This is a genomic window from Telluria sp. AIW5 (assembly GCF_056680575.1).
The window spans coordinates 1,202,144-1,316,442 of sequence record NZ_CM155289.1 but is presented as its reverse complement, the minus strand read 5'-3'; the positions used below and the strand labels follow the sequence as shown (position 1 = coordinate 1,316,442).

The 114,299-nt window shown below is 63.6% G+C and carries 102 protein-coding genes, 1 tRNA gene, 1 pseudogene and 1 riboswitch (1 of these 105 cut by a window edge); of the genes and pseudogenes, 47 read left to right on the top strand and 57 right to left on the bottom strand.

The features are described from left to right. On the top strand, positions 1-187 hold the 3' portion of the coding sequence (locus AC1MEM_RS05825; RefSeq protein WP_499475922.1) for a flagellar brake protein. The gene continues 524 nt to the left of window position 1, outside the view; only the last 187 of its 711 coding nucleotides appear in the window; the start codon falls outside the window, past its left edge; its stop codon occupies positions 185-187. 284 nt (positions 188-471) lie between these two features. Here the strand turns inward: AC1MEM_RS05825 and AC1MEM_RS05820 are convergent, their stop codons facing one another. From AC1MEM_RS05820 to recA, 8 genes are all read right to left on the bottom strand, one after another. Next, the gene (locus AC1MEM_RS05820; RefSeq protein ID WP_499475921.1) at positions 472-927 is read right to left on the bottom strand and encodes a pilin; all 456 of its coding nucleotides are present in this window, start codon (positions 925-927) and stop codon (positions 472-474) included. Between the two features lie 125 nt (positions 928-1,052). Continuing rightward, a complete protein-coding gene (locus AC1MEM_RS05815; RefSeq protein WP_499475920.1) occupies positions 1,053-1,517 on the bottom strand; it encodes a pilin in 465 nt (154 codons plus the stop codon). Between the two features lie 296 nt (positions 1,518-1,813). Continuing rightward, positions 1,814-2,695: a succinate--CoA ligase subunit alpha gene (gene sucD / locus AC1MEM_RS05810; protein WP_499475919.1), complete on the bottom strand. Its 882-nt coding sequence runs from the start codon at positions 2,693-2,695 to the stop codon at positions 1,814-1,816. Between the two features lie 16 nt (positions 2,696-2,711). Further along, entirely contained in the window at positions 2,712-3,881 is a 1,170-nt protein-coding gene (sucC, locus tag AC1MEM_RS05805) for an ADP-forming succinate--CoA ligase subunit beta (RefSeq protein ID WP_499475917.1), read from the bottom strand. Between the two features lie 61 nt (positions 3,882-3,942). Next, positions 3,943-4,506 carry a DUF2889 domain-containing protein gene (locus tag AC1MEM_RS05800; protein ID WP_499477579.1) on the bottom strand — a complete coding sequence of 188 codons (564 nt, stop codon included), beginning with the start codon at positions 4,504-4,506 and terminating at the stop codon, positions 3,943-3,945. A gap of 282 nt (positions 4,507-4,788) precedes the next feature. Beyond that, positions 4,789-5,148: a hypothetical protein gene (locus tag AC1MEM_RS05795; protein WP_499475916.1), complete on the bottom strand. Its 360-nt coding sequence runs from the start codon at positions 5,146-5,148 to the stop codon at positions 4,789-4,791. Positions 5,149-5,318: 170 nt separating this feature from the next. Next, a complete protein-coding gene (recX, locus tag AC1MEM_RS05790) occupies positions 5,319-5,780 on the bottom strand; it encodes a recombination regulator RecX (RefSeq protein WP_499475914.1) in 462 nt (153 codons plus the stop codon). Between the two features lie 73 nt (positions 5,781-5,853). Beyond that, positions 5,854-6,936 (bottom strand): recombinase RecA, encoded by a 1,083-nt coding sequence (gene recA, locus AC1MEM_RS05785; protein WP_499475913.1) that lies wholly within the window; start codon positions 6,934-6,936, stop codon positions 5,854-5,856. Positions 6,937-7,246: 310 nt separating this feature from the next. On the opposite strand from recA, the gene AC1MEM_RS05780 reads away from it, so the two are divergent. The 5 genes from AC1MEM_RS05780 to AC1MEM_RS05760 all read left to right on the top strand — a co-directional run bounded on the left by AC1MEM_RS05780 (position 7,247) and on the right by AC1MEM_RS05760 (position 13,384). Further along, on the top strand, positions 7,247-7,957 hold the full coding sequence (locus AC1MEM_RS05780) for a response regulator transcription factor (RefSeq protein ID WP_499475911.1): 711 nt from the start codon (positions 7,247-7,249) through the stop codon (positions 7,955-7,957). Next, positions 7,954-9,489: a sensor histidine kinase N-terminal domain-containing protein gene (locus tag AC1MEM_RS05775; RefSeq protein ID WP_499475910.1), complete on the top strand. Its 1,536-nt coding sequence runs from the start codon at positions 7,954-7,956 to the stop codon at positions 9,487-9,489. Before AC1MEM_RS05780 ends, AC1MEM_RS05775 begins: the two co-directional genes overlap by 4 nt. Continuing rightward, positions 9,479-9,817 (top strand): DUF4212 domain-containing protein, encoded by a 339-nt coding sequence (locus AC1MEM_RS05770; RefSeq protein WP_499475909.1) that lies wholly within the window; start codon positions 9,479-9,481, stop codon positions 9,815-9,817. Before AC1MEM_RS05775 ends, AC1MEM_RS05770 begins: the two co-directional genes overlap by 11 nt. Next, on the top strand, positions 9,814-11,862 hold the full coding sequence (locus AC1MEM_RS05765) for a sodium:solute symporter family protein (protein ID WP_499475908.1): 2,049 nt from the start codon (positions 9,814-9,816) through the stop codon (positions 11,860-11,862). Before AC1MEM_RS05770 ends, AC1MEM_RS05765 begins: the two co-directional genes overlap by 4 nt. 307 nt (positions 11,863-12,169) lie before the next feature. Next, positions 12,170-13,384, top strand: a complete 1,215-nt coding sequence (locus tag AC1MEM_RS05760; protein WP_499475907.1) for a 6-phosphofructokinase — start codon at positions 12,170-12,172, stop codon at positions 13,382-13,384. Between the two features lie 173 nt (positions 13,385-13,557). Here AC1MEM_RS05760 and purM read toward each other — a convergent pair whose 3' ends face one another. Then, a complete protein-coding gene (purM, locus tag AC1MEM_RS05755) occupies positions 13,558-14,601 on the bottom strand; it encodes a phosphoribosylformylglycinamidine cyclo-ligase (protein ID WP_499475906.1) in 1,044 nt (347 codons plus the stop codon). 306 nt (positions 14,602-14,907) lie between these two features. On the opposite strand from purM, the gene hda reads away from it, so the two are divergent. From hda to thpR, 7 genes are all read left to right on the top strand, one after another. After that, positions 14,908-15,636, top strand: a complete 729-nt coding sequence (gene hda / locus AC1MEM_RS05750; RefSeq protein ID WP_499475905.1) for a DnaA regulatory inactivator Hda — start codon at positions 14,908-14,910, stop codon at positions 15,634-15,636. After that, on the top strand, positions 15,629-16,303 hold the full coding sequence (locus AC1MEM_RS05745; RefSeq protein ID WP_499475904.1) for an HAD family hydrolase: 675 nt from the start codon (positions 15,629-15,631) through the stop codon (positions 16,301-16,303). Before hda ends, AC1MEM_RS05745 begins: the two co-directional genes overlap by 8 nt. Beyond that, positions 16,296-17,720: a polynucleotide adenylyltransferase PcnB gene (gene pcnB / locus AC1MEM_RS05740; protein WP_499475903.1), complete on the top strand. Its 1,425-nt coding sequence runs from the start codon at positions 16,296-16,298 to the stop codon at positions 17,718-17,720. Before AC1MEM_RS05745 ends, pcnB begins: the two co-directional genes overlap by 8 nt. Continuing rightward, on the top strand, positions 17,717-18,190 hold the full coding sequence (gene folK, locus AC1MEM_RS05735; protein ID WP_499475902.1) for a 2-amino-4-hydroxy-6-hydroxymethyldihydropteridine diphosphokinase: 474 nt from the start codon (positions 17,717-17,719) through the stop codon (positions 18,188-18,190). Before pcnB ends, folK begins: the two co-directional genes overlap by 4 nt. A gap of 1 nt (position 18,191) precedes the next feature. Further along, entirely contained in the window at positions 18,192-18,539 is a 348-nt protein-coding gene (locus AC1MEM_RS05730; protein WP_499475900.1) for a DMT family protein, read from the top strand. 76 nt (positions 18,540-18,615) lie between these two features. Then, complete coding sequence (gene panB / locus AC1MEM_RS05725; RefSeq protein ID WP_499475899.1) at positions 18,616-19,473, top strand: 3-methyl-2-oxobutanoate hydroxymethyltransferase; 858 nt, start codon at positions 18,616-18,618, stop codon at positions 19,471-19,473. 10 nt (positions 19,474-19,483) lie between these two features. Next, positions 19,484-19,996 carry an RNA 2',3'-cyclic phosphodiesterase gene (thpR, locus tag AC1MEM_RS05720; RefSeq protein ID WP_499475898.1) on the top strand — a complete coding sequence of 171 codons (513 nt, stop codon included), beginning with the start codon at positions 19,484-19,486 and terminating at the stop codon, positions 19,994-19,996. A gap of 153 nt (positions 19,997-20,149) precedes the next feature. On the opposite strand, the gene AC1MEM_RS05715 is transcribed toward thpR, so the two are convergent. After that, positions 20,150-21,475, bottom strand: a complete 1,326-nt coding sequence (locus tag AC1MEM_RS05715; protein WP_499477578.1) for a glutamine synthetase family protein — start codon at positions 21,473-21,475, stop codon at positions 20,150-20,152. A gap of 129 nt (positions 21,476-21,604) precedes the next feature. Continuing rightward, a complete protein-coding gene (locus tag AC1MEM_RS05710; protein WP_499475897.1) occupies positions 21,605-23,092 on the bottom strand; it encodes an aldehyde dehydrogenase in 1,488 nt (495 codons plus the stop codon). 132 nt (positions 23,093-23,224) lie between these two features. Between AC1MEM_RS05710 and AC1MEM_RS05705 the strand changes: the two genes are divergently transcribed. Continuing rightward, a complete protein-coding gene (locus AC1MEM_RS05705; protein WP_499475895.1) occupies positions 23,225-24,685 on the top strand; it encodes a high affinity choline transporter 1 in 1,461 nt (486 codons plus the stop codon). 138 nt (positions 24,686-24,823) lie between these two features. Here AC1MEM_RS05705 and AC1MEM_RS05700 read toward each other — a convergent pair whose 3' ends face one another. The 3 genes from AC1MEM_RS05700 to AC1MEM_RS05690 all read right to left on the bottom strand — a co-directional run bounded on the left by AC1MEM_RS05700 (position 24,824) and on the right by AC1MEM_RS05690 (position 28,563). Continuing rightward, positions 24,824-26,236: an aspartate aminotransferase family protein gene (locus AC1MEM_RS05700; protein ID WP_499477577.1), complete on the bottom strand. Its 1,413-nt coding sequence runs from the start codon at positions 26,234-26,236 to the stop codon at positions 24,824-24,826. Between the two features lie 75 nt (positions 26,237-26,311). Beyond that, positions 26,312-27,682, bottom strand: coding sequence for a glutamine synthetase family protein (locus AC1MEM_RS05695; protein WP_499477575.1), 1,371 nt, complete (start codon positions 27,680-27,682; stop codon positions 26,312-26,314). A 122-nt stretch (positions 27,683-27,804) separates the two neighbouring features. Continuing rightward, entirely contained in the window at positions 27,805-28,563 is a 759-nt protein-coding gene (locus tag AC1MEM_RS05690; protein ID WP_499475893.1) for a gamma-glutamyl-gamma-aminobutyrate hydrolase family protein, read from the bottom strand. Positions 28,564-28,839: 276 nt separating this feature from the next. On the opposite strand from AC1MEM_RS05690, the gene gabD reads away from it, so the two are divergent. The 3 genes from gabD to AC1MEM_RS05675 all read left to right on the top strand — a co-directional run bounded on the left by gabD (position 28,840) and on the right by AC1MEM_RS05675 (position 32,497). Continuing rightward, entirely contained in the window at positions 28,840-30,294 is a 1,455-nt protein-coding gene (gabD, locus tag AC1MEM_RS05685) for an NADP-dependent succinate-semialdehyde dehydrogenase (RefSeq protein WP_499475892.1), read from the top strand. After that, positions 30,295-30,612: a DUF4844 domain-containing protein gene (locus tag AC1MEM_RS05680; protein ID WP_499475890.1), complete on the top strand. Its 318-nt coding sequence runs from the start codon at positions 30,295-30,297 to the stop codon at positions 30,610-30,612. A gap of 160 nt (positions 30,613-30,772) precedes the next feature. Then, on the top strand, positions 30,773-32,497 hold the full coding sequence (locus AC1MEM_RS05675) for a carboxylesterase/lipase family protein (protein WP_499475889.1): 1,725 nt from the start codon (positions 30,773-30,775) through the stop codon (positions 32,495-32,497). 72 nt (positions 32,498-32,569) lie between these two features. On the opposite strand, the gene AC1MEM_RS05670 is transcribed toward AC1MEM_RS05675, so the two are convergent. Then, on the bottom strand, positions 32,570-32,944 hold the full coding sequence (locus tag AC1MEM_RS05670; protein WP_499475888.1) for a nucleotide pyrophosphohydrolase: 375 nt from the start codon (positions 32,942-32,944) through the stop codon (positions 32,570-32,572). Next, entirely contained in the window at positions 32,941-33,618 is a 678-nt protein-coding gene (gene can / locus AC1MEM_RS05665; RefSeq protein ID WP_499475887.1) for a carbonate dehydratase, read from the bottom strand. Before can ends, AC1MEM_RS05670 begins: the two co-directional genes overlap by 4 nt. Positions 33,619-33,816: 198 nt before the next feature. Between can and gntR the strand changes: the two genes are divergently transcribed. The 4 genes from gntR to AC1MEM_RS05645 all read left to right on the top strand — a co-directional run bounded on the left by gntR (position 33,817) and on the right by AC1MEM_RS05645 (position 37,947). Further along, the gene (gene gntR, locus AC1MEM_RS05660; protein ID WP_499475886.1) at positions 33,817-34,839 is read left to right on the top strand and encodes an HTH-type transcriptional regulator GntR; all 1,023 of its coding nucleotides are present in this window, start codon (positions 33,817-33,819) and stop codon (positions 34,837-34,839) included. Positions 34,840-34,984: 145 nt separating this feature from the next. Further along, the gene (locus AC1MEM_RS05655; RefSeq protein WP_499475885.1) at positions 34,985-35,500 is read left to right on the top strand and encodes a gluconokinase; all 516 of its coding nucleotides are present in this window, start codon (positions 34,985-34,987) and stop codon (positions 35,498-35,500) included. Positions 35,501-35,532: 32 nt separating this feature from the next. Then, on the top strand, positions 35,533-36,849 hold the full coding sequence (locus AC1MEM_RS05650; RefSeq protein ID WP_499475884.1) for an MFS transporter: 1,317 nt from the start codon (positions 35,533-35,535) through the stop codon (positions 36,847-36,849). 27 nt (positions 36,850-36,876) lie between these two features. Then, the gene (locus AC1MEM_RS05645; RefSeq protein ID WP_499475883.1) at positions 36,877-37,947 is read left to right on the top strand and encodes a porin; all 1,071 of its coding nucleotides are present in this window, start codon (positions 36,877-36,879) and stop codon (positions 37,945-37,947) included. Positions 37,948-38,200: 253 nt separating this feature from the next. Here AC1MEM_RS05645 and dnaJ read toward each other — a convergent pair whose 3' ends face one another. The 5 genes from dnaJ to AC1MEM_RS05620 form a co-directional block, all read right to left on the bottom strand. Beyond that, positions 38,201-39,334: a molecular chaperone DnaJ gene (gene dnaJ, locus AC1MEM_RS05640; RefSeq protein WP_499475882.1), complete on the bottom strand. Its 1,134-nt coding sequence runs from the start codon at positions 39,332-39,334 to the stop codon at positions 38,201-38,203. Between the two features lie 98 nt (positions 39,335-39,432). Then, a complete protein-coding gene (dnaK, locus tag AC1MEM_RS05635) occupies positions 39,433-41,376 on the bottom strand; it encodes a molecular chaperone DnaK (RefSeq protein WP_499475880.1) in 1,944 nt (647 codons plus the stop codon). A gap of 99 nt (positions 41,377-41,475) precedes the next feature. Next, the gene (gene grpE, locus AC1MEM_RS05630) at positions 41,476-42,012 is read right to left on the bottom strand and encodes a nucleotide exchange factor GrpE (protein WP_499475879.1); all 537 of its coding nucleotides are present in this window, start codon (positions 42,010-42,012) and stop codon (positions 41,476-41,478) included. A gap of 696 nt (positions 42,013-42,708) precedes the next feature. Beyond that, positions 42,709-43,812 carry a ferrochelatase gene (gene hemH / locus AC1MEM_RS05625; RefSeq protein ID WP_499475878.1) on the bottom strand — a complete coding sequence of 368 codons (1,104 nt, stop codon included), beginning with the start codon at positions 43,810-43,812 and terminating at the stop codon, positions 42,709-42,711. 155 nt (positions 43,813-43,967) lie between these two features. After that, positions 43,968-44,396, bottom strand: coding sequence for an organic hydroperoxide resistance protein (locus AC1MEM_RS05620; protein WP_499475877.1), 429 nt, complete (start codon positions 44,394-44,396; stop codon positions 43,968-43,970). 187 nt (positions 44,397-44,583) lie between these two features. Between AC1MEM_RS05620 and AC1MEM_RS05615 the strand changes: the two genes are divergently transcribed. Then, the gene (locus AC1MEM_RS05615) at positions 44,584-46,308 is read left to right on the top strand and encodes a M1 family metallopeptidase (RefSeq protein ID WP_499475876.1); all 1,725 of its coding nucleotides are present in this window, start codon (positions 44,584-44,586) and stop codon (positions 46,306-46,308) included. Between the two features lie 77 nt (positions 46,309-46,385). Beyond that, positions 46,386-47,953, top strand: a pseudogene (locus AC1MEM_RS05610) (IS3 family transposase). Between the two features lie 141 nt (positions 47,954-48,094). Here the strand turns inward: AC1MEM_RS05610 and recN are convergent. The 3 genes from recN to AC1MEM_RS05595 all read right to left on the bottom strand — a co-directional run bounded on the left by recN (position 48,095) and on the right by AC1MEM_RS05595 (position 51,902). Next, on the bottom strand, positions 48,095-49,759 hold the full coding sequence (recN, locus tag AC1MEM_RS05605; RefSeq protein WP_499475875.1) for a DNA repair protein RecN: 1,665 nt from the start codon (positions 49,757-49,759) through the stop codon (positions 48,095-48,097). Between the two features lie 134 nt (positions 49,760-49,893). Next, on the bottom strand, positions 49,894-50,796 hold the full coding sequence (locus AC1MEM_RS05600) for an NAD kinase (protein ID WP_499475874.1): 903 nt from the start codon (positions 50,794-50,796) through the stop codon (positions 49,894-49,896). 128 nt (positions 50,797-50,924) lie between these two features. Beyond that, positions 50,925-51,902, bottom strand: coding sequence for a DUF3667 domain-containing protein (locus tag AC1MEM_RS05595; protein ID WP_499475873.1), 978 nt, complete (start codon positions 51,900-51,902; stop codon positions 50,925-50,927). A gap of 130 nt (positions 51,903-52,032) precedes the next feature. Here AC1MEM_RS05595 and AC1MEM_RS05590 point away from each other — a divergent pair, with 130 nt between their 5' ends. The 5 genes from AC1MEM_RS05590 to AC1MEM_RS05570 all read left to right on the top strand — a co-directional run bounded on the left by AC1MEM_RS05590 (position 52,033) and on the right by AC1MEM_RS05570 (position 55,964). Next, positions 52,033-52,344: a hypothetical protein gene (locus AC1MEM_RS05590; protein WP_499475872.1), complete on the top strand. Its 312-nt coding sequence runs from the start codon at positions 52,033-52,035 to the stop codon at positions 52,342-52,344. A 14-nt stretch (positions 52,345-52,358) separates the two neighbouring features. Continuing rightward, complete coding sequence (locus AC1MEM_RS05585) at positions 52,359-52,790, top strand: OsmC family protein (RefSeq protein ID WP_499475871.1); 432 nt, start codon at positions 52,359-52,361, stop codon at positions 52,788-52,790. A 151-nt stretch (positions 52,791-52,941) separates the two neighbouring features. Further along, entirely contained in the window at positions 52,942-53,355 is a 414-nt protein-coding gene (gloA, locus tag AC1MEM_RS05580) for a lactoylglutathione lyase (protein WP_499475870.1), read from the top strand. Between the two features lie 62 nt (positions 53,356-53,417). After that, a riboswitch (FMN riboswitch) is annotated at positions 53,418-53,566 on the top strand. Between the two features lie 105 nt (positions 53,567-53,671). Then, entirely contained in the window at positions 53,672-54,316 is a 645-nt protein-coding gene (gene ribB, locus AC1MEM_RS05575; protein ID WP_499475868.1) for a 3,4-dihydroxy-2-butanone-4-phosphate synthase, read from the top strand. A 418-nt stretch (positions 54,317-54,734) separates the two neighbouring features. After that, complete coding sequence (locus tag AC1MEM_RS05570; protein ID WP_499475866.1) at positions 54,735-55,964, top strand: hypothetical protein; 1,230 nt, start codon at positions 54,735-54,737, stop codon at positions 55,962-55,964. Positions 55,965-56,078: 114 nt separating this feature from the next. Here the strand turns inward: AC1MEM_RS05570 and AC1MEM_RS05565 are convergent, their stop codons facing one another. The 4 genes from AC1MEM_RS05565 to AC1MEM_RS05550 form a co-directional block, all read right to left on the bottom strand. After that, positions 56,079-57,410: a TolC family outer membrane protein gene (locus AC1MEM_RS05565; protein ID WP_499475864.1), complete on the bottom strand. Its 1,332-nt coding sequence runs from the start codon at positions 57,408-57,410 to the stop codon at positions 56,079-56,081. 40 nt (positions 57,411-57,450) lie between these two features. Continuing rightward, positions 57,451-57,774, bottom strand: coding sequence for a rhodanese-like domain-containing protein (locus AC1MEM_RS05560; protein ID WP_499475862.1), 324 nt, complete (start codon positions 57,772-57,774; stop codon positions 57,451-57,453). A 10-nt stretch (positions 57,775-57,784) separates the two neighbouring features. After that, complete coding sequence (locus AC1MEM_RS05555) at positions 57,785-58,438, bottom strand: protein-L-isoaspartate O-methyltransferase family protein (protein WP_499475860.1); 654 nt, start codon at positions 58,436-58,438, stop codon at positions 57,785-57,787. A gap of 307 nt (positions 58,439-58,745) precedes the next feature. Continuing rightward, the gene (locus AC1MEM_RS05550; RefSeq protein ID WP_499475858.1) at positions 58,746-59,408 is read right to left on the bottom strand and encodes a TetR/AcrR family transcriptional regulator; all 663 of its coding nucleotides are present in this window, start codon (positions 59,406-59,408) and stop codon (positions 58,746-58,748) included. A 175-nt stretch (positions 59,409-59,583) separates the two neighbouring features. Between AC1MEM_RS05550 and AC1MEM_RS05545 the strand changes: the two genes are divergently transcribed. Then, on the top strand, positions 59,584-59,841 hold the full coding sequence (locus tag AC1MEM_RS05545) for a YkgJ family cysteine cluster protein (RefSeq protein WP_499475856.1): 258 nt from the start codon (positions 59,584-59,586) through the stop codon (positions 59,839-59,841). A 333-nt stretch (positions 59,842-60,174) separates the two neighbouring features. On the opposite strand, the gene AC1MEM_RS05540 is transcribed toward AC1MEM_RS05545, so the two are convergent. Beyond that, the gene (locus AC1MEM_RS05540) at positions 60,175-60,576 is read right to left on the bottom strand and encodes a hypothetical protein (RefSeq protein WP_499475854.1); all 402 of its coding nucleotides are present in this window, start codon (positions 60,574-60,576) and stop codon (positions 60,175-60,177) included. 246 nt (positions 60,577-60,822) lie between these two features. On the opposite strand from AC1MEM_RS05540, the gene AC1MEM_RS05535 reads away from it, so the two are divergent. From AC1MEM_RS05535 to AC1MEM_RS05525, 3 genes are read left to right on the top strand one after another with little or no spacing between them, the layout of a single operon-like run. Beyond that, the gene (locus tag AC1MEM_RS05535) at positions 60,823-61,677 is read left to right on the top strand and encodes an undecaprenyl-diphosphate phosphatase (protein ID WP_499475852.1); all 855 of its coding nucleotides are present in this window, start codon (positions 60,823-60,825) and stop codon (positions 61,675-61,677) included. A gap of 16 nt (positions 61,678-61,693) precedes the next feature. Beyond that, entirely contained in the window at positions 61,694-63,553 is a 1,860-nt protein-coding gene (gene recQ / locus AC1MEM_RS05530) for a DNA helicase RecQ (protein ID WP_499475850.1), read from the top strand. A gap of 30 nt (positions 63,554-63,583) precedes the next feature. Continuing rightward, a complete protein-coding gene (locus AC1MEM_RS05525) occupies positions 63,584-64,861 on the top strand; it encodes a sugar MFS transporter (protein ID WP_499475848.1) in 1,278 nt (425 codons plus the stop codon). Between the two features lie 181 nt (positions 64,862-65,042). Here the strand turns inward: AC1MEM_RS05525 and trmB are convergent, their stop codons facing one another. Next, positions 65,043-65,723: a tRNA (guanosine(46)-N7)-methyltransferase TrmB gene (gene trmB, locus AC1MEM_RS05520; RefSeq protein ID WP_499477573.1), complete on the bottom strand. Its 681-nt coding sequence runs from the start codon at positions 65,721-65,723 to the stop codon at positions 65,043-65,045. Positions 65,724-65,922: 199 nt separating this feature from the next. Between trmB and AC1MEM_RS05515 the strand changes: the two genes are divergently transcribed. Next, positions 65,923-67,041 (top strand): deacylase, encoded by a 1,119-nt coding sequence (locus tag AC1MEM_RS05515; protein WP_499475846.1) that lies wholly within the window; start codon positions 65,923-65,925, stop codon positions 67,039-67,041. 11 nt (positions 67,042-67,052) lie between these two features. Here AC1MEM_RS05515 and AC1MEM_RS05510 read toward each other — a convergent pair whose 3' ends face one another. Beyond that, positions 67,053-67,283, bottom strand: coding sequence for a hypothetical protein (locus AC1MEM_RS05510; protein WP_499475844.1), 231 nt, complete (start codon positions 67,281-67,283; stop codon positions 67,053-67,055). A gap of 115 nt (positions 67,284-67,398) precedes the next feature. On the opposite strand from AC1MEM_RS05510, the gene AC1MEM_RS05505 reads away from it, so the two are divergent. The 4 genes from AC1MEM_RS05505 to AC1MEM_RS05490 all read left to right on the top strand — a co-directional run bounded on the left by AC1MEM_RS05505 (position 67,399) and on the right by AC1MEM_RS05490 (position 71,869). Continuing rightward, positions 67,399-68,121 carry a S24 family peptidase gene (locus AC1MEM_RS05505; RefSeq protein ID WP_499475843.1) on the top strand — a complete coding sequence of 241 codons (723 nt, stop codon included), beginning with the start codon at positions 67,399-67,401 and terminating at the stop codon, positions 68,119-68,121. Beyond that, complete coding sequence (locus tag AC1MEM_RS05500) at positions 68,121-68,408, top strand: hypothetical protein (RefSeq protein ID WP_499475842.1); 288 nt, start codon at positions 68,121-68,123, stop codon at positions 68,406-68,408. The genes AC1MEM_RS05505 and AC1MEM_RS05500 overlap by 1 nt, the downstream gene beginning before the upstream one ends. Positions 68,409-69,003: 595 nt before the next feature. Then, entirely contained in the window at positions 69,004-70,848 is a 1,845-nt protein-coding gene (locus tag AC1MEM_RS05495; protein ID WP_499475841.1) for a sulfatase-like hydrolase/transferase, read from the top strand. 775 nt (positions 70,849-71,623) lie between these two features. After that, positions 71,624-71,869: a hypothetical protein gene (locus AC1MEM_RS05490; RefSeq protein WP_499475840.1), complete on the top strand. Its 246-nt coding sequence runs from the start codon at positions 71,624-71,626 to the stop codon at positions 71,867-71,869. A gap of 223 nt (positions 71,870-72,092) precedes the next feature. Here the strand turns inward: AC1MEM_RS05490 and AC1MEM_RS05485 are convergent, their stop codons facing one another. From AC1MEM_RS05485 to AC1MEM_RS05475, 3 genes are all read right to left on the bottom strand, one after another. Continuing rightward, the gene (locus AC1MEM_RS05485) at positions 72,093-72,605 is read right to left on the bottom strand and encodes a PEP-CTERM sorting domain-containing protein (protein ID WP_499475838.1); all 513 of its coding nucleotides are present in this window, start codon (positions 72,603-72,605) and stop codon (positions 72,093-72,095) included. 529 nt (positions 72,606-73,134) lie between these two features. Then, positions 73,135-73,208, bottom strand: a tRNA-Gly gene (locus AC1MEM_RS05480). Positions 73,209-73,300: 92 nt separating this feature from the next. Further along, positions 73,301-74,335 (bottom strand): TraB/GumN family protein, encoded by a 1,035-nt coding sequence (locus tag AC1MEM_RS05475; protein ID WP_499475837.1) that lies wholly within the window; start codon positions 74,333-74,335, stop codon positions 73,301-73,303. A 305-nt stretch (positions 74,336-74,640) separates the two neighbouring features. Between AC1MEM_RS05475 and AC1MEM_RS05470 the strand changes: the two genes are divergently transcribed. The 3 genes from AC1MEM_RS05470 (at position 74,641) to AC1MEM_RS05460 (ending at position 76,606) form a co-directional block, all read left to right on the top strand. Beyond that, positions 74,641-74,727, top strand: coding sequence for a hypothetical protein (locus AC1MEM_RS05470; RefSeq protein WP_499477572.1), 87 nt, complete (start codon positions 74,641-74,643; stop codon positions 74,725-74,727). Between the two features lie 171 nt (positions 74,728-74,898). After that, a complete protein-coding gene (locus tag AC1MEM_RS05465; protein WP_499475836.1) occupies positions 74,899-75,432 on the top strand; it encodes an LPP20 family lipoprotein in 534 nt (177 codons plus the stop codon). 25 nt (positions 75,433-75,457) lie between these two features. Continuing rightward, complete coding sequence (locus AC1MEM_RS05460) at positions 75,458-76,606, top strand: flagellar assembly protein T N-terminal domain-containing protein (protein WP_499475835.1); 1,149 nt, start codon at positions 75,458-75,460, stop codon at positions 76,604-76,606. A 130-nt stretch (positions 76,607-76,736) separates the two neighbouring features. On the opposite strand, the gene AC1MEM_RS05455 is transcribed toward AC1MEM_RS05460, so the two are convergent. The 16 genes from AC1MEM_RS05455 to AC1MEM_RS05380 form a co-directional block, all read right to left on the bottom strand. Beyond that, complete coding sequence (locus AC1MEM_RS05455; protein ID WP_499477570.1) at positions 76,737-78,227, bottom strand: UdgX family uracil-DNA binding protein; 1,491 nt, start codon at positions 78,225-78,227, stop codon at positions 76,737-76,739. Further along, positions 78,224-79,456 carry a putative DNA modification/repair radical SAM protein gene (locus tag AC1MEM_RS05450; protein WP_499475834.1) on the bottom strand — a complete coding sequence of 411 codons (1,233 nt, stop codon included), beginning with the start codon at positions 79,454-79,456 and terminating at the stop codon, positions 78,224-78,226. The genes AC1MEM_RS05455 and AC1MEM_RS05450 overlap by 4 nt, the downstream gene beginning before the upstream one ends. A gap of 298 nt (positions 79,457-79,754) precedes the next feature. Then, positions 79,755-81,311, bottom strand: a complete 1,557-nt coding sequence (locus AC1MEM_RS05445; protein WP_499475832.1) for a tetratricopeptide repeat protein — start codon at positions 81,309-81,311, stop codon at positions 79,755-79,757. Positions 81,312-81,319: 8 nt separating this feature from the next. Beyond that, positions 81,320-83,563, bottom strand: coding sequence for an EAL domain-containing response regulator (locus AC1MEM_RS05440; protein WP_499475831.1), 2,244 nt, complete (start codon positions 83,561-83,563; stop codon positions 81,320-81,322). Positions 83,564-83,567: 4 nt separating this feature from the next. Beyond that, entirely contained in the window at positions 83,568-85,721 is a 2,154-nt protein-coding gene (locus tag AC1MEM_RS05435) for an HDOD domain-containing protein (RefSeq protein ID WP_499475829.1), read from the bottom strand. Positions 85,722-85,985: 264 nt separating this feature from the next. Further along, positions 85,986-87,266, bottom strand: a complete 1,281-nt coding sequence (locus AC1MEM_RS05430) for a multidrug effflux MFS transporter (protein ID WP_499475827.1) — start codon at positions 87,264-87,266, stop codon at positions 85,986-85,988. A gap of 15 nt (positions 87,267-87,281) precedes the next feature. After that, on the bottom strand, positions 87,282-88,463 hold the full coding sequence (locus AC1MEM_RS05425; protein ID WP_499477569.1) for a THUMP domain-containing class I SAM-dependent RNA methyltransferase: 1,182 nt from the start codon (positions 88,461-88,463) through the stop codon (positions 87,282-87,284). Between the two features lie 210 nt (positions 88,464-88,673). After that, positions 88,674-89,087, bottom strand: coding sequence for a CopD family protein (locus tag AC1MEM_RS05420; RefSeq protein ID WP_499475825.1), 414 nt, complete (start codon positions 89,085-89,087; stop codon positions 88,674-88,676). 14 nt (positions 89,088-89,101) lie between these two features. Beyond that, a complete protein-coding gene (locus AC1MEM_RS05415; RefSeq protein WP_499475824.1) occupies positions 89,102-90,367 on the bottom strand; it encodes a glutamate-5-semialdehyde dehydrogenase in 1,266 nt (421 codons plus the stop codon). A 131-nt stretch (positions 90,368-90,498) separates the two neighbouring features. After that, positions 90,499-91,512 carry a DNA polymerase III subunit delta gene (gene holA / locus AC1MEM_RS05410; RefSeq protein ID WP_499475823.1) on the bottom strand — a complete coding sequence of 338 codons (1,014 nt, stop codon included), beginning with the start codon at positions 91,510-91,512 and terminating at the stop codon, positions 90,499-90,501. 16 nt (positions 91,513-91,528) lie between these two features. Then, positions 91,529-92,044 carry an LPS-assembly lipoprotein LptE gene (locus tag AC1MEM_RS05405; protein WP_499475822.1) on the bottom strand — a complete coding sequence of 172 codons (516 nt, stop codon included), beginning with the start codon at positions 92,042-92,044 and terminating at the stop codon, positions 91,529-91,531. 3 nt (positions 92,045-92,047) lie between these two features. Further along, positions 92,048-94,705, bottom strand: a complete 2,658-nt coding sequence (leuS, locus tag AC1MEM_RS05400; protein ID WP_499475820.1) for a leucine--tRNA ligase — start codon at positions 94,703-94,705, stop codon at positions 92,048-92,050. 415 nt (positions 94,706-95,120) lie between these two features. Beyond that, entirely contained in the window at positions 95,121-95,891 is a 771-nt protein-coding gene (locus tag AC1MEM_RS05395; protein WP_499475818.1) for a hypothetical protein, read from the bottom strand. Positions 95,892-96,286: 395 nt separating this feature from the next. Next, positions 96,287-96,613 carry a barstar family protein gene (locus AC1MEM_RS05390; protein ID WP_499475816.1) on the bottom strand — a complete coding sequence of 109 codons (327 nt, stop codon included), beginning with the start codon at positions 96,611-96,613 and terminating at the stop codon, positions 96,287-96,289. A 4-nt stretch (positions 96,614-96,617) separates the two neighbouring features. After that, a complete protein-coding gene (gene dapB / locus AC1MEM_RS05385) occupies positions 96,618-97,427 on the bottom strand; it encodes a 4-hydroxy-tetrahydrodipicolinate reductase (protein WP_499475815.1) in 810 nt (269 codons plus the stop codon). A gap of 10 nt (positions 97,428-97,437) precedes the next feature. Further along, the gene (locus AC1MEM_RS05380) at positions 97,438-98,073 is read right to left on the bottom strand and encodes an outer membrane protein assembly factor BamE (RefSeq protein ID WP_499475814.1); all 636 of its coding nucleotides are present in this window, start codon (positions 98,071-98,073) and stop codon (positions 97,438-97,440) included. 79 nt (positions 98,074-98,152) lie between these two features. Between AC1MEM_RS05380 and fur the strand changes: the two genes are divergently transcribed. Next, the gene (gene fur, locus AC1MEM_RS05375; protein ID WP_499475812.1) at positions 98,153-98,587 is read left to right on the top strand and encodes a ferric iron uptake transcriptional regulator; all 435 of its coding nucleotides are present in this window, start codon (positions 98,153-98,155) and stop codon (positions 98,585-98,587) included. Between the two features lie 309 nt (positions 98,588-98,896). Here fur and hrcA read toward each other — a convergent pair whose 3' ends face one another. Together hrcA and AC1MEM_RS05365 are read right to left on the bottom strand one after the other, a co-directional pair. After that, a complete protein-coding gene (hrcA, locus tag AC1MEM_RS05370) occupies positions 98,897-99,919 on the bottom strand; it encodes a heat-inducible transcriptional repressor HrcA (protein WP_499475811.1) in 1,023 nt (340 codons plus the stop codon). A gap of 75 nt (positions 99,920-99,994) precedes the next feature. Beyond that, complete coding sequence (locus AC1MEM_RS05365) at positions 99,995-100,711, bottom strand: HAD family hydrolase (protein WP_499475809.1); 717 nt, start codon at positions 100,709-100,711, stop codon at positions 99,995-99,997. A gap of 226 nt (positions 100,712-100,937) precedes the next feature. Between AC1MEM_RS05365 and AC1MEM_RS05360 the strand changes: the two genes are divergently transcribed. Continuing rightward, entirely contained in the window at positions 100,938-101,543 is a 606-nt protein-coding gene (locus tag AC1MEM_RS05360; protein ID WP_499475808.1) for a hypothetical protein, read from the top strand. Between the two features lie 21 nt (positions 101,544-101,564). After that, positions 101,565-102,233, top strand: a complete 669-nt coding sequence (locus AC1MEM_RS05355; protein ID WP_499475806.1) for a hypothetical protein — start codon at positions 101,565-101,567, stop codon at positions 102,231-102,233. A 178-nt stretch (positions 102,234-102,411) separates the two neighbouring features. Here the strand turns inward: AC1MEM_RS05355 and AC1MEM_RS05350 are convergent, their stop codons facing one another. The 5 genes from AC1MEM_RS05350 to AC1MEM_RS05330 all read right to left on the bottom strand — a co-directional run bounded on the left by AC1MEM_RS05350 (position 102,412) and on the right by AC1MEM_RS05330 (position 108,522). Continuing rightward, a complete protein-coding gene (locus AC1MEM_RS05350; RefSeq protein ID WP_499475805.1) occupies positions 102,412-102,603 on the bottom strand; it encodes a hypothetical protein in 192 nt (63 codons plus the stop codon). 345 nt (positions 102,604-102,948) lie between these two features. Next, positions 102,949-103,725 (bottom strand): 16S rRNA (adenine(1518)-N(6)/adenine(1519)-N(6))-dimethyltransferase RsmA, encoded by a 777-nt coding sequence (gene rsmA, locus AC1MEM_RS05345; RefSeq protein ID WP_499475804.1) that lies wholly within the window; start codon positions 103,723-103,725, stop codon positions 102,949-102,951. Between the two features lie 18 nt (positions 103,726-103,743). Then, entirely contained in the window at positions 103,744-104,805 is a 1,062-nt protein-coding gene (pdxA, locus tag AC1MEM_RS05340; protein WP_499475803.1) for a 4-hydroxythreonine-4-phosphate dehydrogenase PdxA, read from the bottom strand. Positions 104,806-104,809: 4 nt separating this feature from the next. Then, entirely contained in the window at positions 104,810-106,228 is a 1,419-nt protein-coding gene (locus AC1MEM_RS05335) for a peptidylprolyl isomerase (RefSeq protein WP_499475802.1), read from the bottom strand. A 59-nt stretch (positions 106,229-106,287) separates the two neighbouring features. Further along, the gene (locus AC1MEM_RS05330; RefSeq protein WP_499475801.1) at positions 106,288-108,522 is read right to left on the bottom strand and encodes an LPS-assembly protein LptD; all 2,235 of its coding nucleotides are present in this window, start codon (positions 108,520-108,522) and stop codon (positions 106,288-106,290) included. Between the two features lie 95 nt (positions 108,523-108,617). On the opposite strand from AC1MEM_RS05330, the gene AC1MEM_RS05325 reads away from it, so the two are divergent. Genes AC1MEM_RS05325 through AC1MEM_RS05310 form a run of 4 tightly spaced genes read left to right on the top strand, consistent with a single transcriptional unit; the run spans position 108,618 to position 112,937 of the window. Further along, a complete protein-coding gene (locus AC1MEM_RS05325) occupies positions 108,618-109,688 on the top strand; it encodes an aminoglycoside phosphotransferase family protein (RefSeq protein ID WP_499475800.1) in 1,071 nt (356 codons plus the stop codon). A gap of 20 nt (positions 109,689-109,708) precedes the next feature. Next, on the top strand, positions 109,709-110,428 hold the full coding sequence (murU, locus tag AC1MEM_RS05320) for an N-acetylmuramate alpha-1-phosphate uridylyltransferase MurU (protein WP_499475799.1): 720 nt from the start codon (positions 109,709-109,711) through the stop codon (positions 110,426-110,428). Then, a complete protein-coding gene (locus tag AC1MEM_RS05315) occupies positions 110,425-111,753 on the top strand; it encodes an aminopeptidase P N-terminal domain-containing protein (RefSeq protein ID WP_499475798.1) in 1,329 nt (442 codons plus the stop codon). Before murU ends, AC1MEM_RS05315 begins: the two co-directional genes overlap by 4 nt. A gap of 2 nt (positions 111,754-111,755) precedes the next feature. After that, a complete protein-coding gene (locus tag AC1MEM_RS05310; RefSeq protein WP_499475797.1) occupies positions 111,756-112,937 on the top strand; it encodes an FAD-dependent monooxygenase in 1,182 nt (393 codons plus the stop codon). Positions 112,938-114,299: the final 1,362 nt, after the last annotated feature.

Genomic DNA, 114,299 nt, shown 5'->3' with positions numbered 1-114,299 from the left:
GGACGACCAGGAAGTGCGGATCTCGGCGCGCGCGGCGATCCGCAACGTCAACGCCACGAAGGCGGCAGACGGCACCGACCTGTTCACTTACGGCATGCAGTTCATTGACCTCGATCCGACCCACTACACGCTGCTGCAGAACATGACCTATGAGGCCTTGCTGGCGGATCGGCAAAAGATCGTCTGAGGCTGTTTCTTCAGGTATCCGCACAAAAACCCCGCGACGGCGCTCATACCGTTCAGCCAAGCGCGGATGATCTGCCCCGGCCAGCATAACGCGCGGGCATGCCCGCCCTACGGTGCACCACCGTCCTCATTGTTGGTCGAGACCGCTGTGTAACGTAGGGCGGGCATGCCCGCGCGTCGACGTCGAGTGCAGCGCTCCATCTACAAGAAAGGCCCCCCCCGATGTGCATCGAAGCGGCCTTCTTGACTGAACGGCATTACCGCTACGGCGGAGTACTTTTTGGCTTACGCGGCTTTGCCTTTGCAAACCCCTTCGGGTCCAATCAGCTTTTGGGGAATGGTGGCGGCAGTGCAACTCCAGGCGCCGGTGTCCTTGTCGCGGGTGAGCGTGATGGTCTGGTCCTTGACGGCCACCGGGCCGGCCACGATCTGGCAGGTCAGGCTGGCCCCATCGACGCCGGCCGTTGCGCCGAACTTGCAGTTGGCGGTCGGCTTGTCGGCCGCGGCCAGGCCGATTTCTTCCGGCTGGGCGACGGTATCGCCGTCGATCAGCCGGGTGTCGATACCGACTTTGCCTGCCGCCACTTCAGCCAGCGCGACGCCGAACTTCGCCTTCGCCATGTAGTCCTGGTAGGCCGGGATGGCAACCATGGCCAGGATGCCGATAATCGCGACGACGATCATCAGTTCCACCAGGGTGAAGCCGGTTTCGTCCTTCTTAACAACTTTCGTGCGTGTCATGATCATTCTCCGGTGGTTGAGCAGTCCGGAACAATAACTGTGGTCCCCAGCGCGCGATTGAGGCAACTCAGCCAAAGCAAAAACCCCGCCGAAGCGGGGTTTTTGGTACGACTGGGACTCAGCTATTACTTGGTATCGCCAGCGCAGATGCCTTCGGCGCCAATGAATTTCTGCTTGACCGTGCTAGCGGCGCAGCTCCAAGCGCCACCGTCAGCGGCGCGGGTCAGGGTGATCGTCTGGCCATTCACGCCCGACGGGCCGCCAATGATCTCGCAGGTCATCGTCGCAGCGCCGTCACTGGCGACTGCCGCCGTGAACGTATTGCAGTTTGCCGTCGCCTTTGTCGTGGCGGTTGGCAGGCCAACGGTGGCCGGTCCTGCGACTGTCGTGCTGTCATTCAGTGCGGTATCCATGCCCACTTTACCGCCCGACACTTCAGCCAGTGCCGCGCCGAACTTGGCTTTCGCGGTGTAGTCCTGGTAAGCAGGGATCGCGACAGCGGCCAGGATGCCGATAATCGCAACAACGATCATCAGTTCGATCAGGGTGAAGCCGGCTTGGGCTTTCTTGACAATTTTCATCGATTTCATGGTGTTTCTCCGAGGGTAGGTATGTTGGGGTAAGTATTCGGTATTGCTTCGTGCCACGTATTACCTATTGCAAGCGCCGTGCCAGCCCGTTTAGCGCTCAAATCATTAGCATCCTCACAATAAAAGCGACCAAATTCGTCATCCACGCCTCCCGTACTGACAATTTTTGTCACCAACGGTGCATTTTCTGTCTGTTCGGAAACAATTTTTGTGATTGGCGTGTGGCCCCGAGCGCACGGCCCATAAAAAAAGAGGAGCCCGCAGGCTCCTCTCTTCAGAACAAGATCTAATCGGTATTACAGCATGGCCTTCAGCAGGCGTGCCATTTCCGACGGGTTCTTGGTGGCTTTGATGCCGCACTCTTCCATGATGTCCAGCTTGGCTTGCGCGGTATCTGCGCCGCCCGAGATCAGCGCGCCGGCGTGGCCCATGCGCTTGCCTGGAGGAGCGGTGACACCGGCGATGAAGCAGACCACTGGCTTCTTCATGTTCTCTTTGATCCAGTAGGCAGCATTGCCTTCGTCCGGACCGCCGATTTCGCCGATCATGATGACCGCGTCGGTATCAGGATCGTCGTTGAACATCTTCATGATGTCGATGTGCTTCAGGCCGTTGATCGGGTCGCCGCCGATGCCGACTGCCGACGATTGGCCCAGGCCCAGTGCGGTCAGCTGGCCGACTGCTTCGTACGTCAGGGTACCCGAACGCGACACGACGCCGATGCGGCCCTTCTTGTGGATGTGGCCCGGCATGATGCCGATCTTGATTTCGTCCGGGGTGATCAGGCCTGGGCAGTTAGGACCCAGCAGCAGGGTCTTCGAGCCGGCTTTGGCCATGCGGTCCTTCAGGGCCATCATGTCGCGGACAGGGATGCCTTCGGTGATGCAGATGGCGAGATCCAGGTCGGCTTCGACAGCTTCCCAGATTGCAGCGGCTGCGCCTGCCGGCGGAACGTAGATCACCGACACGGTTGCGCCGGTGGCAGCTTTCGCTTCCGACACATTAGCGTAGATCGGGATGCCTTCGAAGTCTTCACCGGCCTTCTTCGGGTTCACGCCTGCGACGAAGGCAGCTTTGCCGTTCGCGTAGTCGCGGCACATACGGGTATGGAACTGACCGGTCTTGCCGGTGATACCCTGGGTGATGACTTTAGTATCTTTGTTGATCAGGATCGACATTTGTTTATTCCTTGAATTAGGCTTTACCAGCTGCAGCGGCGACGACGGCCTTGGCTGCATCTTCCATCGTATCGGCAGCGATGATCGGCAGACCGGAGTCGGCCAGCATCTTCTTGCCCAGGTCTTCGTTGGTGCCCTTCATGCGGACGACCAGCGGCACTTGCAGCGAGACAGCTTTCGATGCGGTGATCACGCCTTCGGCGATGACGTCGCAACGCATGATGCCGCCGAAGATGTTGACCAGGATGGCTTTCAGGCCTGGGTTCTTCAACATGATCTTGAATGCTTCGGTGACTTTCTCAGCCGTCGCACCGCCGCCCACGTCCAGGAAGTTGGCCGGCTCGCCGCCGAACAGCTTGATGGTGTCCATGGTGGCCATGGCCAGGCCGGCGCCGTTCACGAGGCAGCCAATGTTGCCGTCGAGCGAAATGTAGGCGAGGTCGAACTTCGATGCTTCGACTTCGGCTGGATCTTCTTCGTCCAGGTCGCGGTAGGCGACGATTTCCGGCTGGCGGAACAGCGCGTTCGAGTCGAAGTTGAACTTCGCGTCGAGGGCGATGACCTTGCCCGAACCGGTCAGGATCAGCGGGTTGATTTCAGCCAGCGACGCGTCGGTTTCCCAGTACGCCTTGTACAGGCCCTTCAGTTGTACGCGGGCGTCGGCCAGCGATTCGGCAGGCACGCCGATCTTGGTCGAGATCTCGTCCGCTTCGGCGTCGGTCAGGCCGACCGATGGGTCGATCGCGATCGAGTGGATTTTTTCCGGGTTGCTGTGTGCGACTTCTTCGATGTCCATGCCGCCTTCCGAGGAGGCCATCAGCACGACGCGCTGCGAAATGCGGTCGGTGACCATCGAGACGTACAGTTCCTTCTTGATGTCGGCGCCTTCTTCGACCAGCAGGCGACGCACTTTCTGGCCTTCAGGGCCGGTCTGGTGCGTGACCAGCTGCATGCCCATGATCTGTTCCGCGTATTCGCGGACTTGTTCCAGCGACTTGGCAACCTTCACGCCGCCGCCTTTACCACGGCCGCCAGCATGGATCTGGGCCTTGACCACCCAGACCGGGCCGCCGAGCTCTTCAGCTGCCTTGACGGCTTCGTCGACCGACATGCACGGAATGCCGCGCGGAACCGTCACTCCGAACTTTCGGAGGATTTCTTTGCCCTGATACTCATGGATTTTCATGCTGGCTTCCCTTCTTCTGTTACTGATTTAGCTACGTTAATTGGAAACTTCGACATCAATATCAACCCTGTACGGCCTTGATTACCCAGCGCGGGTAATACTTTGCCACAGCGGGGCCGTCGGCGCGCAGCGCGTGGCAGCCGTCGATTTCGTACGGACGCGCAGCCTCGCCCTCATTGGCGGCGTTGCGTGTCTCGAACGCGTCATCGGCGAAGGCCTGGATTGCCGCGGTGGGCAAGACCTGCGCCAATTCAGTCAGGTGGGTGCAACCGAGCACGCCCGAGAGGCGGTCTTTCAGATGCAGCCGAAAATGTTTCATGAGCGACAGGCCGACCAGCTTTTTATACGCCGGGCCGATGACGTCGCAGTAACCGGGGTAGGGAACCGAGTCGGACGCGGCTTCGGCGTCGACGATCTCGAGGTCGCGGTTGATGGTGATGCGCAGGCTCAGGTCGTGCACGGCGGTGCCGGCAGGACGGTTGCCGGAGGCAAGCACGATGTCGCGTGCCTTGATGTCGCGGATGCGGGCGTCAAGATCCCACAGGCCATCGTCGCGCGCGTACGCTTCGACGGAAATGGCGCGTGTATGCCGCAGGGAGCGCGGGGTGGGAGAAGACAGGGGCATAAAAAACAAATGTGCCGATTGACCGGCAATCAAGGTGGCAGCTATGTGCTGATGCACGTTACCGCAGCTTCTGCGGCAACTACCGCTCATGCGGCGCTGCTTAAACCGTGAAAGTTTAGCACAGGCGGGGGCGGGTTGCACTGCAACATGGGGATCAGGCGGACGCGCGGCGGGCGGCAGTCGGGCAAACGTGGCCCGCTTGCCCATGTCGGCGTCGACGGCTTCACGCGGCTTGCGCTGGAGACCGCAAAGTGGTGGCTCACCAGTGGGCAAGGCCCCGGCTCAGGCCGCGGCGTCCTTGATAAAGCAGGATTGCCCCTCGGCGTCGAGGCAGATATCGGCATTGCTGCGAACAGTCGTCGTCCAGACGCTACTACCCGCTGCGGGTTCGGTACCGCGCCAGGCCAGGCCGTGGAACGAGACGTGCGGACCGTTCCCACGTTCGTCTTCCCAGCGGCCGCGGATCTCATCGGTCATGGCGCCGGGGCCATCGATCTGGAGCACATACTCGCCGCTGGCCCGGACGTCAAGCACCAGGGTTTTGTCCGCCGTGCCAAGCCGATACGTCCCGGTTGGCTCGACTGGCGGCCTGCTGCAGGCGGCGAGGATGAGGATCGGCATGACTGCGAAGAGTGTTTTCATAATGACAATGACTCCGACAAACAAGCGCCAGCGTGCAGCGTCATCCGGGGTTGAGGAATATGCGGGCGCATATCGCTGGATGGCGCTCCACGCTGGCGCCTGGGAAATAGATTAGTTTAGTTCGGATACAGCGTTGATACGGCTACGGGCCGCCCGGGATGCGGCAAGCCTTAAAACTCGTCGTCTTCTTCCGGCGCGCCTTTGAGGGCTGTGCGTACGGCGCCGCTCGAAAAGCCGCGGGCCATCAGAAAACGCATCTGCTTGTTGCGTTCGGCCGCGTCTTGCGCGACGGTGCCAAACTTGCGCTGCCAGACCTCGACCGCGCGGGCGGTCTCGCTCTCGGCCAGGCCGGGTTTCAGCTCGGCCAGCGCTTCGCCGTTGACGCCATGGCTTTGCAGCTCGGCGAAGACACGGCTGTTGCCGAAGCGCGCAGCCTTTCGATGAATCAGCGATTCAGCAAAACGCTCCTGCGACAGCCAGTTGTTCTTTTCCAGAAAATCGAGGAGGGCGTCGATGTCGTCGCCCTCCTCCGCATGGCGTGCCAGCTTGCGCTTGAGCTCGAGCCGGCTGTGCTCCCTCATGGAGAGGTAGCGCAGGGCCCGACCTTTCAGACTCAATACTGGTTGGCGCATGGCGAATACAGCTCATCGGATAGGGCCGCGGGTTGCAGGTTGAAGGACAACCGGCCCGCCCCGCCCCAGCCGATTACTCCGAAACAGCCTTCAGCTTCGGCGCCTTGTCTTCGGCGTCGCCACCGACTGGCGGCGGCAGTTCGCGCACACCCAGGGCCGCACGGACCTTGTTCTCGATTTCGCGCGCCAGTGCCGGGCGGTCTTTCAAGAACTGACGGGCGTTGTCCTTGCCCTGGCCGATACGTTCGCCGTTATAGCTGTACCACGAACCGGACTTCTCCACGATCTTGTTGTCGGCGCCAAGATCCAGGATTTCGCCTTCACGGGAAGTGCCTTCTCCATAAAGAATGTCGAAGTGCGCTTCGCGGAATGGTGGCGCGATCTTGTTCTTGACGACCTTGACCTTGGTTTCATTACCGATCACCTCGTCACCCGACTTGATCGAGCCGGTACGGCGGATGTCCAGGCGCACGGAGGCGTAGAACTTCAGCGCGTTACCGCCGGTCGTGGTTTCCGGGCTGCCGAACATCACACCGATCTTCATACGGATCTGGTTAATGAAGATGACCAGGGTGTTCGTACGGTTGATCGACGCGGTCAGCTTGCGCAGTGCCTGCGACATCAGACGCGCTTGCAGGCCCGGCAGCGAATCGCCCATGTCGCCTTCGATCTCGGCGCGCGGGGTCAGTGCCGCCACCGAGTCGATGACCACCAGGTCGACCGAACCCGAACGCACGAGTGCGTCGGTAATTTCCAGTGCCTGCTCGCCGGTGTCCGGCTGCGAGATCAGCAGTTCGTCGAGCTTGATGCCCAGCTTCTGCGCATAACCCACGTCGAGCGCGTGCTCGGCGTCGATGAAGGCGCAGGTGCCGCCGAGCTTTTGCATTTGTGCGATGGTCTGCAGGGTCAGCGTGGTTTTACCCGACGATTCCGGACCATAGATTTCCACGATACGGCCACGCGGCAAGCCGCCGACGCCAAGCGCGATGTCCAGGCCCAGCGAGCCGGTGGAGACGGTCTGCACTTCCTCGACGGGCGTGTTTGCGTCCATCCGCATGACCGAACCCTTGCCGAACTGCTTTTCGATCTGCGCGAGGGCGGCGGCCAGCGCTTTGCCTTTTTCAGCCGCGTTGTGTACTACTTTCTTGTCGTCCATAATTTTCTCTCAGTCTTGGAGGTACCAAGGTGTGGGCACCCTCACGCTTTTCAATAGCCACTACTGTATAAAACTCCAGTGGTTTTGGCAAGCGGGATTTTGCCCGACCGTTGCAGAAGGCTCGCATTGTTGCGCCAAATCAAACACAATGAGGTTGTGAAAAAAACTCCAGGGTAAGGGATGCGCCCCCCCCCGAAGCAGCGTCGAAGACAGTACCTTAGTACGGCAAGACGATGCAACGCCGCCATGGAGGATTTTTTCGCAACCTCAGGCGGTAGCCGGGAGGTCTAATCGATAACAGGGTGATCTTATGCGAATTTTGCTTGCGGAAGATGATAGCGTACTCGCGGACGGGCTGACGCGCTCGCTGCGCCAGTCCGGCTATGCGATCGACGACGTGCGGAACGGCCAGGACGCCGACACGGCCCTCTCGACCCAGGAATTCGACCTCCTGATCCTCGACCTCGGGCTGCCGAAAATGTCGGGCCTGGAAGTGCTGCGCCGCCTGCGCGCCCGCTCTTCCCTGCTGCCCGTACTGATCCTCACCGCGGCCGACTCGGTCGAGCAGCGCGTCGAGGGGCTCGACCTCGGCGCCGACGACTACATGGCCAAGCCCTTCGCCCTGTCCGAACTCGAGGCGCGGGTACGGGCGTTGACCCGGCGCGGCGCCGGCGGCGGCCCGACCGTGATCCGCCACGGCCCGCTGGTCTACGACCAGGTCGGGCGCAGCGCCTATATCAACGAGCACATGCTCGACCTCTCCGCGCGCGAACTGGGCCTGCTGGAAATCCTGCTGGCGCGCACCGGGCGCCTGGTGTCGAAGGAGCAGCTGGTCGACCACCTGTGCGAATGGGGTGAAGAGGTGTCGAACAACGCCATCGAGGTGTATGTGCACCGGCTGCGCAAGAAAATCGAGGTGGGCGGGGTGCGCATCGCCACCGTGCGCGGTCTGGGCTATTGCCTCGAAAAATATTCGGACGCGGCCCGTGCCGGCGCCGAGCAGCCCCCCGACGCCAAGTGAACGAACGTGATGCTGGTGTGACCGAGTTCGAGGCGCCCCTGCCGGAGCCGCTCTACGTCCCGCCGAATCCCGAGCCGGAAGAAAACATCCAGCATTCGCTGTTCGGCGAAATCCTCGACTGGATGCTGGCGCCCCTGCTGCTGCTGTGGCCGATGAGCATCGCGATCACTTACCTGGTCGCGAAATCGATCGCCAATCAACCCTTCGACCATGCGCTGGAGGACCGGGTCACGGTGCTGGCCCAGCAGGTGCGCGAAGAGAACGGGGTCATCAATACCCGCCTGCCCGGCAGCGCGCGCGACATCCTGCGCGCCGACGACATCGACAATGTGTACTTCCAGGTGCTCGACGCGGCCGGGCGCCAGGTGGACGGCGACCGCGAACTGCCGCGCCCGAGGGAAGACGATGGCGACAAGGATGGCGCGGTGCACTTTCGCAATGCCGCGCTGCACGGCACGCCCTTGCGCGTCGCCTACCTGTACATCAACCTCGACCCGCTGGCGCCGCCCGACAGCAGCTCGCCCGCCTTTCCCCGTAAGGCGCTGGTGCAGGTGGCCGAAACGCTGGAGAAGCGCGCCCTGCTCGCCAACGAGATCATCAAGGGCGTGATCCTGCCCCAATTCATTATCTTGCCGATCATCCTGGCCCTGGTCTGGTTCGCCCTCTCGCGCGGTTTATCCCCGCTTGCCGAACTCCAGGAACGGATCCGCGCGCGTAGCTCCGACGACCTGTCTCCCATCGATTCGCGCCAGGTGCCCGAGGAAATTTCGCCCCTGGTCGGCTCCTTGAACGACATGCTGGGCCGGCTGTCCCAGACCATCGACATGCAGAAGCGTTTCATTGCCGACGCTGCGCACCAGATGAAGACGCCGCTGGCGGGCATGCGCATGCAGTCGGAACTGGCGCTGCGCCAGATTGATCCGGACGAAATCCACCGTTCGCTGGAACAATTGGCGAAAAGCTCGGAATCGGCGACGCGCCTGGTGAACCAGCTGCTGGCCCTGGCGCGCGCCGAAAACCAGCCGCATGCCGGCCTGGCCTTCGAGGAAATCAAGCTGGCGGCGCTCGCGCGCGGCGTGGTGCAGGACTGGGTGCAAGCGTCGTTTGCCCAGCATATCGACCTCGGCTACGAGCCGCAGGACGAAGATGTGACGATTGCCGGCAACGCGCTGATGCTGCGCGAACTGCTGTCGAACCTGATCGACAACGCGCTGCGCTACACCCCGGCCGGCGGCAGCGTCACCGTGCGCGTACGCCGCGATGGCGACTACGCGCTGCTCGAAGTCGAGGATACCGGCCCCGGCATCGCCCCGCACGAGCGGCCGCACGTGTTCGAACGCTTCTACCGCATCCTCGGCTCGAGCGCGAGCGGCAGCGGCCTGGGGCTGGCCATCGTGCGCGAGATTGCCGGCCAGCACGGCGCCGAAGTCGACATTTTTAATAATCCGCGCAGCCATTCGGCCCAATTCCCGGGCAGCCTGTTCCGGCTGACCTTCCCGCCACCTGTCAACGACGACATCGATGCCGCCTGAACCCGCGCCACCTTCCCTCCCCTCGCCCGAAGCCGAGCTGCAGCGCCAGCGCCGCCTGGTTGCAGCCCGCGCCCGCCACTGGCAGCGCACGCGCCGGCTCACCGTCGTGCTGCTGGCGCTGTGGCTGGCGACCGGTTTCTGCACGGTTTATTTCGCGCGCGAACTGGCCCGGGTAACCGTGTTCGGCTGGCCGCTCTCTTTCTACATGGCGGCGCAAGGGGCATCCCTGATTTGCCTGGCCATCATCGGCGTCTACGCCTGGCGCATGCGCCGTTTTGACCGCGACCTGGCCCGCTCGCTCGAGGCCGGCGCCGGGGTAACTACATGAGCGGCAACAAGCGCTACTTCCGGCGCCTGTCCGGCTACTACGCCTGGTTCTGCGTCTGCTTCGCCGGCTTCCTGCTGGCCCTGACGGTGCTCGAAAACGAGGGAATGCCGCGCTTGTGGATCGGCCACCTGTTCATGTTCGCCACCATCGTGCTGTACGCCACCATCGGCGTGGTCAGCCGCACCTCGAACGTGACCGAATACTATGTTGCAGGACGCCGCGTGCCGGCCATGTTCAACGGCATGGCCACCGCCGCCGACTGGATATCGGCGGCCAGCTTCATCAGCCTGGCGGGCGGCCTGTACCTGTCCGGCTTCGACGCCCTTGCCTATATCATGGGCTGGACCGGCGGCTATTGCCTGGTCGCGCTCCTGATCGCGCCCTACCTGCGCAAATTTGCCCAGTACACGATCCCCGACTACCTTGCCGTGCGCTACGGCGGCGGCGCAGGCGGGCGCGGCGGACCCGTGCGGGCGCTGGCCGTCGGCGCCACCATCATCGTCTCCTTCGTCTATGTCGTGGCGCAGATCTATGCCGTCGGCCTGATCGCTTCCCGCTTTACGGGCGTCGATTTCTCGGTCGGCATTTTCCTCGGCCTGGCCAGTATCCTGGTCTGCTCCTTCCTGGGCGGCATGCGCGGCATTACGTGGACGCAGGTCGCTCAGTACATCATCATCCTGGTCGCCTTCCTGATCCCGACCATGTGGTTGTCCGTAAAACATGCCGACAATCCCTTGCCGCAAGTGGCCTACGGTTCGGTGCTGCCGAAACTGGCCCAGCGCGAAGCGCAACTGGCGGCGGACCCGCGCGAACACGAAGTGCGCGCCCGCTTCCAGCAGCAGGCCGACGGCTATGGCGCGCGGCTGGCCGGGTTGCCCGCCTCCTGGGAACAAGGCAAGGTCGAAGCGCAACGCCGGCTCGACACGGCGCGCCTGCGCAACCTGTCGCTGGCCGACGTGCGCAGTGCCGAGCGGGCGCTGGCGGCCTACCCGAAGACGGCGGACGATGCCGAGGCGCTCTGGCGCGAACAGCGCGCCCGCCTGCTGGTGCGGGCCCAGCCGCCCCAGCCGCATGCGCTGCCTTTCGCCGGCGCGACCGAAGCGGAATCGAATGCGCGCCGCAACAATTTTCTCGCGCTCGTGTTCTGCCTGATGTTCGGCACCGCCGCCCTGCCCCACATCCTGATGCGCTCGTACACCACGCCCTCGGTGCATGAGACCCGGGTCTCGGTGTTCTGGACCCTGTTCTTCATCCTGCTGATCTACCTGAGCATTCCCGCGCTGGCCGTGCTGGCGAAATACGACATTTATACGAGCCTGGTCGGCAGCGATTTCAATTCCCTGCCGACCTGGATTGCCTACTGGGCGAATATCGACAAGGTCAATCCCCTGATCCAGGTGGTCGACATCAACGGCGACGGCCTGGTGCAGCTGGCGGAAATCGCGATCGACGGCGACATGCTGGTGCTGGCCACGCCGGAAATCGGCGGCCTGCCCTATGTGATTTCGGGGCTGGTCGCGGCCGGCGGCCTGGCGGCGGCGCTGTCCACGGCCGACGGCCTGCTGCTGGCGATCGCGAACGCACTCTCGCACGACATTTATTACAAGATCGTCGACCCCGGCGCCTCGACCCAGAAACGGGTGACGATTTCCAAGCTATTGCTGCTGGCGGTCGCTTTCATTGCGGCCTATGCCGCCTCGCAAAAGCCGGCCGACATTTTGTCGCTCGTCGGCGCCGCCTTTTCGCTGGCGGCCTCGGCGCTGTTCCCGGCGCTGGTGCTGGGGGTGTTCTGGAAGCGCGCGAACCACGCCGGAGCGATTGCGGGCATGGTGGCAGGGTTCATGGTCTGCCTGTACTACATGATCCGGGTGCATCCGATGCTGGGCGGGCGCATGGATGCGGCGTGGTTCGATATCGCGCCGATGTCGGCGGGTATTTTCGGGGTGCCGGCGGGGCTGCTGGCGGTGGTCGTCGCCAGCCTGCTGACGGCGCCGCCGGCGCGGGGGAGTGATGCTTTGGTGGACTATATCCGGGCGCCGGAGTAGGGCCTATGCGGGCTGTATGGCTGCGCCCGCAGGCGAGTGTTATGCTGAATTGCATTTGTAGAGCGTGTGAAAAAATTGTCAGGGCAAGGGATGCGGCCGCCCGACGCAGCGTCGAAGACAGTACGTGGGTACGGCGAGACGATGCAACGCAGCCATGGCGATTTTTTCACACGCTCGTAGGGTGGGCATTCATGCCCACGCTGTACCACGGCAGAGAGTCGAAATATTTATATCGACCCGCAAACGCCATACCGCGTGGGCATGAAATGCCGACCCTACTTCATCCGCCACCCGTGAAGGAGGTTCTATGTCGTCCGGCAAAATCCTCGTTGCACAAGGAGGCGGTCCGACCGCCGTCATCAACCAGTCGATGGTCGGCGTGACGCTGGAGGCGCGGCGCTTTCGCAACGTCACCCGCATCTACGGCGCCCTGCACGGCGTGCGCGGCATCGTCAACGAGGACTTCCTCGACCTGACCCAGGAAACCAGCCACAACCTCGAACTGGTCGCCGCCACGCCCTCCTCGGCCCTGGGCTCGACCCGCGACAAGCCGGACATGGTCTATTGCCAGAGCATCTTCGACGTCCTGCGCGCCCACGAGATCGAGCATTTTTTCTACATCGGCGGCAATGACTCGGCCGACACGGTGCGCATCGTCAGCGAAGAGGCGCGCGCCGCCGGCTATCCGCTGCGCTGCATCCACATCCCGAAGACCATCGACAACGACCTGGTCGGCAACGACCACACGCCGGGCTTCCCCTCGGCCGCGCGCTTTGTCGCCCAGGCCTTTGCCGGCGCCAACCTCGACAACGCCGCCCTGCCCGGGATCTACGTCGGCGTGGTGATGGGGCGCCACGCGGGCTTCCTGACGGCCGCCTCGGCCCTCGGCAAAAAGTTCCCCGACGATGGTCCTCACCTGATCTACCTGCCCGAACGCGTGTTCGACCTGCCACGTTTCCTGTCCGACGTGAAGGCGACTTACGAACGGTATGGACGTTGCGTGATCGCCGTCTCCGAAGGCGTCCACGACGCCGCCGGCGAACCGATCATGACCTTGCTGGCCAAAGACATCGAAAAGGATGCGCACGGCAACGTGCAACTGTCGGGCACCGGCGCGCTGGCCGACCTGCTGTGCGAAGAGATCAAGGAGAAATTGGGCATCAAGCGCGTGCGCGGCGACACTTTCGGCTACCTGCAGCGCTCCTTCATCGGCTGCGTGTCGGATGTCGACCAGCGCGAGGCGCGCGAAGTCGGAGAGAAGGCGGTGCAGTTCGCGATGTGGGGAGATCGGGACGGCTCGGTCGTCATCCGGCGCACGGGTTTCTATTCGGTCGACTACGAGCTGCTGCCGCTCGACCAGGTCGCCGGCAAGACGCGCACGATGGAAGACGAATTCATCAGCGAGAGCGGCACCGATGTGACCGATGCCTTCCGGCTTTACCTCCGCCCGCTGCTCGGATCCGGCATGCCGGACGCGTTCCGGCTGCGCGGGGCGCGGGTGGACAAGATCCTGGCGCGCTGAGCGCAATGAAAGCTGGGGTCAGGTCTGACATTTAGACACGGCCTCAACGATGCCAGGCTGAGTAAGGCAGAGGTCGCGCCAAGGCGGGAGTCCGAATGTCAGACCTGACCCCAGCCTTTTTCTCCAACAAAAAGGCGCTCCTCGGAGCGCCTTTCTTTATCGCATCAAACCGCTTACAGCACCACGGTCTGGGCCTGTCCTTCTTCGCGCGCACGGATTTCGCCGATGCGGTACACGGTCTCGCCAGCCGCCTGCAATTGCGCCATGGCCGCGTCCGCATTCTCTTTCGAGACGATGACCGTCATGCCGATGCCGCAGTTGAACACGCGGTGCATCTCCGCATCGGCCACACCGCCATGCTGCTGCAGCCACTGGAACAGCGGCGGCATCGTCCACGACTTGCCGTCGAGCACGGCCGTCAGATTGTCCTGCAGCACGCGCGGGATGTTCTCGACCAGGCCGCCGCCGGTGATGTGGACCAGGCCCTTCACTTCCATCGAGGCCATCAGCGCCAGCAGCGGTTTGACGTAGAGGCGGGTCGGCGCCATCAACACGTCCGACAGCTTGCGCCCGTGGAAGTCCGCTTCCAGGTCGGGTTTCGCCACTTCGATGATCTTGCGCACCAGCGAATAGCCGTTGGAGTGGATGCCCGACGAGGCCAGGCCCAGCACCACGTCGCCCGGGACGATCTTGCTGCCGTCGATGATCTGCGATTTTTCCACCGCGCCGACCGCGAAGCCAGCCAGGTCGTATTCGCCGTCCGGGTACATGCCAGGCATCTCGGCAGTCTCGCCGCCGAGCAGCGCGCAGCCGGACTGTTCGCAGCCCTCGGCGATGCCCTTGACCACTGCCGTCGCCGTCGCCACGTCGAGCTTGCCGCAGGCGAAATAGTCGAGGAAGAACAGCGGTTCGGCGCCCTGCACCAGGATGTCGTTCACGCTCATCGCGACCAGGTCGATGCCGACCGTGTCATGGCGGTTCAGCTCGAAGGCGAGTTTGAGCTTGGTGCCGACGCCGTCGGTACCGGAGACCAGGACCGGCTCCTTGAACTTCTTGCTGATCTCGAACAGCCCGCCGAAACCACCGATTCCGCCGAGTACGCCTTCGCGCATGGTGCGCTTGGCTAACGGCTTGATCGCTTCGACCAGGGCGTCCCCGGCGTCGATGTCGACACCGGCGTCGCGATAGGAGAGAGAAACATTAGATGGTTGGCTCATGGTATTTGGCAGCGGAGGCGGTAAAATAGAAGGCGTGGACTGAATCAAGCGCTGATTTTGGTCAATTCGCTATTCTAACAAAACGGCCCGGCCCCAACCCGCCAACCGAGATAACAACAAAAACATGCCCTCATCCCGCCATCCGGAGCACACACCGCCGAGCCTTGCGCCGGCGCTCCCGAAGGCATCCGCGCCGGGCGTTCCGGACCTGTCATCCGGCGCGCGCCATGCGTGCGTTTCCATTGTCAGCCCGGCAGCTCCTATAATGCCGCATGCGTATGACACTTCCAGGATGAGCCGATCGCCATGAAACAGCTGGTGCTCGATTTAGGCGCCGAGCCGGCGCACAGCCTCGATACCTTCCAGGTCGGGGAAAATGCCGAACTGGCGCACCTGATGCACCAGTTCGCGCAGCGCGTTTCGCGCGAGCATTTCGCCTACCTGTGGGGCGACACGGGCGCCGGCAAGACCCACCTGCTGCAGGCCCTGGCCGCCACGCCCAATTCGCGCTACATCGCGGCCGACGCGCCGGGCGCCGACTTCGTCTATTCCCCGGACATTTCGCTGTATTTGCTCGACGACTGCGACCGCCTGGCGGCGAATGCCCAGATCGACGCGTTCGCCCTGTTCAATCAAATCCGCGAACACGGCGCCTACATGGTGTCCACCGGCCCGGTGCCGCCGGCCGTGCTGCCGGTGCGCGAAGATCTGCGCACGCGCATGGGCTGGGGCCTCATTTACCTGATCCACGGCCTGTCGGACGACCAGAAGATCGCCGCCCTGACGCAAGCGGCCGAGGCGCGCGGCCTGACCTTGTCGGCCAGCGTGCTACCCTATTTGTTATCCCACTTCAAGCGCGACATGCGCTCGCTGGCGACGATGCTCGACGCCCTCGACCAGTATTCGCTCGAAACCCAGCGCCCGGTCACGCTGCCGCTGCTGCGCGATTTGCTCTTGTCACATCCGCCGGCCGAAGCCGCGCAGTCGGAACCGACGCAGCCGGAACCACGCAGTCAGAAACCAAACGATGAATAAGCTCGCCCTGTTTGACCTCGACCACACCTTGCTGCCGATCGACTCGGATTACGAGTGGGGCCAGTTTTTGGTACGCATCGGCGCCGTCGACGCACGCGACTATGCGCGCCGCAACGACGCCTTCTTCGCCCAGTACCAGGAAGGCAGGCTCGACCCCGTCGAATACCTCGAATTCGCCCTCGGCACCCTGGCCGGTTTTCCACGCGCCGAACTCGACGCCATGCACGCCCGGTACATGCGCGAGGTGATCGAACCGGCGGTGCGCCCGCAGGCGCTGGCGCTGGTGCAGCGCCACCTCGATGCCGGCGACCTGGTGGCGATCATCACCGCCACCAACCATTACATCACGGCGCCGATCGCAAAGCTGTTCGGCGTCGAGCACCACATCGCGGCGATGCCGGACCTTGACGCCGAGGGCAAGCTGACCGGGAAACTGGCCGGCACGCCGACCTCCGGTCCGGGCAAGATCGCGCACATGCACGCCTGGCTGGAAGGCCTGGACCGCCCGTTCGGCAGCTTCGAGAGCAGCCATTTCTACAGCGATTCGCACAACGACATTCCGCTGCTATCGATCGTGTCCCACCCGGTCGCGACCAACCCGAGCGCCGCGCTCGCCAGCCACGCACAAGCCCAAGGCTGGCCTTTACTCCATCTCTTCAATGATTAAAAAATTCATTCGTAAAATCCTTGGCGTGAAAGACGAGCGCGATCCCACCGAACCGGTCGTCCTCGGACCGGAAGAACACGGCATCGACCCCAAACTCGTGTCGCCGAACGCGATCCGCCTCACGCAAACCCTGCAGGAAGCCGGCTTCAAGGCCTTTGTCGTGGGTGGCGCCGTGCGCGACCTGCTGCTGGGCGTGAAGCCGAAAGATTTTGATATCGCCACCGACGCCACGCCGGAGCAGGTGAAAAAACTGTTCCGCCGCGCCTTCATCATCGGCCGCCGCTTCCAGATCGTGCACGTGATGTTCGGCCAGGAGCTGCTGGAAGTGACGACCTTCCGCGGCAACGGCAGCGACAACGCGCCGAAGGACGAGCACGGCCGCGTCCTGCGCGACAACAGCTTCGGCCCCCAGCACGAGGATGCCGAGCGGCGCGACTTCACGATCAATGCGATGTACTACGATCCGGCCAACCAGATTGTGCTGGACTACCACGGCGGCATCGCCGACATCCGCGAGAAAACCCTGCGCATCATCGGCGTGCCGGAAGCGCGCTACCGCGAAGACCCGGTGCGCATGCTGCGCGTGGTGCGTTTCGCGGCGAAACTCGGCTTTACCATCGAGCCGGCCACGCGTGCGCCGATTCCCGTGATGGCGACGCTGATCGACAACGTCCCGGCCGCGCGCGTGTTCGACGAGATGCTGAAATTGCTGCTGTCGGGCCACGCACTGGCCTGCCTGAAGGAACTGCGCTCGGCCGGCCTGCACCACGGCCTGCTGCCGCTGCTCGACGTCGTGCTCGAGCAGCCGATCGGCATGAAATTCGTCACGCTGGCGCTCGAATCCACCGATTCGCGCGTCAAAGCCGGCAAGGGCGTCTCGCCGGGCTTCCTGTTCGCCTCCCTGCTGTGGCACCAGGTGCTGGAAAAATGGACGGCCTACCGCGCCGCCGGAGAGGCGCCAATCCCGGCCCTGCACCTGGCCGCCGACGACGTGCTGGAAACGCAAACGGACAACCTCGCCCTGCAGCGCCGCATCGCCACCGACATGCGCGATATCTGGGCCATGCAGCCGCGCTTCGAACGCCGCACCGGCAAAGCGCCGTATAAATTGCTGGAAAACCCGCGCTTCCGCGCCGGCTACGACTTCCTGCTGCTGCGCTGCGAGTCGGGCGAGCTGGAGATGGAGATCGGCGAGTGGTGGACCGCCTTTTATGAAGCCGAAGCGGGCGAACGCGAACGCCTGGTCACCCAGGCGAACCGTCCGGCGCCCGTCGCCGGCGAAAAGAAGAAACGTGCCCCACGCCGTGGGCCGCGCAACCGCAGCGGCGAAGGCGCCGATGCAGGCGCGGGATCGAACGCGGGCTCGAGCGCGGACTCGATCGATTCAGCACCGACCGCGAGCAACCTCCGGGAATGATCGCTGTTATCGGGATCGGCGCCAACCTGGGCGATGCGCGCGCGAATGTCCTCGACGCGCTGGCGCGCCTGGGCATGCAGTCGGGCTGCCGCCTGGTGGCCTCGTCCAGCCTGTGGCGCACGGCGCCGGTCGATGCCTCCGGCGACGACTACATCAATGCCGTGGCCCTGCTCGACACCGACCTCGACGCGCACGTGCTGCTGGCGACGCTGCACGCCATCGAAACGGCGCACGGCCGTGCGCGTCCCTACCTGAACGCCCCGCGCACGCTCGACCTCGACCTGCTGCTGTACGGCGACGAGCGCATCGACACCCCGGCCCTGACGGTGCCGCACCCGCGCATGCACGAACGCGCCTTCGTGCTGGCGCCGCTGCTGGAAGTGGCGCCGGAAACGGTGATTCCGGGCCGCGGCCGCGCCGCCGATTTTTTAGCAAACGTGGCCGGCCAGGCCGTTGCCCGCCTCGACTGACATGCAGATCCCCGTTTTCTTCCAGACCGCAGGCCTGTTGCTGCTGTCGAACATCTTCATGACCTTCGCCTGGTACGGGCACCTGAAAAGCCTGGGCACGCGCGCCTGGTATATCGCCGCCCTGGTGAGCTGGGGCATCGCCCTGTTCGAATACCTGCTGCAGGTGCCGGCCAACCGCATCGGCGCCACCCAGTACAGCCTGGCCCAGCTGAAGATCATGCAGGAAGCGATCACCCTGACCGTGTTCGTGCCCTTCGCCATGCTCTACATGGACCAGCCGTTCAAGCTCGACTACATCTGGGCGGCGCTGTGCCTGGTCGGCGCGGTGTACTTCATTTTCCGCAGCTGAAATTGGCATCGCCGGCAGGATTTCTGCCGCCGCATTACACTACGCCGTCGAATTAATTGTTTTCAAAAGGATCACCATGAGCGCTTATTTGCAGGGCAAGGAAATGACGGGCAAGGACGCACCGGCGCCGGCCAAGCCGGTAGCGAAAGCCGTGACGATTCCCGCGCTGCAGGCGATGCGCGCGGCCGGCACAAAGATCGCCATGCTGACCTGCTACGACGCCAGCTTCGCGTCCCTGATGGACCGCTGCGGCGTCGACATCCTGCTGATCGGCGACTCGCTCGGCATGGTCTGCGCCGGCCATAGCTCGACGCTGCCGGTGACGCTGGCCGACATGGTCTACCACACGGCCTCGGTTGCACGCGGCAACAAGAACGCCCTGATCGTGGCCGACCTGCCCTTCGGCAGCTATGCCACCAAAGAGATCGCCTTCGAAAGCTCGGCCGCGCTGATGCGCGCCGGCGCCCAGATGGTGAAAATCGAAGGCGGCGCCTGGCTGGCCGAGACCGTCGCTTTCCTGTCCGAGCGCGGTATCCCGGTCTGCGCCCACATCGGCCTGACGCCGCAATTCGTCCATCAACTGGGCGGTTTCAAGGTGCAGGGCAAGACCGACGCGGGCGCCGAACGCCTCAAAGATGATGCACTGGCCCTGCAAGCCGCGGGTGCCGCCATCGTGCTGCTGGAAGCGGTGCCGGCGGCGCTGGGCAAGGCCACCACCGAACTGCTGCAAGTGCCGACGATCGGCATCGGCGCCGGTCCCGACTGCTCGGGCCAGGTGCTGGTCATGCACGACATGCTGGGCGTCTTCCCAGGCCACAAGGCGCGCTTCGTGAAGAATTTCATGGAGGGGCAAACCAGCATCGAAGGCGCCGTGCGCGCGTATGTGGACGGCGTGAAGGACGGCAGTTTCCCGGCGCAGGAACACTGTTTCTAAGGGAGAGACAATGGGCGCTCCGAGCACCCGATTGTTCCTGGCACTGTGGCCGGATCCCCCGATCCGCCACGCGCTGCGCGAACGGCGCGACGCCTGGGACTGGCCGCGCGGCGCCAGTCCCGTCCATACCGACAAGCTGCACATGACGCTGCATTTTCTCGGCGAGATCCCGAGCGAGCGGGTGCCCGAGCTGCAGCGCGGCTTTTCCGTACCGTTTACGCCATTTACCTTGTCGATCGGCGTGCCCAAGCTGTGGCCGCATGGGGTCGCCGTGCTGGAACCGCACGAGGAACCGCCCGAGCTGCTGGAACTGCACGCGAACCTCTCTTCCGCCCTGGTCGCCCTCGGCCTGGAGCCCGAAGCACGCAAATATCGTCCTCACGTGACGCTGGCGCGGCGCGCCAACAATGCCGTCGTGCCGGCCGAGGCCGAGCCACTGGCCTGGAAGATCGATGGCTATGCGCTGGTGGAGTCGAAACCGGGGAATGGTGGCGGCTATACGGTGATTCAGCGCTTTTCGTAGGGTGGACTCTTGAGTCCACGCGGTGATACCTGACGGCGAGATCATCGAGCACGAAATCGGAGCCTGTACCTATCACCGCGTGGACTCAAGAGTCCACCCTACGTATCGCAGCTGGTCACCGCGCACGATCATCGTTGCCAGGAATCCGGGCGACTACACCAACAGCATCAGGTGCTCCCGCTCCCACGAGCTGATCACGCGGCTGAAGGTCGCAAACTCCAGTTCCTTCACTTCGCAGAAGGCCTGCACGAACAAGTCTCCCAGCATGTTCGATAGCGGCGGGCACTGGCGCATGCGCAGGATGGCGTCTTCCAGGTTGCGCGGCAGGTCGTCGTGGATGTGCTCGGCACTGTCGCTCGTCGGCGCGGACGGTTCGATGCCTTCCGTCATGCCGAGGTAGCCGCAGCTGAGCGTGGCCGCCATGGCGAGATAGGGATTCACGTCCACGCCCGGCACCCGGTTTTCGACGCGCCGGTTCTCGGGCGACGAGTTCGGCACGCGGATGCCGCAGGTGCGGTTGTCGTAGCCCCAGCGCACATTGGTCGGCGCCGACTGGAAGCGCGACAGGCGCCGGTAGGAATTCACGTGCGGCGCGAACATCAGCAGCGCCGACGGCACATAGCGTTCCAGGCCACCAATGAAATGGAAAAAGAGCGGACTCGGCCCACCGTCGGGCCGTGTGAAAATGTTGTCGCCGCTGGCCGCGTCGACCACGCTCTGGTGCACGTGCATCGCGCTGCCGGGCTCGGTTTCCATCGGTTTCGCCATGAAGGTGGCGAAGATGCCGTGGCGCAGCGCCGTCTCGCGCACGGCGCGCTTGAAGAGGAAGACGCGGTCGGCCAGTTCCAGCGCGTCGCCATGCGCAAAATTGATTTCCATCTGCCCGGCCCCGGCTTCGTGGATCAGGGTTTCGACGCCCAGCGCATGGGTTTTACAGAAGGCGGACAGCTCCAGGAAAAACGGATCGAAATCGTTGACGGCGTCGATGGAATAAGACTGGCGGCCGAGTTCGGGCATGCCGCTGCGGCCCATCGGCGGCATCAGGGGAACGTGCGGGTCGACGTTGCGGGCGACCAGGTAAAACTCCATTTCGGGCGCCACCACCGGCCGCCAGCCGCGCGCGGCATACAGCGCGAGCACGCGGCGCAGCACGGACCGAGGAGCGAGCTCGACCGGGGAGCCGTCGAAGTTCACGCAGTCGTGGATCACCAGCGCCACCGATTCCGAGGCCCAGGGCACGACGCGCATCGTCGCCGCGTCGGGCACGCAGACCATGTCGGGGTCGGTCGCGCCGACATACGGCAGATTGTTCGGCTGCTCGCCGTTGACGGTATTGAGCAGGACGCTCTTCGGCAGGCGCATGTGTTCGCCGCCGAGAAATAAATCCTTCGGCAGGATCTTGCCGCGTGCGATCCCGGTCATGTCGGGAATGACGCATTCGACCTCATGGATGCTGTGCTCGCGCAGGAAATCGCGCATAGGATCGGGCACAGGATCGGGCCTGGGATCGGGCATAAGCTCGGGCACTGCAACGCTCATCTGGGCTCCCCGGCGTTCCGGACCGGCCAATGTAGCATGGCCGCCAGCGACGGGGCGCGCCGGCCCTGGCTAGCCGACCTGGATCCAGGTCGTCTTCAGCTCCGTATATTTATCGAAGGCATGCAGCGACTTGTCGCGGCCATTCCCGGATTGTTTATAGCCGCCGAAAGGCACGGTGATGTCGTCGTTGTCGTACTGGTTCACGTGCACGGTGCCGGCCCGCAGCGCCCGGGAAGTGCGGATCGCCTTGCCGAGGTCCGCCGTCCAGACGCCTGCTGCCAGGCCGTAGGGCGTGGCGTTGGCCTGGCGCACCGCCTCGTCGAGACTGGTGAACGACAGGACCGACAGCACCGGCCCGAAGATTTCCTCGCGCGCGATGCGCATCGATGCGTCGACGCCGTCGAACAGGGTCGGCTCGATATACAGGCCGCCGGAGTCGACGCGGGCCGCCGCGCCGCCCACCAGCAGGCGCGCGCCTTCGCGCTTGCCGGCCTCGATGTAGCCGAGCACGGTCTTCATCTGGATCGGGTCGACGATCGCGCCCATCACGGTCGATTCGTCGAGCGGGTCGCCCGGCGCGAAGTCGGGAATCATCTTCAATGCCTTGTCGAGGAAGGCATCCTTGATCGACGCTTCGACGAACAGGCGCGACGGTGCGTTGCAGCTTTCTCCCTGGTTGAAATAGATGGAACCGATGGCGGCCGCCACGGCGGCGTCGAGGTCGGGACAGTCGGCGCAGACGATATTCGCCGACTTGCCGCCCAGTTCGGTCCAGGCGCGTTTCAAATTCGACTGGCCCGCCATTTGCACGATGTGCTTGCCGGTGCGGGTGGACCCGGTAAAGGCGATGCAGTCGACATCCATGTGCAGCCCGAGCGCGCGGCCCGCTTCCTCGCCAAAGCCGGGCACGACATTGAACACGCCGGGCGGCACGCCGGCTTCCACGGCCAGTTCCGCCAGCCGGAGCGAGGTCAACGGTGCCTTTTCCGAGGGTTTCAGTACCAGGCTGTTGCCGCTTGCTAAAGCCGGGCCGATCTTCCAGGCCGCCATCAGCATCGGATAGTTCCAGGGAATGATGGCCGCGACCACGCCGACCGGCTCGCGCGTGACCAGGGCCAGGCTGCTCTCGGGCGTCGGCGCGACCTGGTCGTAGAGCTTGTCGATCGCTTCGCCATACCAGCGGATGCAGTTCTGCGCGAGCTGCACGTCGACGCTGCGGCTGTAGCGGATCGGTTTACCCATGTCGAGGGTTTCCAGCAGCGCCAGCTCGTCGCGGTGGGTCAGCATCAGGTCGGCGAAGCGGACCAGGATGTTCTTGCGTTCGGCGGGCGCCTTGCCGGCCCAGCGCCGGTCTTCGAAGGCGGCGCGGGCGGCGCTCACCGCGGCGTCGGCGTCGGCGCCATCGCAGCGGGCGGCCTCGGCCAGCTTGCGGCCGTCGACCGGGGACAGGCAATCGAAACGCGCACCGGAGCGGGCGTCGACGCGTTTGCCATCGATGACAGCGCGGGCGTCGATCGCGAGTTCGGCGGCGCGGCCGTGCCATTGTGTTGTTGACATGCCAGTGTTCCTTCCAATGTGAATAAAACACGTGGAAAAACGAAGGCGACCGCATCCCGCAGCGAAGTTCTGCCGCTATAATCGCCGATTTTCCGCCCGATAATTTTTCACGCTCCCGGAGCCTTCGTCACCATGAACTACACCTTGATTACCTGTGTCGTGCTCTACCTGCTGGGCACGCTGGCGCTGGGGGTTTGGGCGGGTACGCGCATCAAGAATACCAGCGACTTCGCCGTTGCCGGACGCAGCTTGCCCCTGATCATGGTGATTACCACGACTTTCGCCACCTGGTTCGGCGCCGAGACCGTGATGGGCGTGCCGGCCCGCTTCGTGCAGGGCGGCCTGAACGCCGTCATCGAAGACCCCTTCGGCGCCGGCACCTGCCTGATCCTGGTCGGCCTGTTCTTCGCCACCAAGCTGTATAAACTCAACCTGCTCACGATCGGCGACTATTACCGCGAACGCTACGGCAAGGGCATCGAGATCTTTTGCTCGGTCGCCATTATTCTCAGCTACCTCGGCTGGGTTGCGGCCCAGATCACGGCGCTCGGCCTGGTGTTCTCGGTGCTGACCAACGGCGCGATGGCGCCGGCAGTCGGCATGGTGATCGGCACCCTGGCGGTGCTGATTTATGTTGTGGTCGGCGGCTTCCTGGCCGTCGCGCTGACCGACTTCATCCAGATGATCGTGCTGGTGATCGGCATGTCGATCATTGCCTTCTTCGCCGCGGACCTCGCCGGCGGCGCCGGGCACGTGCTCGGCATGGCGCAGCGCGCCGATCTGTGGCGCCTGTGGCCGGAGCCGACGTTTACGGACATGATCTTCTTCTTCGGCGCGGCCATCACGATGATGTTCGGCAGCATCCCGCAGCAGGACGTGTTCCAGCGCGTCATGTCCGCCAAGGATGCGCCAACCGCGCGCACCGGCGCCGTGATCGGCGGCGCCAGCTACATCCTGTTCGGCTTCGTGCCGATGTTCATCGTCGCCGCGGCCGTGGTGGTGATGGGCGACAGCGCCATGGACTTGGCCAAGAACGATTACCAGCGCCTGCTGCCGACCTTCGTCATGACGAAAATGCCGCTGGTGATGCAGATCCTGTTCTTCGGCGCCCTGCTCTCGGCGATCAAAAGCACCTCGTCGGCGACGCTGCTGGCGCCGTCGACCAGTTTTACGGAAAACATCCTGAAAAATATCCGTCCCGGCATGAGCGACAGGCAGCAGCTGTTCGCCATGCGCGTGACCATCGTCCTGTTCGCGGCGCTGGTGCTGACTTACGCGATCGCGATGGAAGGCACGTCGATCTATGAACTGGTATCGTCGGCCTACCAGGTGACCCTGGTCGCCGCCTTCGTGCCGCTGGTGATGGGGCTGTACTGGAAGCGCGCGACGACCCAGGGCGCGATCGTGTCGATCGCGGCCGGGCTGGTCGTGTGGATTTTGTTCTTCCCGCAGGTGTCGACGCTGGGTACAAAATTCCCGGGGCAGCTGGCCGGCTTGTTGGCGGCGTTTGCGGGGATGTTTATTGGTTCGCTGGCGCCGCAGGTGCTCAAAAACCGGACCGAGCGCTCGAAGACGATCGTCGCGAGTGCCTGAACGACGTAGGGTGGGCGCCCCGTGCCCACGCGGAATGGTGCACCGTGTTAGCGCGGAAACGGCATCACGTTAGCCTTGGCTCTCTGCCGTGAACGGTGCCAACAATGATCACAGTTCCGTGGGCACGGGGCGCCCACCCTACATCCAGCCCCGCGCTCGCACATCGGCCAGCGTCAAGTCCAGGCACGCCCGGATCCGCGCCGCCATCTCGTCGATCTCCGCCTTGCTCATCACCAGCGGCGGCGCCACGATCATTCGATCTCCCACGGCGCGCATGATGACGCCGTTGTCGAACATGTGACCCCGGCACAGCATCCCGACCTGCAGTTTGCGCTCGAAGGCCAGGCAATCGTGTACGCTCGCCCCCTTCACCCGCACCAGGTTCAGCCCCGCCACCATGCCGCAACTCTCGGCGTGACCGACCAGCGGATGCGTTGCCAGCGCGTTGAACGCCGCCTTCAAATGCGGCCCGGTCTCCAGCGCCACGTTCTCTATCAACCGCTCCTCGCGCAGGATGCGCAGGTTTTCCAGCGCGGCGGCGCAGGCGACCGGGTGCCCGGAATACGTAAAACCGTGGTTGAAATCGCCGCCCTGCTCCACCAGCGCGTGCGCCACGCGTTTCCCCACCAGCACGCCACCAAGCGGCACATAGCCGGAGGTCACGCCCTTGGCAAAGCTGATCAGGTCGGGCCGTATTCCCATCAGTTCGGAACCGAACCAGGTGCCGAGCCGCCCGAAGCCGCAGATGACTTCGTCGGCCACCAGCAGCACGCCATACTTGTCGCAGATGCGCTGCACTTCCGGCCAGTAGGTCGGCGGCGGGATGATGACGCCGCCCGCGCCCTGCACCGGTTCGCCGATGAAGGCGGCCACCTTGTCCGCTCCGAGGGCCAGGATCGCGTCTTCCAGCCAGCCCGCCGCCACCAGTCCAAACGCGTTTTCGCTCAGGCCCTGGCCGTGTTCGGCGTAGTTCGGCTGGCCGATGTGGCGGATGCCCGGAATCGGCAAGCCGCCCTGGGCGTGCATGCCCGCCATGCCGCCCAGCGAGGCGCCCGCCATCGTGCTGCCGTGATAGGCGTTCTGGCGGCTGATGATGACCTGGCGCTCCGGCTGCCCGAGGATGTCCCAGTAGCGCCGCACCATGCGCACGATGGTGTCGTTCGCTTCCGAGCCGGAGCCGGTAAAGAACACGTGGCTGAACTGGGGCGGCGCGAGCGCGACCAGTTCGGCCGCCAGGTCCACGGCCGGGATATTGGTGGTGTTGAAAAAACTGTTATAGAAGGGCAGCGTTTCCATCTGGCGGTACACGGCTTGCGAGATGGAGGTGCGGCCATAGCCCACGTTCACGCACCACAGTCCCGACATGCCGTCGATCAGCTGCTGGCCTTCGGAATCCCACAAGTGGACGCCCTGTCCGCGCACGATCACGCGCGCGCCCCTGGTGCGGAGCGCGGCGTGGTCGGTGAAGGGATGCAGGAAGTGGGCCGCGTCAAGCTCCTGGATGGCGCGCGTGTCGAACGCCGCCACGCCAGGTGGGCCCAGGGAAGTCATGCTGGCGGCAAGGACCGCCGTGTCGTCGGTTGCCATGATGGCACCTCGTTTTTGGTTTGAAAAAACCCTGGTTGGTCAGACGTGCAATAACAGGTGTTCGCGTTCCCATGGGCTGATCACGGTCATGAACTCCTGGTGCTCGAGTTCCTTGATCGCGGAATACACATCGATGAAACGGTCGCCCAGCACTTCGCGCAAGCGCGTCTCGCCGCGCAGGTGGTGCAGCGCTTCGGGCAGGCCTTGCGGCAGTTCGACCGGCATTTTATAGGCGCTGCCCTCGACGATCGGAGTCGGCGCGAGCGCGTCGACCATGCCGAGGTAGCCGCAGGCCAGGGTCACCGCCAGGGCGAGATAGGGGTTGGCGTCGGCGCCGATGATGCGGTTCTCGATGCGCCGGTCCTGCGCGCCCGAGACGGGCACCCGGAAGCCGACCGTGCGGTTGTCGATGCCCCACTGCAGGTTGATCGGCGCGGCCGTGTGGCGCACGATGCGGCGGTAGGAATTGACGTAGGGCGCGACGATCGCCATCGCCGAAGGCATGTAGCGCTGCAGGCCGCCGATGTATTGCTGGAACAGCTTCGATTCGCTGCCGTCGGCATTGCTGAAGATATTGCGTCCCGTTTCGGCATCGACCACGCTCTGGTGCACGTGCATCGCCGAACCCGGCTCGCCCGCCATCGGCTTGGCCATGAAGGTGGCGTACATGTCGTGCTTCAGCGCCGCTTCGCGCAGCGTGCGCTTGAAGTAAAACACCTTGTCGGCCAGGCCCAGCGGATCGCCGTGCTGGAAATTGATTTCCATCTGGCCGGCGCCGATCTCGTGGATCAGGGTGTCGACGTCGAGGTTCATCAGGTCGCAGTAATCGTAGATGTCCTCGAACAGCGGATCGAATTCGTTGACGGCGTCGATGCTGTAGACCTGGCGGCTGGTTTCGGCGCGGCCGCTGCGGCCGATCGGCGCGGCCAGCGGCAGGTCCGGGTCGATGTTTTTCGCGGTCAGGTAAAACTCGAGCTCGGGCGCGACCAGCGGCTTCCAGCCCTTTTCCTCGTACAACTTGAGTACCCGGCGCAGCACCGAGCGCGGGGCGAAGTCGACCAGCGTGCCGTCAGCAAAATAACAGTCGTGGATCACCTGCGCGGTCGGATCGACCGCCCACGGCACCATCGTGATGGTGGTCGGGTCGGCTTTTAAGATCATGTCGCGGTCGGTGCTGGAAATGGCCTTGTCGTAGGCGTCGTCGCCGATCGGGGAATTGCCGGTGACGGTCATGCCGAGCACGGCTTCCGGCAGGCGCATGCCGCGCTCTTCGGTAAATTTAACCCGGGGCAGGATCTTGCCGCGGGCAACGCCGGTCAGGTCGGGAACCAGGCATTCGATTTCGGTGACGCGCTTGGCATTGAGCCACTCGTCCATGTCGGTGTAAGAAAAATTTTCGCGGATTGCCATCATTGCCTCTCTGTTGTTCATGGTCGCAAGGACGCAACACGCGTCCTGCACGGGGGGAGAGAACGAGGCAAACTAAGGAACGGCGCGCGCTGCCCACCGCGCTGCGCGATTTGTGCAGGCGGTCATGGGCGTCCCTGTTTTTTGGCGCGATAGTCGCGGCAAGCCTGGCCGAAGGCGCCGAACATCTTCATGGAATACGGATTGTGCGTAATGCGCCACTCCGGATGCCACTGCACCGCCAGGGTAAAACCGGGGGCGGCACCGACCGAGAATGCCTCCACTAAACCATCTTCGGCGGTCGCTTCGGTGACCAGTCCCGGCGCCAGTTCGTTGACGCCCTGCCCGTGCAGCGAATTGACGGGAATTTCGTCGGCGCCGACGATCCCATGGAGCATGCCGCCCGGGGTCAGCAGGATCTTGTGGGCATCGCCGTATTGCTCATCCATGCCAAGTTCGGGGTTTTCGCGGTGGTCGAACTTTCCTTCTACCATTTGCACCGCCTGGTGCAGCGAGCCGCCCAGGGCCACGTTCATCTCCTGGAAACCGCGGCAGATCGCAATGATCGGAATGCCCCGTCCAACCGCCGCCCGGATCAGCGGCAAGGTCGTTTCGTCGCGCGCCGGATCTTGCGGCAGCGACGGGTCGAGCACTTCTTCCGAGTAATAGCTGGGGTGGACGTTCGAGGCCGAACCGGTGAGCATGATCCCATCGCACAGTTGCAGCATCGTCTCCAGGTCGAGATCCTTGCCGAGGGACGGCAGGATCATGGGAGCGCAGTCGGCGCCAAGGACGATGGCGTCGACATACTTGTGCTGGGCCGCGTGATACGGGTGTTCGCCGAAGTCACGCGTGCATGCTGGAACGATTACGATGGGGCGCATGGTATCTACCTTGTCGTGGGCGCACTGGGACCATCATACGAGCAATCTGGTCCGAGCGCGATAGGCCATTAATCCAGATCAAACTCGGCGCTTATACCTCGCAAGCACCGTGGCGATCTGCTAATAAATCTGCGGTTTCATAACAAAAGGGTAACGTTAACCAAAGAAGCATGCCAACACGAACGGCCGGGCAACGAGCAAAGCCCGGCAAAAGAACGGTGATGAAAAAAGGTCTACTATGTCGGTTTGCTATCGATCGAGCGAACGAGGAACCCCATGCTGAACCTGAAAGACCCAACGCTGTTGCGCCAGCAAGCCTATATCGACGGAGAATGGTGCGATGCCAATGAAGGCGCCACGGTCGACGTGATCAATCCGGCGACCGGCGAAAAACTGGGCACCGTGCCGCACATGGGCGCCCAGGAAACCCGGCGCGCGATCGACGCGGCAGCCGCCGCCTGGCCGGCCTGGCGCAAGAAGACGGCGCGCGAACGCAGCCTCATCCTGCGCAAGTGGAACGACCTGATGCTGGAAAACGCCGACGACCTGGCGCTGCTGATGACGGCCGAACAGGGCAAGCCGCTGGCGGAAGCGAAAGGCGAAGTAGCGTATGCGGCCTCCTTCTTCGAGTGGTTCGGAGAAGAAGCCAAGCGCGTCGCCGGCGAAACCCTGCAATCGCCCTGGCCCGACCGCCGCATCGTCGTCACCAAGGAGCCGATCGGCGTCTGCGCGGCCATCACCCCGTGGAACTTCCCGGCCGCGATGATCACCCGCAAGGTCGGCCCGGCCCTGGCTGCCGGCTGCCCGATCGTGCTGAAGCCCGCCGAGCTGACGCCGTATTCGGCGCTGGCCCTGGCCGTGCTGGCCGAGCGCGCCGGCGTCCCGAAAGGCGTGTTCAGCGTCGTGACCGGCGACTCGAAGGCGATCGGCGGCGAGATGACGAGCAACCCGGTCGTCCGCAAGCTCAGCTTCACCGGTTCGACCGCGGTGGGGCGCCTGCTGATGGAACAATGCGCGCCGACGATCAAGAAAATCTCGCTGGAACTGGGCGGGAATGCCTCCTTCATCGTGTTCGATGACGCCGACCTCGACGCCGCCGTCGAGGGAGCGATCGCCTCCAAATACCGCAACGCCGGCCAGACCTGCGTCTGCGCCAACCGGATCTATGTGCAGGACGGCGTCTACGAAGCCTTCGCGCAGAAGCTGGTTGCGGCGGTGAATAAACTGAAGGTCGGCAATGGCGTCGACGCGGGCGTCAACCAGGGGCCGCTGATCGAAGAAAAAGCCGTCGTGAAAGTCGAGCAGCACATCGCCGATGCCCTGTCCAAGGGTGCGCGCCTGCTGGTGGGCGGCAAGCGCCACGAACTCGGCCACAGTTTCTTCCAGCCGACCGTGCTAGCCGACGTCACGGCGGACATGGCTGTCGCGCGTGAAGAAACCTTCGGTCCGCTGGCGCCGCTGTTCCGTTTTACTACCGAAGACGAAGTCATCGCCATGGCGAACAACACCGAGTTCGGACTCGCTTCTTACTTCTACTCGCGCGACATCGGCCGCGTCTGGCGCGTGGCCGAGCAGATCGAAACCGGCATGGTGGGCGTGAACACCGGGCTGATCTCGACCGAGGTCGCGCCCTTCGGCGGCGTGAAGCAGTCGGGGCTCGGGAGAGAAGGTTCGATCTACGGGATGGACGATTACCTGGTCGTGAAATACATCTGCATGGGTGGCGTGTGAATGACGCGTGACCCGTTGGCGAGCCTTGTCGATGCGCCGCTATTCATTGTGCCGCGCGTGCTCGACGGCTTGCGCGCGTATCGGCAGCGGCCCAGGCCCGAAAACCTGGGCGCGCAACTCGACCTGCTTGCTGGCCGGCTGCTCGAAGGCGTCGAGGCGCACCCGACCAAATTCTGGGTCATGAAGCAGTTCCGCAAAACCCTGGAAGCAGTCGATGGCGCCGACACGCAAGCGCGCGAATACCTCGCCGCGGAATTCGATACGCTGATGAATATCCTCGGCATCGACGATTCGGATGGGGTGCTGAGTACTTTGTAGCTTGGGCGCTCCGAACCGCCGGCGCGTATTTATTCCACGCTGTTCAATTACCCGTTATGATCAATTGCACATGATCAAATCGGGGACGCCATGCTCTTCGCGAACTCCCTGATCGTCCTGGCCGCACCAAAAAAAGCCAACGAAAACAAGGAGACACGCAGTGAGAAAGAAAGCATTGCATCACCGCAAACGGTTGAAGATCGTGCTCGCATCGAGCGTCGTGCTGTTGCTTGGCGCGTGCGGCGGTACCTACTCGGACCCGAGCAGCGCGATGGACGTCGTCAACACTGCCGGCGGCGAAGTCCGGGCCGTCGACCGCCTCGGCATGCGCAGCTATTTCGCCATCCCGTTCGCCGCGCCGCCGGTCGGCAATTTGCGCTGGACCGCACCAGTCCCGCCGCAAAAATGGACCACCACCCTGGCGAACACCAAATCGGCCGCGCCCTGCCTGCAGACCAGCGCCAGCCCCTTCCGCCTGAGCGGCGACAGCGAAGACTGCCTCTACCTGGACGTGCACGCCCCAACCGGGCTCGGCCCGTTCCCGGTCATGGTCAACCTGCACGGCGGCGCCTTCAATACCGGCGGCGCCTCGGTGTATGCGGACCCGTCGCCGCTCGTCACCAAAGGCGTGATCGTCGTGAACGTCGGATACCGGCTCGGCGCGATGGGTTTCCTCGCGCATCCAACGCTGGCCGTGGATGGCGCCGCGGGCAATTACGGCATCATGGACCAGCAGGCGGCCTTGAAGTGGGTGCAGGAAAATATTGTCCAGTTCGCCGGTGACAAGAACAACGTCACGGTCTTCGGCGAATCGGCCGGCGGCTTCAGCGTGATGACCCATCTTGCCTCGCCTGGTTCGAAGGGCCTGTTCAGCAAGGCCATGATCCAGAGCGGGAACTACGGCAACGACCGCCAGCTCAGCGCGGCGCAGATGGGGGCAGTCAGCCAGGGCATCGTCGACACGGCGATCAATGCGGCCAGGGCCGCGGGCGTGACCGGCATTAACTGCACGCCGGGAGCTGTCACGGCCGAGTGCCTGCGCAGCCTGCCGGATTCGGTGATCCGCACCTATCTCGCCACTGCCATCAGCACGGCCTTGCCGATCATGGTGCCCTCGGTCGACGGAAAGGTGTTGCCGAAGTCGGTGAAAGCGACTTTCGCCGCCGGCGAGAACATCAAGGTACCGACCGTCAACGGCACCAATGAAAACGAGTACGCGCTGTATATCGCCATCAACGAAGCCGGCCGCCGGGCAGCCGCGACGCCGCCGAATTTCGATCCGGCGAATACCAGCTTCTCGCTCCCGGCCGCGGGCTATGCACCGACCATCGCCGGCCTGACCGCGGGAAGCGGTATCAACGCCAACGACATCATCGCGAACTTCTATCCGCTGGCCGATTACGGCAGCAATCCGGCAACCCAGCCGAGCCTGGCGGCGGCCAGCCTGGCGACCGACCTGGGCTTCTCCTGCCCGGCCTTGCGCACCTCCCAGCGTATCGCCGCACAGGGCTCGCCCGTCTATATGTATGAATTCCGCGACCAGACCGCCTTGCCCAGCGTCGGTGTCGCCAACGGCAAGTACTACCTGAGCTTCCCGCAGGGTGCCGCGCACTCCTACGATTTGCAGTATTTGTACAACCTGGGTGACCTCGGCAATGACGAACGGCGTCAGCTGCAGACGGCGATGACGCGTTACTGGAGCAATTTCGCGAAGACGGGGAATCCGAACAGCGGCGGCGCAGTGCCGGCGGAGTGGCCGGTGTTTACGGGGCCGGACAAGGTCCTGGGCCTGGATGTGGCGTCGGGCGGCGGGATCAAAGCCTTGAGCAGTTTCGATGCGGATCACAAGTGCACAACGGCGTGGGGACGGATCGTGACGTTCTGATGGCTTTGTGAACGCGTAACGGCCCGCTTCGGCAGACCGTGTAGGGTGGGCACTCCGTGCCCGCCCTACTAATCAGGCGTCCTTGTACTCGTGGTACTTGCGGGCGTCGCCGCGCACTTTGTCGGCCGGGTACTTCGCGCGGTTGAGGACCATCTTTTCCTCGACCGCCGCCATCAGGTCGACGTCGAGCTTGTCGGCCAGGCGCACCAGGTACACCAGCACGTCCGCCATCTCGTGGCGCACCTCGAGCAGCTTGCCGGCGCCGAGTTCATCGGCACGCCCATGCTGCAGCCACTGGAAATGTTCAAGGAGCTCGGCCGCTTCGACCGACAGCGCCGACGCCAGGTTCTTCGGCGTGTGGAACTGGTCCCAGTCGCGCTCGTCGACGAAGACGCGCACGAGTTCGCGCAGCCGGGCCAGGTCACCCTGGCCTGCCGGGGTGTTCACAGGTCCTCGCCGCGATCGCGGTAGCCGTCGAGCACGACGGCGAGCTTGGGCGCGATTTCGTCGAAGCTGCTGACGGTAATGCCGAGGTCGCGCAACAGGCCGTCGTGCACGCCGTAGACCCAGCTGTGGATGGTCAGCGGCTGGCCACGCTCCCAGGCGTCGCGCACGATCGTCGTTTGCGCCACGTTGATCACCTGCTCGGCCACATTGAGTTCGACGAGGCGGTTGGCCGCCGAGACGCCGGCCACGTTGCCGAGGTATTTGCCATGTTTCTCGCGCACGTCGCGCACGTGGCCAAGCCAGTTGTCGGCCAGCCCGACGCGGGTACCGGTCAGCGCCGCGTTCACGCCCCCGCAGCCGTAATGGCCACAGATGATGACGTGCTTGACCTTCAGGACGTCGACCGCGAACTGCAGCACGGAGAGGCAGTTCAGGTCGGAGTGGACGACGACGTTGGCGATGTTCCGGTGCACAAACAGTTCGCCCGGCGCCATGCCCAGCAGTTCGTTGGCCGGCACGCGGCTGTCCGAACAGCCGATCCACAGGTATTCGGGTGCCTGCTGCGAAGCCAAATCTTTGAAGAAGCCCGGGTCTTGTTCGACCATCGATGCCGCCCATTCACGGTTGCGCGCGAAGAGGTCGGCAGCGGTCAGGCCAGTCGGTGTTTTTGCCATTCAATTCTCCTGCTGGGGAAAGGCGCAGGCTGCGTCCTTCCGTGAGTTTGTGTGAGCTTCGCGTATTGTAAACGCAACATAAAAAAAGATCCGGTCTATCAAGCCGCCGGGCGCGCTCGCGGCCGCAGCAGGGGCCCCGTCGCTTCGTCCAGCCATCAGACAAGGTATGATAACGATACCAAATTTGCCCGTGTACCCATGACCAAGACTGCCAGGAGCCGCGCCAGCGGCCGTGCCACCCTCGCCGATGTTGCCGCCCGTGCCGGCGTGGCCACGATGACCGCGTCGCGCGCGATCAGTCATCCGGACCAGGTCTCCGCCGCCCTGCGCGCCCGCGTGCAGCAGGCCGTTTCCGAGCTGGCCTACGTGCCCAACCGCGCCGCGCGCGCGCTGGCCACGGCCGAGTCCAACGTCATCGTGGTGCTGGTGCCTTCGCTGTCGAACGCCGTCTTCACCGCCGTGCTGGCCGGCATCCAGGACGCGCTCGAGGCCGATGGCTACCAGATCCTGATCGGCAACACGCGCTACTCGGACGCCGAAGAGGAAAAGCTGCTCAGTATTTATTTGCAGTCGCACCCCGCCGGCATCCTGCTGTCGGGCCTCACCCACAGCGATAAAGTGACGCAATTGCTGGCCACCTCGAACCTGCCCGTGGTGTCGATGATGGACCTGTCGACCGATCCGGAGCGCTTCTCGGTGGGCTTTTCGCAGTTGCAGGCGGGCTACACCATGACGCGCTACCTGATCGACAAGGGCCGCAGGCGCATCGGCTTCATGGGCGCCCAGCTCGACGAGCGTACGCTCAAGCGCGCCGAGGGCTACCGCAAGGCGATGCAGGAAGCGGGCCTCCACGATCCGCGTTTGGAAACCATGGTGTCCGATCCGTCCACCATCGCCCTCGGCGCCGAACTGCTGGGCCGCATGCTGGCCGTCGTCCCCGATTGCGACGCGATTTTCTGCTGTAACGACGACCTCGCCCACGGCGCCATCTACCAGTGCCAGCGGCGCGGCATCGCCGTCCCGGAACGCCTGGCCATCTGCGGCTTCAACGATTTACCGGCCTCGGCCTGGATGAATCCTTCGGTCACCACCATCGGCACCCCGCGCTACCGGGTGGGCTTCGAAGCAGCCAGCTTGTTGCGCGCTATCATCAGGGGCGAACATCCTGCCCAGACCCGCATCGACCTCGGCTTTACCCTGATGGCGCGCGAAAGCGCTTGATTCCACACAGTTTTCCCTCGGCGGCCCGCGATTCCATCTGCTGCATTGCAGCATAAATAATTGTTTACAAATTTTCTCGTCGGGGTAGACTTGCCCGAAAATGTTAGCGCTAACAAAAGCGTCAACCAACCACGAGACAGTCTCAATGAACAACAGCAAGCTTCCCCTGCGCTGGGTGGTGATGGGCGTATCCGGCTGCGGCAAGAGCGAAGTCGGCCAGCGCCTCGCCGCCTCGCTCGGCGTGCCCTTCCTCGAAGGCGACGCCTACCACCCCGCCGCCAACGTCGACAAGATGGCGGCCGGCATCCCCCTCACCGATGCGGACCGCGCCGGTTGGCTCGCCACCCTGAAGGATGAAATCGCCGCCGCCCATGCCCGCAACGAGGGGCTGGTGCTGGCCTGCTCCGCCCTCAAGCGGCGCTACCGCGACCTGCTGCGCGAAGCCGATCCGGACTTGCATTTCGTCCACCTGGACGGCGCGCGCGGCCTCATTGCCCAGCGCATGCTGGCGCGCACGGCCCATTTCATGCCCACTTCCCTGCTCGACAGCCAGCTGGCCGACCTCGAGCCCCTGGGACCGGACGAACAGGGGCTGCGGCTCGACATCGTCAAGGATCCCGCCGACCTGGCACAGGAAATTTTGCACACCCAGGGCCGTTAGAGCCCATCAACCCATTACATCAAGGAGACGACATGAGCTTTACATCCAACAAGGGCATCGCCCGGCGCCGCTGGGGCATCGGCGCCCTGCTCGGCATCGGCGTGCTGATCAATTACATCGACCGCATCGGCCTGTCGGTCGCCGCTCCGCAGATCCAGGAGCAGTTCGCCCTGAGCCCGGTCGAAATGGGCCTGCTGTTCAGCGCCTTTGCATGGTCGTATTCCCTGCTGCAGATTCCGGTCGGGATGGTGATGGACCGCTTCGGCCCCACCCGCGTGGGCCGCTGGGGCGCCTTCCTGTGGGGCCTGGCGTCGGTGATCACCGCGTTTTCGAGCGGCTTTGCCGGCATCTTCGCCGCCCGCGTACTGCTCGGCATCGCCGAGGCGCCGGCCTTCCCGGTCAGTGCCAAGGCCACCGGCTACTGGTTCCCGCGCAATGAGCGCGGCCTGGCCACCGCCATCTTCGATGCCGCCGCCAAGTTTTCCAATGTGATCGGGGTGCCGCTGGTCGCCGTCACGGTGGTCGCTTTTGGCTGGCGCTGGGGTTTTGCGCTGACCGCCGCGCTCAGCTTCAGCTATTTCTTCGGCTTCTATTTCTTCTACCGCGACCCGAGCGCCGACACCAAGCTGTCGAAGGCCGAATACAACTACATCAAGGATAACGGCGGCGCGCCCGAAGGCCCGTCGGATGCCGGCGCCGTCAGCATGCTCGGCTACCTGCTGACCAAATCGAAGGTGTGGGGCCTGACCATCGGCTTTGCCGCCTACGGTTACACCTTCTACCTGTTCCTGACCTGGCTGCCCGGCTACCTGGTCCAGACCATGCACATGAGCATCATCAAATCGGCCGGCTTCGCGGCCATTCCCTGGGCCTTTGCCACCCTGACCGACCTGTTTGTCGGCGGCTGGCTGATCGACCACCTGATCAAAAAGGGGCACGACGAATCGAAGGTACGTAAAGCCGTGCTGGTGGTCGGGATGATGTTCGGCCTGGCCGTGTTCGGCGCAACCCAGACCACCGATCCGGCCTGGGCGATTTTCTGGATCTCGATCGCACTGGGCGGGCTCGCGTCGGCGGCGCCGGTGGGCTGGTCGCTGCCATCGCTGATCGCGCCAAAAGGCGGCGCCGGCACCATCGGCGGCATCATGAACTTCGCCAACAACCTGATGGGGGCAGCCGCGCCCATCGTCACCGGCTACATCGTGGGGGCGACCAATTCCTTCACGAATGCGTTCTTCGTCGCCGGCGTGATCCTGGTGATCGGCATTGTCTGCTTCGTCTTCGTGCTGGGCAAGATCGAGCCGATTCCTGAACCACAAGAGCGTGCCAACGCCCTGCCCGCGACCTGAGCACCTGACCACCAACGAGACAATATAATGAAAAAAATAAGCTTTTCCCCCGCCCTTGCCGCCGCCATCCTGGCGCTGGGCAGTACCGCTGCGTGCGCACAAACGGCAGTCGGCTTTTACGGTGTGATGGACCTGGGCGTGTCGGTCGACAAGGGCGGCGTGGCCGGCACCTCGACCCGCGTCACCAGCGGCATGGCGACCCAGAGCCGCTGGGGCTTTCGCGGCAGCGAGGAACTGGGCAATGGAACGAGCGCCTTCTTTGTCATCGAAGGCGGCATCCACGGCGATAACGGCAGCTCGACCCAGAACAACACCCTGTTCGGCCGTGCCGCCCTGGTCGGCCTGCGTGGCCATTACGGCGCACTGTCGGTCGGCCTGCAGGACACGCCGCTGTTCACCACGCTCAACGTCGTGGTCGACCCGCTGCGCAACGGCATCATCCGCTCCAACAACCTGATGGCGCCGACGGGCTTCCGGGCCAGCAATTCGATCCTGTACCGCTCGCCCGAGATCGATGGCTTCAGTGGCGACCTGATGTATGTGCCGGGCGAAGTGGCCGGCGACAGCGCGGCCTCGCGCGCCTGGGGCGGCTCCTTCGGCTACAGCAAGGGACCGTTCAGCGCGCGCCTGGCCCACCACCGCCGCAACAACGATACGCTGACGCTGAAAGGGCTGGAGGACGCGCGCAACACCTTGCTGGGAGCGAACTACAACTTCGGCCCGCTGCGTGCTTATGCCGGCTACGAGATCAACAAGGGGCTGAATAGTTCGCCGCTGAACAATACCCAGGCGCTGTTCGGCGGCACTCCGCCGGTGGCATCGACCGACAGCCGCGACCTGCTGCTGGCGGCCTCCGCCCCCTGGGGCGCCAGCACGGTCGTGGCCAGCTATGTGCGCAAGGATGACCGCACCCGCTTCAACCAGGATGCGCGCCAGTTCGGCGTGGCCTATATGTATGCGTTCTCGAAGCGCAGCGACGTGTACACCTCGTTTGCGCGTATCAGCAATCATAACGGCGCGGCCTATACCGAGGGTAATAGCGAAGAAGCCGGCACCGGCGACCGCCAGTTCACGGTGGGCCTGCGGCACCGGTTCTGAACCGGAGTCACGGTGCTGGAGAGCAAAGAATCGTATGGGGTCATTGTGGCCAATGACCGCAATGACGGGTTCGCCGGACTCGTCATTGATGCCCCCGGCATCAATGACTCCACGCGGTGATACGTGCCGGCAAGGTCATCGTGCACGATATCGGAGCCGGTGCGTATCACCGCGTGGGCGGAGCCCACCCTACGTAAGGCATGAAAAAACCGCCGGGGGCTGATGCCACCGGCGGTTTTTTTATTTACAGCGCTTACTCGAAGAAGTCTTTCACTTTGTCCATCCAGCCCTTGCTTTGCGGGCTGTGCTTGGCGCCGCCTTCATTGGTGAGACGGTCGAACTCGCGCAGCAGGTCTTTCTGCTTGTCGGTGAGCTTGACCGGGGTCTCGACCACCATGTGGCAGAACAGATCGCCCGCGTAGCCTGAACGCACACCCTTGATGCCCTTGCCCTTCAAACGGAAGGTCTTGCCGGTCTGCGTGCCTTCCGGCACCGTGAACGACACCTTGCCGGTCAGGGTCGGCACTTCGATTTCGCCGCCGATGGCTGCCTTGGTGAACGAGATCGGCATTTCGCAATGCAGATCGTCGCCTTCGCGCTGGAACACCGCGTGCGGCTTGATGTGGATCTCGACGTACAAATCTCCCGACGGGCCGCCATTCGTGCCCGGTTCGCCGTTGCCGGTCGAGCGGATGCGCATGCCGTTGTCGATACCGGCCGGAATCTTGACTTCCAGCGTCTTGTTGCGCTTGATGCGGCCCGCGCCGCTGCACGATGGGCAAGGTTCCGGAATCATCTTGCCGCTGCCGTGGCACTTCGGGCAGGTTTGCTGGATGCTGAAGAAGCCCTGCTGCATGCGCACCTGGCCATGGCCGGCGCAGGTGGTGCAGGTGACCGGCTGGGTGCCCGGCTTGGCGCCGCTGCCGTGGCAGGTGTCGCACTTGTCCCAGCTCGGCACGCGGATGGTCGTGTCGAAGCCGTTGGCCGCCTGCTCGAGCGTGATCTCGAGGTTGTAGCGCAGGTCGGCGCCGCGGTACACCTGCGGTCCACCGCCGCCGCGTCCGCCGCGGCCGCCACCGAAGATGTCGCCGAAGATATCGCCAAAGGCATCGCCGAAACCGCCGGCGCCGCCACCAAACCCACCGCCGCCACCCATGTTTGGATCGACGCCGGCGTGACCGTAACGGTCATAGGCCTCGCGCTTCTCCGGATTGGTCAGCATCTCGTAGGCCTCTTTGACCTCCTTGAACTTCTCTTCCGCTTCCTTGTTGTCCGGGTTGCGGTCAGGGTGGTACTTCATCGCCAGTTTGCGATAAGACTTCTTGATCTCTTCTTCCGAAGCACCCTTCGCGACCCCAAGGATCTCGTAAAAATCACGCTTTGCCATTTGGCACCTTGCTGTTGTCTACTAAACGAAACTGTCTGAGCAAAAAAACCGAGCCCCCAACCATAGGTCGGCGGCTCGGCCGTTTTACGCGATAAAAATTACTTCGCGTCTTTTACTTCTTTAAAATCGGCATCGACGACGTCGTCAGCCTGGGCCGACGATTCGGCGCCGCCCTGCTGGGCGCCGCCTTCCGCACCGGCACCACCAGCCTGCTGCGCCTGCATGTCGGCGTACATCTTTTCGCCCAGCTTTTGCGCAGCGGTCGTCAGTGCGGCCGTCTTGTTGTCGATGTCGGCCTTGTCGCCGGACTTGATCGAGCCCTCGAGGTCGGTGATGGCTGCCTCGATCTTTTCCTTCTCGCCCGCTTCCAGCTTGTCGCCGTATTCGGTCAGCGACTTGCGGGTCGAGTGGACCAGCGCGTCGGCCTGGTTGCGCGACTCGGCCAGTTCCTTGACCTTCTTGTCTTCTTCGGCGTTCAGCTCGGCGTCCTTCACCATCTTCTGGATCTCGTCCTCGGTCAGGCCCGAGTTCGCTTTAATGGTGATCTTGTTTTCCTTGCCGGTGGCCTTGTCTTTCGCGCCGACGTGCAGGATGCCGTTGGCGTCGATGTCGAAGGTCACTTCGATCTGCGGGGTGCCGCGCGATGCCGGCGGGATGCCCTCGAGATTGAATTCGCCCAGGCCCTTGTTGCCGGCCGCGATTTCACGCTCGCCCTGGTAGACCTTGATGGTCACTGCCGGCTGGTTGTCGTCGGCGGTCGAGAACACCTGCGAGAACTTGGTCGGGATCGTCGTGTTCTTGTGGATCATCTTGGTCATCACGCCGCCCAGGGTTTCGATACCCAGCGACAAAGGCGTCACGTCCAGCAGCAGCAAGTCCTTGCGCTCGCCCGACAGGACCGAACCCTGGATGGCAGCGCCGACGGCGACGGCTTCGTCCGGGTTCACGTCCTTGCGTGGATCCTTGCCGAAGAATTCCTTCACTTTTTCCTGCACCTTCGGCATGCGGGTCATGCCGCCGACCAGGATGATGTCGTCGATGTCGGTGACCTTGACGCCGGCATCCTTGATGGCGGTGCGGCATGGCTCGATCGTCTTGGCGATCAGTTCCTCGACCAGCGATTCCAGCTTGGCGCGGGTCATCTTCAGGTTCAGGTGGACCGGCGCGCCGTTCGCCATGGCGATGTACGGCTCGTTGATTTCGGTCTGCTGCGACGACGACAGTTCGATCTTCGCGCGCTCGGCCGAGGCCTTGATGCGCTGCAGGGCGATCGCGTCTTTCGACAGGTCGAGGCCGTTGATCTTCTTGAATTCGTCGATGATGTAATCGATGATGCGCTGGTCGAAGTCTTCGCCGCCGAGGAAGGTGTCGCCGTTGGTCGACAGCACTTCGAACTGCTTCTCGCCGTCGACGTCCGCGATCTCGATGATCGACACGTCGAAGGTGCCGCCGCCGAGGTCATACACGGCAATCTTGCGGTCGCCCTTTTCGGTCTTGTCCAGGCCGAAAGCCAGCGCGGCCGCGGTCGGCTCGTTGATGATGCGCTTGACGTCCAGGCCCGCGATGCGGCCGGCGTCCTTGGTTGCCTGGCGCTGCGAGTCGTTGAAGTAGGCCGGCACCGTGATGACGGCTTCGGTGACTTCTTCGCCGAGGTAGTCTTCGGCGGTCTTCTTCATCTTGCGCAGGATTTCAGCCGACACCTGCTGTGCCGCCAGCTTCTTGTCGCGCACGCCGATCCATGCATCGCCGTTGTCGGCTTTGACGATCTGGTACGGCATCAGGCCGATGTCCTTTTGCACTTCTTTTTCATCGTACTTGCGGCCAATCAGGCGCTTGACGGCGAACAGGGTGTTCTTTGGGTTCGTGACAGCCTGGCGTTTCGCAGGTGCACCGACGAGGATCTCGCCATCTTCCTGGTAAGCGATGATCGACGGCGTGGTGCGCGCGCCTTCGGCGTTCTCGATGACCTTTGGCTGGCCGTTTTCCATGATCGCGACGCACGAGTTCGTGGTGCCCAGGTCGATACCGATGATTCTGCCCATGATTTTTTTCCTTTAGATTACTGAAGTTTCGGATATTTGGAATATTGGGAAAAACGGAGTGCTTTCAAGGGCCGTTGCCGATCAGCACACTGATTTTTCTTATTTTGGTGCTGCTGCAGTCACGATGGCCGGACGCAACAGGCGGTCGGCAATCATGTAGCCCTTTTGCAAAACGGTCACGACCGTATTCGCTTCCTGCTCGGCCGGCACGACAGCCACGGCCTGGTGCTTGTTCGGGTCAAGCTTGTCGCCCGGCGCCGGCATCACTTCGACCAGGCGGTTCTTCTCGAAGGCGCTGGTGAGCTGCTTGAGCGTCATCTCGACGCCTTCCTTGATCGAGTCGACCGTCGGCGCTTCCACCTTCAGTGCCATTTCGAGGCTGTCGCGTACCGGCACCATGGCCTCGGCGAAACTTTCGATGGCGAATTTGTGGGCTTTGCTGACGTCTTCCTGGGCGCGGCGGCGGATGTTCTCGGCGTCGGCCTTGGCACGCATGAACGCGTCGTGCATTTCAGCCAGCTTGGCTTCGGTCGCGCTCAGCTGTTCCTCGAGGCCGGGTTCGCCGTTTGCCGGGGCGGCAGGAGCGGTGTCGCTCTCTGGCTGGGGAATCACCTCTGGATTTTCTTGATCTTGCATCGAAAACACTCCTGAAATCAAATACTTGGCTGAATAATGAGACGGACATACCTCGTCGTACAGCGCCGCATATGGGGCGATCTCCTACATTTTCAAGGGGTATTGCACAGGTGTTGACAGAAAGACCGACAACATTTGTTACAACAGTTACCGATGAGCTGGTTCTTTCCGGCGGCCAGAGCTCTACCATTCTTCTACGCATTACAGCGTCGCCAGAACAAGAACCAAGGCCAAGGGAGCCAGCATGAAATTGAAGATGATCAGCAGCGCCGTCGTGGTCTACACCGCGCTTGCGGTAGCGTGCATTTGCTACGCCGGGGTGTAGGGCACGCCGTCAAAACATGCCATTTTAGCAGGTGGGCAGGTAGAGGTCCGGTTGGGGGTGACCGGGCGGCCAGAATGGGAATCAGTTTTGCGTTGCGCGCCGGCCTGTTGAACGCGTGGGCATGCCCACCCTGCGTACCACAACGGTTCCATGAACTTGCAAGGAGCCGTGCTGCACCGTAGAGCGTGTGAAAAACCCTCCAGGGCAAGGCGCATCGTCGAAGACAGTACGCTAGTACGGCGAGACGAATGCAACGCAGCCATGGAGGTTTTTTTCACACGCTCGCAGGGTGGGCATGCCCACGCGGTGATAGGTGGACGGAGATGCTCGTACCGGCTCCGGCGATCGAAACGCCATCGCGTCGCCTCACCTCACGCCCCCAAGCGCAGCGCGTGCTCGCGCCCGGACTCGGCATCGCGCCGCTCGGCGTCGCGCTGGGATGGGCTCATCATGGTCGGCCAGCCAATCAAATGCTGCTCGGCGATCTCCGCCATGCCGACGATCCAGGTCGGCGACTCGTTCAGGCAAGGAATATAGTGAAATTCCTTCCCGCCCGCCGCCTCGAAATCCTGCTTCACTTCCATCGAAATCTCTTCCAGCGTCTCCAGGCAATCGCTGGTAAACCCCGGGCAGATCACGTCGACCCTTTGCAAGCCCTGGCGGGCCAGCTCGGCCACGGTCGGCGCCGTGTAGGGCTGCAGCCACTCGGCCTTGCCGAACCGCGACTGGAAGGTGACGACATACTCGTCCGGCGACAGGCGCAGCCGGCTTGCGAGCAAACGCGCCGTCTTCTGGCATTCGCAATAATAGGGGTCGCCCAGCATCAGCGTACGCTTCGGCACGCCATGAAAACTCATCACCAGCTTCTGGCCGCGGCCGTTGGCGTCCCAGTGCGCCTGCACGGTATCGTGCAGTGCATCGATATAGCCGTCGTGGTCGTGGTAATGCTTCACCAGGCGCAGCTCGGGTACGTTGCGGATGTCCTTGTAATGGGCAAACACGGCGTCCCAGATCGAGCCGGTGGTCGTGCCCGAATACTGCGGGTAGGCAGGCAGGACGGCGATGCGGTCGCAATTCTCCGCTTTCAATTCATCCAGCACCTCGGCCAGCGAAGGCGAGCCATAGCGCATCGCCATGCGCACCTGCACCCCTTCGTGGCCGCGCTCCTCGAGCGCTTCGGCTAGCAAATTCGCCTGCTTTTGCGTGTGCACTTTCAACGGCGAACCCTCGCGGGTCCAGATCATCTGGTATTTTTTAGCCGAGGCGCCGGAGCGAAACGGCAGGATGATCACGTTCAGGATGAACCACCACACCAGGCGCGGAATCTCGACCACGCGCGGATCGGACAGGAATTGCTTCAGGTAGCGCTTGACCGCCGGCCGGGTCGGCGCATCGGGCGTGCCCAGGTTGACGAGGACAATCGCGCTGCGGGCAAGGTTGCCGTGGGTATGGGCTGGTTCTTTTCTGAAAGGCATGAGCAAACAGGAGGCGGCAAGGGCCTTCATTATATGGGTGCCCGTTGCGGCCTCAAGCGGATATTTATGAACGGTACGCTAAGCCAGCCGTTCGGCAATGTCGGCGCGCGGGCGGCCTCGCGCGGCCGCCACGGCACGCCGCTCGAAAGCTCGTTTTACGTCGTGACCTTCAGGCGCACGTCGATGTTGTTGCGCGTCGCGTTCGAGTACGGGCAAACGATGTGGGCCTTGTCGACCAGCTCCTGCAACTGCTGCTGCGCCATGCCCGGGCCGTGGATCGTCAGGTCCACTTCGATGCCGAAGCCGGTCGGGATCTGGCCGATGCCGACCTCGCCCGTCACGGTCAGCTCTTGCGGCAGCGTCACCTTTGCCTGGCCCGCAACGAATTTCAAGGCGCCCAGGAAGCAGGCCGAATAGCCGGCAGCAAACAGTTGCTCGGGATTGGTGCCGGTGGCGCCATTGCCTCCCAGCTCTTTCGGCGTCGTCAGTTTGACGTCCAGCACGCCGTTGTCGCTGCGCGAAGTACCTTCGCGGCCGCCCTGCGAGGTGGCCTTGGCGCGGTACAGGACTTTGTCGATGCTCATGCGATCCTCCGTGGTTGGGTTGGAGGGGGATTGTGGCAGATGGATGCCGGTCGAAGCGCCCGGTAGAGGAGTGATCGAGGCCCTCCACCTGAAAATCCCCGCTGACCGGCCCCAGCAATACAGCGCAACGCTTGTCCATGTGATAAATTTCCTCAACTCAATTTAACAGCATACGGTCCGCGCACCCATGAAAAGAACCGCCATCGCCAGCCTGTCCTTCCTGTTGACAGCCTGCGCCACCACCCAGCCTCCGCTGACACCCTACACCGTCGGCAGTGGCGCCGAGCGCAGCAGCGAGCAGCAGGCGCTCGACTTCGAAAAAGCCGACATCAAGTTGCGCATCGAACCGGCCAGCCGCAGCATCCGCGGCGACGTGCTGCTGAGCTTCGGGACCCGCGCGCCGCTGCGGAGCATCGAGCTGGACCTGGACCGCAACCTGCACATCGACGCCATCGAGGTCGACGGCCAAAGCCTGGCCGCTGGCGACTGGCGCAATCCGGAAGGCAAGCTGACCATCGCCCTGCCGCGCCCGCTCGAGCCAGGCAAGCAGGTCGGCGTGCGGGTGCGCTACCACGGCAAGCCGCACGTGGCCAGGCACGCGCCCTGGGACGGCGGCTTCGTCTGGTCGCAGACGCCCGACGGCCAGCCCTGGGTCGCCAGCGCCGTGCAGGGCGAAGGCTGCGACCTGTTCTGGCCCTGCATCGACCACCCGACCGGCAAGGCCAGGGTGGTCGACGAGCACATCAGCGTGCCGGCCCCGCTGGTCGTCGCGGGCAATGGCGTTGCCATGGGGATGGATGAGGCCGACGGCTGGCGCACCTATCACTGGCGCACCAACAATCCGAGTACCTACGGCATCTCGGTCAATGTCGGCCCCTACAAGGAACTGGCGGGCGCCTACCGCAGCCGCTATGGCAACGCGATCCCGCTGCGCCTGTGGTATTTGCCGCAGAGCGAAAAGGGCGCGCAGGAACTGTTTGCCGAATTCCCGCAGATGCTGGACTTTTTCGAGACCGCGATCGGTCCCTACCCCTTCGGCGACGAAAAGATGGGCGTGGTCGAGACCCCGCACAAGGGCATGGAGCACCAGACCATCAACGCGTATGGCAACAAGTACGCCAAGACGGCCTACGGCTACGACGAATTGCTGCAGCACGAATTCGCCCACGAATGGTTCGGCAACCAGCTCACCAATGCCAGCTGGGACGACATGTGGCTGCACGAGGGCTTCGGCACCTACATGCAGCCCCTGTACGTGCAATACCTGCACGGAAACCAGGAATACTTTGCGTCGCTGATGCAGCTGCGTTCACGCATCGAGAACAAGGCGCCGGTGGTGTCGGGCAAGCCGAAACTGGAAGAAGACGTGTACGACACGAAACGCGGCGGCCCCGGCCAGGACATCTACAACAAGGGCGCGCTGATCCTGCACACCCTGCGCGGCCTGATCGGCGACGAAGCCTTCTTCCGCTCGGTGCGCGAGATCGTCTACGGCACCGACACGCCACGCCCGGGTGCCTTTACGCCGCGCTACGGCAGCACACCGGAATTCATCGCCATCGTCAAGCGCGCCAGCGGCCGCGATCTCGACTGGTTCTTCCAGGCGTATCTATATCAGACGGCGCTGCCGGAGCTGCAAGCGACAAAGAGCGGCAATACCCTGCAGCTGTCCTGGAAAACGGAAAAGAACACGCCCTTCCCGATGCCGGTCGAGGTGCGGATCGGCAGCCGCATCGTGACCGTCCCGATGCAGGACGGGCGCGGCAGCGTCGAGCTACCGGCCAATGCGGCCCCGGGCGCGGACTATACGCTCGATCCGCATTCGAAGATCCTGCGCCGCGAGCTGCGGATCGAGCGCTTCCAACAGTACCGGGAGGAGCAGAAGAAGGCGCGGACGCCGGTCGGCGCCTGAGTGGCGCTAAAGGCTGGGGTCAGGTCTGACATTCCCCCTGTGTCACGCTAGTTGTCGCCTCACATTTAGGAGACAACATGAGCAAACTGTATTCCGACGCCTTCATCGAACAAGCCTTGGTGAAGGTGTATTCTCGCGGCAAGCGCACCATACAGGACGTTGCCGACGACCTGCACGTCAATGTGTACACGGTCAAGAACTGGATTCGCAGAAAGAATTTATATATGTTGAAAGCGTCCTCTGACAGGGAAAAGCGGCCGCAGGACTGGAGCCGAAGCGAGCAGCTGGTGGCGCTGCACGAAACGCACGCCCTGGATGAGGAAGCGCTGCAGGCCTGGTGCCGCGAGCGTGGGCTGTTCGTGCACCATCTTGAAGCCTGGCGTACCGGGTTCTGCCTGGATGCAAAGCCGACCGCCCCCGTCGATACACGCGAGATGCGCAGCCTGCAGCAAGAGATAGACAAATTGCGCCGGGATTTGGATCGTAAAGATAAAGCACTCGCGGAGGCCGCAGCGCTGCTCTTATTGCAAAAAAAGTTCAATGCGCTGTGGGAGGACGAGGTCAAATGACCTTGCCCGCAGCGCGGGCCGATATCGTCGCGATGGTCGCCCAAGCCGTTTCCTCGGGAGCGCGCCATACCAAAGCATGTGAAATCATCGGCTTGAGCTTGCGCACATTGCAGCGCTGGAAGCTAGTCGGTGCTGCGCCCGATGGGCGTACGACGCGCGTCCAACAACCAGTTCATGCGTTGACGGCGCGAGAGCGTGAAGAGATTCTCGCTATCGCCAACTCGGCCGAGTTTGGCCAGATGCCGCCTAGCCAGATCGTGCCGCGCCTGGCCGACCAGGGCACTTACCTGGCCTCCGAATCGACGTTCTATCGGGTGTTGCGAAGCGCTGGCCTGGTCAAGCATCGGCAGGCGGCGCGGCCGGTTCAAGAGCGCAGCAAACCGCGCGCCATCTGTGCCACGGCGCCTAACCAGCTCTACAGTTGGGACATTACCTATTTGCCGAGCGGGGTAAAGGGAATCTATTTTTACCTGTACATGTTCATCGATATCTACAGCCGAAAGGTCGTTGGCTGGCAGGTTTATCGGGACGAGCATAGCAACCTTGCGGCCGAGGTCATGCGCGACATCTGTGCACGTGAAAAAATCCAGCCCAACCAGGTGATTCTACATTCCGACAATGGCAGCCCGATGAAGGGCGCGACCATGCTGGCGACCTTGCAGGCACTGGGCGTGATGCCTTCGTTCAGCCGGCCGGCCGTCAGCAATGACAACCCATATTCGGAATCCTTGTTCAAGACCTTGAAGTACCGCCCCGACTATCCCGGTAAAGCATTTACGGACCTCGCACACGCACGCAACTGGGTGGCCAGATTCGTGCGCTGGTATAACAACGAGCACCGTCACAGCACCATCAACTTCGTGACGCCGACCCAACGTCACGCGGGCCTCCACCACGTGTTGCTGGCAGCCCGCACAGCCGTCTACAACGCCGCACGTGAGGCCAATCCGCTGCGTTGGACCGGGTCCATACGCAACTGGTCGCCGATCAGGGAAGTGCATCTCAACCCCGACCACGCGATCAGCGAAACCACAGCGCCGGCGACCAATATGCCGGCTTTTAGAAGAACAGCTTAACGGCTGCTCACGCGACAACTAGCTTGACAACCACCGGATGTCAGACCTGACCCCGATCTGCAGCTAGCGATGAGCTCGTGTCTGAATGTCAGACCTGACCCCGATCTGGACACCGGATGTGCCCCCCGGTTCTCGTTCACATCAAGACGCCAGCAACTCCCGCGCATGCTTGCGCGTCGTCTCCGTAATCTCGATCCCGCCCAGCATGCGCGCCACTTCTTCCACGCGTGCCCGGTTGTTGAGCACTTCGATGCGCGAGACGGTACGCCCTTCCCCAGTCGTACCCTTGGCCACCTGGAAGTGCTGGTTCGCCTGGCTCGCCACCTGCGGCAAGTGGGTCACGCACAGCACTTGCCGTTCCTGGCCGAGGCGCTTCAATAAACGCCCGACGACTTCGGCGACGCCGCCGCCGATGCCGCTGTCGACCTCGTCGAAGATCAGGGTCGGCGTGGTCGTGGCGTTCGAAGTGATGACGGAGATCGCGAGCGAGATACGTGCCAGTTCGCCGCCCGAGGCGACCTTGGCCAGCGGACGCGGCACGACGCCGGCATGGCCGGCGACCAGGAATTCGACGACCTCGAGGCCGTGCGCGCCCGGCTCGCCGGCGTTGAGGCCGACTTCGAAACGGCCGCCGCCCATGCTTAATTCCTGCATCGCGTTCGTCACCTGGTCGCTCAGCGCGCGGGCAGCGGCAATCCGACGCGCCGACAAACGCTCGGCCACCTTGCGATAGGCGCTTTCCGCCTTCGCTTCCTGGCGTTTTAAACCCTCCATGTCGCTGGCGTCGGCCAGCCGGCGCAGCTTGGCGGCCAGCGCGGCGTGCTCTTCGTGCAGCTCTTCCGGCGTGACGCGGTATTTGCGGGCGGCGCTGTGCAGCGCGTCCATGCGGGCGTCGACTTCGCGCAGGCGGTCCGGGTCGAGTTCCACTTTGTCGATGTAATTGTTCAGCGCATACACCGCTTCCTGCAGCTGGATGCGCGCCGGTTCCATGCAGTCGAGCACCAGTTGCAGTTCGGCGTCGACGTCGACCAGTTTACCCAGCTTGGTATTCAGCGAACTCAGCTGCGACAGGATCGGGTGGTCGGATTCGGAAATCGCGGCCAGCGCTTCCTGCGCGCCTTCGATCAGGCTGGCGGCGTGCGACAGGCGGCTGTGCTCGTTCGTGATGTCGAGCCACTCGCCCGCTTTCGGCGCCAGCTTATCCAGTTCGCTGACCTGCCACTCGAGGCGCTCGCGCTCAATTAAAACGTTCTTCGCATTCGTCTCGTACTCCTCGCGCTGGCGCGACAGCGCACGCCAGGCGCGCCAGGCAATCGCCACTTCCTGCGCCTCGGCAGCAGCAGCGGGATCGCGCACGGCAATTTGATTATCGAGCAGCGCGCGCTGGGCCTCGGCTTTCAAAAGAGACTGGTGCGCATGCTGGCCGTGGATGTCGACCAGCATTTCTCCCAGCTCGCGCAGCTGGCTGGCAGTGGCCGCGATGCCGTTGATATAGGCTTTCGAGCGGCCGGCGTTGTCGATCACGCGGCGCAGCAGGGCACCACCCTCCTCGGCCGCGAACTCGTTCTGCTCGAGCCAGCCGGTAGCGGCGTCGGTCAATGCAAAATCGGCGCTGATGTCGGCCTTGGCCGCACCTTCGCGCACCATGCTCGCGTCGCCGCGCCCGCCCAGGGCCAGCTGCAGCGCATCGATCAGGATCGACTTGCCGGCACCGGTCTCGCCCGTGAAAACCGAGAAGCCGCGGGCGAATTCGAGTTCGATGGCGTCGACGATGACGAAGTCTCGGATGGTCAGAGTACGCAGCATGAAAAAAGGGGTCTCCCGGGTTTTTAAATTTTTAGAGCGTTTAACAAAAGCTTCAGGGCAAGGCGTGTCGTCGAAGACAGTATGTTAATACGGCAAGACGATGCAACGCAGCCATGGAGTTTTTGTTAGACGCTCTATTTGAGCTTGCCGTCGTTCGACGGGTATTCGTGCCAGTGCAGCTTTTCGCGCAGCGTGTGGTAGTAGCTCCAGCCTTCCGGGTGCAGGAAGGTGATGGTGTTCGGCGAACGCGAGATGAAAATTTCGTCGCCGTGCTGCAGGCTGGCGAAAGTCTGCATGTCGAAGTTCACGGAGATGTCGCGCCCGCTGACGATCTCGACCACGATGTCGCTGGTGTCGGGAATCGCGATCGGCCGGTTCGACAGCGCGTGCGGCGCGATCGGCACCAGCACGATGCCCTGCAAACTCGGGTGCAGCAGCGGGCCGCCGGCCGACAGCGCATACGCCGTGGACCCGGTCGGCGTCGAGACGATCAGGCCGTCCGAACGCTGGTTGTACATGAAATGGCCGTCGACCGTGACGCGCAATTCCGCCATGCCGGCGCCGCTGCCGCGCGCAACGACAACGTCGTTCACCGCGACGCCGCAATAAATCATGTCGCCGCCGCGCATCACGCGCCCCTCCAGCAGCGAGCGTTTTTCCGCCGTCGACTTGCCCTGCAAAATTTCGCCGAGCGCCGGCAGCATCCGGTCGACCGGGATGTCGGTAATGAAACCGAGCCGGCCCAGGTTGATGCCGATGAGGGAGACATCGTATTTGGCGAGCTGGCGCGCGATGCCGAGCATGGTGCCGTCGCCGCCCATGACGATAACCAGCGGCGCCTGCTCGCCGATCTCGGCGACCGTCATCGACTCGATGCCTGGCATGCCGAGGTGGGCGGCCGTGTCGGCTTCGAACACGACGCGGTGCCCGGCTTCCTGCAGGAAGGCGACGACGCTCGCCACCGGTTCTTCGATGCCGGCCGTGTTTTGCCGCACCACCAGCGCGATAGTCGATTGCGTTTCGGGTGTAGCGGGCATAGGGTCTCTCGGCGGTGGATGGGCGAACACGCTGAGATTAACCGATAATCCCAGCGCCTGCCACCCGGCGGTACATCAAATACTGTACAAAAGCACAGTATAGATGGGAGAGGCGCAGTCCCGCAAGATCAGGCGACCACGGCCAGTGCGGCAGCCCCCACCATTGCCAGTACCGCGCATAAAAGGTGCATGGTCATCAGGACGATCCAGCGCAGGCCGGTCAGCAGGCGCCCGCCGCCGTACACCTTGCGCATGGCCGTCGGCAGGTAGAACGCCAGCCACAGCATGAGCGTCGGTGCGAGTAATGGAATTCCGTTGGGCAAGATCAGCACCAGGCTCAGCATCAGGAAGGCGAACGCATTCGTGTGCAGCGCGAACAGCAAATGTTCGCCATAACGCCGGCCCGAGCCCAGGTACAGCAGCTTGAGCCAGGCGGCGAACACCGGCATCAGCAGGAAGATCGCATACGGCGCGTAGCTGAAGAAGGCATACTGCAAGGCGGCGCCCTGCGCCTCCCGCGAGAGCGTGTTGAAGTGCTCGGCCTTCTTGCCCAGCGAGGGATGGATGGCCGCCGCCTTGGCCTGGATCCACTTGTTGTCGCGTTCATCGAATTCGATCACGCTGTCGTGTTTGCGCCCCTTCCGGAGCTCCTGGCGCCCTTCTTCGAGCGATCCTGGCTGCGCTTTTGGAATCAGGACGGCGGTCTTTCCATCGGGGGCCTTTTCCTGGGCCGACACTTGCGCCTGTTCGGCAGGCGGTGCGTGCGACACGACATTGTTGAAATGGAGGCCGCCGAACTTGAAAATCGCAAAGAAAATAATGCTGAAGCTGAGGTACAGGCGCAAGGGCTCGACATAGCGCACGCGCTTGCCTTCGATGTAGTCGCGCGTCAAACGCCCCGGCCGGAACAGCAGCAGCCCCACCGACTTCCACAGTTTTCCTTCGAGCGCGACATAGTGGGCGATGAATTCGTGCAGGAATTCGCGCGCACTCGGCACATGCAGGTGCGCGGCCTGGCCGCATCCCTGGCAGAACTTGCCGGCAATCAGGGTGCCGCAGTTCGGGCACACGATGTCGGACTGGGGCAAAACGAGGTCGTTGTTCACGGCGATTCCCGGCAAGGATGACGAAACACCATGGTAACTAGTTAATTGCAAAAAAGCATCATCCAATTGCGCGACTGGCCTCGGAATGACACGTTAGGATTCAGGCAAGAGCCAGCACAGGAGAAACACCATGGTTATCGAAACCAAAGACCGCTTCGTCAACACCGATGCGAAGATCGAAAACGACGGCGTCAAGCGCCAGCCGCACGAACGCGACGAGTCGCCAGACGGCCAGGATGCCGCACCGCGCGGCGTCATGAAGCAGGCTGCCGAAGACCTGGCGCAAGGCCTGGTCGACACCGACCTGCGCAACACGCCCGGCATCAGCGAAGCCGTCGACCCGAAGGCCGGCGCCACCGGCCAGGCCAACCCGCAACCCGACCGCCATCGCTCGATGCGCGATCACGATTCGGTCGAGCCGGTTCCCGGCAAGAACCGCTGAAAGGATATTTAATTATGACCATCAAGCGCAACGGCAGCGCCGTCTGGAGCGGCGGTTTGAAAGACGGCAAGGGTGCGGTCTCGACCGGTAGCGGCGTACTGAAAGATTCTCAGTACGGCTTCAATACCCGCTTCGAGGACGGCCCCGGCACCAACCCGGAAGAACTGATCGGCGCCGCCCACGCCGGCTGCTTTACCATGGCCCTGTCCGGCCAGCTCGGCCAGGCCGGCATGACGGCGCAGGAACTACGCACCACGGCGACGGTCTCGCTGGACAAGGTCGAGGGCGGCTTTTCGATTACGGCCATCCACCTCGACCTGGTGGCAAAAATCCCCGGCGCCAGCCAGGAAGCTTTTGATAAGGCAGCCCAGACGGCCAAGGAAAACTGTCCCGTGTCGAAGCTGCTGAATGCCGAGATCACATTGAGTTCGCGCCTCGAGAACTAAAGCACAGGGACGTAGGGTGGGCCTCGGCGGCCCCGCGGCCTCCCGCCCACGCGTTCAACGCACGTCCGCAATCCCCGACCGCGCTTCAGCAAGAATCCCCACGTCCGCATAAAATCCCACCTTTCCGATTTATCCAGAAAGACACCACCCCATGCGCTTCCTGCACACCATGCTCCGCGTCGGCGACCTGCAACGTTCGATCGACTTCTACACCAATGTGCTCGGCATGAAACTGCTGCGCACCAGCGACAATCCCGAATACAAATACAAACTTGCCTTCCTCGGCTACGGCAGCAATCCCGAGCACGCCGAACTGGAGCTGACCTACAACTACGGCACGGACAGCTACGACATGGGCACGGCCTACGGCCACATCGCCATCTCGGCCGACGACATCTACGCCACCTGCGACGCCGTGCGCGCCGCCGGCGGCAACATCACGCGCGAGCCGGGACCGGTCAAGGGCGGCTCGACCGTGATTGCCTTCGTTACCGATCCGGACGGCTACAAGATCGAATTCATCCAGCGCCGGGATGACCAGGCTGCAGGCGGCCTGAACAACTAAGCGGCCGCCGGCGGCATCGGGTCGATGCTGCTACAATTCCCTCGCCTGATTCCAGGCAACAAATACGTCTTCGGGGCGGGGTGAAATTCCCCACCGGCGGTAGGACCGGCAACGGTCGAGCCCGCGAGCGCCTGCTTCGCTTGAAGCAGGGTCAGCAGATCTGGTGAGATGCCAGAGCCGACGGTCATAGTCCGGATGAAAGAAGATGTGCGTTATTGCGCGCTGCAACAAGTCCGCCTGCCGGCGTGCTTGTGGCAGCGCGTGCCTTCGCTTGCCCTGATGCGTTTTTCGCCAACTTACGCGAGGAGCGTTTCACATGTTAGTCAATACTTACACTCTCTACAGTCCTGACCTGGACGGCCGCATTGCAGCAGCACTGGCCGCAACCCGGGCGGGCATTCCCGTCATCCTGCTCGACGACTTCGACCGCGAGAACGAAGCCGATTTGATCGTGGCCGCCGAAAAACTGACGACCGAAACCATGGCCCTGATGATCCGCGAATGCAGCGGCATCGTCTGCCTGTGCCTGTCGGCCGACAAGGTGCGGGCACTGGAACTGCCGCCGATGGCGGCCGAGAACGGCAGCCGCTACGGTACGCCATTTACCGTCTCGATCGAGGCGCGCGACGGCGTCACCACCGGCGTTTCGGCGCAGGACCGGGTGACGACGATCCGCGCCGCGATCGCCTCCGATGCCCGGCCCGAGCACCTGGTGCGTCCGGGACACGTGTTTCCGCTGCGCGCCACGCCCGGCGGCGTGCTGGCCCGTGCCGGCCACACCGAGGGCTCCGTCGATCTGGCGACCATGGCGGGCCTGCAACCGGCCGCCGTCCTCTGCGAACTGATGAATCCGGACGGCACGATGATGCGCGGCGAAGCGATCGAACGCTTCGCCGAGGAGCGCGGCTTTCCGATCCTGACGATCGCCGAACTGATTGAGTGGCGTAAACGACAGGCATAAGGACGGAGGAACGGCGCCCAGGCGCTAATGCCGTTCAGTGAAGAAGGCCGCTTCGATTCACATCGGAGCGGCCTTTGTTCTTGAGGTCGACGCGCGGGCATGCCCGCCCTACCTTACACAGCGGTCTCGACCAACAATGACGACGGTGGCGCACCGTACGGGGTCATCGAGGCCAATGGCCTCGATGACGGGTTCACTGGGCATGCCCGCGCGTTATGCTGGCCCGGGGCAGCTCATCCGCGCTCAACTGAACGGCATTGCCGCGCGCCGCGCGTTTTTTCTGTAAGGAAGCATTTAGTCGTCATTGCACGCCGTCAACGATCCGTTTGACCGGCGCCAAGCAAACTCTTCAATTAGGGAACGAAGCCCCGACCCGCGTCCTAGACTGAGCCAACCAACTCATCCATGGAGGCCTGCCATGTCCGGTTCCCGTTCAGGAATTTCATCCAGTTCACCCCGCCTGGCCTCATCGGCGGCAGCCCTGGCGCTGGCGGCCCTGCTGGCCGCGTGCGGCGGTGGCGGCAGCTACCATCCGGTCGCGACGCCGCCTGCCGCGCCGCCGCCACTCGATGCCGGCCCGCTCTACGATTTCACCGCACTCGGCCTGCCAGGCATCAGCTACGGCGCAGTCGAGCGCCAGGGCATCGCGAACGGCGGACTGGTCGCCGGCACCTCCTCGGATGCGCTCGGCAACACGCGTGCGTTTTTCTTTAACGGCAAGACGAACATCGATCTCGGCAATTTCGGCGGCAACGGTGCGCACGCCTTCGCGATCAACCGCTGCGGCCAGGTGACCGGCTGGGGCCTGACCGACAGCGGCATTCCGCATGCCTTTTTCTACGACGGCCGCCTGCACGACCTCGGCACGCTGGGCGGCGCCGAGTCCTGGGGCAGCGCGGTCACCACCTGCGGCAAGGTAGCCGGCTGGGCCGTCAATTCCGCCGGCCTGCAGCGTGCCTACTATCACGACGGCAAGACAATGCGCGACCTCGGCACGTTCGGGGGCGTGAGCTCGGTGGCGAACGACGTCAATTCGGTCGGGCAAGTGGTCGGCTACGCGTTCGGCCCGGATGACGCCTGGCACCACGCCTTCCTCTACGACGCGCGCACCGGCGCGCCGATGCAGGACATCGGTGCGCCCGGGCTCGATTCGGAGGCGATCGACATCAACGACGCCGGCCAGATCGCGGGCACCACGCGCAGTGCCGAGGGCCTGATGCGCGCCTTCCGCTACGACGCCGGCGCCATGCACGACCTCGGCCTGTTCGCCGGCAGCCAGGGTTCCGAGGCACGCGCCATCAATGCCGCCGGCCAGGTCGTCGGCCATGTCTATTACGCCGACGGCCGCGAGGTCGCCTTCCTGCACGACGGCACGACCTTGCGCAATCTCGGCACCTTGAACGGCGGCCGTTTTTCCGACGTCAACGCGATCAATGCGGGCGGCCTCGCAGTCGGCTGGTCCACCGATGGGCCCGGCGGCGCCCAGCGCGCGACGGCCTGGGGACCATACGGCCTGGTCGACCTCAACGGGCGCGTAAAAGACCTGCCGGCAGGGATAGCGCTGGTGTCGGCGCTGGCGGTGGCGGACGACGGCGCGATTGTCGTGCGCACCCAGGGCGGACTGGGCCTGCTGCGGCCGCGCAAGTAGGCAGTCGCAACGCGATCGCAAGGCGCGATGTTGCAATGAAAACGGCGCCTCGATGCTGCAGGCGCCGTTTTTTATTTGCATCCCGAGTTCAGGATGCAAATTTCATGTGCACGTTTACTTCTGAAGCAGGTTATTCACCGGCACCAGGTCCGCTTCACGCAGCGAGCCCGAGGCGGCCTTCAGGCGCAGGCCGTTCAGGATCGTGTTGTAGCGGGCGCGCGCCAGGTCGGTGCGGGTCGAGTACAACTGGCGCTGGGCGTTCAGCACGTCGATGTTGATGCGCACGCCGACCTGGTAGCCCAGCTTGTTCGATTCGAGCGCCGACTGGCTCGACACTTCAGCCGCCTGCAGCGCCTTCACTTGCGCCAGGCCGCTGTTCACGCCGAGGAAAGCCTGGCGTGCCTGCAGGGCAGCGTTGCGGCGCGTCGCCTCGAGGTCATTTCTCGCCTTGTCTTCGAGCGCAATCGATTCGCGCACGCGGCTGGTGACGCCGAAGCCGCTGAAGATCGGTATCGTCCACTGCACGCCGATGGCGTTGTTGCGCGTGTCGCCCGAGCCCGCGCTGCGGCCGCTGACATTGGTGCGCGACGAGCTGGCGACCAAGTCCAGCGTCGGCAGGTGGCCGGCGCGGTTTTTCGAAATGTCGCGCTTGGCCGATTCGAGCGCCAGCTGGGACACCGTCACGCCATAGTTCTGGCTCTCGGCCGAGGACACCCACGGGTCGACCACGGCCGGCTGCGGCGGCGCCAGGTTGATGCCGGACTGCAGCGGCGCCAGCGCGGCCGGTTCGGCACCGATGATCGCCTGCAGGGCGCTGCGCTTGTTGTCCAGGTCATTGACCGCGGCAAACTCCTGTGCCACCACCAGGTCGTAGGCCGCTTGCGCCTCGTGGGTGTCGGTGATGGTCTGGGTGCCGACCTCGAAATTGCGCTTCGCAGAGGCCAGCTGCTCGGTGACGGCGCTCTTCTGGGCGCGGGTGGACTCCAGCGTGTCCTGGGCCGACAGCACGTCGAAATAGGCTTGCGCCACACGTGTGATCAGGTCTTGCTGGGCCTGCGCGAACTGGGCTTCGGAAATGGCTTGCGCCAGTTTGCTCTGTTCATAGGTCTGCCAGCGGTCCCAGCGGAACAGCGGCTGGCTCAGCGCGAGCGTGTACTGGTTGGAACGCAGGTTCGAACCGCCGTCGATGAAGGCGTCCTGGGTCGGAACGAATTGCGACTGATCGCTGTTGTTCTTGCCGTACGCCCCCGACAGGCCTATCGTCGGCAGCAACCCCGCCCGCCCCTGGGGAACGCGTTCCCGCCCGGCCGCGAGCGAGGCGCGCGCGCTGGCGAAGGTGGCGTCGTTGGCCAGGGCCTGCTGGTACACCTGGATCAGGTCGATCGCGTGCGCATTGAGCGACACGAAAGCGCTGGCCAGCAGCACGGCGATGAGGGGTTTCTGCATTGCGGTCTCCGTCGGAGTCATCAAAAGTGTGGAAAACAGGTCAATACTTCGGCATCGCCGGATCGACCTGCACGGCCCAGGCGTGTATTCCGCCCGTCAAATTCGTTACGTTCTCGAACCCGTTGCGTTCGAGGAAAGCAGCCACCTGCATGCTGCGCGCACCGTGGTGGCAGATACAGACGATGTCCCGGTCGTCCGGCAATTCGCCGGCGCGGATCGGGACCAGATGCATCGGGACCTGGGTCGAGCCTGCGATATGGCAGGTCTCGAATTCCCAGTTCTCGCGCACGTCGAGCAAGAGTGGTTGCGGCTGGCTTTCGTCAGCCAGGCGTTCGGCCAGCTCGGGCGCGGTCATGTGCTGCATCGCTCCAGCCTCAGAACGTGAAGTGCGACACGGCCGGCGCGCCGGACAGCATCTTGACATTGGTCTCGAACACGGTGACCGTGTCGTAGGCCGCGTCGGAAACGCGCGTCACCAGCACGCACTGCATGGCCGGCTTTTGGCCGACGATGGCGACGATGCGTCCGCCGACTTTCAGTTGCTTGAGGAAAGTGTCCGACAGGTTCTCGAGACCGCCCGACACCACGATCACGTCGTAGGGCGCATCCTTTTCCCAGCCGTTGGCGCCGTTACCCTCGACCACGCTCACGTTCGAGATGCCGGCGCGGGCAATGTTCTGTTCGGCCAGGGCCTTGATTTCCGGCGAGATCTCGACGGTGGTCACGTGGCGCGCTTTATGGGCCATCAGGGCGGCCATATAGCCCGAGCCCGCGCCGACTTCCAGCACGTTCTCGTGTTTCTTGATATTCAGTTCCTGCAGGACGCGCGCTTCGATTTTCGGATTGAGCATCGCTTCGCCGCCCGGCAGCGGGATTTCCACGTCGGCGAAGGCCAGGTTCTCGTAGGCCTGGGGCACGAACTGTTCACGCTTGACCACATGCAGCAGGTCGAGCACGTCCTGGTCCAGCACGTTCCAAGGGCGGATCTGCTGTTCGATCATGTTGAAGCGGGCTTGTTCGATATTCATCTTGGTTCTCGGCGGAAAAGAAATAATCCGATATTTTATCGTTGAACTGCCTTGGAGCGTGTGAAATAGGGGGAAACACGCATGCGCCATGCACGCGCCCTTCAGGGCGGGCCCTGAGGGCGTCGCAACATCTCGAAGGCAGCACGCTGACAGGGCGAGACGCATGCAACGCAGCCATGGAACTTATTTCACAGGCTCTCAGGAAGGACATCTTATCGGGATGGCATCCGGATCGCGCGAAATTGCGACAGTCTGCAGTTTGGAGGGGGTGAACGCCGGGAAACCGGCGCCATAGCGATGCCGGCCTTCACGGGCTGGCTTGCTCAGCCGTACCGGCGGGCGGCAGCAGGCCGTGCAGGGCCATGTCGAGGAAGGTGGCGAGGAAGGACTGGGGCTCGAGGTCGCCGCGCTCGCAGGGGCCGACCGAATGCTTCCAGGTGACGAGCATGAGCATCGGCGCGATCAGCACCTGGGTCATTTGCGTGATGTTTATCTGGCGGAATTCGCCGCGCTTGACGCCACGCTCGAGCATGCTGGAAATCATGCGCGTGCCGCGGTTGATGACTTCGTCCTGGTAGAACTTGGCCAGTTCTGGGAAATTGTCGGCCTCGGCGGTGACGAGCTTGACGATGCCCGACACCTTGTTGGCGCCGATCCGTTCCCACCAGTCCATCATCACATTGCGCAGCAAGTCGGCGCTATGCCCCTCGAATTCGGCGACCGAGGACTCGGCCTCGGCCACGACGGGCACGATGCTGGTACGCACGACCGCCTTGAACAGCTCTTCCTTGTTCTCGAAATACAGGTACAAGGTACCCTTCGAGACGCCGGCGCGGCGCGCGACGTCCTCCAACCGGGTCGAAGCGAAGCCGCGCTCGACGAACAAGTCGATCGCGGCCGCCAGCAGCTCTTGTGGACGAGCATCCTTGCGGCGCTCCCAGCGCGGCTTGGTGTCAATGGGGCATTCCATGCTTCTGTCCGACAACTTAGTATTAAGTCATCGAATATAGACCCGGGCTCGGGGGTAGTCAAGCAGGCTTCGTTTACGGCCGCGTCAGGTGTGCAATTATGTTTACGCCGCTCCGGTGCGCCGGGCGCTATACTGCGCAGTTCTTCCTTCCTGTCCGCCCGCTTCTTCCCGCTCAATGATTTGCCGCGACCATTGCGGTGCCTGCTGCACCGCTCCTTCGATTACCAGTCCGATTCCCGGTATGCCCAACGGCAAGCCGGCGGGTGTGCGCTGCGTGCAACTGGATGACGATAACCGCTGCCGCGTGTTCGGCAAGCCCGAGCGGCCTGCGTTTTGTGGCGGCTTGCAGCCGTCGATGGAGATGTGCGGGGACAGCCGGGAGCAGGCGATTGTCTGGCTCGATGAACTTGAACGGGCGACGGCGCCGGGGTAGAACCCGTTCAGGAATGTGGGGCTGTTGCCTGTGGCGCTATCGGTGTGTCGAATCCGCGTGGGCATGCCCACCCTACGAGCGTGTGAAAAAATCGCCATGGCTGCGTTGCATCGTCTCGCCCTACCCCCGTACTGTCTTCGACGATGCGTCGGGCGGCCGCATCCCTTGCCCTGACGATTTTTTCACACGCTCTACGGGAGACGCCGCAGGCAGGAAATGCACGAACTATCGAGGCCGCGGGCCGAACCCGCGGCGTATTCCGCAGGATGGGCACCCGTGCCCATGCGGATTCAAAACACCGCTAACAGGACAGGCAACAGCCCCAACTAGCCGTCAAGCACGGCGTTTGGTCTGCTGGACGTGCGCGAACAAGGCCCCCAACGTCATGCGCTCATCCCAGATATCGCCCAGCGCCACGCCATACCGGCTGCGCAATTCTTTCGCCAGGCGCTCGACTTCCTTCGACGCCGGAATCCACCTGGCCGAATGCAAGGCGCGATAGATGCCCAGCAATTGATCATCGGGACGGAATTTCTGGGTTTCGGTCGTGCGGAAGGAAAAGGCGTCGGCAAACAGGGAGAGGAATTCGCCGATCTGGCGCTTCGTTGCCGAAGGAAAGGCGCGGCGCCACAGACGGGCCTGGGAAGGGCGTGCACGGAAAGGATTGGGGATTTGTCCGATGGCAAGGGCGGACCATGCAACCGCCAGCAAGACCAGGATTGCAACAATACTCATCGTTGTGCGGCAGAGTGAATCATGAATTCAGTCTAGCACGTGATCCGGGCGCTGTGACAGACTGCGCGGCGATATCGTGCAGGCCGGCGCGGACGCAACAGAAACCCACAGGATGCGCAAGTCGGGGGCAAAACCGCCTTCCCACCACGGCCCGGCTCAGCGGCAATAGCGCCGCTCGTGGTAAGCTTCGACCCCGCGCAGTTTCTCCACCAGGCACTCCCCGCTACCTTACTAAATAAAGCAAATATGGATATTCTCCTCGCCATCAAGGCGATCATCATGGGCCTGGTCGAGGGCTTTACCGAGTTCCTGCCGATCTCCTCCACCGGCCACCTGATCCTGGCTGGCAGCCTGCTCGAATTCACGGGCGAAAAAGTGAAAGTGTTCGAGATCGCGATCCAGGCCGGCGCCATCCTGGCCGTGATGTGGGAGTACCGCGAGCGCATCGCACGCGTGCTCTCCGGCATGTTCAGCGAGCGGCGCCAGCAGAAGTTCGTCATCAACCTGATCGTCGCCTTCCTGCCGGCCGCCCTGCTCGGCCTGGTGTTCGCCAAGGCCATCAAGGCCGAGCTGTTCAAGCCGGTGCCCGTCGCGCTCGCCTTCATCATCGGCGGCCTGGTGATCCTGTGGGTCGAGCGCCGTCCGAAAAACAGCCAGGCTATCCGGAAGGGCCTGCCGCACGCTTCGCGCATCGAGACCGTCGACGACATGACGGTGCTTGACGCATTCAAAGTCGGCTGCGCCCAGGCCTTTGCCCTGATTCCCGGCACCAGCCGCTCGGGTGCGACCATCATCGGCGGCATGCTGTTCGGCCTGTCGCGCAAGGCCGCCACCGAATTCTCGTTCTTCCTCGCCATCCCGACCCTGCTGGCGGCGACCGTGTATTCGGTTTATAAAGAACGCGCCCTGCTGTCGATGGCCGATTTGCCGATGTTCGGCATCGGCGGCCTGGCCGCCTTCGTCTCGGCTTTCCTGTGCGTGCGCTGGCTCCTGCGCTACATCAGTTCGCACGACTTCACGATCTTCGCCTGGTACCGTATCGTGTTCGGTTTGATCGTCCTCGTCACCGCGCATTACGGGCTGGTGAACTGGGCGGAATGAGCCCGAAAGCAATCCCATGAACAGCGAACCCATCGTTCACGATCTGCAGCAAGATCTGCAGCACGACACTGAAGCGCGCGCGCTGCACCTGCTGCAGACCGTCTTCGGTTATCCCGCCTTCCGCGGGCAACAGGGCGACATCGTCAATCACGTCGCCAGCGGCGGCGATGCCCTGGTCCTGATGCCGACCGGCGGCGGCAAGTCGCTGTGCTACCAGATCCCCGCGCTGCTGCGCGACGGGGTCGGCGTCGTCGTTTCTCCGCTGATCGCGCTGATGCAGGACCAGGTCGATGCACTGGAAGAAGTCGGCGTGCGCGCCGCCTTCCTGAATTCGACGCAAACCTTCGAGGAAACCCTGCGCATCGAACGCCTGGTGCGCACCGGGGAAATCGACCTCGTGTATGTGGCGCCCGAGCGCCTGATGACGCAGCGCTGCCTCGACCTGTTCCACGATTCGCGCATCTCGCTGTTCGCGATCGACGAGGCGCACTGCGTCTCGCAATGGGGTCATGATTTCCGGCCGGAATACATCCGCCTGTCTATCCTGCACGAGCAATTTCCCGACGTGCCGCGCATCGCGCTCACGGCGACGGCCGACCAGCAGACCCGCGACGAAATCGCGCACCGCCTGCAGCTGGACGACGCCCGACAATTCGTCTCGTCCTTCGACCGTCCGAACATCCGTTATTCGATCGTCGAGAAGACCACCGGCCGCAAGCAGCTGCTCGATTTCATCAGCACCGAGCATCCGGGCGACTCGGGCATCGTCTACTGCCTGTCGCGCAAGAAAGTCGAAGAGACGGCCGAGTTCCTGAACGAAAACGGCATCCGTGCGATGGCCTATCACGCCGGCATGGAGTACACGAAGCGCGCCGAGAACCAGGCCAAGTTTTTGCGCGAAGAAAACATCGTGATGGTCGCAACGATCGCCTTCGGCATGGGCATCGACAAGCCGGACGTACGTTTCGTCTGCCACCTGGACCTGCCGAAGAGTATCGAAGGCTATTACCAGGAGACGGGCCGCGCCGGCCGCGACGGTATGCCGGCCAGCGCCTGGATGGCCTACGGTTTGCAGGACGTGGTGCTGCAGCGCAGGATGATCGACGAGTCCGAAGCCGACGAAACGTTCAAACGCGTGCTGGGGGTAAAGCTCGACGCCATGCTGGGCCTGTGCGAAACACTCAGTTGCCGGCGCATGCGCCTGCTCGACTATTTCGGCGAGCGCTCCGGTCCCTGCGGCAATTGCGATACCTGCCTGATTCCGCCCGTGTCGTTCGACGCGACCGTGCCGGTGCAGAAACTGCTATCGACCATCTACCGGGTCGACCAGCGCTTTGCCGCCGGCCACGTGATCGACGTGCTGCGCGGGGTGCAGACCGACCGCATCGGCCAGTGGCACCACGATTCGCTGTCGGTGTTTGGCATCGGCAACGATCGCAGCGAGCAGGAGTGGCGTGCCATCGTGCGCCAGACCATTGCGCTCGGCCTGATCACGGTCGACCACGAATCCTACAGCTCGCTGAAGCTGACCGACGCCGCGCGTCCCGTGCTGAAGGGCGGGCAGAAGGTGCAGCTGCGCCAGTACCAGAAGCCGGTCAAGCCGAAGCGCGCCTTCGCCACCTCCAAGGGCTACGAGGAAACGGAGCTGTCGAAATCCGAACAGGCCATCTTCGACAAGCTGCGCTGGTGGCGCGTCGAGACTGCGCGCGCGCATGGCGTGCCGGCCTATGTCGTGTTCCAGGACGCAACGCTGCGCGAGATCGCCAAGGTCAAGCCGACATCGCTCGATCAATTGCGCGGCGTGTCCGGCGTCGGCGAAAAGAAACTGGTTTCCTACGGCGACGAGATCGTCGGTATCATCAACGAGATGCTGTAGCCCTGCCTCGGCACGATTTTCCCTCCCATCATGCACATCGACTCTCCCTCGAGCGCCCCGGCTCCCTCCGGCGCGCCGGCCAATGCGGCCAGCCTGCAAACCTTCGTCTTCGCCCTGTTCTTCATTTTCGGCGGCATCACCAGCCTGAACGACGTCATCATCCCGAAACTGAAGGATTTGTTTACGCTGAGCTATGCGCAGGCGATGCTGGTGCAGTCGGCCTTTTTTGCCGCCTACTTCATCGTCTCGATTCCCGCTGCCGCCATCGTGCGCCGCATCGGCTACATGCGCACAGCCGTGGCCGGCCTGCTGACCATGACGGCCGGTTGCCTGCTGTTCATCCCCGCCTCCTCGTCCGGCGTGTTCGCGACCTTCCTCGTCGCCCTGTTCGTGCTGGCCTCCGGCATCACCATCGTGCAGGTGGTGGCCAATCCATTGATTTCCCTGCTGGGCGCGCCGACCACGGCGCACAGCCGCCTGACCTTTGCCCAGGCTTTTAACTCGCTGGGCACGACCGTGTTCCCGTATGTGGGTGCGATCCTGATCCTCGGTTCGCTTGCGACCATCGATCCAGGCACCTTGTCGGGTGTTGCGCTCGACGCCTACCGCGCCGCGGAGACGCGCGTCGTCGTCAAAACCTATATCTGTCTCGCCATTGCACTGGTGATCGTCGCGGCCATGGTCTGGCACAACCGCAAGAAGCTGGTCGAGACGCGCGCGCCGAAGGTCAGCGCGCTGGGCGCCTTCGAGCTGCTGGGACAAAAGCGCTTCGCGTTCGGCGCGGCCTGCATCTTTTTGTATGTGGGTGCGGAAGTGGCGGTCGGCTCGCTGATCGTCAATTACCTGATGGAAGCGAACGTGCTCGGGCTGAATGCGGAAAGCGCCGGCAAGCACGTGCCGCTGTACTGGGGCGGCGCGATGGTCGGCCGTTTCATCGGCGCCGCGCTGCTGCGCCTGTTCTCGCCCGGTAAGGTGCTGGCCTGTGCGGCCGGCATGACGATCACGCTGCTGCTGGTGTCGGCGAATACGACCGGGCTGGTGTCGGGCTGGGCGCTGCTGGCGGTGGGGCTGTTCAACTCGATCATGTTCCCGACCATTTTCTCGCTGGCTTGCGAAGGGCTGCGCGAACGGGCGGCCGAGGGGTCGGGACTCATCTGCATGGCGATCGTTGGCGGCGCGATCGTGCCGCTGATCACGGGAACGGCGGCCGATGCGGTCGGGCTGAAAATGGCGCTGGCGGTGCCGGCGGTGTGCTACGCCATCATCCTGTGCTTCGGCGTCTTTGCCCGCCGGCCACGGACGGCGTGATTCGTAGGGTGGGCGCCCCGTGCCCACGCGAAAATGTGCGTCATGTTGGCCTTGCCTTTATCGAAGCATACGCAAAAAAGAAACGCCTCCAAATGATCATTTGGAGGCGTTTTTTTATGCGTGCGATCGGGTAAGAACCGGGCCAACACCGATCAGCGTCCGCGTGGGCACGGCGTGCCCCCTATTTTTTCGTGAACACCAAATCCCACACCCCGTGCCCCAGTTTCAGGCCGCGGTTCTCGAACTTGGTCAACGGCCGATACGCCGGCTGCGGCGCGTAGCCTTCGGCGGTGTTCGCCAGCATCGGCTCGGCGCCCAGCACCTCCAGCATCTGCACCGCGTAGTCTTCCCAGTCCGTCGCCAGGTGGATATAGCCGCCAGTCGATAATTTCTCGCACAGCAGTTTTACGAATGCCGGCTGGATCAGGCGGCGCTTGTTGTGGCGCGCCTTGTGCCAGGGATCCGGGAAATAGATGTGCACGCCGGCCAGCGAGCCGTCGGCGATCATGTGGTTCAGCACTTCGAAGGCATCGTGCTGGATCAGGCGCAAATTCTGGATGCCCTGCTCGCCGATTTGTTTCAGCAGACTGCCCACACCCGGCGTGTGCACTTCGACGCCGATAAAATTTTTATCGGGCATCTGGCGCGCGATGTGGGCCGTGGTGTCGCCCATGCCGAAACCGATCTCGAGGATCGTCGGCGCCTGGCGCCCGAAGGCGGCGGCGTAGTCGAGCATCTCTTTCTTGTATTCGACCAGGAATTGCGGCCCGAATTCTTCGAGCGCGCGTGCCTGTCCCGTCGACAGCCGGCCGGCGCGGGTGACGAAACTGCGGATGCGGTGTTCAGTAGGGTCGTACAGCATCGTACGGGCCGGGCCGTTGTTGGGCGTGTCTTCGGACATGGGAAATGAGTGTGAGGAGAGAACGGCGGACATTATAGCCCAGGACCCAGGCGGCATTCCCTGTCAGGACAGCCTGTGGCGGCGCGGCATCCGCGTGTGATCAGAAAGGCAATCTGCGCCATAATCAGGTTTTTACCAGCGCACTCCCCGAGGCCAGCCGATGCATTCGACCAAACACCCGATCGCGATCGAAGACAACGTCGCCACTTTTCAATTGACCTCCTTCCACTACGGCACGCCCGGAACTGGCAAGAAGGTGTACATCCAGGCCTCGCTCCATGCGGACGAGGTGCCGGCGATGCTGGTGGCGCACTTCCTGCGCCAGGAACTGGACCGGCTCGATGCCGAGGGACGTATCCGCGGCGAAATCATCCTGGTGCCGGCCGCCAACCCGATCGGCCTGTCGCAGACGATCCACGGCACGCCCTTCGGCCGCTACGATCTGTCGACCGGCGTGAATTTCAATCGCGCCTATAAACATGTCGCGACCGACCTCAAGAAGTCGCTCGAAGGAAAGCTGGGCAAGGATGCCGAAGCGAACGTCGCCCTGATCCGCGAGCACGCCCGCCAATCGCTCGAAGAATGGACGCCGCCCACCAGCGGCGGCCTGCTGAAAAAAACCCTGCTGTCGATGGCAATCGACGCCGACATCATGCTCGACCTGCATTGCGATAATGAGTCCGTGCTGCACATGTATGCCGGCGAGCCGCTGGCCGAAGCGGTGCAGCCGCTGGCCGCCCTGATGGGTGCGCATGCGCTGCTGCTGGCGCGCGAATCCGGCGGCGAGCCTTTCGACGAAGCCTGCAGCCGCCTGTGGTGGGACCTGGCGGAACACTTCGGACCCGAGGTCGCGATTCCGCCGGCCGGCGTCGCCATCACGGTCGAGCTGCGCGGCGAGCGCGACGTGCGCTACGAACTGGCACAGCCGGACGCCCAGGCCCTGCTGCAATACCTGGCGCGCAACGGCGTGCTCGATCTGCCGATCACACCGTTGCCCGAACCCCTGTGCGCGCCGACGCCGCTGGAAGCCGTCGAGCCGCTGTTCGCGCCCCATTCCGGGGTCCTTGTATTCCTGAAAAAGCTCGGCGACCAGGTCGAGGCCGAGGAAGCCGTGGCCGAGATCGTCAACCCGGTGACCGGCCAGGTAACGGCGGTCCGCCCCAAGCACGCCGGCGTTTTTTTCGCGAGCACGGCGCATCGCCACCTGCTGCGTGGCATGCACGTTTGCAAGATCGCGGGGGCCAGCGCTTTCCGCAAAGGCGACCTGCTGGGTTCCTGACCGGGTCCCGTTCACTTTTTGGCTTCCAGCGCTGCCAGCCGGGCTTCCGTCTCCCGGATGGCAAGCTCGGCTTGCCGCTGTTCGCGCGCGTCTTTCCTGAGCATGTAGTACACGTTCAGGCAACACGTCATGAGGCCGGTGATGATGCCCAAGGCAACACCAACCCGCTCGAGCGTCATCGCCGTGCCGATCGATGCCAGCGCGCCGGCAATGCCCGAGATTTCCACCATTTTCCATTTCATCGCTTGTCTCCTTGTTCGCCGTGACCTTGAGATAACGCAAGGCGTATAGGAATACTATACTTTTTAGTTTAGAATTTCTATACTTGTTCGTGCGACCTTGCTATACAATTTCACGATGGAACTTAAAACGATGATTGCCAACTGGATCAAGGAGGCTCGGCGCGATGCTGGCCTCTCGGGCGAAGCCCTGGGGACGAAACTGGCGTTCGAGCTCGGGACGGCGCGCGGCCATACCAAGGCGAATATTTCGCACTGGGAGACCGAGAAGCACGGTCCGAGCCTGCAGCAATTGCTCGCGATCGCCAAGATCACCGGCAAAAGCCTGCCGGCCGCCATCATCGACGGCTTGCGGGGCACAGATCCCACCCAGCTCTTGCCCGGCGCCATGCGGGTGGTCGTGCCCGAGGCCAACGACGACAGCTTTGTCCAGGTGCCGATGGTCAAGCTGCGCCTGTCCGCGGGTGTCACCGGTTTCCAGACCGAGCCGGAGCAGCACGACGGCGGCACGGTCGGCATGCGCCGCGACTGGGTCGAGCGCAAGGGACTGAACCCGGCCAAGCTGATTGCGATTCTCGTCAAGGGAGAAAGCATGGAGCCGACGCTGTACGAGGACGATATCGTCGTCATCAATACCGCCGACAGGAAGCCTGCGGTCGGTGAAGTGTTTGCCGTGAATTTCAATGGCGAGCCGGTCGTCAAGCGCATGCAGAAAGACGGTGGCCGCTGGTGGCTGGCATCGGACAACCCGGATCAACGGACCTATTACCGCCGCGCCTGCGAAGGCGACAGCTGCCTGATCATCGGGCGCGTGGTGCGCAAGGAAAGTGACCGGATCTGATGCGAATACACGTCACGCAGTTCGCGCCGCATGGATCGCCGATTGTCGTGGCGATTGTCGCCTCGCGGTTCACGATGAAGGGTGCCGCGGAGCCTGTCTTAAAAAAGGTCGCGGAGCATTTCCCTGCGCAACCGATCATGCTGGTATCGCTCGAGGCTAACGGCTTTCGGGCCTACGCGCCATTCCAGACCGGGGAATTGCTGGCATTGCTGCAGTTGGAGACGCTGCGGTTCCACGAGCTCGATATCGCCGTGCCGCCGAAAAACGACGCGCCACTGCCGTTTTAGTCTGGGATCGAAGGCTGTGTGTGGGAGTGGCGAGCATGGTGTCGCCGTAAGACTGGAGCGGGTGAAGGGAATCGCCCCCTCATCGTAAACTTGGGAAGCTAGTAATAGGAGGAACCCGTTGCCCATGCGGCTTGCAGAAGAACTACGCTTCACCAAACTATCAACTTGAATGACCTAGCCGCTAGTATCCATGCGGGTCAGTTTGGTTTTCAAAGATCTGCGCCCACGAGATACCGGCACTTGCTGACGCGCTCCGATGTCAGTAGTTCGCCCTGCGCTTCGTTGCCTCCGTCCTTTCCCGAGTATTGAACAGGTTGCCGTCAGGAAATGCAGCCCTGTCGTCGTTTGAATCCGGCGCCGTCTCGCCATGCTACTTCCTCGACAGATCACGCCGGAATCGAGGCTGTGCCAATTTTGTATACAAAAAGACACACAAAACATTGGATATTACGTAGTCGTAACTTTGGTTACTTTTTAGATATATCTATTGAAAGAGTTCATGTAGGATACCGCCTACAAATCGTTTTCAGTGTCCAAACTTTACTGACCACGCAATATGATCAGACGTCTTCCAACTTTTAATTCAGCGATCGTCATGATTTATTTCATCGCGATTGCGTTTCTTCTAACGATCAAAAATAGTGTGCTGGAAGATGGTGGTTACCGCATCATGAGTCGGATAGTCGGCCGTGACGCGACAACCCTGAACATTTTTTGGCAGCTCAGCTTTTTCGCTGCCGACTTGTGGTTGTTGTTACTCCTCATCCCACTAGTCCTGCTGATTCTTTACCGCTTCGCCGGAGAAAAGGTCACGACCCGTACAGTTTTCATCCTGGCACTCGCAGCGCTCGGCCTGGCCTTCGTCAATATGAATGCACTAGCGTCGACTGGTAAGTTCCTGACTTGGGATCAGATCGCGCCGATGTTGGCATGGGCCAGGGAGAGGCCGAGCAGTATTCTTGAATATGTATCGATGCGGTCACTTATCAAGTTTGTCGCCATCGTCGCGACGGTTGTCATCTTGTATCATTATCAACATCGCCCCCTGTTTGCACGTTTCGATGCTGCGTTCCCGCTTGCAGTTTTCTTTGCCACGATAGTCAGCGCCATTGCCGTAATTGCTGTCCTCGTCGACCAGACTCCGCGTAGCCTGTATCACTCCCCAGTCGCGGCGAGGATGGTAACGGAGATGTTCGGTGGCGAAAGCGGCGGTTCGCTCAGCAACGATATTGTTGTCGAAAGAATCGACTACACCTGTCAGGGAGATAGCTTGCTTGCAAACAAAGGACTCTCTGCCAGCAACAAGCCCAATATCGTACTTTTCCTGATGGAAACTATTCCGTATGAACTTTATTCTTTTGGCAAGAAAAAGGGTCTACCGAATATGGAAGCACTCGAGCGTAGGGCATTGGTCGCGCAACAGCACTTTACGACCTACCCTTTTACGAGTTACGCCCGGTTTTCCATTCTCACGGGGCTATATCCGCCATATCGTTTGGAGAAAACAGTCAAGCTGGACCGGTCCAACCATTACAAGAGCGCATTCTCCTCCTTGGTCGGCCAAGGGTATGACTTCACCTTGTTTGACCCGGTCACTCATCGTTATCCCGTCGATGACTGGGCCGTGCGTCAGTTGGGTGGTAGGGTGGTGTCGACGGCCATCGAAGGCGATGCCTTAGCCAAAGACAAGGCCTTGCTAGGCGCGCTCATCGACCGGATTGGCGCCAGTGCAAAGTCCTCGACTCCTTTTATGTATGCCTATTTGCCGCAACTCACGCATGGTCCCTGGCTTGGTTCCGGTGCGAGCAAAGAAGCATTGTACGAAGAAGGTTACCGACGTCTAAAGACTGTCGATGACAGCCTCGGCAAGTTGGTTGCTGCTCTCGAACGTCATGGAGTGCGTGAGAATACCGTTATTGTGCTGACGGCCGATCACGGCCTGCGCACCAGGCAGGAGGCGGGATTCCTGAAAACAGTGGTGCTCAATGAGGCTTCCTACCATGTCCCGCTCGTAATTTATGACCCACGCTTGGCTCGTTCTATCGTGGTATCGCGTCCGACTAGCCACGTTGACATATCGCCAACCCTGCATTGCGCCTATGGCAATGCACTGAGCCGCATCGATTCGCAAGGTTCTGACTTGGCTTCGGCAAAGCCCGCGCCTCGGAGCATCCGCTTCGGTGGGGAGTGGTACAACGGAAGTAGCGGTATCTGGTCCAGCGGTTCCTTCTACAGCTATAACGCTCAGTTAAACATGCTCTGGAAAAGCCCAGTGTTTAATTTCGACGAAGGGGGCCCGTTGCAGCATCTTGAGCCGGAAGCAGGGATACTAAAGCAATTAGCACATATGAATCAGGCGCAGGAAAAGCTGCTTGCAGAGCAGTTTGATGTAATGTTAGCGCGAGTAGGGACGCATGGTCGCGAGGCACCAGGAGGGTAGACAGCCTTCCGCTGCTTTGGTAATGCAATGCTCCACAAATTGAAGGCGATTTGTGGAGCATTACTTACGTGAGGCGGCGAAGTGGATGTTTCCGCTGTGTTTATTAGAACGGGTAAGGGAATTGAACCCTTGCCGCAAACATGTACTCAACGATGTACGCGCGAAAGCGGCGACGGTACGGCGGATGAGCCCTCGCGTTAATTCGCCAGGCACAGTTCCATGGTAGTCCTTCCCTTCGATCTTTGTGCAAAACAGCAAGTTCGTCCAAAAGACAATTTCTGGGCCGTTTTCAGAGCCCCAGTAAGTAGAGAGGTATGCAAGCGCCTCGTCGACCGAGCTTACGTGTTACCGGCTCCATAAATTACCTTGTTTTCCTGCAATACAAATCATTGTATTGCAGATAATTAACGAAAGCAAATGTCCGGCATAATCCGACAACGATGCAGTGGAGAGATCGTGTTTTTTGGAGCGGAGGTGATGCTGTAAGCAAGGGATACAGCTTTCCAGCGTTTTTCATTGGAGCGGGTGAAGGGAATCGCCCCCTCATCGTAACTTGGGAAGCTAGTGGAAGAATTCAGGCCTCATGCAGGTTGCGGCGTGTTTCCGGCTCCACAATACCGCGTTTGTCATCCTCGTGAATGCCAGTATCCACGCAGGCCTACCAAGTTTTGTGGAGCCAATATTCCAAGGCCGACGCTGGCCGCCTAAGGGTCCCTTAAGCAACCTCATCCTTGCGCACTGCTACCATAGCGGCCTCACAATAGGCGGTCATGGTATGGGCGAAATGCTGGATCATTACCAGGTGCGCGCGGAGCGGGAAACAGGGTTCTGGGTCGATCTCCCGGTCGCCACTGGGCGAACCGTGTCACGCGATGAATGGCTGCGCCTGCAGCAAGATGATCCGCAGCGCTTCCAGGTTATCAGTATCGATCCAGAAGACCAGCCGCTTCACTACCGAAGGTTGGGACGTATGATTGAATTCGCGGTGACGGTCACGTGCGCAGACGAACTTTTGCAGTGACGCTCTCTCGCCACTTACGCACCTGGCAGTAGCTGCGGGAATTCCTTTGCACACGGTTCGCCCTTGAGCATTTCCCGCAACGATTCGAGAATGGCGCCCTGCGGCCCTGGTAAGGTGGGGGATGAAGCTGCAAGCAAGCTGCTGGGGCATCAGGAAGTCAGAACGACGCGGCGCCACTATCTACGAAGAGGCAAGATCGTGGCGCCAACGAAGTAGAACTGGCTTACGCTGCCTTGCCCTTGCGGCGACGGGCGAAACTCACCAGTCCCAGGCCGAGGCCCATCATTGCCAGCGAGGCTGGCTCCGGAACCTCAGTGGCATTCAGGGTCGCAGTTTCAGCAACCTGAAAATCGACCAGCTTGTTTTTGGCGTTCAGGTGCTGGCCAGTGTACGTTGCCCGCACGTTGAACTTGTCGAAGTCGAGGTTGGTGCCGTTCGAGTAATCGAACTTGATCTTGTAGATCAGCGGGTCACCGGCGACGATCGCATCACTCAGGTCGTCGAAGCAGATCTGGCCACCGTCGTTGCTGCCCCCGCATGAATAGCCATCTTGCGTCGACGACCCCATCATGGAAGCGCCGTCCAGCGAAAAGAAGCGGTTTGCCGCGCCAGCAGGCTTCAAACCTGAAAAGACCAGGCTCTTCAGGCTATTAATTCCTGCGAACGTGCCAGTTGCCCCGTCAGCGAAAATCGACAGGGTGAGTACGTCGCCCTGGAACTTCGACTCGTACGTCACCTCTTTTGTAGTCGTGGTAGTACCGTCGGTGAAGACTGGGGCAGCCTGTGCCGAAACGGAAGCACAGGCAATGACTACTGCTGCAGCCAGAATGCGAGGATTGCGGAAAAATTTATAAATGAAGTCATCCCTTTATTATTAAATGAACACAAAAGTTGTAAATATTGAACACTATTTACTGTTTTGCAATAAAAATTGAGACCTCATGTTGTAGAACCGCTCTTTTATCTGGAGCGGTCTGCCAGCGGCGCCGGGGGGGGCAGGCGCACCTGGCGGCTGCCGCCGGGGCATTGGAGCTCACGGACAAGATCAAGAAGATGTGGCTTTACAACTTGCGTGCGAAGGCGGCTGATGACACGGTGGATGGGCTGGGGGATGTGGGTGCAAGCAATCTGCCGGTAGCGGCAGCGTGTTCGGCCCTGGCATATACAGCTGAGAGGGAGATTCTATCTCTGACGGCGCGAAGATCTGTGGAGCCGCTGAGACTCTGTGGAGCAGAGCGGGCAGCAATTTCAGGCTGGCTCTCCTATGGAGCGGGTGAAGGGAATCGAACCCTCGTCGTAAGCTTGGGAAGCTTCTGCTCTACCATTGAGCTACACCCGCGACTCGACGCATTCTACGCGAGTTTGCGCGGCAGTGACAAGCTTGCATCAGCTGCCGGGAACGCAATGCCGCCCCGGCAGTTCCGCGCCGGCTTACTTCGGCGCCTCGACCGTATAACCCTTGGCCTGCAAGCGTGCAATCACGCCCTTCGGGTCCAGGATCTCCTTGATATGCACCATCGCAAAGGTATTGGCATTGGTCGCCAGCGCTTTTTCCGCCGCGGAAATCCAGGATGCCAGTGCCTGCTCATTCAGGGTTTGCAATTCCGGCTGGTTCTTTGCCAGCGAACTGCTCAGCACAGCCTGCCTGCAGGCGGCGCGGTCGCCATAATCGAGTTTGCGGATGTCCTCGAATTCGCCGACGGCCCAGGCGTTGGCGCGCGCCCGCATCACGTCGAGCTCGCCTTCCAGGCGTTCGATGGTTTTTGCCAGGCAAGGCACGTCGTCCATGGCCGACTTCTTGAAGTCGCGCACCGCCTTGCCCGGTTCCTTGATCTGGATGTGAACCGAGGCATCGGTGACCTTCAGCTTGTGCTTGTCGACGATCCGTTCGATGGTTTTGGCGATTTCCCCGCCGTCGCTCAGGCCCGCCTGCTTGAGTGCGCGGTTCGACAGTTCCGAGGCGACGAAGGAGGGACGTTCGCGCTCGACGCCGCCGTCATCGCCGAAATACTTCTGCTTGAGCGGCTGCCAGCGTGCATACAGGTCTGGCGGCAGCACGTCCTTCAACTCGGCGCCGTCCGGATTTTTCTTGACGCCGATCAGGAAAGGCAAGGCAGTCACAGCGCCCCAGCCGACACTGAGGCCCGCCATCGGCGGCTTCAGGTATTCCTGGGACTGCGCAATGACCTTCTCGACCTGGCGCGAGCGCCACTCCATGTTGGTGGGCACCGGGGAATAGGTGCCGAAGACCCACATCACGTGATCATCCTTCGACACTTTCCACAGCCCCGGCCCCGGGCGGCTGCCGGAAACGAGGATGGTCTGCGGAACGGGTTCCGCTTCTTCAGTGGCAGGCGCCATCGTCGGCGCAGCCGCCGCGGGCGCAGGCTCGGCCGCGGTCTGCGCCCAGGCAGGCAAGCTCAGGAAACACAGGGCCAGCGCGGGTACGAGACGTTTCAACAGCATGAGGGCATCCTTCTGGTGGTTAGCTGAAGGACATTGTGTTGCCATCAAACGATATAAGCAAGAAACAAGATGTTACAAGAGCCATATGTATATTGAATATCACGAATTGTCACCCGGACGCTTGCGCGCCGCCCATGGCCGCAGCACGAGATAGCTCGGCACCGATGTGCGCGACACGCTGCTCGCGCTGATCAATTGCCGCCGCAGCAGCAAAGCGATCGCGTGCTGCGCCGTGCAACGGCTCGCTCGCTTGCGACGATGTCGAGGCGACCTACCGCCAGCTCTCGGCGCGTGGCGTCGAGTTCGTGTCGGAACCGCAAAAGCAGCCTTGGGGCACCTATGCCATCATGAAAGACCCGGACGGCAACCAGTTCGTTCTCTCCTCATCGTAAGCGGCTTGCCGAACCGGCATCGAAGCTTGACAAGCCGCCAATCCGGCGGCGCTTGTGCCGGTTTCGGGGATAAATATTTCCGTGCGTCCATCAAGATCCGGCGGCGCAGGCCGTTATGAAGAGGGATAGCGCGCCGCTGCGCGCATGCCCTACTTTACTTCCGGATCCGTCATGAAACTCGTCGCTGTCCTCGCCCTTGCCGCCGCTTCGCTGCTGTCCGCCTGTGGCATGCCCCTCGCCCGCCAGTCGGGCGCGCCGCACCCGGTCATCGTCACCCTGAACGCCACCGGCTATGGCGCCGTCAACACGGCCTCCTGCAATGGCGAGTGCGAGCGCGTCTCGCCGGCCCAGCGCAAACTGCTGGCCATGCGTGCCGCGCGGCTGGACGCCTACCGCGCCATGGCCGAACAGGTGTACGGCACGCGCATCGAAGGCGGCAGCACTGTTGGCTCGCTTGCGCTCAAGGACGATAGTTTCAAGGTGTATATTGACGCCTTCATCCGTGGCGCGCGCGTGACCAACGTCGCCCAGCGCGAAGACGGCAGCTTCGAGACGACCGTGGAAATGGAGTTCGACACCAATGCGGCCCAGTCCCCAACTCCTTCCGCCCGCGCTGCCCAGCCAGTGGCGAAGAACGCCCGCAGCATGGTGGGCAACGCCGGTCCCGGCGCTGCCTACGGCGCGTCGTTCTACCATGCGCAGTAAGCTGCGTCTCATGTGCGGCGCCTTAGTGGCGCTGCTCCTTCAGTGTTCCCTCCCTGCTTTCGCCGCGCCGCTCGAGGCCGAAGGCGTCGCCGCGGTCGCCAACGGCAACCTGGCGCATGCACGGCAAACCGCGATTCGCGATGCCCTCGATCAGCTCGGCCTGCGCAGCGGCGCCCGCGTCGACGTCGCCGCCGGCGCATCCACCCGCGGCACGACCTTCGAGAGCAGCCGCGTCCAGCCGGCGGCCGACTTCGAGCGCTACACCGTGCTGCGCGAATGGCAGACCGGCCAGGTGCTGCACGTGCGCATCGCCGTCAAAGAAGAAGATGCGCGCCCGCGCGGCAGCGTCAATCTCGGCTACAAGAAGAAAATCGTCGTCACGCCCTTCCACGTGCGCCGCTCGCCCCAGCTCGACGACGTCGACGACATCGCCGTGCGCCTGCCGCAGGAACTGCTGCGGCGCATGACGGCCGGCGGACAATTCCTCGGCAAGGAAAGCCCGTACGTGATCTCGCCGGGCGTGCACGGCCCGAGCGCGGACACGGCGGCCGTGCGCCGCATCGCCACCATGTACGAGGGCCAGTTCGTGGTGTCCGGCGAGATTATCGACGCCGGCAATTTCGACAAGCCGGCGTATTTCGGGCTGGTCAACAAGGATGCGCGCCGCATCGAAATCGCATTTTATGTGCACGACGGCCTGACCGGCGTGCTGCTGGCGCGCCGCTCGGCGCTGGTCGAACAGGTCGGCGAACGGCGCGTCGGACGGGATAAACCCTTCGGCAGCGCCAGCTTTGCCGCCACCCCTTTCGGCGGCGCGATCCTGCGCGCACTCGATGAAGGCATCGCCGGGATCGCGGCCGATATCGCTGCCCTGCCCTTCATGGCCAAGGTGGTGCAGGTGCAGGGCGAACGGGTCGTCATCGACGCCGGCGGCACCTCGTCGGTGGCGCCGGGGGACCAGCTGGTGATTTATCGGGCGGACCCGCGCCAGCAGGTGTACGGCGCCGATCCGCTGGCGCCGATCGGGACCGTCGAGACGCCGGTCGGGACGCTGGCGATCGTGCAGGTGCAGCCGGGGTTTGCGATCGGGACGGTGACGCCGCCGGCGGCCGCGCGGCAGGTCAGCGCCGGCGACATGGTGCGGTTCGACGTCGCCGTGATGCCGGGGCGGTGATCAGCCCGGGGCCGTCGCGTACCGTAGGGTGGGCACTTGTGCCCACGCGGTACACCGTATGCGGGCCGATGCGGCGTCCGGTTACCGTGCGGGGCGCAACGGTACGACCGCGTGGGCTCGAGAGCCCACCCTACGGCTCTTCCGGCCGTTTATCCAATAACGACTGCGCCAGCTTCAACCCATCCACCATCACCTTGAACGCCGCGTGCTTCGCCTCTTCATCCGGCACGCGCAGGATGTACGAGGGGTGGTAGACGGTGACGACCCAGCGGTCCCCGTGGCGGATCGCCTTGCCGAGCGATTCGCCCAGCTTCGCACTGCCGCTCCCGAGCACGGATTTTAAAGCCGTCGCACCCAGCGCGACGATCACCTTCGGCTTCACCGAGGCCAGCTCCTTGTCCAGCCAGTAGTGACACGCCTCCACCTCGCGCTGCGCCGGCGTCTTGTGCAGGCGCCGCTTGCCGCGCGGCTCCCACTTGAAATGTTTGACGGCGTTCGTCAGGTAAATCTCGCGCCGCTCCAGCCCGGCCGCCTCGAACACCCGGTCCAGCAGCTTGCCGGCGGGTCCAATAAAGGCCTTGCCGGCCAGGTCTTCCTGGTCGCCCGGCTGCTCGCCGACCAGCATGATCTGCGCCTTTTTTGGCCCCTCCCCACCCACGGCCTGGGTGGCGTACTGCCACAGCTCGCAGCGCCGGCATTCGTCGAGCTTCGAGGGCTGCTGGCGCTCGGGCTGGGCATCGGCGGGGGCGATCGGGATCGTGCTGCCGCTTTTACGGCCTACCTCCTGCGCCTGGCCGGTGCTGCGTGCGCCCAGCTCGGCATTGCTGACCATCGCGGGCACGACCGCGCCTTCCGGCAAATTCTTCCAGTAGCGCGACGGGATATGGCTCTGCATCAGCTGGGCGTTCACGCGCGCGGGATTGAAGATGCTGCGGTAATAGGTCAGCCAGAGCGCCTCGCCCGCGTCGTCCAGGTCGGCCGCGCTCGACATCAGGGGGCCGGTATGGTGCAGCGTGGCGCCGTCCCACAGTACGCTGGCCTCGGGCGTGCCGATCATCCAGGTGACGCCGCCCATGCGGTCTTTAAAATGTTCGGCGACCTGGGGCAGCACGTCGTGGCGCGGCTCGAACCAGGCGGCGAAGCGCGGCGGCCCCGCATCGGCGGGACGCTCGCGGAATCGGATATAGGCATGCATGTCGTGCTCCTCGCGGCGCACCGCCTTGACCATCGCATGCAGCTTGGCGCCGTCGGCATCGGCCGGCGACTGCACGTCGTGCTCGCCGTGCTGCCAGCGCCAGATCACCCGGTACAGGAAGGCCCAGCGCTCTGGCACGCGGCAGCAGGCGGCCGACTGCAGCATGTCCATCAGCGCGCGTGGGATGCGTAGCAAATGCGGCGGTGCTTGTTTTACCGGGACCAACCCGGCAGGCACATTATCGACAGAAGGCGCAGGGTCCGGCGCACCCGAGAACAAATCGTCGGCAAGCGCGCCCGGCTCGTTCCAGGTGACGCGTTCAGGCGCCACATCGTGCATCAGCAGGTCGCGCGCAGCCGTGCGCCACTCGGGAAAGCTGGACACCACCAGCGGCTGGCCGGCGGCAACCCTGGCCGCCGCGTTCATGCCGCCTTCAGCTCGGGCCACAGGTTCATCTGCTCCTGCGGCGCCCCCAAATGGCGCCGCAGCAGGTCGGAGCTGGCGAGTCCCTGCGCCGGCTTGTAGTCGGCGGTGACGACGAAGGGCGCGATCTTCTTCATGCTGCAGCGCAGGCGCGACAGATCTTCCCAGCGCACCCGGCGCAGGCGGCGCAGGTCGACGATGCGCTTGGCGTTGCGCAAGCCGATGCCCGGCACGCGCGCGATCATTTCGGCTTCGGCGCGATTCAGGTCCATCGGGAAGTGGTCGCGGTTGGCCAGTGCCCAGGCCAGCTTCGGGTCGACGTCGAGCGCCAGGTTGCCGGCCGCCGGCATCAGCTCGCCCACGGTAAAACCATAGCTGCGCAGGAGGAAATCGGCCTGGTACAGGCGGTGCTCGCGCAAGAGCGGCGGCGGGGCGAGGGGCACGCTGTCCGGGCTTTGCGGGATCGGGCTGAAGGCCGAGTAATACACGCGCTTGAGCTTATAGCTTCCGTACAGGGTTTCGGCCGTGTTGAGGATGGTCTGGTCGTCGCTGGCGTCGGCGCCGACGATCATCTGCGTGCTCTGCCCGGCCGGGGCAAAGGACGGCGCCTTCGGCTCCTCGGCCTTTTCGTCGAGCTTGCGGCGAATGGAACCCATCGCCAGCTTGATGGTGTGGACGTTTTTCTCGGGCGCGAGGCGGGTGACGCTGTCGTGGGTCGGCAGCTCGATGTTCACCGATAGCCGGTCGGCATAGCGGCCGGCCTCGGCGATCAGCAGCGGGTCGGCGTCGGGGATGGTTTTGAGGTGGATGTAGCCGCGAAAATGATGCACTTCGCGCAGGGTGCGCGCGACGGCCACCAGCTGTTCCATCGTGTAGTCGCTCGACTGGATGATGCCGGAACTGAGGAACAGGCCGTCGATGTAATTGCGCAGGTAAAAATCGTGGGTCAGCTTGACCACTTCCTCGACCGAAAAGCGTGCGCGCGGCACGTTCGAGGTACGGCGGTTGACGCAGTACTGGCAGTCGTAGACGCAGAAATTGGTGAGCAGGATTTTCAGCAGCGAGACGCAGCGCCCGTCCGGCGTATAGCTGTGGCAGATGCCCATGCCGGTGGTGGCGCCGATGCCGCCGTCATTGCCGTCGGAAGCACGCTTCGGCGCCCCGCTGCTCGCGCAGGAGGCATCGTATTTGGCGGCGTCCGCCAGGATTTCGAGCTTGTCGGAAAGTTTCATCGGAGTGGAGAAACTGTATGGGCGTACAGTATAAGCCAGTCCGGGTAGGTACGGCGCGCCCGTGGGATTGGGGGCGGGACAAAGCCGGTTCAGGCCGCGCGCCGGTAGATCAACCGGATTCGGGAACCGTCGCGTAACGTACGGGGTCATCGTGGCCAATGGCCTCGATGACGGCTTCACCGGGCATGCCCACGCGTTCGCACGGTTGAGCAATCGAAACCCTGCGTGTTGCGCATACGCCGGCGGTCTCCGGTGCTCGCCGGGTCTTTATAAGCACGTACGCGTGGGCATGCCCACCCTACGTCAGTTCGAGTTCCGCAGCACTCATGCGCGACGTGATCCGTTTGAGGTACGGCGCCGCGCCGGGAATCCCGGCCGCCGCGGCGCGCAATAACCACCCGTGCGCCTCGAGCAGGTCACGCTGCGCGCCCTGCCCCGTCGCATACATCACGCCCAGGTTGAACTGCGCGCGCGCATGCCCCTGGCGCGCGGCGCACAGGTACCAGAAATGCGCGGCCTCGTAATCGCGCTCGACGCCATGCGCGCTGTCATAGCGCAGCGCCAGCGCGAACTGGGCCAGCGCGTGGCCTTGGTCGGCCGCCTTGCGGTACCAGTGCGCCGCCTCTCTCGGGTCGCTGGCCTCGTCGCGTTCGAGCAGCAGGCCGACCATGTGCTGGGCCGGCGCGTAATCCTGGTCGGCGGCGCGGCGGTACCAGGCCAGCGCCTGCGCCGCATCGCGCGCCACGCCGGTGCCGGCTTCATAGCGCAGGCCGAGGTCGAACTGGGCGCGCAAATGGCCCTGCCCGGCCGCTTGCGCGTACCAGTGCGCCGCCTGCGCCAGATCGTGCTCGACGCCATTGCCGTTGTCGTACAGCTGGCCCAGGTGGTACTGGGCGGCGGGCAGGCCCTGGGCTGCGGCCTGGCGGTACCAGTGCGCCGCCAGCGCCGCGTCGCGCTCCACGCCCTGGCCATGCTCGTAGCGCAGCCCGAGGTTGTCCTGGGCCGCCGCATGCCCCTGGTCGGCGGCGCGCCGGTACCACATCAAGGCGGCCGCTTCGTCGCGCGGCACGCCGTGGCCGCTATCAAAAATCAGGGCGAGGTTGAATTGGGAACTGGCGTGGCCCTGGTTGGCCGCGCGTTGATACCACTCGATGGCTTGCGTGCTGTCCTGCTCGACGTCCTGGCCCTTGTCGAAGCGCAGTGCGAGGTTGAACTGGGCCGGCGCGTGGCCCTGGTCCGCCGCGCGGCGCAGCCAGTACAGGGCCAGCCCCGGGTCGCGCGCGACGCCCTGGCCGCCGTCGTAGCGCAGCGCCAGCGCGAACTGCGAACGCGCATAGCCCTGCTCGGCCGCGCGCCGGTACCAGGACAGCGCCGCATCGATATCCTGGGCCACGCCCTTGCCGCCCTCGAACATCATGCCCAGGTTGTGCTGGGCGCCCGGGTCGCCCTGGCCGGCGGCGGCGCTGAACCAGTGCAGCGCCTGCCCGACGTCGGCCGCGGTGCCCTGCCCCTTCGCATACAGCCAGCCGAGGTTGTACTGGGCCGGCGCATAGCCCTGGTCGGCCGCGCAGCGGTACCAGTACAGCGCCTGCGCGTGGTCCTGGGCCACGCCCTGGCCTTTCTGGTACATGACGCCGAGGTTGTACTGGGCCTGTTCAAGGCCGGCGGCGGCGGCCTTGCGGTACCAGTCGACGGCCAGCTCGTCGTTGCGCGGCACGCCCTGGCCGTTGACATACATGAAGCCGAGGCTGTGCTGGGCGCCGGCGTTGCCGCGTTCGGCCAGCCCTTTTACGCGCAGGAACTCAACCGTGTGGCGTTCACCGGCACCGAGCCCGGGCACGGTCGCGCTGTCCATGGCGCCGGTCAGGCGCGCAGCGCGCGCGGTGTCGGGAAGACGACGGGCTGCGCGGCCACCGCCAGCGGCGCCTGGGCGCGCAGCACGCCGATAAAGCTCGAGAGCGAAATCGGGCGATGGAACAAATAGCCCTGCATCGTCTCGCAGCCGTTGGAACGCAGGTAGTCCGCTTGCGTCTCGGTCTCGACGCCTTCGGCCACCAGGTGCAGGTTCAGGCCGCGCGCGATCGAGATGATCGCCAGGATCACCGGATAATGCCCGTCCGCGTCGTGAATCTCCTTCACGAACGACTGGTCGATCTTCATCGTGTGGATCGGGAAGCGGTGCAGGTAAGAGAGCGACGAGTAGCCGGTGCCGAAGTCGTCGATCGCGACCGACACCCCGAGCTGGCAGAGTTTATTCAGCTGCTCGATCGCGTACTGCGGATTGCGGATGCAGATGTTCTCGGTGATCTCGACTTCGATCTGGGCCGGCGAGATCCCGTAGCGCACCAGCGCGCCGCGCATCTTTTCGAAGAAGTCGCCGCGGTCCAGGTATTGCGGCGACAGGTTCAGCGAGAGGCGTACCGCCTGGCCGCTGGCCAGGTTCCACTGCAGCATATCGCGGCACAGGGCGCCGATCATCCAGTCCGAGATCGGCAGCATCAGGCCATTCTCTTCGGCGAAGGGCAGGAATTCCCCGGCCGACAGCAGGCCGCGCGTCGGATGGTTCCAGCGCATCAGCGCCTCGGCGCCGATGATGCGGCCGCTGGTCGAATCGATCTGCGGCTGGTAGTACATCTCCAGCTCGTTGTGCTCGAGCGCGCGGCGCAGCGACTGCTCCAGCGCGATCTTCTGGTGCGATACGTCGAGCATCGAGTCGTGATAAAAACTGTGGCCGTTCTTGCCCAGCGCTTTGACCTGGTACATCGCGATGTCGGCGTGGCGCAGCAGTTCGTCGATCGATTCGCCGTCGCCCGGGTAGATCGCAATGCCGATCGAGGCCGAGATGTGCACTTCGTGGCCATCGAGGTCAAACGGGCGGTGCAGGCTTTCGAGGAATTTGTCGGCGATGATGCGTGCATCGTCGCGGTCGCGCAGTTCCGGCAGCACGATCGTGAATTCGTCGCCGCCCTGGCGCGCCAGCGTATCGCCCTTGCGCAGGCAGTCTTTCAAACGCACCGCCACCTGCTGCAGCAGTTCGTCGCCCTTGACGTGGCCCAGCGTGTCGTTCACCAGTTTGAAGCGATCGAGGTCGATGAACATCACGGCCAGTTCGGTCAGCTTGCGCTTGGCCTGGATCACGGCCAGGCCGAGGCGGTCCTTGAACAGGATCCGGTTCGGCAAATCCGTCAGGATGTCGTGGTAAGCCTGGTACGAGATGACCTCTTCCGCGCGCTTCCTGTCGGTGATGTCGCGCGCCACGCCATAGGTGCCGAAGAACTCGAGCTTCTGCACTTCGCTGTCGGGCACGTGCATGCCGATCGAGTTCAGCGAAATCGTCATCAGCGTGTTGTTGAAGGTGCGCTCGCCGCTGTTGCTCCTGGCGCCGCGGCACTTCAGGCGCAGTTCCACGTTGCGCGAGGCGCGTTCGTCGACGCGGCGCTCGTTGAAGACATAGCGCGCGCGCTCGAGGTCTTCGTCGTGCACCAGGATCGAGTAATGCTTGCCGATCAGTTCATCGCGCGAGAAGCCGAGCAGCTGGTAGGCGCGGTCGTTGACGAAGGTGAAGCGGCCTTCGTGGTTCAGCGTATAGATGATGTCCGGCGAGCTGTCGACCAGGTAGCGGTACATCTTCTCGGAGTTTTCCAGCTGCTGCGCCATCCGCGTGTTGGCGACGGCCAGGCGGCGCTGTTCGAGCGCATTCCCTACCGTTTTCATCAGCTCTTCGCGGCTGTAGGGCTTGCGCAGGTAATCGTAGGCGCCGCGTTTCAGGGCGCCGATGGCCGCGTCGATGCCGACTTCGCCGCTCATCACGATCACGTTGGCGTCGATGGCCCGCTCGTTCATGAAGTCCATGATCTCGTGGCCGCCGATGTCGGGCAGGCGCAGGTCGAGCAGGACCAGGTCGAAGCGGCTGCGCGACAGGTGGGCGATGGCTTCGCTGCCGGAGCTCGCCGTGGTGAGGTCGAAGCCGCGGTCGCGCAGCAGCTCGTGGAGCGAGGCGAGCAGGCGCGGCTCGTCATCCACCAACAACAGGCGCGGCAGGTGTGCGGTCTCTCCGTGCAGATTGGACAAAGCCGCTTCTCCAGCAGGGCGATACTCGTTCATCATGACCTTATACAGAACCGACAGCGCGCGCCGGAAGAAACGGCGTGGCGCTGGCGCCGGACCACGCCGGCAGCAGGATTTCGAATGCGGTGCCGCCCCTGCCGCTGCGGCAGGCGATCTGGCCATTCAGTTTTTTGACTAACCCGTGCACGATCGACAGGCCCAGGCCCCGGTGCGCGCCATCCTTGGTGCTGCGCACCTTGGAGAACAGGTTCGCCATCACCTCCGGTGACAGGCCCGGCCCGGTGTCGGTCACGGCCAGCTCGACATACAGCGTGCGCTCGCGGTGCACGTGGCCGCGGTTGACGATCTCGATGCGGCCGCCGCCGCTCACCGACAGCGCTTCGACCGCGTTTTTGACCAGGTTGACGAGGATCTGTTTCAACAGGTCGGCGTCGCCCTCGACCAGGCGTGCGTCCTCGCCCATCGCGGTGGCGATCTGCACGCTGTTCGGCACGAACTGGCCGGCGCGGAACAGGCGCACCACGTCGTCGACCACCTTGGCCACGTCGAGCGGGCGCGGGCCGGTTTCCTGGGGTTTGAGTTCGGCCAGGCCGCCGATCAGCTGGCCGACGCGGTCGATCTCTTCATTCAGCACCGACATCTCGGTGGCCACCGGTTCCTGGCGCGCCAGCTTGCTGTCGAGGACACTCAGGTAGTTCTTGATGATGGACAGCGGGTTGTTCACCTCGTGCACCACGCGGCGCGAGGCTTCGCGGTATTCGTCGGCCACGCTGGCCAGCTGGCGGCGCGCGTTGCCGCGCTCCGACAGGGCCGTTTCCAGGGCGGTGGCCGCTTGCGCGCCGAAGGACTGCAGGAAGCGCTCGCGCTTCTGGCAGCCGGCGACCTGCCAGGCTTTAATCCCGCCCACCATCACGCCCAGGCAGCGGCTGCCGGCCACCAGCGGCAGGCAGACCATGCTGTCGGTACCGAGCATACGGAACAGCTGCTCTTCGGCCAGGCCCAGCGGCTGGCCTTCGCGCTGCACATAGGCCGGACGCCGCTCCAGGGCGGCTCCCGCGACCGGGCCGCCCTTGTTCAGCGGGATCGCGAATTCGGCGATGCGCTGGGCTGCGCCGCCGGGCGCGCCGACCAGCATTTGCCCGGTCGGGTTCTCGAGCAGGATCACGGTGTTATCGAAGTCGAACAGGATGCGCGCCGAACGCGTCATCGATTCGAGCAGGTCGGACTCGCCCTGCTGGCGCGCGAAGGTCTGCCCTACTTCCGACACCAGCACCAGGTTGCGCACTTCTTCCGACAGGCGCTGCTGGACCGGGTCGAGCACCGGCGCGGCATACGCGGGCGGGGCCGGGATGTCGTCGGCGCCGGCGAGGTCGATGCCGAGGTGGATCGCGGCCTTGTCGACCTGGCGCGCGGCGCTGGCGAGCATGGGACCGAGTTCGCCGGCGTCGAGCCCGCACAGGGCGGCGCCGTCGGCGAGCGCCGCTTCATCAATCGCGTGGTGCGACATCAGGTGCGCCAGGCGCACGATGCGAATCAAGGGATGGGCCGACTCCAGGCGCTCGCTCGACTCGTGGTGGTACAGCACGGCGTCGGCGAGGAAGGAGTCGAGCTGCCAGCGCTCGATCAGCCAGGCGCCGGCTTCGGCGTGGGTGATCTGCAGCGTACGCTGTTCGACGGCGCACAGGTCTTCGTCGTCGCGCGCGGTAAAGTTGTACGCGTATTCCTTCGGCGCCGTGGCGAGCAGCGCGAGGCGCCCGACATTGTGCAAGAGGCCCGCCAGGTAGGCTTCTTCCAGGTGCGGGTAGTCGATGCGGCGCGCGATGTCGCGTGCAAGCACGGCGGCGGAGAGCGAGCGCTTCCAGAAAGCGCGCAGGTCGGTGCTGCCCGAGTGCGGGAAACTGTTAAATGTCTGGAAGACCGAGTCGCTGATGACCAGGGTCTTGATCATGTCGGTGCCGAGGGCCACGAGCGAGTGCTCGAGGTTCACGCCGCGGCCGGCGCGGTGATAGGCCGAGCTGCTGGCGACGGCCAGCAGTTTGGCAGTCATGCCCGCGTCGTTCGCGATCAGCGCGGCCAATTCCGGCATGCCAAGGTCGTCGGCCTGCAGATGCTCGATCAACTTGATGAGTATCTGCGGCATCGCCGGCAGCCGGGCAATCAGCAGGCGATTGCGAATATCCTGGTCTGGTTGGTGCATTGTCTCAAGCGACGCCACGGTACGAAGTTTCGGGGGTGGCATTCCCGGACAGGGCTACCACGACATGACAATCATGCATCTCTGGATAAGACGGCAATTCTTGGTGTTGATCTAGATCAAAAAGCCGTCTTAGCATATATACATTTCTGATCGGGAACAATACTTTCTGTTAAAAGTATGTCTTTTTCCTGAATGGATGATGTATAGACGGGACGTTTTATTGCCCAGCTACCAACAAGCGTGGCATGGGCAGGTGTTTCTTGCCTAGCTGGCCCGGCGCGCGAGCACGCGCCGGTACTGGCGCGAGGTCAGCCAGCACGCCAGCGCCGCCAGCGCAAAGCCGGCCTGGCCGAGCGCCAGCGCCAGCACCGAATGCGACAGCGCCGGCGCGATGATGCCGGCGACGATCGCGCCCAGCAGCGTCGAGACAAAGGACTGGCAGGAAGCGACGGTGCCGCGGATGTGCGGGAACAGGTCGAGCGCCAGCAGCGTGGCACCCGGCGCGATCAGCGAACTGCCGAAGGTATAAAAGAACATCGGCAGCACGGTCCAGGGCAGCGCCGGCGGAAAAAACAGGTGGTAGCCGACATTGAAGGCGACGGCACCCAGCATGAAGACGAAACCGATCCCGATCTGGCGCGCGAAGGTCTTCTTGCCGGCCAGGCGGTTGGCCGCCATCGCGCCGAGGAAAATCCCGCTCACGGTCGGCACGAACAGCCAGGCGAATTGCGAGGGGCCGAGGTGCAGGTGCACCGGCAGCAGCACGGGCGAGGCCGTAATGTAGAGGAACAGGCCGGCGAAGTTCAGCGCCGTCACGCCCGCCTTCATGTGGAACAGGAAGGAGCTGAAGATTGCGCCATAGCTCTGCGCCAGGAAGCGCGGATTGAAGGGCTGGCGCTGCGATGGCGGCACCGTCTCCGGCAGGTGCTTCCAGCACACCCAGCCCAGCACCAGCGTGTAGACGCACAGCGCGAGGAAAATCGCGCGCCAGTCGAACCAGGTGACGATCCAGCCGCCCAGCACCGGCGCCAGGGCCGGTGCGATCGAGAAGATCATCGTCACCATCGACAGCAGGCGCGCCGCCGGCGCATCCGAATACAGGTCGCGGATGATGGCGCGCCCGACCACGACGCCGGCCCCGGCCGACACCCCCTGCATGATGCGGAACACCCACAGGTAGTGGACGGTAGAAGCGGCCGCGCAGCCGAAGGTACCGATCGCGAACACGACCAGCGCGACGAGGATCACGTTGCGCCGCCCGAAGGCGTCCGACAGCGCGCCATGCCAGAGCACCATGCCGGAAAAGGCGAGCATGTAGGCCGTCAGGGTCTGCTGCACCTCGATGGAGGATGCGTGCAGGTTGGCCATGATCTGCGGGAAGGCCGGCAAATAAGCGTCGATCGAGAACGGGCCCAGCATCGACAATCCCGCCAGCAGGGTCGCCAGGCCGCCGGCCGACAGCATGACGATCTTGTGCGGCGCCGGCAACGGCACCGGGATGACGGGATCTTTCGGCAGCTGGTCGGGTTCGGTCGGCGGCAGCATCGGTGAGTCGTTCCTTTAGTCCTGTTGCGGCGACTTCGGCTTCGCCTCTTCCCGGCGGTTGTAGCCCGCCACCATATCGAAGCGGAACAAGCGGCATTCCAGCGCGCCGTTGAAGAACGGCGTCTTGCGCGCTTCCTTCAAACGCAGCAGTTTAGGCAGCGACAGGTCGGCCGTGAACAGGAACACGGTCCAGCCGGCGAAGCGCTGCTTGAGCGTGGTGCCGAGCGCCGAATAAAAGGAGACGGCCATCTCGTCCGGCGCCATGGTCGAGTCGCCGCGCACGCCGATCCGCTCGCCGTAGGGCGGATTGGTCAGCAGGATGCCGGGGCCTTCGACCGGAGGGCTCACGTGCTGGGCCTCGATCTGCTTCAGCGGTACGTCGAACTCGATGCCGGCGATTTTCAGGTTATGGCGGGTCATCTCGACCATGTCGCCCGAGATGTCGGAGCCGAAAATCGTCGGCTCGGCCGGCAGCGGATTGGCCTTGATCGCCGCCTTCATCTCTTGCCAGGCTTCGCGCTCGAAGTCGGCAAACTTCTCGAACGCGAAACGCCGGCGGGCGCCGGCCGGGATACCCTGCAGCATCTGCGCCGCCTCGATCAGGATCGTGCCCGAACCGCACATCGGGTCGAACAGCGGCGTACCCGGTTTCCAGCCCGAGACGCGCAGCATGCCGGCCGCCAGGTTCTCGCGCAGCGGCGCGTCGCCCGTCTCTTCGCGCCAGCCGCGCTTGAACAGCGCCTCGCCCGAGGTGTCGAGGTAGATGATGAAGTTGCGCGCGTCGAGGAAGCCGACGATGCGCATGTCGGGTTCGCGCGTGTCGACCGAAGGACGCTTGTTGAACTGGTCGCGGAAGCGGTCGCAGATCGCGTCCTTGATTTTCAGGGTCGTGAATTCGAGGCTTTTCAACGGGGATTTGACGGCCGTGACGTCGACGCGGATCGTGTGGTCGACGCCGAACCAGTCTTCCCAGGGCTGCTCGAGCACGAGGTCGTAGATATCGTTTTCGTTGTTGTAGCTGCGCTGGCCCATGCGCATGAGCACGCGCGAGGCGATGCGCGAGTGCAGGTTGACGCGGTAGGCGTCGACCAGGGTGCCGGAGCAGTGCACGCCGCCGGGGACCTGGTTGTGGACTTTCAGTGTCGGGCTGTGCGCTGCCGCGATTTCAGTGAGTTCTTCGGCCAGCGCCGCTTCCATGCCGCGCGGGCAGGGGCAAAAATAGGAGGTCATGGGGGTACCCTTTGTCCGTTAGTGAAAAATTAAAAACACCGGAAGCGCCGCCGCTTCAGGTGTGGATGTTGTTGCGGTGTTCAGAGGGCGAGACCGCGTGGGCGGAGCCCACCCTACGAACAGCCATAATCCGTAGGGTGGGCTCCGCCCACGCGGTCGTACCGTGGCACACCGCGATCAGAAGGGCTTGACGACCACCAGGATCACGATCAGCGTCAGCAGCAGCACCGGCACTTCGTTAAACCAGCGGAACCACTTGTGGCTGCGCTGGTTCACGCCCGCCTCGAATTTCTTCAGGATCGAGCCGCAGGCATGATGGTAGCCGATCGCCAGCAGCACCAGCGCCAGTTTCATATGCAGCCAGGCGCCCTTGATCCCGAAGCCCAGCCATAGCCAGAGGCCCAGCACCAGCGCCGGAATCGCCAGCATCGAGGTGAACCGGTACAGGCGGCGCGCCATGCCGAGCAGGCGCGTCGTCGCGGCGGCGTCGGTTTCCTGCGCCAGGTTGACGTAGATGCGCGGCAGGTAGAACAGGCCGGCGAACCAGGAGGCGATGAAGACGATGTGGAAGGCTTTGATCCAGAGGTACATGCGGTCCCTTGTTTTTAATTGCGAACTTCGCCGTGACCGAACACGACGTATTTCAGGGAGGTCAGCCCTTCCAGCCCGACCGGTCCGCGCGCGTGCAGCTTGTCGTTCGAGATGCCGATCTCGGCACCGAGTCCGTATTCGAAGCCGTCGGCGAAGCGGGTCGAGGCGTTCACCATCACGGACGCCGAGTCGACTTCGCGCAGGAAGCGCAGCGCCGCGCTGTAGTCTTCCGTGACGATCGCTTCGGTGTGCTTCGACGAATAGCGGTCGATGTGGTCCATCGCCTCCTCCAGGCCGGCGACGATTTTCACGGCCAGGATCGGCGCCAGGTATTCGGTGCTCCAGTCTTCCTCGACGGCCGGCACCAGGTGCGGATAGCCGGCCAGGATCGCGCGCGCTTCCTCGTCGGCGCGCAGCTCGACTTCTTTCGTCTTGTAGAGTTCAGCGAGCTGCGGCAGCACGGCCGGGGCCACCGAGCGTGCGACCAGCAGCGTTTCCATCGTATTACAGGTGCCGTAGCGGTGGCATTTGGCGTTGAAGGCGATGGGCAGCGCTTTCGCAAAGTCCGCCTTGTCGTCGATGTAGACGTGGCAGATGCCGTCCAGGTGCTTGATCATCGGGACCGTGGCTTCCTCGATCAGGCGCGCAATCAAACCCTTGCCGCCGCGCGGCACGATGACGTCGACATACTGCGGCATCGTGATCAGGGCGCCGACGGCGGCGCGGTCGACGGTGTCCACCACCTGCACGGCGTCCAGCGGCAGGCCGGCTTGACCCAGGCCTTCGGTGACGAGTTTGGCCAGCGCACGGTTGCAGTGGATCGCTTCCGAACCGCCGCGCAGGATGGCCGCGTTGCCGCTCTTGATGCACAGGCCCGCTGCGTCGACCGTCACGTTCGGGCGCGCTTCATAGATGATGCCGATCACGCCCAGCGGTACGCGCATCTGGCCGACCTGGATGCCGCTCGGGCGCGACTTCATGTTGGAGATCTCGCCGATCGGATCGGGTAGCGAGGCGATCTGGCGCAGGCCTTCGACCATGGTCGTGATCGCGATTGGGGACAGCGCCAGGCGGTCGAGCAGCGCGGGGGCCAGGCCGGCGAGGCGGGCGGCGTCGAGGTCGAGCTGGTTCGCGGCGGACAGCGACGCCGCTTCGCGTTCGATCGCCTCGGCGATCAGGAGCAGCGCGCGGTTGCGCGTCGCGCCGTCGGCGCGCGCCATCGCACGCGAGGCGGTGCGGGCATTGCGGCCCAGCGTGTGCATGTAGTCGGTAATGTCCATTGTATTGGTTTCCATGTAGGGTGGGCATGCCCACGCGTGAACGTGTAGGGTGGGCATGCCCACGCGTGAACGATGAGCAGACGCGACGTTCGATAAAACAGCACACGGCCGGCAGTGCACGAGCGAATGATTTACCTGGCCACCTTCAAGGCCAGCTGCAACATCGCATCCCACGCATCCCCCGCGAACGCCTTCGCGCGCAATCCCTTGACCATCTTGTCCACCTGCGCCGCCTCCTGCAGCGCGGCCTCCAGCGTAGCCAGGGAAATGCGGCGCAGCGCCGGATCCATCATCCGTTCGCGCGGCCCCCAGATCCGGTATTCCTTCAGCAGCGCGCCGAGCGGCCGCCCCTGCGCCATCCCGGCTTTCAATTTTAACAGCGTGCGGATTTCTTCGGAGACGGCCCACAACACCAACGGCAGCGCCTCGCCCTCCCCTTTCAGCCCCTCGAGCATGCGCGCCAGCCGGGCAGGATCTCCCGCCAGCATCGCTTCCGACAATTTGAACACGTCGTAGCGCGCCACGTTCAGCACCGCGTCCTGCACCTGCTCGAAACTCAGCTTGCCCGGCTCGTGCAACAGCCCCAGCTTCTGGATCTCCTGGTGCGCCGCCAGCAGGTTGCCTTCGACGCGGTCGGCGATGAAATCGAGTGCCGTGCGGTCCGCGCTCTGCCCCTGGGCGGCGAGCCGCTGGCCGATCCAGCCCGGCAGCTGCGCGCGTTCCACGTTCGGAATCTCGATGTAGATCGCGGCTTGCTGCAGCGAAGCCACCCACGAGGCCTTGGCCGTCTGCCAGTCGAGTTTCGGCAGCGTGATCAGGGTGAGATTGTCGGGACTGAGGTCCTTGGCATAGGCCTGCAGGGCGGCGCTGCCGTCCTTGCCGGGCTTGCCACTCGGGATGCGCAGTTCGATCAGCTTCTTGTCGCCAAACAGGGACAGCGCCTGGTTCGCCGCCAGCAGCTCGCCCCATTTGAAGGTGCGCTCGACGGTGAGCACGTCGCGTTCGGTATGGCCGGCCGCACGCGCGGCGCGGCGGATTTTATCCGCCGCTTCCAGCGCCAGCAGGTGCTCGTCGCTGGTGATCACGTACAGCGGCGCCAGCCCCTTCGCCAGATGGGGCTCGAGCGCCTCAGGCCTTAATTGCATTACTTCCTCACTGCGCTCATTGTGGCTTGAGGGCAGCCAGGCGGCGCATGATCTGCTGCACCAGGTCGGACTGCATGTCGCGGTACAGCAGCGCTTCTTCGCCTTCCTTGGCCAGCAAGGCCTCTTCGCTGAAGGCGAGGTTGCGGCGCAGCGTGATCTCGGTCGGGCCCAGCAACAGGTTGCCGGTCGCGTCGCGCACCTGGAACACCAGGGTGTAGGTGAGCAGGTATTCGCGCACGCGGCCCAGGTTGTTCAGCGACAGGATCGCCTTGTTGCGCGCCTCCGACAGCACTTCGAAGCGCGCCTGCGCACCCTCCTGGGTCGGCGAGATGACGACATGGTCGATGGCGCGCAGGTTGCGCTTGAGCTCATTACCCAGCGGCGAAGTGTCCGGGAAGGCCAGGTAGATGCTGGTGAAAGGCATGTTGTACGAGCCGTCCGAACCGCGCAGGTGGAAGCCGCAGGCGGTCAGCGTGGTTACCAGCAGCAGCGCGGCCACGGCGCGCGCAAGGGTTGGGAAATGAGCGCGCATGGGTTACACCACGATGTTGACGAGTTTGCCGGGCACGACGATGACCTTCTTCGGCGTGCCTTCGATGAACTTCTGGACCGATTCCGAGGCCAGCGCCGCTGCTTCGATCGACGCCTTGTCGGCATCCTTGGCCACCTTGACCGAGCCGCGCAGCTTGCCGTTCACCTGGATCATCATCTCGATCTCGGCCTGCTCCAGCGCTTGCGCGTCGACTTCCGGCCACTGCACGTCGAGGATGTCGCCATACACCTTCGCGTAGCCGAGTTCCTGCCACAGCGCGTGGGTGATGTGCGGCGCCACCGGGTTCAGCATGCGCAGGAAGATCGACAGGCCTTCGGCGATGACGGCGTCGCCGGCCACGCCTTCGGCCAGCTTGGCCGACTCCAGCGTATTGAGCATCTTCATGCAGGCCGAGACCACCGTGTTGTACTGGATGCGTTTCAGGTCGTAGTCGGCCTGCTGCAGCACCTTGTGCACTTCGCGGCGCAGCGTTTTATGGGCTTCTTCCAGCGGAGCGCCGCCCGGGGTCCCCTGCTGCTGGCCGGCCAGTGCGGCGGCGATGCGCTCGCGCTGTGCATAGGCGAAGGCCCAGACGCGGCGCAGGAAGCGGCTCGCGCCTTCGACGCCGCTGTCCGACCATTCCAGCGTTTGCTCCGGCGGCGAAGCGAACATCGTGAACAGGCGCGCGGTGTCGGCGCCGTACTGCTCGATTTGCGCTGCCGGGTCGATGCCATTGTTCTTCGACTTCGACATCTTCTCGGTGCCACCGATTTCGACCGGCTGGCCGTCGGCCTTCAGGACCGCGCTCTGCGGACGGCCCTTGTCGTCGAAGGTCAGCTCGACGTCGGCCGGATTGAACCAGGTTTTTTTACCGGATGCGTCGTCGCGATAATAGGTCTCGTTCAGCACCATGCCCTGGGTGAGCAGGTTCACAAACGGCTCGTCGAATTTCACGAGGCCGAAGTCGCGCATGACTTTGGTCCAGAAACGCGCGTACAGCAGGTGCATGACGGCGTGTTCGATGCCGCCGATGTACTGGTCCATCGGCATCCAGTAATCGTTGCGCGCATCGACCATGGCGTCGTTCGAGCCCGGCGAGGTATAGCGCATGTAGTACCAGGACGAGTCGATGAAGGTGTCCATCGTGTCGGTCTCGCGGCGCGCCGGCTTGCCGCACTTCGGGCAGTCGCATTTCAGGAAGGCGTCGTCCTTGTTCAGCGGGTTGCCGGTGCCGTCCGGGACCAGGTGCTCGGGCAGCACGACCGGCAGGTCGGCTTCCGGCACCGGTACCACGCCGCACTCGGCGCAGTGGATCATCGGGATCGGCGTGCCCCAGTAGCGCTGGCGCGAGATGCCCCAGTCGCGCAGGCGGAAGGTGACCTTCTTGTCGCCCAGCTCCTGGGCGGCGAGGTCGCCCGAGACCGCGTTCACGGCCGCGGTGTAATCGAGGCCGTCGTATTTGCCGGAGTTGATCGTGCGTCCGTGCTCCTTGTCGCCGTACCACTCCTGCCAGGCGTCGAGCGAGTATTCCTGGCCTTCGACGGCGACCACCTGCCTGATCGGCAGGTCGTATTTTTTGGCGAATTCGAAATCGCGCTCGTCGTGGCCCGGCACGCCCATCACGGCGCCGTCGCCATAGGTGATCAGGACGTAGTTGCCGACCCAGACCGGCACCTGCTCGCCGGTGACCGGATGCGTGACGGACAGGCCGGTCGGCATGCCCTTCTTCTCCATCGTCGCCATGTCGGCTTCGATGACGGAACCGAGTTTACATTCGGCGATGAAGGCAGCCAGTTCGGGGTTGTTTTTTGCCGCGTGCTGGGCCAGCGCGTGTTCCGGCGCCACGGCGCAGAAGGTCACGCCCATGATGGTGTCGGCGCGGGTCGTGAAGACGTAGAGTTTGCCCTCGTTGATCAGCTCACCGGCATCGTCCATGATCACGTGCGGGAAGGCGAAGCGCACGCCGACCGACTTGCCGATCCAGTTGGTCTGCATGGTGCGCACGCGCTCCGGCCAGCCCGGCAGCTTGTTGTCGACGAAATCGAGCAGCTCGTCGGCGTAATCGGTGATGCGCACGTAGTACATCGGGATTTCGCGCTTTTCGATCGGCGCGCCCGAACGCCAGCCCTTGCCGTCGACGACCTGCTCGTTGGCGAGCACGGTCTGGTCGACCGGGTCCCAGTTCACGGTACCGGTCTTCTGGTAGATGATCCCTTTTTCCAGCATCTTGAGGAACATCCACTGGTTCCACTTGTAGTATTCCGGCTTGCAGGCGGTCATTTCGCGCGACCAGTCGATGGCCAGGCCCATCGACTCCATCTGCCCGCGCATGTGGGCAATGTTCGAATAGGTCCATTCGGCCGGCGGCACGTTATTGGCCATCGCCGCGTTCTCGGCCGGCATGCCGAAGGCGTCCCAGCCCATCGGCATCAGCACGTTGTAGCCGTTCATCCGCAGGTAGCGGTACATCACGTCGTTGATCGTATAGTTGCGCACATGGCCCATGTGCAGCTTGCCGGATGGGTAAGGCAGCATCGAACAGGCGTAGTACTTGCCCTTCGGGAAACGTGGGTCGTGCTCGACGGCCTTATAGGCATCGATCGACTTCCAGTACGCCTGCGCGGCCTGTTCAACTTCGGCGGGACTATATTTATCTTGCATGATGTTCTGCGGACGGAATTGGAGGGAGTGGAAAGCGGCTGACAAAGCCGCCAGGCCAAGGCGCGTCGTCGAAGACAGTACGCTAGTACGGCAAGACGACGCAACGCAGGCATGGGGGCTTTGTCAGGCGCTTTAGCAGAACATTATACTGGTTCGTCCTGCACAGCGGCGAAGCGCGGCGGGATGGGGCGACGGGGCGACTTTGACGCCGCAAACCCCAGGATGGGCACAAGTGCCCATGCGGATCATGCGGACCACGCACGGCACAGGCAACGCCCCCCGTACGCCGGAGATCTCGTATGCGAACGCCGGTGGGGCTGTTGCCTGCCCTGCTATCGGTAGCTCCGGTCCGCATGGGCACAAGTGCCCATCCTACGGGTGAGGCTGCGGGCTGGCGTTGACGAAAAACCTGCCGTCAGGCCCTCGCCCGGCCCCCGAGTTGCGACTGCAGCTCCGGCACATCGATGCGCCTGGCGATCTTGTGCTTCAACTGTCCAAGCTCGGCGAGGATGGATTCCAGCTCGTGCTGCGTGGGCTTCAAGGGGCGCAGGGCCCTGGCCAGCGCCGGCAGGACGGCGCGGCGCACGAAGCGCGGACGGGCGGCGATGGCTTGCCAGAGGATGCCGGCCAGGCCCAGGCCGAGGAAGGCCAGCACCAGGCTTGCGCTGTCGGCGCCAGGGGCCACCAGTTGCACCATGCCGGGGCCGAAGATCGTCATGGCGACCGCGCCCGCGATCGCCAGCCCCAGGCCCATGTCGATATGGGTCCGGGCGAAGCGTTGGTCGACTTTCGCGGACATCAGCAGGAAGGGGCTGCGAATCAGCGCCTGGCGATCGTCCGCCGACAAGGCCGCCGGATTGCAGCGAATCTGCTCCTCGAGCGCCAGCCTGGCAGCGAATACCTGCTCGAGCTGCGGAAAGGTTTCGCGGATCAGTTCGGGCAGCGGCGCCAGGCGCTGGGCGATGGCCGCGTGGTCCGTGGGCTCGGCCTGCAGCCCGGTGCCGCATTCCTGGCAGGTGCGCTCGTAACCGACCAGTTCGCCGGAACCAACACTCAGGTAATAGATGTGACCGGCGGAGCCGACGCGCTTGATCTCGAAGGGCTTGAGTCCGCGGCAGATCGGGCAAAAGTGGGCAACATAGCCGAGCCTGTGATAGACCGGTTTCTTTCCCCAGACGACGAACATGGTTTTCTCCCGAAGTGGACGAGGCCGGGTTCCGGAAACGCGGCGCAACGAACTGATCGGAAGTTTCTCACAGGACAAGTTTTATTTCTATAAAGAAATAATATCTGTTGTACAAATACAGCAGAGCAGTCGCGCCGTGGGCGGGGCACCCTCGAACGGCAGCGCCTTGCCGAGCCGCCTCATGCGCGGAATTTGGCGTGTGTTGGACATGCATGGGTTGGTGGAGCTGCTGCTGTGCTGTTATCGGTCTGTATGGTCCGCATGGACACAAGTGTCCATCCTACGGGCGAGGTTCCGGGCCGTTTGCAGGCAAAGGCAAGGGAAGTCATGGGCCGACCGATACGGGCCAGGCCCCGGACCGTTTGCAGGCAAACGGTCCGGGGCGGCAAAGCCGATCAGCGCAGCACGAGTTCGAGGGCCGGCTTTTCGCCGTAATCCTCGTAACGCTCGTTGATGCCGCCGACGCAGAACACGATCTCGTCGATCAGGTCCGGCAAACGCGAACGCAGGGCGCCGCTGTCGGTGATGACGATTTCCAGCACCTCGTCCGGCTGCAGGCGGAACTTGGTCATGTTCTCGTCGTCGCGCAGGTAGCTCAGGCAATCGACCCAGGTGTCGATGGTGTCGCCCGAGGCGGTATGAAAGCCGAAAGCGCGGCGGCTCTCGGCCAGGAAACTCGCTTCGTTGACGATCGCCGCGCCGTTCAGTTCTGCCACTGCCATTGGATCAGCCTTTCAGGGAGAGGACGTCCTGCATGTCGTACAGGCCATTCGCCTTGTCGGCGATAAAACGCGCGCCGCGCAGGGCGCCGTGGGCGTAGGTCACGCGGCTGCTCGATTTATGGGTGATTTCGATGCGTTCGCCGGTGCCGGCAAACAGCACCGTGTGGTCGCCGACGATGTCGCCGCCGCGCACGGTGGCAAAGCCGATCGTCGACGGATCGCGTTCGCCGGTCACGCCTTCGCGGCCGTAGACGGCGCATTCCTTCAGGTCGCGTCCCAGGGCGTCGGCGATGACTTCGCCCATCTTCAGGGCGGTGCCGGACGGCGCGTCGACCTTGTGGCGATGGTGCGCCTCGATGATCTCGATGTCGTAGCCTTCGGCAAAACTTTTGGCTGCCATTTCCAGCAGTTTCAGGGTGACGTTGACGCCCACGCTCATGTTCGGCGCGAAGACCACGGCGGTCTTTTCGGCGGCGGCGGCAATTGCTGCCTTGCCGGCTTCATCGAAGCCGGTGGTGCCGATCACGATCTTGACGCCATGCTCGGCGCAGTACGCCAGGTGCTGCAGCGTGCCTTCCGGTCGCGTGAAATCGATCAGGCAGTCGGCGCCGGCAAGCGCGCGGGACATATCCGACTCGATCGTCACGCCGGTCAGCTGGCCCGAGAAGGCGCCGGCGTCGTGGCCGATGAAGGGGGAGCCAGCGACATCGAGGGCGCCGGCGAGCACGGCATCGGGAGCGGCGGCGATCGCCTCGACCAGCATGCGGCCCATGCGCCCACTGGCGCCGGCAACCGCGATTTTCAGTTGGGTCATGACAGTTTTATTACGGAGTGTTCGAGGAAGTGGCGGGCGTGGCGGCCTTCGAAGGCTCGACCGGACGCGCGGTCGCGGCGGCTTCGGCCTTTTTCGCATCCTTGGCGACATTCTTGATCGGGCCGGCGATGCGGGCGATGTATTCGCGCTCGGTCGGCAGGTGGCCGCCGTCGAAACGCTCGACCACGTCATTCTTGAAGTAGACGGTGACGCGGCTGGTGGTCAGCTCGCCATTGCCGCGCGCAAGATAGAACGGGTAGTCCCAGCGGTCGGCGTGGAACATGTCCATCAGCAGCGGCGTACCGAGCAGGAAACGCACCTGCTCGCGGGTCTGGCCCACTTTCAGCTGGTCCAGCATTTCTTGCGAGACGAAATTGCCTTGCTGGATGTCCGGGCGGTAGGGCGAAAAGATCCACAGGAATTTCTGCAGCTTCGTGCTCTCGGTCGTTTGCGCACCGGCATTGGCCAGCGACGCCGACTTGCCGGCATCCGCCTCGAGGGCAGCCGCGGACGTGTTCACCGGTGCGGCCGGCTTGGTCTGGTTGCGCCATGACGCGCAGCCGGACAGTACCAGCGTGCAGGCAAGGCCAGCGGCGAGCAGGGCCTGGGGCTGGAAACGATGAACAACGGCATCAAACACGCGCATAAGTAACCTCAAAACGTTTAAGCGGGAGCTATCAAAACGCTATATCATAAAGCACTCCGCCCATCTACGAGTAACAAACATGAGTAACAGTCCCACCGACCTGAAGGCGAGCGGCCTGAAGGCTACCTTGCCACGCCTGAAAATCCTCGAAATTTTCCAGAACAGCGAAGTGCGGCACCTGACGGCGGAAGACGTCTACAAGATCCTGCTGGCTGAAAACATGGACGTGGGCCTGGCCACCGTCTATCGCGTGCTGACCCAGTTCGAGCAGGCGGGCCTCCTGAACCGCAACCACTTCGAAACCGGCAAGGCGATCTACGAACTGAACGCCGGCTCGCACCACGACCACCTGGTCTGCCTCGATTGCGGCCATGTCGAGGAATTCTTCGACGAAGAAATCGAATCGCGCCAGAACAAGATCGCCAGCGAGCGCGGTTTCAAAATCGCCGAGCACGCGCTGGCGATTTACGGCAATTGCATCAAGCCGGCCTGTCCGCACCGTCATGGCGGTTAAGCGCGGATTGCGTTCGCAATGAAAAACGGCGCCATTGGCGCCGTTTTTTGTTTCGGATGCATGTGCATTACCGTAGGGTGGGCACCCCCGTGCCCACGCGGGAAGTGGCGCAGGGTTAGCGGGATTCGTATCGACGCCGGCAGCATCAAGCAAGCGTTTGCAATGATCATTTGTGAGCGTAGTCGTTTCGCGGGCGGCACGATCCTATATCAGCCAACGTGACGCCAGCATCCGCGTGGGCACGGAGTGCCCACCCTGCGAGCGTGTGAAAAAATCCTCCATGGCTGCCCTGGAGTTTTTTCACACGCTCTACGAGTTGCTCAGGGCATTCGACAGCAATTTCGCCGTGATATCCACGATGGGGATGACGCGCTCATACGCCATCCGCGTCGGCCCGATCACCCCCAGCGTGCCGACGATCTTGCCGTTGACCTCATACGGCGCGGTCACCACGCTCATCTCGTCCATCGGCACCAGTTTCGACTCGCCGCCGATAAAAATCTGCACGCCGCCGGCCTTGCTCGACATGTCGAGCAATTGCATCAGGCCGGTCTTTTGCTCGAACATCTCGAACATCTGGCGCAGCGAACTCATGTTCGAGGACAGGTCGGACACCGACAGCAAATTGCGTTCGCCCGAAATGACCATCTCTTCGCTGCCTTCGGCCATCGCCTCGCTGCCGGCTTCCACCGCGGTCTGCATCAGGCCGCCGATGTCGTGCTGCAGTTGGCGCAATTCGTGCGTGAGGCGGTGGCGCACCTCATCGAAGGTGAGGCCGGCGAAATTCTGGTTCAGGTAATTGGCCGACTGTACCAGCTGCACCGGCGTGTAGTCGACTTCGGTCAGCAGCAGGCGGTTCTGCACGTCGCCACGCGGGTCAACGATGACGAGCAGGATGCGTTTTTCGGACAGGCGTAAAAATTCGATTTGCTGGAACACCGACTCGCGCCGAGGACTCTGCACGACGCCGGCAAATTGCGTCAGCGAGGACAGCATCTGCGCCGCGTTGGCGATGAGTTTTTGCGGCTGCTGGGCTGGCAGGCGCATGCGCTCGGCGTCGACGCCGTGCTGGTTATCGAAGTGCTGGACCGTCAGCAGCGTGTCGACGAACAGGCGGTAGCCGCGCGGCGTGGGCACCCGGCCGGCCGAGGTGTGGGGACTGGCGACATAGCCCATTTCCTCGAGGTCGGCCATGATGTTGCGGATCGTCGCCGGCGACAGGTCGAGGCCGGAGATTTTCGACAGCGCACGCGACCCGACCGGCTGCCCGTCGGCAATGTAGCGCTCGACAAGGGCTTTCAGCAGGGTTTGGGCTCGGGGTTCAAGTTGCATGGGGAGTGGTGGCGCGCAGAATGGTTGCGTATCTATTATGCACCCTCAGCCCAGCGCTGTGGGCCGAGCGCGCGCTCAAGTGTGTTCGCGTTTGAGCCAGTCCAGCAACCCATCCATGTCGGCGACAGTCGCATCGGGCTGCACGCCCTCTTCCAGGTGGCGCCGGCTGGCGGTACGGTTCATCCAGACCGCGCGCAGCCCGGCGCGCTGGGCGCCCTGCACGTCGAGCAGCAGGTCGTCGCCGACGTGCACGGTGTCCTGGGGTGCCACGCCCAGCGCCTCGCAGGCGGCGTGGAAAATGGCTGCATCCGGTTTCGCACGGCCAAAACTGGGCGCGGCCACCGAAACATGGAAATGGTTGGCCAGGCCGATCGTCTGCAAATCGGCATTGCCGTTCGTGACCGAGCCCACCAGCACGCGCCCCTTCAGGCGCAGCAGGCCGGGCAGCACGTCGTCGTAGGGAATCACGGCGTTGCGGGCGGCAAAGAATTCGGTCATCGCCAGTTCGACCTTGTCCGCGTCTTCGCCGGCCTGTTCGAAAGCGGCGATCAGGCCGGCACGGCGCAGCGCACCCAGGTCGAGCTGGAATTCGGGACGGCGCGCCAGCAGCGCGAGCCGGGCATGGCGCAGGCTGTCGATGGTAAACCGTTCGGCCACGCGCGGCGCGTTGCTCGCCAGCCAGGCAAATAGCGTCTGCTCGGCCTGCACGATGACAGGCGCGATCGGCCACAGCGTGTCGTCGAGGTCGAACAGGATGGCTTTGGGCCAGGGGCGGCGGTGGGAAGGCTTCATCGGCGGGGCTCGTGTGGAAGGGACCAGCATAGCGAGGCCAGCGACGAAATGCAAACGTGCACGCCGGGCAGCCGCGAGCGGTGGTGACAGCGTGAGCGTTACAAGGTGATACACACCCTAATGAGCCCGGGGCTTGTCAAATGCTCTAAAATGATGGGCAAACTTCTACCATGCGGCTGGGTGCCTCGGGTTGCGCGCCTTGTCCCTCCCCTTTTTTGGAGAAATTATGATTCGTTCCCCCCTGCGTGCCGGCATTGCGCTGGCCTGCGCGCTGAGCCTGTCCGCCTGCGGCGGCGGCAGCGGCGATGTCTACGTCGGCGGCACCATCGTCGGCGCTACCAAGGCCGGCCTGGTCCTGACGAACAACGATGGCAAGCCGTTCGAAGTTGCCGCCGGCGCGACCAGCTTCGTGTTCCCCGACCTGGTGGACACCGACGCCAGCTACAACGTGAAAGTCATCGCCTCCCCCGACAACACGCAGCCGACCACGCCCGGCGGCACGGACGGCTGCAAGGTGGTCCCCGGAACCGGCACCGGCAAGGCGGTCTTCAGCGTTTCGACCGTGCGCGTCGTCTGCACCCTGAAGACCTACCCGCTGAACGCCCGCATCAACGGCGCCCATGCCGCCGGCCTGGAGATCGTTAATGGCGCGGACCGCAAGGTGGTGCAGCCTGCCGACACGACCGTCGAGCTGACGCCGATTGCCGAAGGCGCGGTCTACGGCGTGACCGTGCTGACCTCGCCGTCCGGCCAGACCTGCACCGTCGCCAACGGCTCGGGCACCATGACCACCGCCGGCCAGACCGTCGACGTCAACTGCACCGCGCCTTAATTACATCCTGTGGAGAGTATTTTGAAGAAATCGATCCTGGCGCTGTGCGCGCTGACCCTGGCAGCCGGCCTCTCCGCCTGCGGCGGCGGCTCCTCGAGCTATACGATTGGCGGCACGGTGTACGGCCTGGAGTACGGCCCCCTGGTCCTGACGACGAACGGCATGGAAGTTGCCGTCCAGCCGGCCAAGGACAGCAACGGCAGGCTCGTCACCACCTATGCCTTCCCCAACCAGCTGGACTATGGCACACCGTATAACGTCGTCCTGAAGCGGGCCGGCACCGACGCCAGCGGCGCTGCCATCATCCAGTATCCACCGCACCAGGTCTGCGGCGTGACGCAAAACAGCCGCACGAGCGACACGGCAGGACGCCTGGCGACCATCGATGCGTCGTTTACCTGCTCGCTGGCCTCCCACACCATCGGCGGCACCGTCAACGGCCTCGCGGGCGACGGCCTGGTCCTGACCAACGGCAGCACGAGCGGCACCGTGACGCTGGCCAAGGACACAAATGGCGCCTATCCGACCAGCTTCACCTTCACCACGCCAGTGACCTACCAACAGACCTATGGCGTGACCGTCCTGACCCAGCCGGCCGGCCAGACCTGCACGGTCGCCAATGGCGCCGGCACGATGGGCGATGATCCGGTGTCTTCGATCGTGATCAATTGCGCCAACAACCCGGCTTGAGCGAGCTGAGGGAGACATTCACAAAATATATGTCGATCATTCTTAAAGAAAATTAGACGTATATGTTGTGGTGCAGCATAATTGCACCTGTCTCCTCCAACTCTCCTCAGAAAAGAATTGGATTTAGCCCGCCCTCACCGGCGGGCTTTTTTTTGCCCGCGTTTTGGCGAGCACCTGCTCAGGCGAACTTCGTGGCAGGGGCCAGGCGTTTGCCGCTGACCTTCACGACCGCCATTTTCTCGCTGCCGACCGAAACCATCGAGTCCGCGCGCACCTGCGCCTTGTAGCTCTCGGCGCTGGCCCAGGTGCTGACGCCGACGACGAGGGCGGCGACCAGGAACAGCGATTCCATGTGTTTGAGGACGTTCATTTCAGGCTCCCTTCGGTGGTTTGCTTTAGCCCTGCCGCGTCTGCGTTCGGGCTTTCGATGGGAGTACTTTAGCAATCGTGCCCGCGCTTCTCCATCGGCTTGCGACGAACGGCGGAAAGGGCGCGATGAAGCGTGAAAAACGGGGATGCAGGCGTTTGTGCGGTGCGTCAGCGATGCGTCAAGAAAGTCCGGGGCGGCAGCGCCCCGTAGGGTGGGCATGCCCACGCGGCATGGCACGGATGATCTGACGAGACGTCACGTCAATTTTGGGTAAACGGGAGTTTCCTGCGACGTTGCGGCATTCATGGGCACGAACGCGTGGGCATGCCCACCCTACGAAACCGCTTACGCCGGCTTGAGGAGATTCGCCAGCGCCACGTACTGCTCGAGGCTGACGTTTTCCGGGCGCACGCCGGGATCGATGCCGGCTTCGACCAGCTGCGCTTCGGTGAACATCCCGGCCACGCAATTGCGAATGACCTTGCGACGCTGCGAGAAGGCCTTCTGCACCACCGCCGCCAGGGTCGGGCCGTCGACGGCGAGCTTTCTCTTGGTCGGGACCATGCGCACGATGGCCGATTCGACCTGGGGCGGCGGATCGAAGGCGGTCGGCGGCACGATGAACAGCAGCGACATGTCGTAACGCCATTGCAGCATCACCGACAGGCGGCCATAGGCCTTGGTGCCGGGTTCGGCCACCATGCGCTCGACCACTTCCTTTTGCAGCATGAAGTGCTGGTCCTCGACCAGGTGCGCGAAGTCGGCCAGGTGGAACAGCAGTGGGCTCGAGATGTTGTACGGCAGGTTGCCGACGATGCGCAGCTTCTGCCCTTCCGGCACGGGAATCGACGCGTAATCGAATTTCAGGGCGTCACCCGAGTGGATGGTCAGCTTTCCGGGCGGAAAGGCCTTTTCCAGGCGCGCCACCAGGTCGCGGTCGAGCTCGACCACGTGCATATGGTCCAGTTGCTTGATCAGCAGCGCCGTCATCGCCGCCAGGCCCGGACCGATCTCGACCATCGCCTCGCCGCGGCGCGGGTCGATCGCTTCGATGATGCTGCTCAGGACCAGCTTGTCGGTCAGAAAATTCTGGCCGAAGCGTTTGCGTGCTACGTGTTTCATGCGTGATGCTTTCGTGTGTTAGTGGGCGCGGCCGGCCGCAGCCTTGCTGGCGCTGACCATGCCCATGGCGGCGCGGATCGCCTCCTCCATGCTGCCGCAATCGGCCAGTCCCAGCCCTTGCGCGGCGAGGTCGAGCGCGGTGCCGTGGTCGACCGAGGTGCGGATCAGCGGCAGGCCGAGCGTGACGTTGATGCCGCGCCCGAAGGTGGCGTGCTTGAGCACAGGCAGGCCCTGGTCGTGGTACATGGCGAGCACGCAATCGGCATCGACCAGGTATTTCGGCTGGAACAGGGTATCGGCCGGATACGGCCCGCGTGCGTCGATGCCGCGCGCCTGCGCCGCCGCCAGGGCGGGTTCGATGACCTCGATTTCCTCGCGTCCCAGATAGCCGTTTTCCCCTGCGTGCGGGTTCAGCCCGGTGACCAGGATGCGCGGGGATGCGATGCCGAATTTGGCGCGCAGGTCGGCGTGCAGGATGTCGAGCACCCGGGCCAGGCCGTCCTGCGTGATCGCGTCCGGGACGGCGCGCAGCGGCAGGTGGGTGGTCGCCAGCGCCACCCGCAAATACGCTTGATCGCCCGCCGGCTGGCCGGCGAGCATCATCACCACTTGCGGGGTCTGCGTCTTCTCGGCCAGGTATTCGGTGTGGCCGGAAAAGGCGACACCGGCTTCGTTGATGGTGCTCTTTTGCAGGGGCGCGGTGACGATGGCGTCGAACCAGCCGGCGTTCACTCCCTCGAGCGCGAGGTCGAGCGTGGCGAGCACGGCGCGGCCATTTTCCGCGTCCAGCACACCCGGCACGACATGGGCGGCCAGCGGCACGTCGACCACGGCGATGCGCTCGCGGCCGAAATGTGGCAGGCCGCCATTCCGCAAGGCCTGGATCGACAGCGCCGCCAGGCGAATCTCGGGGTCGATCAGGCTGGCGGTCAGCGCGAGGAAGGCGGCGTCGCCCACCAGCACGCAATTGGCCTGTTCGCGCAGCGCCCAGGCGGCACGGATCGAAATCTCGGGCCCGATGCCGGCCGGCTCGCCGACGGTGAGCGCCAGGGTCGGGCGCACGGTCTGCGGCGCGGCCATGGTGTTACGCCTCCTCGCGGTACTCGACGTAGGCGCGGTCGCGGACTTCGCGCGCCCAGTCCTCGACGGCTTCGCCGAGTTTGCGCTCGCGGATCACCTGGCGTGCGTGCAGGCGTTCCTTTTCCTTCGACTGGTCTTCGCTCTTGCGCTCGAGCACCTCGACGAGGTGGAAGCCGAACGGCGACTCGATCACGTCCGACACTTCGCCCGGTTTCAGCGCATTCATCGCGGTCTCGAATTCCGGCACCACGTCGCCCGGCTGCAGCCAGCCCAGGTCGCCGCCCTTGGCCGCGGTGGCGTCCTGGCCGTTCTGGCGCGCCAGGTCCTCGAAGGTGGCGCTCTTGTTCAGGATTTTGGCGCGCAGCTCGGCCAGCTTGGCCTTGGCCTGCGCGGCCGGCATGGCCGGCGTCGCCTTGATCAGGATATGACGCGCATGGGTCTGCTGGACCAGCGCCTGCTCGGGCGCCTGCGCCAGGTTGCGCTTGTCGTTGAGCTTGATGATGTAGAAGCCGGTGCTGCTCTTGATGATCGGCGTGACCTGGCCCGGGCTGAGTTTGCGCAGCTGGTCGGAAATGAGTTGCGGCAGGCGGTCCGGATCGCGCCAGCCGATCGCGCCGCCCTTCAGGGCGTCGGGTGCGTCGGAATACGTGGCGGCGATCTTGGCGAAGTCGGCGCCGGTGCGCAGCTGGCGCAGCACTTCGTCGGCGCGGGCGCGGCGCGCGGCGATCTGCTCGGGCGTGGCGTTGGCCGGGATGCCGACCAGGATCTGGGCGATGTCCATTTCGACGCGGTCGGCGGCAGCGGCTTTTTCGGCGGCCAGATAGGTGTCGACTTCGGCGTCCGAGACCTGGATCTTGCTGTCGACCTCATGCTCGCGCAGGTTCTGCAGCATGATTTCGTTGCGGATCTCTTCGCGGAACTGGGCGAAGGTCAGGCCTTCCTTTTCCATCTGGTTGCGCATTTCCTGCACCGTCATCTTCTGGCCTTCGGCGATGCGGCCGATCGTGGCGTCGAGCCTGCGGTCGTCGACGCGCACACCCATCTCCTTGGCCAGCTGCAGCTGGGCGCGCTCGACGATCATCGATTCGATCACCTGGCGCTCGAGGTCGGCCTGCGCCGGGAGCTGGGCATTCTGGGCGCGCAGGCGCTGCACGATCTGGCCGACGCGGTTGCGCACTTCGTTGCGGGTGATGACTTCGTCGTTGACGACAACGCGGATCGCATCGATGACGTTGGCGTTGCTGGACGCGGGCGGCAGGAAACCGCTGCCGGGGGCAGCGCTTTGCGCCGCCGCCGCCGGCTGTGCAGGCCGTGCCGCGGGGGCGCGCGCAGGCTTCGCAGCTTGAGCAAGGGCGGCATTGGCCGTGAACGCGCACAGCAGCGCCGCTGCGAGCTTAAGGTGATGCAAACTGGTAGTACGCATAGTCTGGGAAGCACTCATTCAGGTCAAAAATCATCCATGGCCCCGGTCAGGGCGCGCGGCTAGGGACGGCCGACGTTGCTGTTGAGCCGCGTGTAGCCGGGAATACTCTTGTAAAACGACTCCAGCGGATTGCCCAGCCCAAGGCGCGACAGGCCGTTGAGCTCGAGCTGGAAGAAGGTCGACGTCGAGGTCGTCTGGGCCGCCGTCACGAAGCGCTGCGCGCCCATGCGGAAGACCCAGCAATCGGCCTTGTACTCGAGACCGACCAGGCTCTCGAGCACCTTGCGGTCGCGCAGCGAGTAGCTGACGCGGCCGACGCCATACCAGCGCGTCGACAGCGGCCACTGGGCCGACACGTCGGCATTGCGGAAGCTGTCGCGCACGTAACGGTACTCGGCATTGAGCACCTTCATCGGTCCCGGCGTCCAGCGCAAGCCATGGTTCTGGCTATACAGGCTTTTATCGTTCGCATCGTATTGTACGCTGCTGTCGAAGTTCCAGTTATTGATGATGCGGCCCGATGCCGCCAGCAGCAGGTCGGAGCGGCCTTGCTGCTGCTGGGCCTCGGTGCGGCCGACCCGCGGTGCGGTGAAATAGAAGCGCTGGCCGATCGCCATGCGCAGGCGCTCGGCGCCGTCGGCCTCGATGAAGCGCGAGACCACGGCCGCCGTCAGCTGGTTGGCGTCCGACACGCGGTCGCCGCCCACGAAACGGTTTTCGCTGAACAGCTGGGCGTAGCTGAAGCCCGCCTCGCCCGTATCGAAGATCGGGAAGTCGTCCTGGTTGCGGTAAGGCGTGCGCACATAGAACAGGCGCGGCTCCAGGGTCTGGGTGGCGGCGCTGCCGAACAGCTTGGCGTCGCGCTCGAACACCATGCCGCTGTCGACCGAGAAGATCGGCAGCGTGCGCGACAGGCTGGTCGGGAGGCCGGCAGTGCTGTCCGTCTTGCGCTCCAACTCGTATTTGGTCGCGTGCAGCATCAGTTTGGGCGTGACGTAGTAGCCCGGACGCACCCATGGATAGCTGACCTGCGACACCGCCAGCAGGCGGTTGCCGCTGTCGAAAGTCGGATGCGAGAAGCGCGTCGCCTCGGCATCGATCGCCCAGTCGAAGCCCTGGACGTCGAAACGGCCCGTGTGAAAATTAATTTGCGGCAGGCGGTCGTAAGGACGCGGGATCGCCAGCGCCGGATTCGTGGCTGCCGCCGGTTCCTGCAGCACTTGCACGTTCTGGGCCCGCACGGACAGGTTCCAGTACTGGCTGCCATAGCTCGTGTACACGTCGCGTATGAGCTGGCGCTCGGCACTGGTGGAGACGGTCGGCGCAAAGTCGCTTGTATATTCGTCGTCCGAGGCCCCATGCAGGTTCCAGCCATAGGTCCAGCCTGGCCCCAGCGTCTGGTTGTGCACCGAATCGACCCGCCAGCGGTCGGTCTTCGTGATGCGGTCGTTGCGCAGGCCCTCGACATGGGTTTCGCCGCCATACGCGCCGCGCGCGGTTTCGCCAATGTAGCGGGCGGTCGCGCCGAGCTGCAGGCCGCGGTCGAACAGCAGGCGCGGGAAGACCGTCAGGTCGCGGTTGGGCGCGATGTTGAAGTAATACGGCACCATCAGCTCGGACTTGCCCTTCGAGCCGAAGCCGACGGTGGCCGGCAGCCAGCCCGAGCGGCGCGCGCCCGACAGCGAGAACGACAGCGCCGGCGTGCCGAGGATGGGCACGTCCTTGAAATAAATGATGGTCTTGCCGGCGGTGCCGACGTCGCGCCCGGAATCGAGGCGCAGCGTGCTCGCCTTCAGGTACCAGTCGGGGTTGGGGCCTTCGCAGGTGCTGTAGGTGCCGTCCACGACCAGCGCCTGGTCTTCGCCGAGGAAGTCGATGCGGTCGGCATGGCCTTGCGCATTGTTCAACTGCAGCTTGTACTGCGGATGCAGCACCCAGCCGCGTCCGGTGGACATGTTCAGCTGCAGCGCGTCGCCCTGGTAGCGGTCGCCGAAACGCCACATGTTGACGTTGCCGTCGGCCGTGACTTCATCTTCGACCAGCCGGTAACAGGCCGTGTCGGCCGTCATCTTCGTCTGGCCGCGCGTGATTTCGACGTTGCGCTCGAGGTTGATCTCGCGGTCCGGACGGCCGCCGATCTCCTCGGCGCGTACGGTGACGGGAAGATCTTGTTCGTCAGGATGGGGCGCGGGCCGCGCAACTTGCGCGTACAAGGGCCCCGAGGCCACGGTGACGAGGGCGGACAAGGCAACTGCCCGCCGCCGCGGGAATGGTAGGGCCGTAAACCAGCTCATGGAATCTGTGGCTGCACCATAAAAGGCGATTTTTTGGATTGAATCCCTTATTATATGGGAATTGTCTCCCTCAACCGGTTTCCGCTGGACGTTCCATGGCTTCTTTGTATCAAAACTCCCCCACTTCCGCCGAGCAGGACGCGCGCCTCGCGCTTCTTACCGAATGGCTGAGCTCGCTTGACCTGGTGGAAACCGGTTCGCGCCGTCCGGCTTCGTCCGATGCCAGCTTCCGCCGCTATTTCCGCTTCGATGTGGCACCAAAGCTACGCGGCAAACTCGGCGACACCCTGATCGCGATGGATGCGCCGCCCGAGCGCGAAAACGTGCCCGCTTTTATCCACGTCCAGGGCTTGCTGCATGAAGCCGGCGTGACGGTGCCGGCCATCGTCGCGCGCGATGTCGAGCGCGGCTTCCTGCTGCTGTCCGACCTCGGCACCACGACTTACCTCGCCCGCATCGATGCCGACAACGCCGCCTTCATGTATTCGGACGCGGTCGACGCCCTGATCAAGTTTCAACTGCACAGCCAGCCGGGCGTGCTGCCCGAGTTCGACCGCGCCTTTGTGCTGCGCGAAATGAACCTGTTCCCGGAATGGTTCATCGGCCGCCACCTGGGCGTGACCCTCACGGAGGCCCAGCAGGCCCAGCTCGATAAAGTATTCGAGACGATCACGGCGAACGTACTGGCGCAGCAGCAGGTGTTCATGCACCGCGATTTCCACTCGCGCAACCTGATGTTCCTCGACCAGGGCAACCCGGGCGTGCTCGATTTCCAGGACGCCGTGTATGGCCCCGTCACCTACGACCTCGGCTCCCTGCTGCGCGACGCCTATATCCAGTGGGACGAAGAGATCGTGCTGGACTGGGTGGTGCGCTACTGGCAAAGCGCCAAGCAGGTCGGCCTGCCTGTCAATCCGGACATCGACGCCTTCTACCGCGACTTCGAATTCATGGCCCTGCAGCGCCACCTGAAAATCCTCGGCATCTTCTGCCGCCTGAACTACCGCGACGGCAAGGCCATCTACATGGGCGACCTGCCGACCGTGATGGACTACGTGCGCAAGACCGCCAACCGCTACACCGAACTGAAGCCCTTGATCCGCCTGCTCGACTCGTTCGACGCCTTTGGCGACGGCGCGGCGCCGAAATTCGGCTACACCTTCTGAGCACACTTTCCGGGAAGCCCATGAAAGCCATGATCCTGGCCGCCGGCCGCGGCGAACGCATGCGTCCGCTGACGGACTCCTGCCCGAAACCCTTGCTGAAAGTGCGCGGCCGTCCGCTCATCGAATGGCATATCCTGAACCTGGTGCGTGCCGGGATTGTCGACATCGTCATCAACCACTCGCACCTCGGCCACATGCTCGAGGAAGCGCTGGGCGACGGTAGCCGCCTCGGCGCGCGCATCGTGTATTCGCACGAACCGACGCCGCTGGAAACGGCGGGCGGCATCGCCAACGCCCTGCACCTGCTGGGCGACGAACCCTTCGTGGCACTGTCGGGCGACATCTACGCGCCCTACTTCGATTTCACCCAGGTCTTCGACGCGCTGCCGGAGAACGACGCCATCGGCCAGCCGCTCCCGCCAGACAAACGCGACATCGCCTGGCTGTATTTGACGCCGAACCCGTGGCACAACCCGGGCGGCGACTTCGGCATCGACATGTACACGCTCTCCAACGAGGGCGACCCGAAATGGAACTTCGGGAATATTGGCGTCTACCGTCCCGAGATGTTCGACGGTATCCAGCCGGGTGAGTTCGTCAAGTTCGGCCCCCTGATGCGCAAGTTCATCGAGCAAAAGCGCGTGGGCGGCGAAATTTATAATGGCCCCTGGGTCAACGTCGGCACCGTGCGCCAGCTCGAGGAGCTGAATGCGCCGCTGGCAAAGCGGGCCGGCGAGTGAGCCCCTTCGCCGCCCGCCGCGCACGCCTGGCCGCAAGCATGGAACCGGGCGCGCTGGCGGTGCTGGCGACCGCGCCGGAAGTGGCGAGAAACAGCAACAGCGATTACCCGTATCGGCACGACAGCTATTTTTACTACCTGACCGGCTTTACCGAACCGGAGAGCGTGCTGGTGATCGTCGCGGCTTGCGGCGAGACGCCGGCGCGGTCGATCCTGTTCTGCCGCGAGAAGAATGTCGAGCGCGAGATCTGGGACGGTTTTCGTTATGGCCCCGCCGCCGCGCGCGAGGCCTTCGGCTTCGATGAGGCGTATCCGGTCGGCGAACTCGACGCGCAGATGGCGCGCCTGCTGGCCGACGTCCCTGCCCTGTACTACGCGCTTGCCCAGAACCCGGCCCTCGATGCGCAGGTGGCGGGATGGCTGAAAGCCGTGCGCGCACAATCGCGCTCGGGCGTGACTGCGCCTGCCCGTACCCACCACCTGCTGGCGCTGCTGGACGAGATGCGCCTGGTGAAAGACGAGAGCGAGCAGGCGCTGATGCTGCGTGCGGCGACGATAGCCGGCGCGGCCCACGTGCGCACCATGCGCGCCGCGCGTCCCGGCATGTTCGAGTACGAACTGGAAGCGGAACTGCTCTACGAATTTCGCCGCAATGGCGCCCAGGCCCCGGCCTATCCGCCGATCGTCGCCAGCGGCGCGAGCGCCTGCGTCCTGCACTACAGCGCCAACAATGCGCAGACGCGTGACGGCGACCTGGTCCTGATCGACGCCGGCTGCGAATTCGACAGCTACGCCTCCGACATCACGCGCACCTTCCCGGTAAATGGCCGCTTCAGCGCACCCCAGAAATTGTTGTACGAGCTGGTGCTGCAAGCGCAGGACGCGGCGCTCGCGGCCATCGTGCCGGGCCGTCCCTACAGCGACGTGCACGAGGCGGCACTGAAGGTGCTCGCTGAAGGCATGCTGGACCTGGGCCTGCTCGAGCGCGCACGATACGGCGGCGTCGAAGGCGTGCTGGCCGAGCGCGCCTATACTGCCTTCTACATGCACGGCACCGGCCACTGGCTCGGACTGGACGTGCACGACACCGGCAGTTACCGCGACCTTTCCGCTGAAGGAAAGCCCTCGCGCCTGCTGGTGGCGGGCATGGCGCTCACCGTCGAACCGGGCATTTACGTGCGCCCTGCTCCCGGCGTGCCGGAACGCTTCTGGAACATCGGCATCCGGATCGAAGACGACGTGATCGTCGGCGAGTCGGGCGCCCGCGTGCTGTCCGGTTCGGCGCCGAAGACGGTGGCGGAGATCGAAGCGTTGATGAGAGATTGAAGATGGAACAGCACAAAGACAATGTCGACGTGGCGATCTGCGGCGCCGGCCCGGTGGGACTGGCACTGGCGGCGTTGCTGGTGCGGCGCGGCGTCGAGGGACAGCGCATCGCCCTGGTCGATGCGCGCGCGCTGGGCCAGGCAATTTCCGATCCGCGCTCGATCGCGCTGGCCTGGGGCAGCCGCCAGTTGCTGGAAGAAATCGGCGCCTGGCCGTTTCCTTCCACGCCGATCCACACCATCCACGTTTCACGGCGCGGCCAGCTCGGGCGCAGCCTGCTCGACCGCGAAGAGCATCGCCTGGATGCGCTCGGGTACGTGACGCGTTATGGCGACGTCGTCGATGCGCTGGCGCGCGCGGTCGACCGTGCCGGCGTGCAGGTGATCCGCCCGGCGCGCGTGGCTGCGCTCGACGAAACGGCGGACCAGGTGTCCCTGTCGCTCGACGACGGCCGCACGCTCACGGCGCAGGTGGTGGTCGGCGCCGAAGGGGGCGTGTTCGGCCAGCAGGAAGACAAGGCGCAGACGAGAGATTACGGCCAGAGCGCCGTGATCGCGCGCGTGTCGGCCGCGGCGCCGATCGCGCACCGCGCGTTTGAACGCTTTACCGACGAGGGCCCGCTGGCATTGCTGCCGCAGGAAGGCGCCGACGGTTTTCAGTATGCGCTGGTCTGGTGCGTGAAACCCGAGCGCGCCGAGGCGCTGCAGGCGATGGACGAGGAACGCTTCCTGCATGAACTGGGCGAGGCCTTCGGCGGCCGGCTTGGGCGCTTCACCAAAGTCTCGCCGCGCTTCGCCTACCCGCTCGGCCTGAACGCCGACGCGCGCGCCACGACGCGCACGGTCGCCATCGGCAATGCGGCGCAGACGCTGCATCCGGTGGCGGGGCAAGGTTTGAATTTAGGCCTGCGCGACGCCGCCGTGCTGGCGCGACTGCTGGCGCGCTGCGCGGGGCCGGAAGGTATCGGCCGCTTTTTGGATGAGCGCGCGCAGGACCGCAAGCTCACCATTGCGCTGACCGATGCGATGGCGCGCGCCTTTGTCGGGAGCGGGCCGCTGCAGTCGGTGCTGGGCCTGGGGCTGGCGGCGCTGGATGCCGTCAAACCGGCGCGCACGCTGCTGGGGGAGTTGATGATGTACGGAAGGCGTGGCGGGTCGGCGCTGTTGCCGCATAAGGTTTCGTAGGGTGGGCATGCCCACGCGAACCGTCGCGTCATGTTTGCCTCGTTCACACCCGCACGTTCGAATCGCGGTAACGCGTCCACATGATCCGCGATAACGCGTCGAATTGATCACCGGCCGTTACCGCGTTCATGGGTCAACACGGTGCGAACGTCCGCGTGGGCATGCCCACGCGAACCGTCGCGTCATGTTTGCCCCGTTCACACCCGCACGTTCGAATCGCGGTAACGCGTCCACATGATCCGCGATAACGCGTCGGGTTGATCACCGGCCGTTACCGCGTTCATGGGCCAACACGGTGCGAACGTCCGCGTGGGCATGCCCACCCTACGTTAGGCCGCGGCCAGTGCTTGTGGTCAGCGATGTGAATATTCCAGCGACGGCAAACAATCGCAGCGGCCGTAGGGTGGGCATGCCCACGCGGACCGTCGCGTCATGTTTGCCTCGTTCACACCCGCACGTTCGAATCGCGGTAACACGTCCACATGATCCGCGATAACGCGTCGGGTTCATTAGCGGCCGTTACCGCGTTCATGGGCCAACACGGCGCCAACGTCCGCGTGGGCATGCCCACCCTACGTTAGGCCACGGCCAGTGCTTGTGGCCAGCGATGTGAATATTCCGGCGACGGCAAACAATCGAGGCGGCCGTAGGGTGGGCATGCCCACGCGAACCGTCGCGTCATGTTTGCTTCGTTCACACCCGCACGTTCGAATCGCGGTAACGCGTCCACATGATCCGCGATAACGCGTCGGGTTCATTAGCGGCCGTTACCGCGTTCATGGGTCAACACGGTGCAAACGTCCGCGTGGGCATGCCCACCCTACGTTACGCCGCGGCAGTGGTTGTGGTCAGCGATGTGAATATTCCGGCGACGGCAAACAATCGCGGCGGCCGTAGGGTGGGCATGCCCACGCGAACCGTCGCGTCATGTTTGCTTCGTTCAAAACCCGCACATTCGAATCGCGGTAACGCGTCCACATGATCCGCGATAACGCGTCGGGTTGGTCACCGGTCGTTACCGCGTCCATGGGCCAACGCGGTGCGAACGTCCGCGTGGGCATGCCCACCCTACGTTAGGCCGCGGCCAGTGCTTGTGGCCAGCGATGTGAATATTCCAGCGACGGCAAACAATCGCAGTGGCCGTAGGGTGGGCATGCCCACGCGGACCGTCGCGTCATGTTTGCTTCTTTCACACCCGCACGTGCGAATCGCGGTAACGCGTCCACATGATCCGCGATAACGCGTCGGGTTGATCACCGGCCGTTACCGCGTTCATGGGCCAACACGGCGCCAACGTCCGCGTGGGCATGCCCACCCTACGTTAGGCCACGGCCAGTGCTTGTGGTCAGCGATGTGAATATT

Bases quoted from the DNA above. Each gene is read 5' to 3' on its own strand.
- AC1MEM_RS05820 (WP_499475921.1), bottom strand. From the start codon at position 927: ATGACACGCACGAAAGTTGTTAAGAAGGACGAAACCGGCTTCACCCTG.
- AC1MEM_RS05815 (WP_499475920.1), bottom strand. From the start codon at position 1,517: ATGAAATCGATGAAAATTGTCAAGAAAGCCCAAGCCGGCTTCACCCTG.
- sucD (WP_499475919.1), bottom strand. From the start codon at position 2,695: ATGTCGATCCTGATCAACAAAGATACTAAAGTCATCACCCAGGGTATC.
- sucC (WP_499475917.1), bottom strand. From the start codon at position 3,881: ATGAAAATCCATGAGTATCAGGGCAAAGAAATCCTCCGAAAGTTCGGA.
- AC1MEM_RS05800 (WP_499477579.1), bottom strand. From the start codon at position 4,506: ATGCCCCTGTCTTCTCCCACCCCGCGCTCCCTGCGGCATACACGCGCC.
- AC1MEM_RS05795 (WP_499475916.1), bottom strand. From the start codon at position 5,148: ATGAAAACACTCTTCGCAGTCATGCCGATCCTCATCCTCGCCGCCTGC.
- recX (WP_499475914.1), bottom strand. From the start codon at position 5,780: ATGCGCCAACCAGTATTGAGTCTGAAAGGTCGGGCCCTGCGCTACCTC.
- recA (WP_499475913.1), bottom strand. From the start codon at position 6,936: ATGGACGACAAGAAAGTAGTACACAACGCGGCTGAAAAAGGCAAAGCG.
- AC1MEM_RS05780 (WP_499475911.1), top strand. From the start codon at position 7,247: ATGCGAATTTTGCTTGCGGAAGATGATAGCGTACTCGCGGACGGGCTG.
- AC1MEM_RS05770 (WP_499475909.1), top strand. From the start codon at position 9,479: ATGCCGCCTGAACCCGCGCCACCTTCCCTCCCCTCGCCCGAAGCCGAG.
- AC1MEM_RS05765 (WP_499475908.1), top strand. From the start codon at position 9,814: ATGAGCGGCAACAAGCGCTACTTCCGGCGCCTGTCCGGCTACTACGCC.
- AC1MEM_RS05760 (WP_499475907.1), top strand. From the start codon at position 12,170: ATGTCGTCCGGCAAAATCCTCGTTGCACAAGGAGGCGGTCCGACCGCC.
- purM (WP_499475906.1), bottom strand. From the start codon at position 14,601: ATGAGCCAACCATCTAATGTTTCTCTCTCCTATCGCGACGCCGGTGTC.
- hda (WP_499475905.1), top strand. From the start codon at position 14,908: ATGAAACAGCTGGTGCTCGATTTAGGCGCCGAGCCGGCGCACAGCCTC.
- AC1MEM_RS05745 (WP_499475904.1), top strand. From the start codon at position 15,629: ATGAATAAGCTCGCCCTGTTTGACCTCGACCACACCTTGCTGCCGATC.
- pcnB (WP_499475903.1), top strand. From the start codon at position 16,296: ATGATTAAAAAATTCATTCGTAAAATCCTTGGCGTGAAAGACGAGCGC.
- folK (WP_499475902.1), top strand. From the start codon at position 17,717: ATGATCGCTGTTATCGGGATCGGCGCCAACCTGGGCGATGCGCGCGCG.
- AC1MEM_RS05730 (WP_499475900.1), top strand. From the start codon at position 18,192: ATGCAGATCCCCGTTTTCTTCCAGACCGCAGGCCTGTTGCTGCTGTCG.
- panB (WP_499475899.1), top strand. From the start codon at position 18,616: ATGAGCGCTTATTTGCAGGGCAAGGAAATGACGGGCAAGGACGCACCG.
- thpR (WP_499475898.1), top strand. From the start codon at position 19,484: ATGGGCGCTCCGAGCACCCGATTGTTCCTGGCACTGTGGCCGGATCCC.
- AC1MEM_RS05715 (WP_499477578.1), bottom strand. From the start codon at position 21,475: ATGCGCGATTTCCTGCGCGAGCACAGCATCCATGAGGTCGAATGCGTC.
- AC1MEM_RS05710 (WP_499475897.1), bottom strand. From the start codon at position 23,092: ATGTCAACAACACAATGGCACGGCCGCGCCGCCGAACTCGCGATCGAC.
- AC1MEM_RS05705 (WP_499475895.1), top strand. From the start codon at position 23,225: ATGAACTACACCTTGATTACCTGTGTCGTGCTCTACCTGCTGGGCACG.
- AC1MEM_RS05700 (WP_499477577.1), bottom strand. From the start codon at position 26,236: ATGACTTCCCTGGGCCCACCTGGCGTGGCGGCGTTCGACACGCGCGCC.
- AC1MEM_RS05695 (WP_499477575.1), bottom strand. From the start codon at position 27,682: ATGGCAATCCGCGAAAATTTTTCTTACACCGACATGGACGAGTGGCTC.
- AC1MEM_RS05690 (WP_499475893.1), bottom strand. From the start codon at position 28,563: ATGCGCCCCATCGTAATCGTTCCAGCATGCACGCGTGACTTCGGCGAA.
- gabD (WP_499475892.1), top strand. From the start codon at position 28,840: ATGCTGAACCTGAAAGACCCAACGCTGTTGCGCCAGCAAGCCTATATC.
- AC1MEM_RS05680 (WP_499475890.1), top strand. From the start codon at position 30,295: ATGACGCGTGACCCGTTGGCGAGCCTTGTCGATGCGCCGCTATTCATT.
- can (WP_499475887.1), bottom strand. From the start codon at position 33,618: ATGGCAAAAACACCGACTGGCCTGACCGCTGCCGACCTCTTCGCGCGC.
- gntR (WP_499475886.1), top strand. From the start codon at position 33,817: ATGACCAAGACTGCCAGGAGCCGCGCCAGCGGCCGTGCCACCCTCGCC.
- AC1MEM_RS05655 (WP_499475885.1), top strand. From the start codon at position 34,985: ATGAACAACAGCAAGCTTCCCCTGCGCTGGGTGGTGATGGGCGTATCC.
- AC1MEM_RS05650 (WP_499475884.1), top strand. From the start codon at position 35,533: ATGAGCTTTACATCCAACAAGGGCATCGCCCGGCGCCGCTGGGGCATC.
- AC1MEM_RS05645 (WP_499475883.1), top strand. From the start codon at position 36,877: ATGAAAAAAATAAGCTTTTCCCCCGCCCTTGCCGCCGCCATCCTGGCG.
- dnaJ (WP_499475882.1), bottom strand. From the start codon at position 39,334: ATGGCAAAGCGTGATTTTTACGAGATCCTTGGGGTCGCGAAGGGTGCT.
- dnaK (WP_499475880.1), bottom strand. From the start codon at position 41,376: ATGGGCAGAATCATCGGTATCGACCTGGGCACCACGAACTCGTGCGTC.
- grpE (WP_499475879.1), bottom strand. From the start codon at position 42,012: ATGCAAGATCAAGAAAATCCAGAGGTGATTCCCCAGCCAGAGAGCGAC.
- hemH (WP_499475878.1), bottom strand. From the start codon at position 43,812: ATGCCTTTCAGAAAAGAACCAGCCCATACCCACGGCAACCTTGCCCGC.
- AC1MEM_RS05620 (WP_499475877.1), bottom strand. From the start codon at position 44,396: ATGAGCATCGACAAAGTCCTGTACCGCGCCAAGGCCACCTCGCAGGGC.
- AC1MEM_RS05615 (WP_499475876.1), top strand. From the start codon at position 44,584: ATGAAAAGAACCGCCATCGCCAGCCTGTCCTTCCTGTTGACAGCCTGC.
- recN (WP_499475875.1), bottom strand. From the start codon at position 49,759: ATGCTGCGTACTCTGACCATCCGAGACTTCGTCATCGTCGACGCCATC.
- AC1MEM_RS05600 (WP_499475874.1), bottom strand. From the start codon at position 50,796: ATGCCCGCTACACCCGAAACGCAATCGACTATCGCGCTGGTGGTGCGG.
- AC1MEM_RS05590 (WP_499475872.1), top strand. From the start codon at position 52,033: ATGGTTATCGAAACCAAAGACCGCTTCGTCAACACCGATGCGAAGATC.
- AC1MEM_RS05585 (WP_499475871.1), top strand. From the start codon at position 52,359: ATGACCATCAAGCGCAACGGCAGCGCCGTCTGGAGCGGCGGTTTGAAA.
- gloA (WP_499475870.1), top strand. From the start codon at position 52,942: ATGCGCTTCCTGCACACCATGCTCCGCGTCGGCGACCTGCAACGTTCG.
- ribB (WP_499475868.1), top strand. From the start codon at position 53,672: ATGTTAGTCAATACTTACACTCTCTACAGTCCTGACCTGGACGGCCGC.
- AC1MEM_RS05570 (WP_499475866.1), top strand. From the start codon at position 54,735: ATGTCCGGTTCCCGTTCAGGAATTTCATCCAGTTCACCCCGCCTGGCC.
- AC1MEM_RS05565 (WP_499475864.1), bottom strand. From the start codon at position 57,410: ATGCAGAAACCCCTCATCGCCGTGCTGCTGGCCAGCGCTTTCGTGTCG.
- AC1MEM_RS05560 (WP_499475862.1), bottom strand. From the start codon at position 57,774: ATGCAGCACATGACCGCGCCCGAGCTGGCCGAACGCCTGGCTGACGAA.
- AC1MEM_RS05555 (WP_499475860.1), bottom strand. From the start codon at position 58,438: ATGAATATCGAACAAGCCCGCTTCAACATGATCGAACAGCAGATCCGC.
- AC1MEM_RS05550 (WP_499475858.1), bottom strand. From the start codon at position 59,408: ATGGAATGCCCCATTGACACCAAGCCGCGCTGGGAGCGCCGCAAGGAT.
- AC1MEM_RS05545 (WP_499475856.1), top strand. From the start codon at position 59,584: ATGATTTGCCGCGACCATTGCGGTGCCTGCTGCACCGCTCCTTCGATT.
- AC1MEM_RS05540 (WP_499475854.1), bottom strand. From the start codon at position 60,576: ATGAGTATTGTTGCAATCCTGGTCTTGCTGGCGGTTGCATGGTCCGCC.
- AC1MEM_RS05535 (WP_499475852.1), top strand. From the start codon at position 60,823: ATGGATATTCTCCTCGCCATCAAGGCGATCATCATGGGCCTGGTCGAG.
- recQ (WP_499475850.1), top strand. From the start codon at position 61,694: ATGAACAGCGAACCCATCGTTCACGATCTGCAGCAAGATCTGCAGCAC.
- AC1MEM_RS05525 (WP_499475848.1), top strand. From the start codon at position 63,584: ATGCACATCGACTCTCCCTCGAGCGCCCCGGCTCCCTCCGGCGCGCCG.
- trmB (WP_499477573.1), bottom strand. From the start codon at position 65,723: ATGCTGTACGACCCTACTGAACACCGCATCCGCAGTTTCGTCACCCGC.
- AC1MEM_RS05515 (WP_499475846.1), top strand. From the start codon at position 65,923: ATGCATTCGACCAAACACCCGATCGCGATCGAAGACAACGTCGCCACT.
- AC1MEM_RS05510 (WP_499475844.1), bottom strand. From the start codon at position 67,283: ATGAAATGGAAAATGGTGGAAATCTCGGGCATTGCCGGCGCGCTGGCA.
- AC1MEM_RS05505 (WP_499475843.1), top strand. From the start codon at position 67,399: ATGGAACTTAAAACGATGATTGCCAACTGGATCAAGGAGGCTCGGCGC.
- AC1MEM_RS05500 (WP_499475842.1), top strand. From the start codon at position 68,121: ATGCGAATACACGTCACGCAGTTCGCGCCGCATGGATCGCCGATTGTC.
- AC1MEM_RS05495 (WP_499475841.1), top strand. From the start codon at position 69,004: ATGATTTATTTCATCGCGATTGCGTTTCTTCTAACGATCAAAAATAGT.
- AC1MEM_RS05490 (WP_499475840.1), top strand. From the start codon at position 71,624: ATGGGCGAAATGCTGGATCATTACCAGGTGCGCGCGGAGCGGGAAACA.
- AC1MEM_RS05475 (WP_499475837.1), bottom strand. From the start codon at position 74,335: ATGCTGTTGAAACGTCTCGTACCCGCGCTGGCCCTGTGTTTCCTGAGC.
- AC1MEM_RS05465 (WP_499475836.1), top strand. From the start codon at position 74,899: ATGAAACTCGTCGCTGTCCTCGCCCTTGCCGCCGCTTCGCTGCTGTCC.
- AC1MEM_RS05455 (WP_499477570.1), bottom strand. From the start codon at position 78,227: ATGAACGCGGCGGCCAGGGTTGCCGCCGGCCAGCCGCTGGTGGTGTCC.
- AC1MEM_RS05450 (WP_499475834.1), bottom strand. From the start codon at position 79,456: ATGAAACTTTCCGACAAGCTCGAAATCCTGGCGGACGCCGCCAAATAC.
- AC1MEM_RS05445 (WP_499475832.1), bottom strand. From the start codon at position 81,311: ATGGACAGCGCGACCGTGCCCGGGCTCGGTGCCGGTGAACGCCACACG.
- AC1MEM_RS05440 (WP_499475831.1), bottom strand. From the start codon at position 83,563: ATGATGAACGAGTATCGCCCTGCTGGAGAAGCGGCTTTGTCCAATCTG.
- AC1MEM_RS05435 (WP_499475829.1), bottom strand. From the start codon at position 85,721: ATGCACCAACCAGACCAGGATATTCGCAATCGCCTGCTGATTGCCCGG.
- AC1MEM_RS05430 (WP_499475827.1), bottom strand. From the start codon at position 87,266: ATGCTGCCGCCGACCGAACCCGACCAGCTGCCGAAAGATCCCGTCATC.
- AC1MEM_RS05425 (WP_499477569.1), bottom strand. From the start codon at position 88,463: ATGGAAGCGGCGCTGGCCGAAGAACTCACTGAAATCGCGGCAGCGCAC.
- AC1MEM_RS05420 (WP_499475825.1), bottom strand. From the start codon at position 89,087: ATGTACCTCTGGATCAAAGCCTTCCACATCGTCTTCATCGCCTCCTGG.
- AC1MEM_RS05415 (WP_499475824.1), bottom strand. From the start codon at position 90,367: ATGGACATTACCGACTACATGCACACGCTGGGCCGCAATGCCCGCACC.
- holA (WP_499475823.1), bottom strand. From the start codon at position 91,512: ATGCAATTAAGGCCTGAGGCGCTCGAGCCCCATCTGGCGAAGGGGCTG.
- AC1MEM_RS05405 (WP_499475822.1), bottom strand. From the start codon at position 92,044: ATGCGCGCTCATTTCCCAACCCTTGCGCGCGCCGTGGCCGCGCTGCTG.
- leuS (WP_499475820.1), bottom strand. From the start codon at position 94,705: ATGCAAGATAAATATAGTCCCGCCGAAGTTGAACAGGCCGCGCAGGCG.
- AC1MEM_RS05395 (WP_499475818.1), bottom strand. From the start codon at position 95,891: ATGTTCGTCGTCTGGGGAAAGAAACCGGTCTATCACAGGCTCGGCTAT.
- AC1MEM_RS05390 (WP_499475816.1), bottom strand. From the start codon at position 96,613: ATGGCAGTGGCAGAACTGAACGGCGCGGCGATCGTCAACGAAGCGAGT.
- dapB (WP_499475815.1), bottom strand. From the start codon at position 97,427: ATGACCCAACTGAAAATCGCGGTTGCCGGCGCCAGTGGGCGCATGGGC.
- AC1MEM_RS05380 (WP_499475814.1), bottom strand. From the start codon at position 98,073: ATGCGCGTGTTTGATGCCGTTGTTCATCGTTTCCAGCCCCAGGCCCTG.
- fur (WP_499475812.1), top strand. From the start codon at position 98,153: ATGAGTAACAGTCCCACCGACCTGAAGGCGAGCGGCCTGAAGGCTACC.
- hrcA (WP_499475811.1), bottom strand. From the start codon at position 99,919: ATGCAACTTGAACCCCGAGCCCAAACCCTGCTGAAAGCCCTTGTCGAG.
- AC1MEM_RS05365 (WP_499475809.1), bottom strand. From the start codon at position 100,711: ATGAAGCCTTCCCACCGCCGCCCCTGGCCCAAAGCCATCCTGTTCGAC.
- AC1MEM_RS05360 (WP_499475808.1), top strand. From the start codon at position 100,938: ATGATTCGTTCCCCCCTGCGTGCCGGCATTGCGCTGGCCTGCGCGCTG.
- AC1MEM_RS05350 (WP_499475805.1), bottom strand. From the start codon at position 102,603: ATGAACGTCCTCAAACACATGGAATCGCTGTTCCTGGTCGCCGCCCTC.
- rsmA (WP_499475804.1), bottom strand. From the start codon at position 103,725: ATGAAACACGTAGCACGCAAACGCTTCGGCCAGAATTTTCTGACCGAC.
- pdxA (WP_499475803.1), bottom strand. From the start codon at position 104,805: ATGGCCGCGCCGCAGACCGTGCGCCCGACCCTGGCGCTCACCGTCGGC.
- AC1MEM_RS05335 (WP_499475802.1), bottom strand. From the start codon at position 106,228: ATGCGTACTACCAGTTTGCATCACCTTAAGCTCGCAGCGGCGCTGCTG.
- AC1MEM_RS05330 (WP_499475801.1), bottom strand. From the start codon at position 108,522: ATGAGCTGGTTTACGGCCCTACCATTCCCGCGGCGGCGGGCAGTTGCC.
- AC1MEM_RS05325 (WP_499475800.1), top strand. From the start codon at position 108,618: ATGGCTTCTTTGTATCAAAACTCCCCCACTTCCGCCGAGCAGGACGCG.
- murU (WP_499475799.1), top strand. From the start codon at position 109,709: ATGAAAGCCATGATCCTGGCCGCCGGCCGCGGCGAACGCATGCGTCCG.
- AC1MEM_RS05310 (WP_499475797.1), top strand. From the start codon at position 111,756: ATGGAACAGCACAAAGACAATGTCGACGTGGCGATCTGCGGCGCCGGC.